Genomic DNA, 115,343 nt, shown 5'->3' on the forward strand with positions numbered 1-115,343 from the left:
CGGACGGCTTCGCCGCCGTCCTGCCGCTCTGCGGCGGACACGTGACCCTGGTCGCCGAGGTCGCGGCGGAGCACGTCGGAACGGAGGACGCGCTGCCGGTCTGCTGCCGGGTCGTCCCGCAGGAACCGGTCGGCGGTGCGCAGGGACAGCGCCATGATCGTGAGCGCGGGGTTCGCGATGACGGCACTCGGGAACACCGAGTTGTCGCAGACCCACAGGTTCGGCACGTCCCACGACCGACCCGCCGGGTCGACGACGGACGACCCGGCGTCGGAACCCATGCGCGCCGTCCCGATCGTGTGGGCGGTGCGTTCGAGCACCCGGACGTCGGTCCCGCCGGCGGCCTCGACGATGGCGGTCATCGTGCGGACGGCGTGGGCGCGGATCGCGTCCTCGTTCGAACCCGGCGAGAACGTCACACGGGCCCGCGGCACGCCGTGCTCGTCGAGGTCGTCGGAGAGCACGAGCCGGTTGTCGTCGTACGGCAGGCACTCGGCGTTGATCCCGACGCCGGCCGTCCGCGGGTAGTCGCGCATGGCCTTGACGAGCTCGGCACCGCGCAGCCCCCCGCCACGGACCAGGGTGGTCGCGAAGGTCAGCGGCTGGACGCCGAGGCTCTGGATCAGGTACCCACCGGCGAAGTCGGCGTCCGCGGGCCGGACGAAGTCCTCGGTGATGATCGACGACGGGTAGCCGCGGTACGACCGCATCGACTCGTCGAAGGTCGCCCACACCTGGGTCGCCCCGTGCGCCGTGAAGTTCCGACCGACCTGGCCGCTGCTGTTGGCCAGCCCGGTGTGCAGGAGCAGACGCGGCGTCTCCACCCCGCCCGCGGCCAGCACGAGGGACCGGCACCGCTGGCGGCGCTCACGGCCGTCGCGCGTGTAGAGCACGGCGCACACCCTGCCGTCGGCGTCGAGCTCGATGCCGTGCACGAACGACTCCGGACGGATCTCCGCGCCGAAGGCGACGGCGGCGGGCAGGTAGGTCGTGTCCATCGACACCTTCGCCCCGTTGCGGCAGCCCTGGTGGCACGACCCGCAGGACACGCACGCCTGGCGCAGCCCGTGGTGCTCCTGCACCCGGTCCTCGGTGGTCAGGGCGACCGGTGCGTCCGTCGCGGTGATGCCGAGCGCCGCGGTGCCGCGCATCATCATGTCCGACGAGGCGTTCCGCGCGGGCGGACCCATCCGGTACCGGCGGTCCGGGTCCCACGGGTAGTGCGCGGGGCCGGCGACGCCGACCTCGTGCTCGACGCGCTCGATGTACGCGGTGAGCTCGGCGTGGTCGATCGGCCAGTCCTCGCCCTGCCCGCTCTCGGTGCGCAGACGGAGGTCGTGCGTGCTCGGGCGCGGGGTGAAGGCACCCCAGTGCAGGGTGGAGCCGCCGACGCCGGTCCCGCTGTTGTTCGGACCGAAGGCCGTCGGAGCGGCACCACCGCTGATGCGTTCGTCCATCCAGTTGATGTCCGCCGGTGCCTCGACCTCGTCGGGCGTGTGGTCGCCGGGCTCGGTGTTCCGACCAGCCTCGAACGCGACGACGCTCAGGCCCTCGCGGGCGAGGCGAGCGGTCAGCGGGGCGCCGCCGGCACCCGTCCCGACGACGACGACGTCGACGACCTCGTCGTCCTGGTGGTGGCGCTGTGCGTCGAGTCTCATCGTCCTGCTCCCTCGGGTTCCCACGCTTCCCGCTGCCCGGCTCCGAGCAGCTGGAAGCCCTGCTTCCGGACGCCGTCGCCACCGTTGGCGAAGCCGTCGTAGTCGATCTCGGACATCGTGGCGGGGTGGGCGAGCCACTGCTTCACGAGGTCCACGCTGGCGTCCTCGAACCAGACGCGCAGCTGTTCCGCCCCGAGCGGGCCGTCCGACCGGTACCGGCCGGCGGCGACGTCCTCGAGCACCGCGGGCAGGTCGTCGGAACCGACCGTCGCGAGCACGTCCAGCGCGCCGCGGTAGGCGTCGGCGTCCTCCGGCATCCCGTCGGGCCGCCATCCGTCGCCCTGCCCGGCGGCGAGCTGACGGTCGACACGGAGCGCGACGTCCACCTCTCCCGGCCCTGCCTGCGGGACGACGATCCGAGCCACCGCCCGGAGCACGTCGAGCTGCTGCGGGGACAGGGCGTCCGGCGTCGCGGCGGGGTCGTCGGGCAGCGCACGCACCGCGAGCACGCCCCGGGTCCGAGCACTCACCCGCGGCGAGGCGATCACCCGGGCCTGGTCGGCGGGGACGACCGGTCCGTGGGCGACACGCCGCTCCCAGAAGCTGCGCACGAGCGCGGCGACCTCCTGCGGGCGCTCCCACGGCAGCAGGTGCGCGGCGCCCGGTACCTCGTGCAGCTCGGCGGCGGGCCAGTGCGGCATTGTGAGGCGACGCTGCGCTCCGGCCGCCAGGTCGCCGTCCTCGGCGCCGGCGAGCACGAGCGCCGGGACGGGGTTCGGCTCGGCCGTGGTCGACCAGTCCTCCCGACTACCGCGGAGCAGCCAGTCGCGCCAGGCGCGCGGGTCGGTGCGGCGCACGTCCTGGACGGCCTGCTCGTGCCGGTCCGGGGACAGCACGTCGGCGGTGTTCGCGTCGACGAACTCCGCCGCGTGGTCCGGCTCGATCGGCCCGTCCGCGGCCCACGAGAGCATCGCGTCGCGGCGGTCCTCGTCCATCGGCTCGGGAGCGAGGGGCGAGGCGGCGAGGAGGACGACGGCGCGGAGCCCGAACAGGCCGTTCGCGCCCGAGACCGTGCGGTCGGCGACGACCGTCGCGACCTTGCCGCCCATCGAGTGGCCCACGATCGCCCACTCGGTGGCGCCGCTCGCACCGATCGCCCGCTCGACGAGCACGGCCATCTCCTCGACGGTCGTGCCGCCGGAGGCGGGGCTCCGCCCGAAGCCCGGCAGGTCGATGCCGACGAGGTCGAGGGTGCCGGCGAGCTCGGAGCGGAGGAGGGCGAACTCCTCCGAGCTCGAGCCCAGCGCGTGCAGGCAGAAGGCGGTCGCTGTCATCCTTCGTTCCTACCGTCCGGATCGCGCGGGACCCAGGCTCCTGTACCCCTGCGACGTACCCCGGCGGGCGATGTCAGGAGGACGTGCGCGGTTCGTAGACCGAGAGGAGCATCGCGGCACCCAGGCGAGCCACCCGTGCGGGCTGCGCCGACCGCTGCACCGCGGACTCCACCCGGGCACCCTCGACGAGCAACGAGAGCGCCTGCGCCACGTGCGACGGCACGCCGGCACGCGTGCAGAGCTGCGTCAGGTGTGCCTCGACGTCGGCGAAGTGCGCTCGCGCGAGCTCGGCGATCGCCGGGTCGGTGCGCCCGAGTTCCGCGTGCCCGTTGATGAACGCGCAGCCGCGCCAGCCCTCGTCGGCGAAGCACTGCTCCAGGTACCCGAACACCCCGAGGACCTCGTCCCGCGGATCGTCGGCGTCCCGAGCGATGCCGTCGAGTGCCCGTCGCCACGCGCCGTGCCAGCGCTGGAGCACGGCGATGACGAGCTCCCGCTTCGACGGGTACGCGGCAGTGAGCTCGTCGCGCGTGAGTCCGGCCTCGTCCGCGACGTCGTCGAGCGTCACCGGGGTGACGCCGTGCCGTGTGAACAGGGTGTCCGCCGCGGTCGACGCCCGGCGTTGTGCCGGGGACTCACGGACGGTGGGGGTCAGGGTGAGGAGGGTCATGTGCCTTCTGCAGGGTCGGGACCGCGGGTGGCGCGAGCCTACTGGCCCGACACGCGAGCGGCGTCGAGGGCCTCGGCGAGCAGGGCTCGCATGTCGATCGGCTGCGTCGGTGCGTCGGCGGCGGCCGACCGTCGGACCGGCAGCACGGTGTCGGCTACCGAGTGGTCCGCCCCGGGCAGCGCGCGGGTCCCGCGGGAGAGCCGCGACCCGCGGATGCCGAGTTCGTTGCGCGGGATGCTCATGCGGACAGTCCCAGCAGGATCGCTGCGGACGCGGCGACGGTCACCGAGAGCAGACCGGTCGACACCGCGGCGATCTGGAGGCCACGCTGTCGGCGGGCCTCCACCACCTCGGCGAACCGCGGGGTCGTGCGACCGATCCCGGCGGCGCGGGCGGTGGTGGGTCCGGTGTCCAGGTCGGTGGCGATGATGGTCACGGTCGTCGTCCTCGGGTCTCCGGGGGGCCGGCCGATCCGGCACCCGTCCACCGAGGACGCTAGGAGACCGCGGCGCCGGGCGGACGCCGACCGGGCGACGACGACGAAAGACGGACGTCCGGCAGTCCTCGTCCGACGATCTCCGGACATCCCTGCTGTGCGGACCACGTCGTCCACCCCCGGACCGGGGACACCGGTGTCCGGACAGCGCCGCGTCCGGCGGACAGAATGCACGGGACCCATGAACCCGATCACGCCGCCACGCATCGACGTCGAGACCCAGAGCTCCGACCTCGACGAAGCCCGCGACTTCCTCGCGACCGCCTACGCGGGGAACGAGTGGAGCGCCGACGCGACCGGACAGCCGTTCGCGTTCCGCTACTCGGCGGTGGGGGACGCCGCGATGTCGCTGCGGTCGATCCGCTTCGACGGCCACCTCGAGGGCGTCATGACGCCGTCCGACGACTTCGTGGTGCAGTGGACGACCCGCGGCACCGCTGCGATCGGGTCGGGAGACGCCCGGATCGTGATGGAGCCCGGTCGACCGCAGCTCTGGCCGCAGCAGGGCGCCGCGTTCTCGTACGACGACTACGACCAGCGCATCGTCCAGGTCAACCGGAGCGCCCTCGAGGAGGTCGCCGGTGAACGCGGGACCGCGCCCGGGCAGCTCGTGCTCGACCACACCGTCCGACCGGACGAGCGGGCGATGCGCGTCTGGCGGAGCAGCGTCCAGCTCATCTCGCACACCGTCCTCGACCGCCGTGCCTCCCCGCTGCTGCAGGCCGAGATGGGTCGGCTCGGGGCGCTGGCACTGCTGGAGCTGTACCCGATCGTCAGCGCCTCGCTGCCGGACGAGCTGCTGCTCCCCCGCAACGCGCACGTCCGACGAGCCGTCGAGTACGTCCACGAGCACGCGCACCTGCCGATCACGAGCACCGACCTGGCGCGGGTCGCGTCACTCAGTCTCCGCGCCCTCCAGACGGCGTTCCAGCGGACCTTCGAGCTCTCGCCGAACGCGTACATCCGACAGGTCCGGCTCGACCGCGTGCGCGAGGCGCTGCTCGCCGGCGACCCGGCGACGACGAACATCGCCGAGGTCGCGCGCGAGTGGGGGTTCGCCCACGCGGGCCGCTTCTCCGCGACCTACCAGCAGCGCCACGGCGAGTACCCGCGTCAGACCCTGCGCCGATCCGGCCGTCAGCGCGCGTAGGCGTCGACGAAGAGCGCTCCGCGGAGGTCCCGCAGGGTGTCGACGAGCCGCTCGATCGTGCGCCCGGAGATGCCGGACACCTCGAGGTCGTACGGACCGAGCGCCGGCAGGCGGCCGGTGCGGATCCGTACGACCTCCCACCCGACGGCGCGGACGGCACGGTCCTTCCGCCGGTCGGTCTCCTGCCGGGGTCCGACGTGCTCGAGCCCGTGTCGGCCCGTGCTGTCGTACTCGATCGCGACGCGCAGCTCCGGGAGCACGATGTCCGGCCAGGCCTCGACGTGGTCGAAGAACGGGCGGTCGAGCCGGATGGCCGTGTGGTCGAACGTGAAGGCGAACCGGTCGCGCAGCGCCTGCCGCAGGTCGGCCTCGACCGCCGACGCCGGCGCGGGGGCGCACACGCTCGTGAAGGAGTCGCCCGACGGGACCCTCGGGGTCTTCGTGCAGATCGACCGCGGGACCGGCTGCGACGACCGTGCACCGCTCGCCCGTGTCGAGCGTGCGCCCGACCGTCCCGCAGCACGAGCCCCCGATCGGGACGACGCCACCGCACCGGTCGGCACCCGGCCCACGCCGGGGACCGGGCCTCGCCCCGGAGCCGACGGGAGCGTCCGGCGGCCGCTGACCCGCTCCGCCCGCTGCGGCGGCGGGACCGCTGCCGGCCAGTCCTCGGGGAGCACCGGCCACCGCTGCGGTGCCGCCTGCAGGTGGCACTCGGGGCACCAGACGGACCGTCGGCGCTCCCGCCCGGGTCGCGACCGCTGCTCGGCAGGCGTTGCGACGAAGACGTGACCGACGTCGCACTCCCACGTCAGCAGGACCTCGGCCGCGGGCGGCACCTGCGTGAGCACCACGCCGTGGTTCCACTCCGGGTGGTACTGCCGCACGAGCACCGGGTACGACGCCCACGCCGAGCGGAACTCGCCGACGGCGTACGGTACGGCGGTGCCCCGCGACCACTGTCGCCGTCGCCACCACGCGTCCACCGGTTCGACCACGCCGTCACCGTAGGGAGCACCACCGACACCGCGGATGCCGAACCGTCGGGCGCCCGGGCCGGGTCAGCCGTCGAGCGCGTTCCGGACGTACCCGACGACCGCGTTCGCGTGCCCGTGGCCGAACCCGTGCTCGTCCTTCAGCCAGGCCACCACCTCCGCGTGCCGGTGCCCGTCCAGCTGCTCGGCGACCAGGTCGAGCCAGTCCTGCACGGGGCGCCCGTAGGTCCGCTCGATGCTCGGGAAGTACGAGGCGGGGCCCTTCGGCTTCGACCCGTCCTCCGGCGGCTCCGGAGCGGTCACGCGGCGTGTCGTCATGGCCGCCAGGGTAGCCGTGGTCGCAGGAGGTGCGGACGCCGGCGCCGCCGCCGTGGCCTCAGCGGAACCCGTCGTCCCGCCGGCTGCGGTGCAGGGTGTCGCTCGGGTGCTCGCCGAAGCGGTCGGCGTACGCGGCGGCGAACCGACCGAGGTGCGCCCACTGCCACCGGCGCGCGACGTCGGCCACCAGGAGGTCCCCGCCGGACGTCTCGAGCTCCCGTCGGGCACCGTCGAGCCGCTCCGCCCGGAGCCTGGCCATCGGCGACTCCCCGAACCGACGGTGCATCGCGTTCTGCAGTCCCCGCTCGCTGATCCCGACGGCGTCCGCGATGTCCCGGAGCGTGACCGGCTGGTCGGCGTGCGCGCGGATCCACTCCGCTGCGCGCGCGGCGGAGCCACGGCCGGTCGGCGCGACGGCCGGCAGGACCGGGAAGGCCGCCACGACGGCGTCGGCGATCTCCGCGTTGATCGTCTGTCGGACGGCGTCGGCGAGCGCGGCGTCCATGACCGGTCCACCGTGCGCACGGATCACGGCACGCAGGGCCCGCCGCGCGGACTCGTCCGGGGACTCAGGCGCGAGGACCACCGGCCCGGTCGGCAGGTGTCCCCTGCGCACGAGCGCGCGACGGAGCACGCGGTCCGACAGGTGGACCATCGTGATCGTGCGGACGTCCGCCGTGAAGGCGTAGCGACGCGAGGCGGTGAGCAGGACCGGTGCACCCGGCTGCACGGCGAGCGGGTCGCCGCCGTCGAGGTCCTCGATGGTCGCACTGCCGTCCCCGATCCAGAAGACGATGTGCTCGTCGCGCGGCTGCATGACGCCGGCCCGCGTGCCCTGGACCTCGGCCCGGCGGACCGAGACCTCGGCGTCGCCCGCGCCGAGGTAGCGGAAGGTGTCGAGCGCGCTGTCGATCCCGCCGGCGGTCCCGTAGATCTCGTCGAGTTCGTCACCCCGGTGCTCGCTGACCGCCTCCACGCGGAAGCGTCGGAACGTGGGGTGCTCCGTCCCTCGTGCCTGCCCAGTCACGATCGCATGGTCTCAGGACCGGCGGCCGGTGTGCGCTTCCCGGACAGCGTGTCACGGTGTCGGAGTCGCCGTCCGTGCACCTCCGGACGGCCGAGGGCGGACGGCGGACGGCGGACGGCGGACGGCGGACGGCGGAGCGTGCGGACGGGTCACCACCGGATGCGGGCGAACTCCTCGCGCAGTCGCCGCGCGCGACCGGGGTGCACCTGCTCGACCCAGCCGATCCGGCCGAGCAGGTGCGCGCGGAGGTCGGGGTGCCCGGCGCGGTCCTGCGATGCCGGGCCGTGGACGACGCAGTTGTGCAGGACGGCGTGCAGCCGGTCGACCTCACGGCGACCGGGCGACGGCCGCTCGTTGACGACGACCCCCGTGACCGACTGCCGGCTCCCCCGCCTCCGGACCCGGCTCTTGCGGGGGTTGAGCCGGTACCCCTGCTCGGTCACGATCCGCTCGACGCCGCGCAGGAAGGCGTCGGGTCGGGCGGCCAACCGGTGGTCGCCGCTGAAGGTCAGGTCGTCGGCGTAACGGGTGTACCGGGCACCGGTCGCTCCCGCCCAGCCGGCGAGGCGGGCGTCGAGGTGCCGCAGCGCCGTGTTGGCGAGGGCCGGCGACGAGGGCGCGCCCTGTGGCAGGTGGGCGACGGCGAGGGCCTCGCGCAGCGCGGCGCGTTCCTCGGGACTCCCGCCGGCGGGCATCGCGGTGAGGACGTGGGGCGGGACCCGGTGGGTGCAGAGCCCGGTCAGGACGTGCGCGAGCGGTTCCGCGTAGCCGGCGGACCGGAACACGCCGTAGACCGTCGGGGCGGTGACGCTGGCGAAGAACGTGGTCAGGTCGGCGCTGAGCACGACGTGCTGCCCGGTGTGCACCGCGGCGCCGGTGACGACGCTCCGTCCCGCCACGAACCCGTGGGCGGCGTCGTGCACCGGGAGCCGGACCAGCAGGCCGTCCAGGACGGTGCGCTGCGTCCGGCGGAGCAGGTCCATCGGCTTCTCGAGCAGGCGCGGTACCCGTCCGGGCCGGACCACCCACTCGTGCCGGACGTGGTGGAGCGGACTGCCCGCCGGGGCGTGCCGGTTCCACGCCCGGGTGTCGGCGAGCCAGAGCAGCCGACCGACGGTGACGTCGAGCGCCCGGGCGAGCTCCGGGAGCGTGTCGACGAGCAGCGGGCTCTCGGTTGCGGGGCGTGCGCGGACGGCGGTGACCGGACGGGCGAGCACGCGGACCGGACGCCGGGCCTCGCGGGAGCGGTGCAGGGCGGCGAGCCGGGGCGCCGCGGCGAGCACCCGGGCGAGCTGGCGGGGTGCGTCGACGGGCGGTCGCGGGTAGGTGTCGAGCGCCGCCCCGACGGCTCGTCCCACGTAGGCGCGGTCGACGCCGACCACGGCGTAGCCGGCGGCGGTCAGGTCGTCGACGGCCCACGAGTCGGCGGTGAGGAAGGCGTCGGCGAGCGCCGTCGCCACGACCTCGAGGGGCGTGGGGTTCCCGGAGGACCCGTCGGTGCCTCCGTGCGGCGTCGCGCGCGGAGCGCGCCGTCCCGCTCGGGGCGTGTCGTCCTGCTGGTCCTGCGTGCCCCGGGGTGACCCCGGAGAGGTCGACGCGTCGCGCGCGTCGGCCGCCTCCCCCGGGAACTCCACGCGGTCACCCTACGGCGAGCGACCGACGGACGGGAGGCGCGCGGCCGGGCAGCCAAGCGCCTCCCGTCCGGCTCCTGTCCCGCTAGCGGCGTGGGCGGCCGAGCAGGACCGTGCCGACCACCGCGGCGATGCCCGCCCAGACGAGCGGACGCGTCACGCGGCGGCGCTTCGCCACCCAGCCGCCGTCGGTGGCGTTGTGGGCGTCGGCGGGCTCGTACAGGTTGCCGTCGCTCGGCACGCCCTTGCCCCGGAGCGCGAACGTCTCCACCATCGGCTTCGTGATCTTGTGGAACAGTCCCGGGAACACGTACTGCAGCGGCACGAGCGACGCCTGGATCCGCCCGACGAAGCGGTAGCGCTTCGGGTGCAGCGCGGCGCGGACGACGGCCCGACCGGCGCGCTCGACCGACACGGTGGGCGGCAGGGGGTGCGAGGTCTTGCCGGTGTAGTTCGCCCCGTTCTGGTAGATCGGGGTGTCGATCGTCGAGGGGAGCAGGGCGGTGAACCGGATCCCGGTGCCCGCGTACTCGTCGCCGAGGACGTCGACCAGACCGAGTGCGGCGTGCTTGCTCGTCACGTACGCCGACTGGTACGGCGCGGAGAGCAGCGACTGGATCGACCCGACGAGCACGTACGTCCCCGTGCCGCGCTGCTTCCAGTGCGGCAGCAGCGCGGAGATCGCGTGGAGGTGCCCGTACAGGTTCGTGTCGACGACGCGCTTGAACGCCTTCGTCGGGGTCTGCTCGAAGAGCCCGTAGACGAAGAGCGCCGCGTTGCCGACGAAGACGTCGATCCGGCCGAACCGTGCGGTGGTGGTGGCGACGAGGTCGCGCACGGCGTGCTCGTCGGCGACGTCGGTCGGGATCGCGACCGCCTCGGCGCCGAGTGACCGGCACTCGGCCGCGGCGGCCTCGAGGCTGTCGTGGCTGCGAGCGGCGAGCACGAGGGTGGCCCCCTGTCGGGCGAACTCGTGCGCCGCGGCCCTCCCGATGCCGCTCGATGCTCCGGTGACGACGACGATCTTCCCGCGGAACCGTTTGGTCATGACCTCGTTGCTACCCGCGACCGGCTGCGACGACGCCCAGGCCGGGTGCGGTTGCCCCACGGCTTCCCGGACGTGCCCGGGGGTGCGACGATGGGCGCATGCCGAAGGACGAGCTGACGATCGAGGAGGCGACGGCGATCGCCGAGCACGCCCGGTCCGGGGCGCTCCCGCTCGGGGACCCCGAGGTCCGCCGCGTCGTCGAGCAGGCGAACCGGACGCTGGTCCGGGCGCAGATGTGGGGCGAGGACCGCAGCCCGAGGCTCCGCCGTCGTCGGCGGTGGCTCGCCGCGGGCGCGCTGGTGATGGTGCTCGTCTGGGTCGCCGGGCTGCTCGTCCCCCTCGCCTTCCGTCTCGGCCTCTGAGACCGGCGGTCGACCGTCGCGCGAGCGCAGGCGCGACGACCGATCGTCGTGTGAGCCGCGTCGCGTGAGCGCGGCTCAACACGCCCGGCCCTCGGAGTGGGGTTGCCCGGAACACCCCGTCCGGGTTGACTCGACCGCGTGACGAGCACCGCGGACCGCCCCTCGTCGACGCCGACGTGGACGATCAGCGTGCGCGACGACACCGGTCCGATCGTGCTCGGCGGCCTCCGGACGTCGTGGGCTCCGCTGGCGAAGCAGACCATCATCGCCGCGCTGATCGTCGGGGCTGCCGTGGGGAGCACCTTCTCCCCGTGGCTCGAGGTCACCGACGCCCCGCTGATGTGGAGCGGGGTCGCGATCGCCCTCCTCGGTCTGGTCTTCGCCGCCGTCGCCGTGCGCTCGTCCGCGGCGATGCGGGTCGAGCTGCTCGTCCCCGCGATCGACTTCTTCGCGGTCGGCTTCCTGCGCTACGGCACCGGCGACGCCGCCTCGGTCTTCACCGCGATCGTGGTGCTGCCCGTGGTGTGGGTCGCCGCGAACCCCGGGCGACGGCACGTGGTGTGGCCGGTGCTCGGCACGACCGGCACGCTGCTGCTGTCCTACGCGATCTCCCCGACCGAACCGCGGCCGAGCGAGCTCGTGCGGCTGTTCATCGTCGTGTTCGTGTTCGGGGCGACGGCTGCCGTGACGAACGAGCTCGCGCGGCAGGCCGGCCTCCAGCTCGCCGCGGTGCAGCGCCGGCGTCGTGTGGCCGAGGGCGAGATCGACCGCGCGGCCCTCGTGCAGCAGTCGCTCCTGCCGACGACCGCCGCGGGGCTGCCCGGGGAGCTCCGCGCGGTGGGCGTGTGCATCCCCGCGCGGACGGTCGGCGGCGACTTCTACGACTGGTTCCCCACCCCCGGCGGCGCCGCCTTCACCCTCGGCGACGTGATGGGCAAGGGCGTCGGCGCGGGCATGATCGCCGCCGCCGTGCGCTCGCTCATCCGCAGCACCGTCGACGAGTCCGACCCCGCGGTCGCCGTCCGCCGCGCCGCGACCGGGCTCGCGACCGGGACGTCCGACCTGACCAGCGGACAGTTCACGACGTGCTTCCACGTGCGGGTCGACCGTGACGGGCACGCCCGGTGGGTGGACGCCGGGCACGGGCTGACGGTGCTGCGGAGCGTCGACGGCACCGTCCGCCCGCTGCGGTCGGCGCACCTGCCGATCGGTGTCGGCACGAGCTGGACCGCCGAGGACACCGTCCTCGAGCCCGGCGACGTCATCGTGGCCGTGAGCGACGGCGTGCTCGACCTGTTCGGCGGCGACCTCGACTCGCTCGACCGCTTCGAGGCGTGGGTGGCGGAGCGGGACCACCCGCAGCAGGTCGTCGACGGCATCGCCGAGCTCGCGCACGCCGACGAGCACCCCGACGACGTCACCGTGCTGTGCGTCGGCTACGTCCCCTGAGCGGACCGACCCCTCGTCGCGACCGCGGTCCGGCGCGCGTGTCCCTCGAAGTGTGGACTGGTCACCGGACCGATCACGGGTGATGATCGTGCGTCCCGTCCACCGACGGGCCAGAGAACAGGGATCCCCCGGATGCTGCACGACCACACGCCGACCGACGCCGCCCACACCGTCGACCGACGCCGCTTCCTGGCGCTCGGGCTGGGCAGCGCCGCAGCCACGACGGCCGCCGTCGGAGCGGCACTGACGCCGGACGACCACGCCGCGGCGGCCACCACGACGTCGTCCGGAGGGGTGCTCCTCGCCGCTGACGAGTTCGACGGCGCCGCCGGCAGCGCCCCGAACCCGGGGATCTGGCGGTTCGACACGGGCACCGGCGGGTGGGGGAACGCCGAGCTGCAGACCTACACCGACTCGCGACGGAACAGCGCGCTGGACGGCGCGGGCAACCTCGTCATCACCGCGCGACGCGAGCCCGACGGCACGTACACCTCCGCGCGGCTGAAGACCGAGGGCACCTTCACCGCGCAGTACGGCCGGATCGAGGCACGCATCCGGATCCCGCGCGGGCAGGGGATCTGGCCCGCGTTCTGGATGCTCGGCGCGGACATCGGGCAGGTCGGATGGCCGGCCTGCGGCGAGATCGACGTGATGGAGAACGTCGGGTACGAGCCCGGTGTCGTGCACGGCACCGTGCACGGACCCGGCTACTCGGGAGCGCAGGGGCTGTCGGCCGCTGCGACCCTGCCGAACGGTGCGGCCTGGGCGGACGCCCACCACGTCTTCGGGGTCGATTGGCGCCCGGGATCGGTCACGTGGCTCGTCGACGGCGTCGCGCAGCGCACGGTCACCCGGGCCGACGTGGGGACGTCGCCGTGGGTCTTCGACAAGCCGTTCTTCGTGCTGCTCAACGTCGCCGTGGGCGGCACCTGGCCCGGGTCGCCGGACGCGACCACGCGGTTCCCGCAGCAGATGCTCGTCGACTGGGTGCGGGTCTGGCAGCAGGCCTGACGGCGAACGGGACCTGCTGGGCGAGCCCGCCACGCTCCTCCCGCCCGTCCAGTGCTCAGCGCCTCGCGCGTGCCAGCAACCAGAGGTACGTCGCGTGGCCGACCAGCGCCAGGCCGAAGAAGACCGCGGCGACCGCGTAGACGCGGTCGAGCTCGCCCTGGCCGATGACGAGCATCACGACGCAGAACACCACGGCCGCGGCGAGGACGCCGACCTGGATCGTCGACCAGATGCGGCGGAAGCGGGGCATGCCGGAGTCGTCCACGGCCCCATTCTGCCCGACCGGCGCGACGGGCCCGGGTCGCCGCGGCCTACTTCTCCGGGTCGTGGCCCCAGTTCATGAGCGAGTACCGCCACTTCGAGTCGTGGGAGTCGCCCTTCGGCTCCTGCTTCGAGTGCCGCGCCACGTAGCCGACGACCTTCCGCATGTGGGCGTAGTCGTCGTCGGTGTAGTCGCCCTGCTTCTTCTCGAGGATGCGGACGATGTGCCGCCCGCTCTCGTGCCCGGTGGACTCGCCGCCGCCGTCGGACTTCTGTCCGACCTCCTTCGACTCGTCCGTGTCGAGCCACTTCCGCAGTTCGGACGCGGTCATGTTCACCGCGTCGGCGAAGTCGTCGCGCGTCTGCTTCTCGTCGTGCTGGTCGTCGCTCATGGCGGCCAGCGAACGCGCCGGGCCTGGGTGTCCACGCAGCGCTGCGTGTCCCCCGTTCCGGTGCGCTGATCGGACGCCGCTCCGCGTCCGTCCAGCACTGGTCGGGTTGTGTGTCCCCCGAACACCCCCACGACAGGAAGCGAGAGCAACATGCGCGCAGTGGTCTGGCACGGCATCGGGGACATCCGTCTCGACGAGGTCCCGGAGCCCACCATCCAGCACCCGGAGGATGCGATCGTCCGGATCACCCGCAGTGCGATCTGCGGCACGGACCTGCACTTCGTCCGCGGCACCATGGCACCGATGGAGGAGGGCACCATCCTCGGGCACGAAGCCGTCGGCGTCGTCACCCAGGTCGGTGACGCCGTCCGCGGGTTCAGCGCCGGGGACCGCGTCGTCATCAACTCGACGATCTCGTGCGGCGCATGCCGGTACTGCCGGATGGGCAAGACCGCGCAGTGCGACGTCGCGAACCCGAACGGCCCGCAGGCCGGCACGAGCTTCTTCGGCGGCCCGCAGTCGACCGGGCCGGTGAACGGTCTGCAGGCGGAGTACGTGCGCGTGCCGTACGCCCGCAACACGATGCACCCGCTGCCCGAGAACGTGAGTGACGAGCAGGCGATCCTGCTCTCCGACATCTTCCCGACCGGCTGGTTCGGCGCCGAGCTCGCCGGGGTCACCCGCGGCGACGTCGTGGTCGTGTTCGGCGCCGGCATCGTCGGCCAGTTCGCCGCCGCCTCCGCCTACAAGCTCGGCGCAGCCCGCGTGATCGTCGTCGACGGCGAGGAGACCCGGCTCGCCGCGGCGCTCGCGCAGCACTGCGAGGTCGTCGACTACAACCGCGAGGACCCGGTGCAGGCGATCATGGACCTGACGAACGGCATCGGCGCGGACGCCGTGATCGACGCCGTCGGCGTCGACGCGGAGCGCCCGAAGCAGGGCCCCGCAGCGGTGTCCGACGAACAGGCCCAGCAGTTCGACGCCGAGGTGCAGCAGGTCGCGCCAGACGCCTCGCCGGACGGCTTCGGCGAGCAGCAGCAGTGGAAGCCCGGTGACGGCCCGTCGCAGGTCGCACAGTGGGCGGTCGCGTCGGTCGCGAAGTACGGCCGCATCGGCATCATCGGCGTCTACGGTCCGACCGCACAGTCGTACCCCATCGGCGAGGCGATGAACAAGAACCTGACGATCCGGATGGGCAACTGCGACCACCACTCGGTCACCCCGCCGCTCATCGACCTGGTGGCATCGGGGCAGTTCGACCCGACCGCGCTGATCACCGAGCACGAACCCATCGGCGACGCGATCGCCGCGTACGAGGCATTCGACCGCCGCGAGCCCGGCTGGGTCAAGGTCGAACTGGAGGCGACACGATGACCACCGCACCGAGCGACCAGTACGCCTTCGGCGACCCGCGCAGCCGCTACCCCGACGTCTCTCCGGAGCCGCAGACCCAGGACGAGCCAGGCCTGCAGTCGCAGATGACCCCCGTCCCCGACCTCGGCGAGTCCAGCTACCGGGGCACGGGGCGCCTCGAGGGCCGGAAGGCCCTCATCACCGGAGCTGACTCGGGTATCGGCGCCGCCGTGGCGATCGCCTTCGCCCGCGAGGGGGCCGACGTCGTCCTGGCCTACCTGCCCGAGGAGCAGTCCGACGCCGACCACGTGATCGAGCAGATCGAGGCGGCCGGGCGGAAGGCGGTCGCGGTCCCCGGTGACCTGCGCGACAAGGCCTACGCGGGGCAGCTCGTCGAGCGCGCCGTCGCCGAGCTCGGGGGCATCGACGCGCTGGTCAGCGTCGCCGGCAAGCAGCGGTGGCAGCCCGACCTGCTCGACATCACCGACGACCAGTTCGAGGCGACGTTCGACGTCAACGTGTTCGGGCTCTTCCGCCTGGTGAAGGCAGCCCTGCCGCATCTGCAGCCGGGGTCGACGGTCACGACGACCGCGTCCATGGAGGCCTACCAGCCCGCGCCGGACCGCCTCGACTACGCGGCGTCGAAGGGCGCGATCAACAACTTCTCCAAGGGGTTGTCGCAGCTGCTCGTCGAGCGCGGCATCCGGGTCAACATCGTCGCCCCGGGTCCGACCTGGACCGTCCTGCAGCCGAGCGGCGGCGTCGACCCGGAGTCGCTGCCCGAGTTCGGCAGCAGCGAGTCGCCGATGGGCCGCGCGGCCCAGCCCGCCGAGCTCGCGCCGGCGTACGTGTTCCTCGCGTCGCAGGAGTCGAGCTTCGTAGCCGGCGAGACCCTCAACGTCAACGGGGGCATGGTCACGCCCTGACCCCGGACCGCCTCGGCTCGTGGAGCGGACACGCTGCTCCCCGAGCGGGAATGCCCGCGCACCCACCGACGTCGAACCATCCACACACCACGCGAAGGAGCACACCATGACCCTCGACCTCCACAAGGGGAACAGCGTCGACACCGAGCGTCACTGCCTGCCGACCAGCACCCTGCACGCCCTGCACGACGACCAGCAGGAGCAGACGTTCGGACGCTGGCTCGGCCAGATCAACGGACAGCGCTGAGCGCGTTCGCTGCGCGCTGACGGACGGGAGGCGCGGTGCCGGCTGGCACCGCGCCTCCCGTCCGTTCGTGGTCACGCCGGACGCCGCCGGTCACGGCGAGACGCCGTCACGTCGGCGCGGCGCTGCTAGGTTGCAGCTGTGTCGTGGGGTCGGTGGTGGTTCGCGCTGCAGGCGTCGGGCGGCGCCGTCTGGTGGCTGCTGGTCCCCACCGTGCCGATCGTCCGGACCGCGACGCTCGGCTCGCTCGACCCCGTGCCGGTCGCCGCACTCGACGTCCCGCTCTTCGTCGTCGCCTCGGCACTGGCCGCCGCGGGCCTCCGCTGGTCCGCCGTCGTCGCCACGGGGTGGACGGTGCTCGTGCTGCTCGGGACGGCCGCCTGGGCGACGGTCACCCGTGAGGCGGGCTGGGGTGTCGTCGCGATGACCGCAGCGACCGTCGGCTCCGTCCTCGCGCTGTGCCACGTGCTGCTCGGGCGGGTGCCGACCGAACTCGTCACGTCGGGTCCGCTGCGCTTCCGGACCGCCGACCCGGACGCGGGACCCGTCCGGCACCTCCTCGGGACCGCGGTGCAGATCGTCGTGTTCTGGGGGCTCTTCCTCGGCGTCCTCCCGCTGCTGATCGCCGCCGCCGAGACCCGGTGGCGGCTCCGTCCCCCGCTGCCCGACGCCGTCGTGCAGGTGGTCAGCGGGACCGGTCTCGTCGTCTTCGTGCTGGCGAGCCTGCTCGGCCTCGCCTCGGCAGTGTCGATGTCGACGCGTGGCGGCGGGACCCCGTTGCCGTCGGCGATGCCCAACCGGCTCGTGGTCGCCGGCCCCTACCGGGTGGTGCGGAACCCGATGGCCCTCGCCGGGCTGACCCAGGGCGCTGCGGTGGGGCTCGTCGCGGCGTCCTGGACGGTGCTCGTCTACGCGGTCGCGGGCTCCGTCGTGTGGAACTGCGTCGTGCGCCCGCTCGAGGAGCGCGACCTGGAGCAGCGGTTCGGTGACGACTTCCGCCGCTACGCCGCAGCCGTCCGGTGCTGGGTGCCGCGGTTGCGCCCGGTACCGCGGAGCTGAGCGCGCGCCACGGGACGCAGCACGAGCGCGCGAACCGGATGGTCCGCCCGTCCGCGTCCGGAACACGACCGGACCCGCCGGGTGCCCCGGAGCGCGTGCAGTGTGGACGGAGCCGTCCGACCGGGCGGCACCCCGCTCGCGCAGACCCGCCGGCGAGGACGGCCGGCGGGACGACGCGGGAGGTGCAACGGGTGCGATCGAGACTCTCCGACCTGCACGAGGAACCGGGCGAGTGGCACCGGCGTGGGCTGCGTCACCCGGACGAGATCGCGTCCCTCGTGCACACCCGGCTGCTGGAGAACGTCCCGGCCGACCCCGCGTACCGCGACTTCTTCTCCGCCGAGTGAGCGTCGTGCGTTCCTCCGCTCAGAGCTCCCGGAGCATGCGGCCGGCGACGGCGTCGTTCCAGGACGTGGTGGCCCCGACCTCGGTCGCGGTGTGCAGTCCCCCGTGCCCGTCCTCCAGCCCGCACCGCCACCGGTCGAACACGCTCATGCAGAGCGTCCGTGCCGTGCGCACCGCGCCGGCGACGGGCCGCTGCGGCGCTGCGTGGCGGAGCGGACGCTGCGGCGTCCTGTCGCCGAGCGGGTCCGTGGTCGCGTCGTCGGTCGGCTCCGGTTCGACAGCGGGCAGGGGGGTCGTGGTGGTGTCGTCGTGCATCTCACCAGTGGGACGTCACGAGCAGCGGATCCGTCACGAACTGACGCACCCGACACCACGCGGGCACTCCCCGCGCTGCCGGTGCATGCTCGGTGGAGACCGGTCCACCGACCGGCAGCCCGAGTCGGACGGAAGGCGGGGATGAGCGACGGCACCGCGCTGCAGCACGCGTCCGACGCGACGCTCGTGGCCCGCGCGGCCGACGGCGACGTGCTGGCCTTCGAGGTGCTCGCCCGCCGGCACGGACCGCTGATGCGCGTCTACGCGGAGCAGGTGCTCGGCTCCAACGTCGAGTCCGACGACGTCGTGCAGGAGGCCTTCCTCACGGGGTGGCGGAAGCTCGCGGACCTCGAGGACGCCGAGCGGTTCCGCCCCTGGATCATGCAGATCGTCACCCGCCGGGCCCTCGACCGTCTCCGGCGTCGACGTCACCACGACGACCTGGACGACCACGACGAGGCGGCCGACCCGTCGCAGGCCCCGGAGCGTACCGTCGAGACGCGCATGCAGCTCGACGCGATGTGGGCTGCTCTGGACCGGATGCCGATCGACCAGCGTCGGTGCTGGCTGCTCCGGGAGACCGCCGGGTACAGCTACCAGCAGATCGCCGAGGAACTCGAGCTCCCGACGTCGACGGTGCGGGGCCTGCTCGCACGGGCGCGACGGTTCCTCGCCGCGGAGATGGAGGGATGGCGATGACGACCGACGACCTCCCCCTGCCCGACGACGACCTCGACGGCCACACGATCGAGGAGATCGCGGACTACCTCGACCGCGGTCGGGACCCGATCGACCCGTCCATCGAGGGCTCGGCGGTCTGCCGACTCGCGATGACGAACATGCAGCGCCTGCGCGAGCTCTCGCTCGGCGCGCTCGAGCAGCGCGCCGGTGCCGAGCCCGACCGGGAGACCGCCTGGGTCGACCGCTTGCTGGGAGCGATCCGCGCCGAGGTGCGGCCCGGTCGCGACGTCCCGGTCGCCCACCCCGATCCGCGCCTGCGCCTGGCGGTCACCGAGGCGGCCGTGCGCGGACTCGTGCGCCGTGCCGGCGACACGATGGGCGGCGTCGTGATGGGCCGCTGCGTGCTGCGGGGCGACGTGGAGGAGCCCGGAGCCGCGGTCAGCATCGACGTGACTGCCGGGCTCGTGTACGGCGGGTCGGCCCCGGAGACCGCCGAGCGCCTGCGGGTCACCGTCGCCGAGGCCGTCGAACGGCACACCGAGCTGCGCGTCGAGGCCGTCGACGTCCACTTCGACGACGTCTACCTGCCCTGACGACCACCGCCTGCCCGACCGGCGGCGAGACGACCCACCAGCAGCGAGGAGCGCGACCATGGACGACGAAGCGATCTCACGCACGGTGACGGCCGGCATACGACACGTCCCCGGGGTCACCGGGGTCTACCCGCCCCGACCCGTCGCCGCCGCGGCCGAGACCGTGGTCGACGCGGTGGTGCCCGTACCGCTCCGTCTGCACGACCCCGACGTCCTGGTCGACGTGGACCGACGCGGCGGCCGCGTGCACGTCGTCACCGGCATCAGCGTCGACGGCGGCCGTCCCGCCGCGGACACCCTCCGCGCGGTGGGCGAACGGGTCCGCGACCTGCTCGACGCGGACACGACCGCGACGGCGGACCTCATCAGCGTGACCGTCCGGCTGGTCGAGGACCCGGTCGACGCGGCCGTGGCGCCTCCCGAGGGCGGGCCGTCGGACGCGACCGCGCTGCCGACGAGCGATGTCTGAGCGCTTCCGCTCGGAACTCCCCCACCCGTACGGTCGTACCGACGCGCCGGGACCGTACACGCTCGTGGTCGGCGAGCACCAGCTGTCGTCCTGGGACCTCGGCCCCACCGGCAGGGCCGGCAGCGCACCGGACGGGAGGCGCGTGGCGGATCAGCGCCACGTCGCGCGTCCGACGCCGCGCCGGTCCGGAGGCACGTGGCCGGCCGGCACCGTGCCTCCCGTCCGCCGCGTCACCGGTCCGAGCGGTGAGCATGCCATGATCCGGGGGTGCGCATCGACGACTTCCCCGTCCCGGAGACCCCGGCCGCCCGAGCGGCTGCGTCGCTCGCCACGCGCTACCAGTCGACGGCGATCACGGCGCACGCCGTCCGGTCCTGGTACTGGGCAGCGGGCTTCGCGGCGCTCGACGGGCTCGACGGCGTCGACCACGAACTGCTGTGGGTCGCGGCCGTCCTGCACGACATCGGCACCGTGACCGAGTTCGACAACCACACGGTGTCCTACGAGCACGCCGGTGGGCACGTCGCCGTCGCCCTGACGACCGGGGCGGGTTGGGCCGTCGAGCGGCAGCAGCGCGTGCTCGACGTGATCGTGCGGCACAACTGGCCGGACGTCGACGTCCTCCTCGACCTCGAGGGGCACCTGCTCGAACGCGCGACCGGGCTCGACGTCTCCGGTGCGGGGGCCGAGCTGCTGCCGGAGTCGTACCTGCGCGAGGTGCTCGCACGGCACCCTCGCGGCGCGCTGGCTGCGGAGTTCGGCGCGTGCGTCGTCGACCAGGCCGCTCGCAAGCCCGACACCGCAGCGCGGCGCCTGGTCGACGGCGGTGTCGTCCGGAAGCTCGCGCAGAACCCGCTCGAGGCGCTGTCCTGACCACGACGCGCGCGCGAGGCTCAGCCGGACGTGTCAGCATCGGATCATGACCACCGCCGAACCCGACGTCCGTCACGTCGTCGAAGCGTCCGGCGACGACCTCGACGCGGCCCGAGCGGTGTTCGAGTCGGCGTACGGTGCCGCCGGGTTCCTGCCCGAGCGGACCGAGCGGGACTTCGGCTACCGGTTCCGATCGGTCGGTGGCGAGGGGATGTCGCTGGACTCGAAGCGCTTCGACGGTCGGATGGCCGGCGAGGTCGACGCGACGAGCCACTACTTCGTGACGTGGGTCAGCGACGGCGGCGGACTGCTGGACATCGACCGCGACGAGGTGGCGCTCGCGCCCGGACGCCCGATCGTGTTCCCGAGCGAGCGCCCGTACCGCTTCGACCTCGCCGACGTCCGGCAGAACGTGGTGCAGTTCGACCGCCGCACGCTCGAGCGCACCGCCGCCGAGCTGCACGGCACGGAGCCGGCGCCGCTCGTGTTCGACCACGCCGCGCTGCCCCGACGGGAGGACGTCCGGACGTGGAACGCCGAGCTGCGGGCCTCCGCGCAGGTCGTCCTCGGTGCCACGCCGCTGTCCCCGCTCGCGATGGCCGAGGCCACCCGGCGCACCGCGCTGGCGATGCTCCGGACCTTCCCGCACACGACCCTCGCGCCGGCCGCGCCGGTGCCCGTCGGCGCACGGGGCCGGGTGCAGCAGGCGATCGAGTACATGCACGCCAACGCCGACGTCCCGATCACCACGACCGACGTCGCCGAACACGTCGGACTCAGTGTCCGCGGGCTCCAGCAGGGCTTCCAGCGGCAGGTCGGGATGTCACCGAACTCGATGCTCCGCGGGATCCGCTTCGACCGGATCCGGACGGAGCTCCGGTACCACTCGGTGGGCGAGATCACCGTGGCGGACACTGCGCGGCGGTGGGGGTTCGCGCACGCCGGGCGGTTCTCCTCCGCCTACGCGAAGCGGTTCGGGGAGCTGCCGAGCGAGACCCTGCGCGCGCGTCGCTGACCGACTGCGTGGGCCCTGCCGGGATCGAACCGACGACATCCACGGTGTAAACGTGGCGGACCGCGCAAACGTCCGCAGCGATACGCAGCGCTTCCCAGTGATGGCGCGGAAGTAGCTTGCGGACAACTGCGAACAAAAGCACCCGGCTGCGCGTGGTCACCGGCAGCACACCGGCAGCTTGTGCCGGTCGTCCTCGAGTTCCCCGCCGTGGCGCCGGCCTCCCCTACGCCGACGACACGCACCGCTACCGCCTCGGCCGCCGATATCGCCGCCCAATGAAACGGCGGCTGCCTGGCGACGCTCGGCAGGCGGCGCGAGCACGGCGTACTCCCCCCCCCCCCCGCGGCAAACCGCTAACGTGTGTCGCGCCGTGCACGTAAAGGTCCGCCGCCGAGCAGCTGCTGATGCTTCCGGCCGAGACGACAGGCGCCCACCTCGGAACTACTGGCCGAGCTGTCCGAGCGCCGCTGCGACACCGTCATAGCCGAGAGTGGCCGCGTGTGTGATGGCACCCGTGACCGCAGGGACAATCAGCTTGGCCGCGGCGTCCCGCCATCGGGGACTACGCTCCTCGTCCGCCTGTCCGGCTGCAGCCTGCATGGCAACCCAGAGCCGCTCAGCAGCGCTCGCATAGTCGAAGCCCCCAGCGAGCGTCTCATCCTCCATCGCATCGCGAATCTCGCGCACCAGCTTCACCAAGTAGTAGCGAAGCTCCGCGCTGATGGTCTGGTCTTCCTCAAGGAGGCCAATCGCTTCGTCGACGACGGCACTGAGCCGGTCGAGTCCGCCCGGCGCGATCCTCCCCTTGGTCGCTTCAATGAGGGTGCCCAGCATCTGCAGCTGCCCCATCGCTGCTGAAGGGAATGCCGCGCCAGGGTCGGACTGCTGACCCCAAGTGGTCCCCGCATTGGCCGCCATGCGGCCCCATTGCGGGAACGACTCCCTCGAGACGTAGACGTTGAGACCGTCCGCCTCCATCTCGCTGAGCGCACGATCGATAGCCGTGAGCAGAGCGCTGGTCTCGAGCATCTTTGTAGTCGCAACCATCGGGTCAGCGTTCCAGCCTCGGGCGTCATTTGCGACCACGCCGGCTGCGGCCGCCTCGCGCCACTCAAGGAAGATGTCGTACAGCGCGTATGCGGCGTTGATCATGAGAAGAGCCTAGGTCTCGCGTGGAAGAGAGGCTCGATCGCCGGCATCGGCTTCGGCGCTTACTTCAACATCAATGTTGTCGAACCCGCCGGCTGTGACCCGGACACGATGGGTCGTCACTCCTTGCGGGCTCGTGGGTCTTGAATCTGGAACCCACTGGTACCGGGTCAGGCCTTGCGATGGTGCGCGTCCTTGTGCCCTTGATCCGCGTCGTTCCGCGGTTCTGGCTGGTGTGGAGCATCGTAGCGTTCGCGTCGCTACGCCCTTGATGTGCCCTTCCTGCGCATCGTTTTAGGACCCAAAACGGACCCTGCGGCCCCCCGGCGCGTCGCGGCGTTGTGGCTGTTCACGCTGACTTGCGTGAGAATGCCCCACCCTCTCTTGCGTTCGATCAGCCCAGAGCTCCAACTGGACAGCTGTTCGGCGCTAGCCATTTGGCGCTAGCCGACTGGCTGGGATCATCAGCTCGCAGGTTGACATAGACTGAGAGAACGCTCAGCCCATTCCGGAACTATTACCTCTGAACTGGGATTTTTCTGGCGAGCCCCTCTTCGGGGGACCTGTGCCGGTATTCAGACTTCTTCTAGCCTTCGCGAACTGACGGCAACCCGTGCTGTCAGCTGACCTAGGGGGTCTCGTGCGCACGCTGCTGCACAGGCCGCGCCAGAGGAAGCGCAGCATCGCTGCCGCAACCCTGAGCGCGCTCGCAATCCTTGGCTCGCTGCTGGTCGCAACGCCAGCGCAAGCCCTCAACGACACCGGAACCGGCGGCGTATTCGTCCCGGCAACCGGACGCTTCCTCGACACGGGGAGAAACATCGGCGGCTTCGACACCCCGATGCCTGCCAAGGGCTGGCGCACCGTCCAGGTGACCGGCAAGAACGGCGTCCCGGACGACGGTTCCGTTGGAGCTGTATCCGTCGTTGCGACCGCGGCGAGCATCTCGCATCAGGGCATCCTCTACGGGCGCCCGAACGCAGCCGCGAAGACGACGCTCATGGGTATCTACGGTGGTGAGAGCGAGCAAAACACCTCGTTCTCCGCTGTCCTCGCGGTGAATCCCGACGGCACGATTCAGGTGCAGGCCGAGACCAGCATCCGGCTCATCCTCGACGTGCAGGGCTACTACACCGCCAGCGACGACGGTACTGCCGCCGGCGGCTTCGTCCCGCTGAACGGCTCGCGCATCACTGACACCCGCTCCGGGCTCGGCTTCCCACAGCAGACCATCGGCGCCGGCGAGCGTGTCGACCTGCAGGTCTCCGGACGCGGCGGCATCCCGAAGGGTGCTTCCGGCGCGATCATCAACATGATCGCCGTCAACCGCACCGCCTCCGTCGGGTACCTCACCCCGTACGCCACGGGCGACACCCGTCCGTCGAACTCCTTCAACTACGCCGGCAACGTGCCGACCTCGATGCAGGCGCAGGTCAAGCTCTCCGCTGACGGCAAGATCACCATCTACAACAACAACAGCACCACCGACCTCGTCGTCGACACCCAGGGTTACTTCACCGCCGCTGGGAAGGGAGGCGCCGTCTTCACTCCCGGTGCTGGCCGTGCGTACGACACCCGCTCCAGCGGCAACACAGTCATGGGAAAGAACGAAACCCGTTCCATCCAGATCGCCGGCAAAGCAGGCGTCCCCGTCATGGGCTCTGGTATCAAGGCCGTTGTCCTCTCGCTCACCTCGCTGAAGTCGACCGCTGGTGCCGGCAATGCGACGGTGTGGGCAGACGGCACAACCCGCCCGAACACGACGTCGATCAATTTCGACGAGACTACGATCCGCACGAACACCATTACGGTACCGCTCGGCGCGAACGGCAAGGTCGCAATCAACAGTGTCGCTGACCCGACCGACTACGTTTTCGACGTCCAAGGCTGGTACAGCAATCCTCAAGCCCCTCGTCTGACTTGCGCCGCTCCGTTCGGGGCTGGAACATGGACCGCTACCACGGGAAGCGATGATATTGCGGCGTCTTGCACTGTAAGCGCGCCTGCTGCAGTCGAGGCTGGGCAAACGGTCGACGTGTACCTGAACGACCTTCCGCTCGAGTCTTATTCACTGAATGACACTACGACGTCCTCGTTCACCTTCACGACTCCACCCTTGTCTGGGCTAGTGAAGCTGCGTGCAGAACTGTCCAGCAGCACGGGGTTGGCGCCCTCCGTGGCCTACGAATTTGGGGTTGGTCAGTGGCAGAACGAGGCATTACAGCCAAGTCTTGCGAACGGGGCAGTGGTGAACCCGGAAGTGGTTTCCCTTTACCCGCTTCCCCAGTCAGGGCTCCTACCTGGCGATGCTGCGATCGCTTATGAGCTCCGCGACCTGACAACCGGCGTCACGCAGGCGACCACTACTGGTAACGTCCCGCTCGGCCTTTACGACCTTCCCCGAGGGCACTCCTACTCATGGAAGGCGAAAGTTTCGGCTGCCACCGCATGGGACGAACGAGGCGATATTCAGACCGCAGATTGGTCGTTCCGAGTCGCGAACGAGGGGGAGGACGTTCCTGACGCCACCGACCCCGAGCCGACCGCGAGTGGGGAGATGACCACTTTCGCTGCACCCAACGGTTGTAGCTATTCGCCCGACACGTGGGGTAAGGCGAAGTTCAGGCCCGCTTGCGACGCCCACGACATCTGCTATGGCAATAAGAAGAAGATTAACCGCCTGACCTGCGACGTCGCGTTCCTCGGTAACCTTACGTATGCTTGCAACAAGGCTTACCCCAAGGGTGCTACGCGAAACTCTTGTGCTGGTGTCGCTGGTGGCTACTACACCGCTGTTCGTGGCGCTGGCTGGGCCTTCTATAAGGGAAACGGACGTAATAACTGATGAGAATGCCAGGGGTAGTCGTTGCTGCAATCGTTCTTCTTGCGGTCGGTTTCGTTGCAACTGCAATCGGCTCTGTATGGACCATACTGAGTCCTCCCGGTGGGGGCGTTAACTTCGCTGCAGGATTGATTTACAACGGAGGAATGCTGGTCGGTCTAGCTGGCCTCGGTTTTGGAGTTGCCGCTGCTGTTACTGCACGTCGTAGGTGAGGTCGTAGGCGCTGATCCGGACGGCGACTAACGACAGGTACGCGTAGATCCTCGAGCATGCCCGATCTTTTCGTAAGTCCCCTCAATACAAGCACCCTCAGCCACTGGACTGAGGGTGCTTGCTTTGAGGGGTGTTCGGTGGACCTAGAGGCTCTTCTTCACTGGGGAAGACAGCGCGATGGCAAACCTGCTGCTGACCTGATCGACCAGAGGCCTACCGGCGCCCCGGACGGCGCGGTCGTGATGCCGATCGACGGCGGTCGATGCAAGACTCCCACGCATGACACTTCCTCTATGGCTGCAAATCGTCACCCTTGCCGTCCCCGTCGCCGTCGCCGTGATCTCCAGCATTCTGGCGTCGCGGGCCGCGGGCAGAGCGCAACACGCAGAGGCGGAGGCTGCACGTCTTAGAGCGCTTGAGGAGCGCACAGCGCAGAAAAAGTTCGAGCTGTATCAGCCCTTCCTCACAACGCTAAACGACCTTCTCACTCCGAATCGGAGCGCGGCCGCTCTGGCCGGTATGGAAGACGTCATTACGAACTTTCAGGGCTTCGTGACGGTTTGGGGTTCGGACGAAGTGATCGAGACATTTTACCGGTGGCGCACTTCAGCCAACTTGAATCCGCCGAACTTGGTGACGATGCGACTCATGGCTGATCTTCTCGTGGCAGTGCGTCGCGACATCGCTTGGCCTGATACCAAGGTGCCGACGCTTTACATGATCGGTCACCGAATCAAAGACATTCACGAACATCCCGAGATGGTAAAGGCGATGACACTGCCACTAGATCAGTTTTTGGCGAGCCAAGATTGGACGCCGCCGTTCACGGTCCCGACAGGCACGGCAGGAAGAAGCCAGCGGTCAGCAGCTAACCCCAAGCGTCTGACTGTTCACGAGGCCAGTAGTGGTCGGGACGAACAGTGAGCCGGCGCTGGCCAACGAAGGAGACGGGGCCTTGCGTCCAGCGGAACTGCACTCGCCAAGACGAACGAGCTGGCTCCGACGCTAACGCGGCGTACTCCTCTTCAGTAAGTGGCACCCTGTGGCCGACCTCACTCTTGGCATCCAAGACCGGAGCGAGGCTCGTCCAGGGCGTCCATCGGGCCTTGCCCTGTCGAGTTCGTACCTTGACGTGCCGCGCTGACCCTGCCCCGAGGTTACGGAAATACAGCGACCAGTAGGGCTTTCCGTACTCGGCCGACACATCGTTACGGATCACGTGCATAAGCGGCACTGGCTCTTTGAAGTAGTTGAACAGCAGCGCGAAGGTCGCAACCAAAGCCGCATAGATGGAGAGAACGAGGGAGAGCATGCCTAGATTCTGGAGGTTGTAGGGTCAACGCAAGGGGCGCCGCTCCGATGCATCATCTGTCGAACCTGACCTTAGCGCGGCTTGCACGGTGAAATTCGATAGGGCCGGGATTGGACCAAGGTCTAGCCAGTAGACCGCCTGTATGACGCGGCTCACCGTCATGGAACTCGATTGTCGACGTACTCGCCCGACTTACACTCCAAGTTCGGCGACTCTTCGCTACCCCTGGCTTGGCACAGCGTCGCTGCGAAGAGGCCATCAGCGTGCAGTCATTGGAGGGCACGATCGCGGCACAATCTCAGGCACCACTTCAAGCGGGCCGAGCGGCGTGCATGCTTCTCCCAGCGTCAACCGCGGCGCGCACACCTCAATCCCCCAGCTCCCAGGTTAGACACCGGCAGCTCACCGGCAGCTGCCCGGATTCTCCTCCCGTCGGCCACACATTATTTCCGCATGGTGGGGCCTGAACTGGGTTTTTCTGGTGGGCCCTGCCGGGATCGAACCGACGACATCCACGGTGTAAACGTGGCGCTCTACCAGCTGAGCTAAAGGCCCCTGGAGTCGATCCTAGACGCTCGGTGGGAACACCCTGTCCACGGTCCTGCGGTGATCGGGGCGGTGTTCCTCGTCGTGGCCACGGCTGACGAGCAACGCCGCCGCCGGGCGGCGCCCGGTCCACGCGCCCGCTGACGTCGGCGACGGTCGGCCGCGAGCACGATCGCGACCGGTCCGGAGCGCGAGCCGCGCTCCGGACCGACGACCCCGCCGCGGGGCGCTCAGCCGAACCGCTCGACGAGCTCCCGCTTGAGCACCTTCCCGCTCGGCCCCAGGGGCAGGGCGTCCACCACGTGCACGACCCGCGGGTACTTGTACACGGCGATCTCGTCGGCGACGAAGCGGATCAGCTCCTCCGAGGTCACCTCGGCGCCCTGACGGAGCACGACCGCCGCGGCGACCTCCTGCCCGTGCACCTCGTGCGGGATCCCGAACACGGCGGCCATCGTGACGTCCGGGTGGGCGGCGAGGACCTCCTCCACCTGCCGGGGGTACACGTTGTAGCCGTTGCGGATGATCATGTCCTTCGTGCGGTCGACGATGGTGAGGTACCCGTCGTCGTCCTTCCGCCCGAGGTCGCCCGTGCGGAACCACCCGTCGACGATCGCCTCGGCCGTGGCCTCGGGTCGGTTCAGGTAGCCGTTCATCAGGTTGTGGCCGCGGATCACCAGCTCGCCGATCTCGCCGCGCGGCAGCAGGACGGTGCGGTCGGTGACCTCGGGGTCGGCGATCTCGATGTCGACACCCCAGATCGGCGTCCCGATGGTGCCCGGGCGCGGGGTGGCCCCGACGTGGTTGAACGACGCCACCGGCGAGGTCTCCGTGAGCCCGTACCCCTCGTGGACCGGCGCGTCGAACACCTGCTGGAACCGTTCGAGCACGGCGAGCGGCAGCGATGCCCCGCCGGAGATCGCGTACCGCAGGTGCGGTCGGGCCTCGGACCGGGTCGCGGCGTCGAGCAGCGCGATGTACATCGTCGGGACGCCCATGAAGATCGCCGTGTCGTGCTCGACCATGGCCGCGAGTGCGGCGTCGCCGTCGAACCTCGGCAGCATGACGATCGTCGCGCCGGCGCGGAACCCGGTGTTCATGGTGCAGGTCTGCCCGAAGGTGTGGAAGAGCGGCAGCGCACCGAGCAGGACGTCACCCCGACGCATGTCGAAGGTCGTGAGCAGGCACGTGTTGACCTGTTCGAGCAGGGCGAAGTGGGAGCCCTCGGCGCCCTTCGGCTTCCCGGTCGTCCCGCTCGTGTACAGGATCGTGGCGGTGTCGAACGGGTGGCGCGGGACGTAGGTGTCGAGCGGTTCGCTCATCGCGGCGACGGTCTCGAGTCGGTCCGGAGCGCCCTCGGCGTCCGCCGGGGCGAGCACGCTGAGCACGTCGACGCCGGCGGCTGCCGCCCCGGCGCCACCCTCGCCGAGCAGGGGGGCCGCGCAGACGAGCAGTCGGGCGTCGCTGTCGCGGAGCACGAACTCGATCTCCCCGCGCTTGAGCAGCGCGTGCACCGGCACGACCACGGCGCCGAGCGCGAGGACGGCGTAGTAGACGCGCGGGAAGTCGGCGACGTTCGGCACGAGCATCGCGACGCGGTCGCCCTCACGCACACCGCGCGCGCGGAGGCCGCCGGCGTAGGCGAGGGTCTGCTGCCACAGCTCGGCGTACGTGGTCCGCTGGTCGCCCACGACGACCGCGACGTCGTCCGGGAACCGCGCCGCGGACTCGGCGAGGATCGCGGCGACGGAGGCGGTGGCCTGGGTCGTCCGGGCGCCGTGTGCGGCGCCGGGTGCGGGGTGGCTGCTGGTGGTGGTGCTGGTCATGCCGGCCTTCCGTCTCCCGTGACGAGTTCTCCTCACGGAGCCTACGGCGCTCGGGCCTCCTCGGCCCGGACGCGCGATCTCCGGCGCGCCCCGGCGACCGCGTGTCTGGACGTCGGCTGCACGCAGTGCGCGCAGCGGCTGTGGGCCTGCGCTCACAGCAGGATCGTGTTCAATCGAGACGTCGTGGTGCGGGTCAGGCACCACGGCACGGGCGGCCGGTCTGTGTTCGGGTCACGGATCGGCCGCCGCACCCGGTCCTCGTCCGCGCATCGGGACGAGACCGCTGCGGGACGAGCCGCTCCGCGGCAGTGAGCCGGTGCGTGCCGGACGGGAGGCCCGCAGCCGACCCGCCTCGCGCCTCCCGTCCGCCGGGTGGTCCGGTCGTGAGCGTCGAGACCGGTGACACGGGTCGCCGACCCTCGTCACGTACCCCGCTGCTCCCCGCGCGCCCGGACCGGCTCGGTACTGTCGGGCGGACGAGGTGAGGAGGCTGCGATGACCGAGGACGGCACGCACGGGACGTCCGGGTACTGGTACCCGGACCGGCCGGCGAGGACCGGTGTCGAACTGCTCACCGCGATGCGGCGCTACCGCGCCGCCGAGGTCGCGATGCGCGAGCGCAAGCGCCGGTCGATGGGGATGAACGCGACCGACATGGAGGCGGTCCGCTTCCTGCTGCGCGCCGCGGAGCAGGGCCGCGCGGTGCGGCCGGGCGACCTGACCGCGCACCTCGGGATCACGTCGGCGTCGACCACGGCCGTCGTCAAGCGACTCGTCGCCAGCGGGCACGCCGAACGCCGGCCGGACCCGGCGGACGGCCGCGGCGCCCTGCTGGTCGCGACCGTGCACAGCGACGACGAGGTCCGGTCCGAACTCACCGACGTGCACGCCCGGATGATCGCCGCGGCCGACCGGCTGTCGCCGCAGACGGTGGTCGAGATGCAGGCGTTCTTCGCCGAGGTGATCGACGCGATGGGCGCCGACTCACCCGCGGACGAGGCCGACGGCGCCGCCCGCCCGGGTGCGATGGCCGATATGCGTACGCATCCACTTCGGTAGTTAGACAAACTAGAGAAATCGGAGCAAGCTGGCCCCAGTCGCCGATCGGCGGCGACCCACAGCACGGGAAGGGCCGGCCATGAGCACCATCGACGCGACGCACTCGCAGTTCTCCGAGGTCCGGGAGGCAGCCCGTGGACGGGTCCTCGCCACCCTGGCGACCAGCCTCGGCATCGTCGCCGTGACCGTCGCCACCGCTGCCGTCACCGTCGTCACCCTCGGGGCGTGAGCACGGTGCGCACCGCGAACGACCTCCGCGAACTCCAGCGCCACCCCCACGAGTGGCACCGCCGCGGCCTGCGGCACCCCGACGAGATCGACGCCCTCGTGCACCACCGCACGCACGGCGACGTCCCGCCCGAGCCGACCTACGGCGACTTCTTCCGCGTCGCCTGAGCCCGTCCCACCGAACGGAGCTCCGGGAACTGGTCGTCCCGCCACTCCCCCTCGACCGACACACCGCCCGACGCCGCGGACTCCTCGCGCTCGCGGAGCTCGACCCGTCGGATCTTGCCCGAGATCGTCTTCGGCAGCTGCCCGAACTCGACCCGGCGGACCCGGGCGTACGCCGGGAGCGCGACCCGTGCGTGCTCGAGCACCGCACGAGCGGTCTCGGCCGTCGGCTCCCACCCGGCCGCGAGCGTGACGTAGGCCTTCACGACGTTCAGCCGTGCGTCGTCCGGTGCGGGGACGACGGCGCTCTCGGCCACGGCGTCGTGCTGCAGCAGGGCGCTCTCGACCTCGAACGGCGACACCTTGTAGTCGGAGGACTTGAAGACGTCGTCGGTCCGGCCGATGAAGGTCAGCTGCCCGTCCGCGTCGCGGACCGCGATGTCGCCGGTGTGGAAGAAGCCGTCCCGCATCGCGTCGGCGGTGCGCTCCGGGTCGCCGAGGTACCCGGCCATCAGGTTCGTCGGCCGCTGGGTCAGGTCGAGGCAGACCTCGCCCTCGTCCCCGACGCGCCCGGTCAGCGGGTCGAGCAGCGTCACGGCCACCCCGGGCAGCGGACGACCCATCGCCCCGGGTGTCACCGCCCCACCGGGCACGTTGCCGATGATCGCCGTCGTCTCGGTCTGGCCGTAGCCGTCGCGGATCGTCAGGCCCCAGGCCGCCTGGACACGGGCGATCACCTCGGGGTTGAGCGGCTCGCCCGCGGACACCACCTCGCGCAGCGCGCGCGGCCTCGGTCCGAGGTCGGACTGCAGGAGCATCCGCCAGGCCGTCGGCGGCGCGCAGAACGTGTCGACGCCGGCCTCGTCGAGCTGCGCGAGGAGCCCGGCCGGGTCGAAGCGCGGCGTGTCGTACACGAAGACGGTCGCCTCGGCGATCCACGGCGCGAAGAAGCAGCTCCAGGCGTGCTTGCCCCACCCGGGTGAACTGATGGCCAGGTGCACGTCGCCGGGCCGGAGTCCGAGCCAGTGCATCGTGCTGAGGTGGCCGACCGGGTACGACGCCTGCGTGTGCACGACCATCTTCGGCCGCGAGGTGGTGCCCGACGTGAAGTACACCAGGCAGGGGTCGTCGGTGCTCGTGGTGACCACGGGCCGCACCTCGTCCGCCGGCGCCGGGGTACCGAGGTCGTCCGGGTAGGACGTCCAGCCGTCGACCGCTCCCCCGACCACGATGCGCGACGGAGCACCCGTCACCCGGTCGAACTTCGGCGTCTCCCCGTGGTTCGTGACGACGTGCGCGACGCCGCCGCGGTCGATGCGGTCCTGCAGGTCGACGGTGTCGAGCATGGTCGAGGTCGGCAGGATGACCGCGCCGAGCTTCATCACCGCCAGCATCGTCTCCCACAGCTCGAGCTGGTTGCCGAGCATCAGGAGCACGTGGTCGCCCTTCCGGACCCCGAGCCGGTCCAGGCTCACCGCGAGCCGGTCGGAGCGGGCGGCCATCTCGGCGTACGTCGTGCGCGAGCCGCCGTCCTCGTCGACGATCCACAGCGCCACGCGGTCGTTGCCGCGGGCGACCACGTCGAACCAGTCGGTCGCCCAGTTGAAGGTCCGGCCGAGGTCGGGCCAGCGGAACGCACGTCGGGCGGCCTCGGCACGCTCGGTGTCGTGCTCGTCGAGGACCGCGAGCAGTTCGTCACGGGCGGCGCGGTACACGGCGGTCGGGTTCAGGGAGGACACCGGTCGATCATGCCCCACCGGGCACCCCGCGCGCTCGCAGCGGACGGTCGTCGGTCGCGGGTAGCGTCGTCCTCGTGGACGGTGTCGGTGTGGTGGACGAGTCCGGGCGGCTGCGGCTCCTCGGCAGCGCCGTGGCCGGCGCGGCCTTCGGCGTGGTGCTCGCGGTGCTCGTCGCGTCGTCCTGGCTGACGACCACGACGGCGCTGCTCGTCGGGGTCGGTGTGCCCGCGGGGATCGCCGGTGCGGCCATCGGCGTCCGGACGCAGCTGCGGGCCTGGCGAGCCGCCGGCGGCTACGAGCGATCGGCGGCCGTGCAGCGATGGGTCGCGGAACAGCGCGTGCCACCGGGGGTCACGGCCGACGAGTGGGTCCCGGCGCTGCAGGCGCAGGCCGACCGCGAGGGCGCCGGCTGGGGCAAGATCGTCCTCTGCGTGCTCTGGACCGCGATGACGCTCTCGATGGCGGACCAGCACGGCCCGCTCCTGACGGGGTTGCTCGTCGCGCTCTGGGTCGGGATCGGCGCGTGGTCCGCGCTCTGGGTCGTCCCCCGCGCCCGCGCAGCACGGGCACTGCTCCGTCGCGGGGTCGCGACCGAGCCGTACCCGACGGAGCCCCGACCGACCGAGTCCTGAGCCGGCCCTGCGCCCCGGGGATCGTCACGGGACGTCCGCGGCTGCCGTGACTACGCTCGTCCGCATGCAGAGTCGCACCCTCGGCCGCACCGGCCGCTCCGTGTCCGTCGTCGGCCTCGGCACCTGGCAGTTCGGCGGTGACTGGGGTCCCGTCAGCGAGCAGGACGCCGCCGCCGTGATGGACGCCTCGGTCGAGTCCGGCGTCACCCTCTTCGACACCGCCGACGTGTACGGCGACGGTCGCAGCGAGCAGCTCATCGGGGCATGGCGACAGGCCAACCCCGACGTGCCGCTCACCGTGACGACCAAGATGGGTCGACGCGCCGACCAGGTCCCCGCGAACTACGTCGCGGCCAACTTCCGCGAGTGGGTCGACCGCTCCCGGCGCAACCTCCGGCAGGACACCCTCGACCTCGTGCAGCTGCACTGCCCGCCGACCGCGGTCTTCGAGGACGACGCCGTGTACGACGCCCTCGACGCCCTCGTCGCCGACGGGTCGGTCGCCGCGTACGGCGTCTCCGTCGAGACCGCGGACCAGGCGCTCACCGCGATCGCCCGCCCGCACGTCGCGAGCGTGCAGGTCATCCTCAACGCGTTCCGGCTCAAGCCGCTGGACCGCGTGCTGCCGGCCGCACGGGAGGCAGGGGTCGGGATCCTCGCGCGCGTGCCGTTGGCATCGGGACTGCTCTCCGGGAAGTACACGACCGAGACCACGTTCAGCGAGGGCGACCACCGCAACTACAACCGTCACGGCGAGGCCTTCGACCAGGGCGAGACGTTCAGCGGCGTCGACTTCGCGGACGGCGTGCAGGCCGCCCGGGCGTTCGCGGCGGCGCTGCCCGAGGGCATCTCGGTCCCGCAGGCGGCGCTCGCGTGGATCGTCGCGCAGGACGGCGTCACCGCCGCCATCCCGGGCGCCAGGAACCCCGAGCAGGCCCGCTCGAACGCCGGAGCACCGGACCTGGTCGACGGCGGCGCACTCGACCTCGGCGCCCTCGACAGCACGGTGCACGAGCTCTACGACCGGTGGTTCCGCGCCAACGTGCACGACCGGTGGTGAGCCACCGGCCCGGCACGCGAACCGGCCGGGCCCCGCGGACGGGCGGTGCGCGGACGGCGCCCCGGGGCGTCGTCGTCACGCTCGTCGCGGCGGTGGCCGTCCTCCTGCTCGCCCTCTGCACGGCGCCGGCGGCGGGGACGACCCGCACCGCGCCTCCCTGGCCGGCACCGATCGACCTGCAGACGCGCGCCGAGGCGGCGGGCCTGCGGAACGTCTGGGGCGAACCGCTCGCCGAGCACGTGCACACGCACCTGACGATCCTGGACGGCTCGACACCGGTGACGGTCCCGGGCGACGTCGGGCACTCGTCGCGGGAGCGGTTCGCCGCCGAGCTCCACACCCACGACACCTCCGGCATCCTGCACGTCGAGTCGCCGACCCGGCAGACGTTCACACTCGGGCAGTTCTTCGACGAGTGGGACGTCTCGCTCGGCGCGGGGCACGTCGGCGGGCTGCACGGGGAGCTGACGACCTGGGTCGACGGACACCGGTACCTCGGCAACCCGCGGTCGATCGCGTTGACGAACCGTCGCGAGGTCGTGCTCGTCGTCACCACGATCGGCGAGGTGCCGCACCTGCCGGCGCCGTTCGACTGGCCGCCGCAGTACCGCTGACGGGGGTCGGCACCGGGGTCGGGGGCGGCTCGCGGCCACGCGGCGACGACGTGGTGCCACCGCGTGGCTGCGAGCCGTACGCTGCACCCGTGACGACGATCCGGACCGGTACCGACCTCGCGGCGGTCGAGGACGTCGTCGCGGGCATCGCCGCACACGGCGAGCGCTACCTGTCGCGGGTGTTCACCGACCGCGAGCGCGCCGACTGCGGTGACGACCCCGAGCGTCTGGCCGCCCGCTTCGCCGGCAAGGAGGCCGTGCTGAAGCTGCTGCGACCCGCGCCGGGCGACGCGGTCCCCCCGACGGACGTCGCGGTGGTGCTGGACGCCGCCGGCGCCCCGGTCGTCGAGCTCTCCGGCCGCGCCGCCGAGCTCGCCGCGGCGGTCGGCTGCGGACCGGTCGCGGTGTCGTTGTCACACGAACGGGGGCTGGCGCTGGCGACCGCCGTGGCGCTGTCCCGACGCTGACCGACCCGGTCCCGCGTTCCTTGCGGCGCACGTGCGGGATCACGCACGTGCACGGCGGTTTTCCGGGCCCGCATGCTCCCTATCGTTGCTCGCATGCACCAGGACCCGACCTCCGCACCCGCCCCCGTCGCCCTCGCCGCGCCCGGCGCCGAGCAGGCCGTCCGACGGGCCCTCGCCGACCACGGACACCTCACCGTCGACGCGTCCGACATCGCCTCGATCGCCGACCTGTACGCGCTCGGCCTGACCTCGCACGCCACCGTGAACGTGATGCTCGCGGTGGAGAACGAGCTCGACGTGGAGTTCCCCGACGCCGTGCTGCACCGCTCGACCTTCGCCACGATCGAGTCGATCGCGGCCGCCGCGGAGGCAGCAGCGTGAGCACCCCCGTCCTGGACGACCCGTCGGTCCCAGTCGGCCCGGACACGACCGGAGCGACCACGCCCGTCGAACGCTTCGCCCTCCGCGCCGCACTCGTCGCCGAGGTCGCCGCCCGGCACGCCGACGAGGTCGACCGCGACGCCCGTCCGCCCCGCGAGGCGATCGCGACGATGAAGGAGCACGGCCTCCTGGCGGCCGCCGTCCCGACCGCACTCGGCGGCGAGGGAGCCACCCTCGCCGAGCTCTCGACGATCGCCACGGCCCTCGGGCGGGCGTGCGCCGCGACCGGGATGGTCTTCGCGATGCACCACGGACAGGCGATGGCGCTCTGGCGGCACGGCGGCGTCGGCCTCGGTGTCACCGCGATGACCGAGGCCGTCCTGGCCGGAGCGCTCGTGGCGTCCTCGACGACCGAGAAGGGCATCGGTGGCGACGCGCGCCGGAGCACCTGCGCCATCGAGGTCTCCACCGCTGGTCGCATCCACCTGCACAAGGAGGCGCCCGTCATCTCCTACGCGACCGAGGCCGACGCGGTGTTCGTCACCGCCCGTCGCGACCCCGACGCCGCGCCCTCGGACCAGCGTCTCGTCGTCTGCCTGCCCGAGGACACGACCCTCACGCAGACCTCGACCTGGGACACCCTCGGTCTCCGCGGCACCTGCAGCAACGGCTGGGTGCTCGACGCCGACACCCACGAGGACCGGGTGCTCCGCGACGACTACGCGACGATCTCGGCGCAGACGGTCCTGCCGGTCTCGCACGTGCTGTGGGCGTCGGTCTGGACCGGCATCGCCGCCGGCGCCGCCGAACGCGCCCGGCAGGCCGTGCGGAAGCAGGCGCGGGCCGCGGTCGGGTCGACCCCGCCGGGAGCCCTCCGGCTCGCCGAGCTCCTGGTGGAGCTGCAGACCCTCGCGGACGCGGTCCGCCACGCCGCGGAGCGCTTCGACCGGTCCGCCGACGACGCGACGGTGCTCGGCTCCCCCGCGTACGCACTCGCCGCCAACGCCCTGAAGATCGCCGCATCGGAGCGGGTCGTCGACATCGTGACGACCGCGATGCGCATCGTCGGCATCGCCGGGTTCGCCGCGACCGGGCCGCTGAGCATCGCCCGACACCTCCGGGACGTCCACGGAGCCGCCGTCATGGTGAGCAACGACCGGCTCCTGCAGAACGACGCCGCACTGGCACTCATGAGCGGAGCACTCCTGTGACCATCACCGACCACACCACCACGTCCGACCTCGACGCCGCGCGCGCCGACCTGCGCGGACGTCTGCTCACCGACCGGGTCCTCGTCGACCTCGGCTCCCCCGGGCTCTACGGCCGCACCGGCGTCTTCGAGCGCGTGTACGGCGCGGTCGACGCCGCCGTCGTGCGGAGCCAGGCCGACCTCGACGCCGAGGTCCTGCGCTTCCCGCCGGTCGAGCCGCTCGCCGCGTTCGAGCGGACGGACTACATCGCGTCGTTCCCGGACCTCGCCGCGTCGATCTCCGGCTTCACCGGCGACGACCGGACGCACCGCGCACTGCTGGCCGCCCGGGGTCGCGGCGAGCGCTGGGAGTCGTTCCTCGAGCCCGCCGACCTCATGCTGACCCCGGCCGTCTGCCACCCGCTGTACGGGCTGATCGGCGACACGGTGCCGGCCGGTGGTCGGACGTTCGACATCGTCGGCGACTCGTTCCGCCGCGAGCCCTCGCTCGACCCGATGCGACTGCAGGCCTTCCACATGCACGAGTTCGTGCACGTCGGCACCCCCGAGTCGGCGAAGGCGCACCGCGACGGCCGCATCCCGGGCATGCGCGCCCTGCTCGAGTCCTTCGGCCTGGCGATCGACGTCGTCCCGGCGAACGACCCGTTCTTCGGTCGGGTCGGCCAGATGCTCGCCCGGAACCAGGTCGAGCAGTCGCTGAAGTACGAGTTCGTCACCCCCGTGTACGGGCCCGAGCACGAGGCGACGGCGATCTCGTCGGCGAACCTGCACGAGGACCACTTCGGCACGTCGTTCGGTCTCCGCACCGCCGACGGCGAGGTGGCCCACAGCGCCTGCACCGCGTTCGGCCTCGAGCGCATCACGACCGCCCTGTTCGCCGCGCACGGCACCGACCCGGACCGCTGGACGACCGACGTCCGCGCGGCCCTGGCGCTGTGACCACCCACCACGGCTGGTCGGGGTCGCCTGCGCTGCGCCTCGCCGTGCAGCTCCCGCCGACCGCACGCGCCGGCGTGGTCCTCTGCCCGCCGCTCGGGCAGGAGGGCGTCATCGCCTACCGCACGCTGCGGCTGCTGGCGGACGGCCTGGAGGCCCGTGGCGTGGCCTCGGTGCGCTACGACCCGTCCGGACGTGGGGACTCCGCGGACGACGGCGACCCCGACGCGCAGGTCCGGTCCGCTCGCGCCGCCGCGGCGGTGCTGCGCCGGTCGGGGGTCGAGCGCATCGCGTTCGTGGGTCTCGCCTCGGCAGCCCTGGTCGCGGCCGCCGCCGTCGGTGACGACGACGCCCTGGTCGTCTGGGACGCCCCGGCGTCCGGACGGGCCTGGCTGCGACGGCAGCGGGCGCTCGCGACGATCACGATCGGCCCCGACCGGATCGTGGACGGGGTCGAGTCGCTCGTGGGCATCGACCTCGGACCCGCCGAGACCGCCGTCGTCGGCGCCCTGGCGTACGCGCCACGCTCCGCGACGACGGTCGCCGTCGTCCGCCCTGGTGCCGTCCCGCCGCGCGGACTCGGCCCGGTCGAGGTCCTCGAGGTGGACGGCACCGCCGAGCTCCTCGACGGCACGAGCATCGACGCCCGGATCCCGGCGGACGCCGTCGACGCCGTGGTCGGTCGGCTGGACGCCTGGGCACCCGCCACCGCTGCTCCGACGACCCCGCCCGCGCTCGACGAGGTGCTGGACGTCGACGACCGCGTGTCCGAGCGGGTGCTCCGCATCGGCCCGGACGGGCTCTTCGCCGTCGAGACCGTGTCCTCCGCCCAGGACGAGGACGCCCCGGTGGTGCTGCTCCACAACGGCGGCGCCGAGCACCGGACCGGCGCCGTCGACTACCAGGTCGCCCTCGCGCGGACGCTGGCCCGTGACGGCGCCCGCGTCGTGCGCGTCGACCGGCGGGGTACCGGGGAGAGCTCGGACGTGCGCGCCGACGAGGACGCCTTCCTGTTCGCGCAGGAGTGGGTCGACGACCAGCACGAGGTGGTCGCGGCGTTGCGGGTCCCCTCCGAGCGGCTCGCCATCGTCGGCATGTGCGCCGGTGCGTGGCTCGCCGGCCGCGCGGTCGACGAGCACCCGCGGCTCGTGGTGGAGATCAGTCCGAACGACTACCGCCGCACGCCCGCGGCTCCGGGCTCGTACGCCGGGTCCGCGCAGGCGGTGGCCGACGCGTCCCGGCTCCGTCGCGCGCTCCGCGCTCCCTACAACCGCCTCGTCCCGGCGCGGGTCCGCGACGCGATCGCCCGCCGCGGGGCGCTCGGCGGCGTCGTCGGCCACCTCGGCCCGATCGTCGAGCACGGCACTGACGTCGTCGTGGTCGCGGCGCCGGAGGACATCGAACGCTTCGAGCGGTACGGCGGCCGTCGCGCCGTCCGCCGCTGGGGTGCGAAGGTCTCGGTCGTGGAGGTCCCGGACGGCGACCACGCGCTGTTCTCGCCGGCGATGCGACGCGCGGTGGTGACCGAGGTGCGGTCCCGCATCGCGGAGACGTTCCCCGCCGGGGCAGTGGCGGGCTGAGCAGGGCCGCGCTCGCACGGCCGCGCTGGGGGCGCGGCGCCGTCGGACGACCGCTGCGGAACGGCCCGACCCGTCAGGCCGGTGCGGAGGTGAGTCCGAGGAACGCCGCCACGGCACCGGGGTGCTCGACGTGTGCGAAGTGCCCGCAGTCGTCGAGCACGGCCGTCCGGGCTCCCGGCACCAGGCCGCGCAGGTCGTCGAGGTCGGACACCCGGGCGAAGACGTCCCCGCGGCCGAGCACCGCAGTCACCGGGCAGCCGACCGAGCGCCAGCGGTCGACGTCGTAGCCGGCGGCGTCCCGGGCGGCAGCCGTGAAGCGCTCGGGCCGGAACTCGTCGACGAAGGCGTCGAGGACACTCGGGTCCAGTCGACGGACGTGCGCGAACACGGGTGCGGCGACGAGCGGCAGGAGTCCGACGCGGGCGGTGCCACGGAGGATCGCCCTCGCCCGACGACCCGTCACGAGGAGCCCGGCCCGCAGCAGCGTGAACGCGGGGAGGGACGCGAGCGCACGCCAGGGTCGGCCGGAGGCCCGCACGGTCGCGATCGTCGTGCCCGACACGAGCCCGAGCGACCCGACGCGCTCGGGAGCGACCACGGCGAGGTGGAGCGCGACGAACGCGCCCATCGAGTGCCCGACGACGTCGACCGACCCCACGGCGAGGGCGTCGAGGACCTCCAGCAGCACGCGGACGCCGTCGTCCACGGTGAACGGCCCCGCGGGCGCCGGCGAGGACCCCCACCCGGGCAGGTCGACGAGCACGAGACCCCGCGCGCCGACACCACCGGCGGCGGCCAGCAACGGCGTCCAGGTCGTCCACGACCCCGCCACGCCGTGGAGCAGCAGCACCGGGTCGGCACCGGGACGGTGGTGCACCACCACGGGCCCGCTGCCGGTGGGCACCGTGGTGCGTCGGAGCGACCACGCGGCGGCCGCGTCGGTCACCGGCCAGGGTGCGTAGGGGCTCGCGGGGACGGTCAGGCGACCGGGACCGGCGCGGTGCACGCGGCGAGACGGTCGAGCGCCTCGCGGTACTCGGCGACGTCGCGCTGCAGCCCGGGCTCGGTGATGATCGACGCCTTGATGCGACCGTGCACGTCGATGACGAACGTCGCGCGGGTCGCGAAGCCCTTCTTGTCGAGGAACACGCCGTACTCCTTCGACACCGCGCCGTGCGGCCAGAAGTCGGCGAGCAGCTCGAAGTCGTAGCCGTGCGTCTCGGCGAACGAGCGGAGCGTGGCCTTCGAGTCGACGGAGATGCCGATCAGCTCGACCCGCTGGTCCTCGAACATCGCGATGTTGTCCTGCAGGGTGCAGAGCTCGTTCGTGCAGCCGGACGAGAACGCCAGCGGGAAGAAGACGAGGGCGACCGGGCGGACGCCACGGAAGTCGCTGAGGCGGACGTGCTCGCCGAACTGGTTCGGGAGCTCGAAGTCCGGCGCGAGGGAGCCGATCTCCAGGGCCATCGGTGCGCTGCTTCTTCCTCGGGCGTGGGGTGTGCCCGTGTCGCGTGCGCACGTGCGGGTCGTCCGTGCACGATCGGCAATCGTACGCCGACCGCACCAGGACGCAAGTACCACCTGCACGACACCATCAGCGAAGGCGTCGGTCGTGGGGCCTAAGGTGGTGTGGGCTCCGACCGGTCGTGACCCGACCATCGGTGGCCCCCATGTCCACCACCACGAGAACGAACGAGGTCAAGGGTGACGGTGAACGACCAGGACCCGCGCAGCACCGCAGGGACCGACCAGGACCCGGAGGAGACCGCAGAGTGGCGTGAGTCGCTCGACGGACTCGTCGCGACGCACGGCCACCAGCGGGCCCGCGAGATCATGCAGAGCCTGCTGAAGCGCTCGAACGAGCTGCACCTCGGCGTGCCGATGGTCCCGACGACCGACTACGTCAACACGATCGCGCCCGAGGACGAGCCGGAGTTCCCCGGTGACGAGGAACTCGAGCGCCGCTACCGCCGGTGGATCCGGTGGAACGCCGCGATCACCGTGCACCGCGCCCAGCGCCCCGGCGTCGCGGTCGGTGGGCACATCTCGACGTACGCGTCGAGCGCCGCGATGTACGAGGTCGGCTACAACCACTTCTTCCGCGCGCAGGACCACCCGTCCGGCGGTGACCAGGTCTTCTTCCAGGGCCACGCCTCCCCCGGCATGTACGCCCGCGCCTACATGGAGGGCCGCCTCAGCGAGGACCAGCTCGACGGCTTCCGCCAGGAGAAGTCGCACGCGGGCGGTGGACTGTCGTCCTACCCGCACCCGCGCCTCATGCCGCACTTCTGGCAGTTCCCGACCGTGTCGATGGGCATCGGCCCGATCAACGCGATCTACCAGGCCCAGCAGGCCAAGTACCTGTCCAACCGCGGCATCAAGGACGCCTCCGACCAGCAGGTCTGGGCGTTCCTCGGCGATGGCGAGATGGACGAGGTCGAGTCGCGCGGGCAGCTGCAGGTCGCGGCGAACGACGGGCTCGACAACCTGAACTTCGTCATCAACTGCAACCTCCAGCGCCTCGACGGACCCGTCCGCGGCAACGGCAAGATCATCCAGGAGCTCGAGGCGTTCTTCCGCGGCGCGGGCTGGAACGTCATCAAGGTCGTCTGGGGCCGCGAGTGGGACGACCTGCTCGCCCGCGACACCGAGGGCGCGCTCCTCAACCTGATGAACGCGACGCCGGACGGCGACTACCAGACCTACAAGGCCGAGAACGGCGCCTACGTCCGCGAGAACTTCTTCGGGCGCGACCCGAAGGCGCTCGAGCTCGTCGAGGGCTACACGGACGACCAGATCTGGAACCTCAAGCGCGGCGGGCACGACTACCGCAAGGTCTACGCCGCGTTCAAGGCCGCGACCGAGCACAAGGGCCAGCCGACGGTCATCCTGGCGAAGACGGTCAAGGGCTACGGCCTCGGCCCGAGCTTCGAGGGGCGCAACGCGACCCACCAGATGAAGAAGCTCACGCTCGACAACCTCAAGCAGTTCCGCGACGAGATGCGCATCCCGATCTCCGACGCACAGCTCGACGAGGACCCCTACACCCCGCCGTACTACCACCCCGGTCACGACGACGAGGCGATCCAGTACATGCACGAGCGTCGCCGCGAGCTCGGCGGGTACGTGCCGGAGCGTCGGACGAAGTACACGCAGTTCACGCTGCCGGAGGAGTCGAAGTACCAGGTCGTGAAGAAGGGCTCCGGCAAGCAGGAGGTCGCCACGACGATGGCGTTCGCCCGCCTGCTGAAGGACCTGCTCCGCTCCCCGGACTTCGGCAACCGCGTGGTGCCGATCATCCCGGACGAGGCGCGCACGTTCGGCATGGACGCCTACTTCCCGACCGCGAAGATCTACAACCCGAACGGCCAGCACTACACGTCGGTCGACCGCGAGCTGCTCCTGGCCTACAAGGAGAGCCCGCAGGGCCAGATCATCCACGTCGGCATCAACGAGGCGGGCGCCCTCGCGGCCTTCACCGCCGTCGGGTCCTCGTACTCGACGCAGGGCGAACCGCTCATCCCGGTCTACGTCTTCTACTCGCAGTTCGGGTTCCAGCGCACCGGCGACGCGATCTGGGCCGCCGGTGACCAGATGGTCCGCGGCTTCATGATCGGTGCCACCGCAGGGCGCACCACGCTGACCGGCGAGGGCCTGCAGCACGCCGACGGTCACTCGCCGCTCCTCGCGGCGACGAACCCGGCGGTCGTGTCCTACGACCCGGCCTACGGCTACGAGATCGGGCACATCGTCCGGTCCGGCCTCGAGCGCATGTACGGGACGAACGAGGACGGCTCGCCGTCCCACGACGACCCGAACGTCATGTACTACCTGACGGTCTACAACGAGCCGCTCGTGCAGCCCGCCGAGCCCGAGGGCGTCGACGTCGAGGGCATCGTCAAGGGCATGTACCTGCTCAAGCCGAGCGAGCACGACGGCCCGAAGGCCCAGCTGCTCGCGTCCGGCGTCGCGGTGCCGTGGATCCTCGAGGCGCAGCAGCTCCTCGCCGAGGACTGGGGCGTGTCCGCCGACGTCTGGAGCGTCACGAGCTGGGGCGAACTCACCCGTGACGGTCTCGACGCCGAGCAGCAGGCGTTCCTCAACCCGAACGAGCAGCCGCGCACCCCGTACGTGACCGAGCGCCTGCTCGGCACCGAGGGGCCGGTCGTGGCGGTGAGCGACTTCATGCACGCCGTGCAGGAGCAGATCCGTCCGTTCGTCCCGACCGACTACGCGACGCTCGGTGCCGACGGCTTCGGCTTCTCGGACACCCGTCCGGCGGCACGCCGCTTCTTCCACATCGACGGTCCGTCCGTCGTGGTGCGGACGCTGCAGCAGCTCGCGAAGCAGGGCAAGGTCGACCACGCCGTCGTCCAGCAGGCGATCGACAAGTACCGCCTGCACGACGTCAACGCCGGCACGACCGGCAGCGCGGGCGGAGAGGCCTGATCCGCCGGTGAGCACACCCCGCACCGACGCTGCCGTGGGCCAGGAGAGGGACCGCGAACGCGCGCTCTCCTGGCTCCGGCAGGTGTCGGGCGAACTCTCGACCGCCACGATCAAGCGGCTCGAGGACACCCTGCCCTGGTACAGCGAGATGCCCCCGGGGCGCCGGTCCGCCGTGGGCCTCGTCGCCCAGGCGGGGATCACCTCGTTCATCTCCTGGCTCGAGGGCACCGCGTCGACCCCGTGGATCGCCGCCGCCGACGTCTTCGGGTCCGCCCCGCGTGAGCTCCTGCGTTCGGTGAGCCTGCAGCAGACGCTGCAGCTCATCCGCGTCGTGGTGACCGTGGTCGAGGAGCGCGCGAAGGACGACGAGATGCTCCAGGAAGCGATCCTGAAGTACTCGCGGGACATCGCCTTCGCAGCGGCCGACGTCTACGCCCGCGCCGCCGAGGCCCGCGGCCTGTGGGACGCCCGGCTCGAGGCACTGGTCGTCGACTCGATCCTGTCGGGCGAGTACGACGACGAGCTGCCCTCCCGCATCGCCGCGCTCGGCTGGCACGGCCACGGCGAGGTCGCGGTGCTCGTCGGGAACGCTCCGAAGCAGCTCGAGGTCGACCAGATCCGCCGCACCGCGCGCCACATGGACGCCGACGTGCTCATCGGCGTGCAGGGCTCTCGGCTCGTGGTCGTCATCGGGCGGGCCACCCCGCGTGACGACGTCCCCGAGGGCGAGGAGCCGGTGTCCTTCACCGCCATCGCCCAGGCCCTCGAACCGTCGTTCGGCGAGGGGCACCTGGTGCTCGGCAACGAGGTCCCCGGGGTCGTCGACGCCTCGACCAGCGCGAAGGGCGCCCTCGCCGGGTTCGCCGTCGCACGGGCGTGGCGCGGTGCTCCCCGTCCGGCACTCGCCGACGACCTGCTGCCGGAGCGGGCCCTGGCGGGTGACCCGCTCGCTCGGTCGGCACTGGTGCAGCGCATCTACGTCCCCCTCAAGGACCAGTCGACCGAGCTCCTGCAGACGCTCTGGTGCTACCTCGACACCGGCCGGTCGCTCGAGGCGACGGCGCGCGAGCTGTTCGTGCACCCGAACACCGTGCGCTACCGGCTCCGCCGCGTCGCCGACGTCATCGGGTGGGACGCCACCCACGCGCGTGACGCCCTGATCGTGCAGTCGGCGCTCATCCTCGGCGCGATGTCCGAGTCGAACGCCGGTCGACGGCGCCTGCCGCCGCGTCGCTGACCCGACGGTAGGGATCGCACAACGTCCCCGCCGGATCGCTGTCGGATGTCCACACGGGCCGACGGCGGCGCGGCGACGAGGATTGACCGGTGATCGTCGTCGTCGCGCCCGGACAGGGCTCCCAGACCCCCGGCTTCCTCGCCCCCTGGCTCGAGGACTCCGCCGTCCGTGACCGCGTCGGAGCGTGGTCCGAGGCGATCGGCGTCGACCTCGTCGAGCACGGCACGAACTCCGACGCGGACACCATCAAGGACACCGCCCTCGCGCAGCCGCTCATCGTGGCTGCCGGGCTCGTCACCGCCGACGCCCTGCTCGCCGACGGCCGTCGTGCCCTGGTCGGTGGCGTCGCCGGACACTCGGTCGGCGAGTTCACCGCCGCCGGTGTCGCCGGGATCCTCGAGCCGACCGACGCCGTCGCGCTGGTCGCCGAGCGCGGCCGGGCGATGGCGGACGCCGCAGCGCTGGAGCCGACGTCGATGGCCGCCGTGCTCGGCGGCGACGCCGACGCGGTCGCCGCAGCCCTCGAGCAGCACGGGCTCGTGCCGGCCAACCACAACGGCGGCGGCCAGACCGTCGTCGCCGGTCCCGCCGACGCCGTCGCAGCACTGGCCGCCGATCCGCCGGCTCGCGCCCGGGTCGTGCCGCTCGCCGTCGCCGGCGCCTTCCACACGCGGTACATGGCCCCCGCGGTCGACCGGGTCGCACCGGTCGCGGCCGGGGCGTCGGTGCAGGACCCGACGCTGCCGATCTGGACGAACGCCGACGGATCGCGCGTGGACGACGGCCGACGGTTCGTCGACCTGATGGTCCGCCAGATCGCGAGCCCCGTGCACTGGGACGCCGTCATGGCGTCCTTCTCCGCCGCCGGTGTCACCGGCATCATCGAACTCGCGCCGGCGGGCGCGCTCGTCGGGCTGGCCAAGCGTGGCCTGCGCGGCACGCCCACCGTCGCCGTCAAGACCCCCGACGACCTGCCCGCCGCCGTCGAGCTCCTCGAGCAGGACGCGCGCGCAGCAGCCGTCCCGGACGATCAGCCGGTGGGCGAGCAGCCCGCAGGCGAGGAAGCAGACGCAACCGCATGACCGACGCCACCACGCCGTCCCCCGCAGCCGACGGGACCGACGCGCCCCGCGCCTCCCGTCCGGTGCTGCAGCAGCGTCGCGGCCACGAGTACACCCGCATCATGGCGTTCGGTGCCGCCCGCGGTGAGCACGTCGTGCCGAACGAGGACCTCGTCGGTCCGATCGACTCCTCCGACGAGTGGATCCGCCAGCGCACCGGCATCGTGACGCGCAAGCGTGCCGGCGCCGACGTCGAGGCGGTCGACCTCGCCGAGGCCGCGGCGCGCGAGGCCATCGAGAAGGCCGGCATCACGCCCGAGCAGGTCGGCGTCGTGCTCGTCAGCACCGTCACCCACACCGTGGCGACGCCGTCGATGGCGTCGTTGCTCGCGGAGCGCATCGGCGCGACGCCCGCGGCGGCCTACGACGTCAGCGCGGCCTGCGCCGGCTACGCGTACGGCATCGCCCAGGCCGACTCGTTCATCAAGTCCGGGCTCGCCGACCACGTGCTGGTCGTCGGGGCCGAGAAGCTCAGCGACGTCGTCGACCCGACCGACCGCTCGATCTCGTTCCTGCTCGGTGACGGTGCGGGTGCCGCGATCGTCGGCCCGAGCGACTTCCCCGGCATCGCCCCGACGATCTGGGGCTCGGACGGCTCGAAGTGGGACGCCATCGGCATGACGGCGACGTACAACGAGTGGGCCGCCGGAGCCCCGCGTCCCACGATGCGCCAGGCCGGTCAGACGGTGTTCCGCTGGGCCGTCTGGGAGATGGTCAAGGTCGCGCGGCAGGCGCTCGAGACCGCTGGCGTCCGTCCGGAGGACCTCGCCGCGTTCGTGCCGCACCAGGCGAACATCCGCATCATCGACGAGTTCGCCAAGCAGCTCGGCCTGCCCGAGACGGTGACGATCGCCCGCGACATCACCACCACCGGCAACACCTCCGCCGCGAGCATCCCGCTCGCCACGCACCGCCTGCTCGAGGAGCACCCCGAGCTCTCCGGCGGTCTCGCGCTGCAGATCGGCTTCGGTGCCGGTCTCGTGTTCGGCGCGCAGGTCGTCGTCCTCCCCTAGTCCCCCATCCCGGCTCGGCTCCGGGCACCCGTACCACTCGTGCCCTAGGCTGGTCCACGGTCAAACGACACCCCCCTCAAGGAGAACACCCATGGCCCTGTCCAACGAAGAAGTCCTCGCCGGCCTGGCCGAGCTGATCAACGACGAGACCGGCATCGCGACCGACACCGTCGCCGCCGACAAGTCGTTCACCGACGACCTCGACATCGACTCGATCTCGATGATGACCATCGTCGTGAACGCCGAGGAGAAGTTCGACGTGAAGATCCCGGACGAAGAGGTCAAGAACCTCAAGACCGTGGGCGACGCCGTCGACTACATCACGAAGGCCCAGGCCTGACGCGAGCTTCCTGAGCGCCGCGGACCGCGCACATCCCGCGGGCCGCGGCGCTCACCTCGTCCACCAGCGGTGGAGCTCCCACCGGCGCTCGACCACACCGGACGGGCGCCCACCGGCGCTCGACCACACGGACGGGCGTCCACCGGCGCTCGACCAGTCCACACGAAAGACACGTCGTTCCATGACCAAGAAGACCGTCGTCGTCACCGGGATCGGTGCGATCACACCCCTCGCCGCGACCGCCCCGGAGACCTGGGACGCGCTGCTCGCCGGCGGGTCCGGCATCACCCGCATCGAGGACGAGCGCTACTCGTCGCTCGAGATCCCCGTCGAGTTCGCCGGCCAGGCACGCCGCTTCCTCACGGACCAGCTCACGCGCCCGGAGACCAAGCGCCTCGACCCCTCCTCGCAGCTGTCGCTCGTCGCCGCTCGTGAGGCCTGGGCCGACGCCGGCATCGACCCCGAGACCGTCGTCCCCGAGCGCCTCGTCGTCGACTGGGCGACCGGCATCGGCGGCGTCAACACGCTCCTCGACGCCTGGGACACCCTGCGCGAGAAGGGTCCGCGTCGCGTCATGCCGATGACGGTCCCGATGCTCATGGCGAACGGCCCCGCCGCCGCCATCGAGATGGAGTTCGGCGCGCGCGGCGGTGCCCGCACGTACCTCTCCGCCTGCGCCTCGTCCACCGAGTCGCTGGCCGAGGCCTACCGCCACATCGCCGACGGCGACGCCGACATCGTCATCACCGGTGGCGCCGAGGCCGCACTGCACCCGCTGCCCCTCGCCGCGTTCGCCGCGATGCAGGCACTCTCGCGACGGAACGACTCCCCCGAGACGGCCTCGCGTCCGTACGACGTCACGCGCGACGGCTTCGTGCTCGGCGACGGCGCCGCAGCGCTCATCCTCGAGTCGAAGGAGCACGCGGAGGCCCGCGGCGCGACGATCTACGCCGAGGTCGCCGGTGCCGGGATCACCTCGGACGCCTTCCACATCACCGCGCCGGACCCCGAGGGCAGCGCCGCCGCCCGCGCGGTCATCACGGCGCTCGAGCACGCCGACGCCGCCCGCGAGGACGTCGTCCACGTCAACGCCCACGCCACCTCGACCCCGGTCGGCGACGTGGCCGAGTACCACGCGATGCGCCGCGTCTTCGGCGACCACCTCGACAACGTGGTCGTCTCGGCCACCAAGGCGTCGACGGGGCACCTGCTCGGCGGTGCCGGTGCGATCGAGGCCGCGTTCACGGTCATGGCGCTGCACCAGCGCGTCGCGCCGCCGACGATCAACCTGACCGAGCAGGACCCGGAGATCGTGATGGACGTCGCGACCGCGCCGCGCGAGCTGCCCGCAGGCGACCTGCTCGCGGTGAGCAACTCGTTCGGGTTCGGCGGGCACAACGCCGTGGTGGCGTTCCGCACGGCCTGATCCGTCGTCGCCGACCCGTCGTCGGCCTGGAGGCCCGTCCTGCGTCCGCAGGGCGGGCCTCCGTCCGTCACGGGCTGGGTCCCGCCCCTCGGCCGCCGGTGCCCGGGCCGTTCCGGTCCCACGACCTGCCGCCCATGTTCCGCGACGACGGCGTGTCCTGCGACCGGGACGTCCGCAGGCGGCACGTCGTGCGACCTGAACGAGGCCAAGGGCACAGCTCCTCGACGACAGGCGTGCCGCACGCGGGGACGACGGACGCCGCCGACTCCGGAGGGAGCGGGCGGCGTCCGAGTGGTGCGGAGGGCGCGGGCGGGGTCAGCCGACGCGGTGCAGCCAGACGACGGGGTTGCCCTCGGCGGCGTGCCGGAAGGGCTCGAGCTCGTCGTCCCAGGCCTGCCCGAGGGCGAGACGGAGTTCGCGGTGGAGTTCGAGGGCGTTGCTGCCGGCGACCTCCATGGCGTAGCGCACACGGTCCTCGGGGACGACCATGTTGCCGGACACGTCGGTCTGCGCGAAGAAGACGCCGAGGTCGGGCGTGTGCATCCACCGCCCGCCGTCGGACTGCGCGGTCGGTTCCTCGGTGACCTCGTAGCGCAGGTGCTCCCACCCGCGCAGGGCAGAGGCGATCGCCGCACCGGTGCCGACCTGGCCCGTCCACGTGAACTCCGTCCGGCGGGAGCCGTCGAGTGCGGGCTGGTCGAGCCACGAGAAGTTCACGGCGCGGCTCATCGCGCGACCGGCCGCCCATTCGACGTGCGGGCAGAGCGCGCGTGGTGAGGAGTGCACGTACAGCACCCCTGTCGTCGTTCCGTTCACGATTCCTCCGCTTCGTCAGGTGCGACTTCCCCATCGACCTGTGGTGCGGAGTCCCGGTAGCGGAACCATCGGTATCAGATTGTGATGTCCCTGCGGACACGCCCATTATGCAGCGTCCGCGCTGGGAACGCCACACCCGGCGCGCAGACCGCGCGGGCGGACCGGGCGGGCCTCAGTGCAGGACGGCGCCCTGCTCGTCGACGGGGTGCCGCTCTCCCGCGGTGAGTGCGACCGGGAGGCGGTTCTCCTCCGGGGGCACCGGGCAGGCGTACTGGTACGAGAACGCGCAGGGCGGCAGGACGAGCCGGTCCCAATCGAGCACGACCTCGGCCGCGCCGTCGGGCTCGGGCAGGTACAGGAAGCGTCCCATCGAGTACGAGCTGCCCGGGTCGCCCTCGGGCAGGGCGCTGGTGGTGTCCTGCACGATGAGCTGCAACCGCGGCCGGCCGTGGAACGGCGCGGACCGCACCGCGGTGAGCCGCACGGGAACGTCGTCCACCGTGGTCTCGATCGTCCCGGCGGCGGGCAGGGGGTCGCCGGCGGCGTCGGTGAGGTGACCGGGTGCCTCCTGACCGGACCAGGGTTCGTACCTGCCGGCCGTGACCCACCCGCCCGGCCGCGGCGCGAACCGCGCGATGCGTGCGAAGCGGGAGACCGCGTCGGAGGCCGGGTCCCAGACGCGGAGCGTGGAGCCGTGCACCGTGCCGGCGAGCCCGTCGGCGAAGGCGACGGTCGACGGCACGACGGCGGTGTCACCGGCGACCAGCACCGTGCCGTCCACCGGGACGCCGTCGACCACGACGCCGTCCGCCGCCGCGGCGGTGACGGTGAGACCGCCGGGGACCGGCGCCCACTGCCCGGCGACCGGCCACACGGGCTGCGGGCGGTCGACGTGCTGCGCGTTCACCAGGGCGAGCGGGCCGCGCGCGCTGCGGGCCCAGGCATCGCGGGCCGCGACGTGCTCGGCCAGGTCCGGGTCGACCGTGCTCACGACTGCTCCTGGCGGGGGTAGATGACCTTCTGCACGATGATGATCACCGACGCGGCGACCGGCACGGCGACGAGCGCCCCGAGGACCCCGCCGATCGTGCCACCGGCGACCGCGGCGATGACCACCAGGGCGCCCGGCACCTGCACCGCGCGCGACATGATGCGCGGGGAGATGAGGTACGCCTCGACCTGCATGTAGACGAGGTAGTAGATCGCGGCCGCGAGCGCCGTGGCCGGCGAGGCGAACAGGCAGAGCAGGGAGATGACGACCGCCGCGGCGAGGGTGCCGACGAGCGGGATGAGCGAGCCCAGGAACGCGAAGGTCGCCAGCAGCACGGGCAGCGGTGCACCGATGATGAGCAGGAACACGAGGCTGAGGATGCCGTTGATCAGCGCCTGGCTGATCTGTCCGACGACGTAGCGGCCGACGGCCTGGGTGATCTGCTCGCTGACGTCGACGAAGTTCTGCCGACGTGTCGCCGGCACGAAGCGGTAGGCCATCGACTTCAGGCCCCGCATCGACGCCAGGAAGTACAGCATCAGGATGATGACGATGATCGCGCCGGTCAGGCCGGACAGGATGCCGCTGCCGACCGCCAGGATCCCGCCACCGAGGCTGAGGAGGTTGCCCGGGTCCTCCACGAAGGACTGCAGCGACTCCAGCGCGTGGTTGACGTCGACGGCGCCGGCGAACTGCTGTGACAGGTCCTGGACCCACTCCTGCTGCGAGATGTCCTGGACGATCTCCGGGAAGTTCTGGACGAGGTTCGTCGCCTGCTGGATGAGGATCGGGACGACCGCGAACACGACGCCGGCGAAGGCGGACAGGACACCCACGACGACGATCGTGATCGCCGACCAGCGCGGGATGAACCGTTCGAGGAAGGACACCAGCGGGTCGATGCCCAGCGACAGGAAGAGCGCGACGCCGATGTAGACCAGGACCGTGCTGAGCTGCTGGACGATCACGCCGGCCAGCAGGGCGATGAGCACGCCCAGGGCTCCCATGAAGCCGATGCGGAACGCGTTCACGCGCACGCCGGTGCCGACGCGGGTCGCCTCGAACGTCACGTTCGGGGTCGGCGCGTGGTCGTCGGGGGTCTCACGTCGTCGCGGCAGGTGCACGTAGGGCGGGCGGGACTTGAACCCGCGATCGTTCGGTTATGAGCCGAGTGCCTTGACCAGCTTGGCTACCGCCCCTCGTCGGGGACCGTCAGGCCACCGACTCCCCACGATACAGCGACTCGAACGTCGCGAGCGTGCGGTTGATGTCGTGTGCCTCGATCATGGCCAGGCTGCGCTCCCGCATCGCCTCGTAGTCGTCGTCGGACGCCTGCAGCACCTGTGCGAGCTTCGCAGCGAGGTCCTGCACGTCGCCCGGCGTGAAGAGGTACCCGTTGCCGTCGATGAGGTGCGGCAGTGCCATCGAGTCCGCGGCGACCACCGGCAGTCCGGACGCCATAGCCTCGAGGGACGAGATGCTCTGCAGCTCGGCGGTGGACGGCATCGCGAAGACGGTGCCGTTCGTCAGCGCCTGGCGCTTCGCCTCGTCCGACACGAAGCCGGCGAAGCGCACCCGGTCCTCGAGTCCGAGTTCCTGCACGAGCGTCTTCAACTTCGGGATCATCTCGCCGCCACCGACGATGGTGAGCGTCGCGTGCAGCTCACTCGGCAGCAGTGGGAGCGCCCGGACGAGCACGTCGAGGTTCTTCTCCGGCGCGACCCGGCCGACGAACACGATGTCGTTCCCCGCGGGGCGACCGCTGCGGGCGCTGTAGCGCGACGCGTCGATGCCGCACGAGATCGCGAGGACCTGCTGCCCGGCGATGGCCTCGCGGAGGTAGTCCGCGGCCAGCACCGTCGGCGTCGTGATGGCGTCGGCGAGCCGGTAGGTCTTGGCGGCGTCGTTCCACGCGATCTTCAGCGCGATCGGCAGCGTGCGACGGCCGAACGGGACGTACTCGAGCAGGTTCTCGGGCATGAAGTGGTTGGTGCCGACGATGCGGATGCCGCGCTCGTGGGCCTCCTGCACGATGCCGCGCCCGATGACGATGTGCGACTGGATGTGCAGCACGTCCGGCTGGACGGCGTCGAGGATCGGACCCGTCCACTTGCGGACGCTCCACGGCCACACGAAGCGGAGCCACGCGTGCCACGGCCACTTGTACGACTTCAGCCGGTGGACGGTGAGGACGACGCCGCGGTGCTCCTCGTCGAACGTGCCGTGGTGGGCGCTCGACGCCGGGGCCACGACGTGGACCTCGTGGCCGCGCTCCGCGAGCCCGACGGCGAGCTGCTCGGCGAAGGTCGCGGCGCCGTTGACGTCCGGCGGGAAGGTGTCGGCCGCGATCATGACGCGCAGCGGTCGGGACCCGCCCGTCGCACCCGTCGACTCGGCGGTGGCGGTGGTGGCGTCCTCTGACACGGCTGGCATCGTCCTCTCGTGGGCGGTTGCTGGTCGGGCCTCGACGGTACCGCACGGGCCCGAGCGCCCGCGTCAGCCGCGCGGACGACGCCGATGGCCGACAGCGACCACCGACGCCGTCAGCGACCGCGGACGCGACCGACGACGCCGACCGCGGTCAGCGCCGCGTCTCGGGGTGGTGCTTCGCGAGCAGGAACACACCCGTGATGGCGATCACCGCAGCGACCAGGAAGCCGACCACCGCGATCCACGGCGCCCCGGCAGCCTCGCCGAGCACGATCACGCCGATGCCCACGGCGACGATCGGGTCGATGACGGTGAGGCCGGCGATCACCAGGTCGGCGGACCCGCTCGAGTACGCGTTCTGCACGAAGTACCCGCCGAGCACCGCGGCGACGATCACCCCGACGACGGCGATCGCGGTCAGCCAGTCGAACGTGCCGTGCAGGAACCGGTTCAGCACGACCTTGGCCAGCGTCGCGACGAAGCCGTAGAGCACCCCGGCCACGACGATGTAGTACATGGCGCTCGCCCGCTTCGCCGCGAAGCGGAACGACAGGAACACGGCCACCAGGACGATCGCCAGCACCACCAGGATCGTCACGAGCTGCTCGTGGGTGATCGCGCTCTCGCGGCCGACGACGGCGGCGATGCCGACGAAGATCCCGACACCGATGATGCAGGTCCAGACCGCCCGTCGCGCCTGCTGTCCGAGCGGCACCCCGGAGCACCGTGACGAGAACCACGTGGTGATGACGAGCGCGACGGCGCCGAGCGGCTGCACGACGATGAGCGGGGCGTTCGTGATGCTGATGAGCTGGAGCACGACGGCCAGACCGAGCATGAGCGTGCCGAGCACCCACCAGCCGCTGCCGAGCAGCCCGAGGACGTGCCGCACCGACAGCCCCTTCGACTGCCGACCGAGCCGGGCCTCGACGCGCTGCACCCCGCGGCTCTGGAACTGCGCTCCGAGCGACAGGAAGACCGCACCGACGAGCGCGACGGGGATCATCAGGGCCTGGAACGGGGTCAGGTTGACCGCGTCCGGGATCGGGAGGTCCGTCGTCACGCGACGAGGCTACCGGTCCTCGCCGGATAACCTGGGTGAATGCCCGTCCTCCCCATCCGCATCACCGGCGAACCCGTCCTCCACGAGCGCGCTGCCGAGGTCACCGCGTTCGACGACGACCTCCGCGCACTGGTGCAGGACATGTACGAGACGATGGACCTCGCCCCCGGGGTCGGTCTCGCGGGTCCGCAGGTCGGGGTCGGCAAGCGCCTGTTCGTGTACTCGTGGACCGACGACGACGAGGTCCTGCACCGCGGGGTCGCGATCAACCCGGTGCTCTGGACCACCCCGCCCGTGCCGGAGACGGTCGAGGAGCTCGACGAGGACGAGGAGTCCGAGGGCTGCCTCTCGATCCCGGGTGAGCGCTTCCCGCTGCGTCGGGCCGAGGGCGCCCTGCTCCGTGCGGTCGACGAGCACGGGCAGCCCTTCGAGGTCGAGGCCCACGGGTGGCTCGCCCGCGTCTTCCAGCACGAGTACGACCACCTGGACGGCTACCTCTACGCCGACCGGCTCGTGCACCCGTACGGCAAGCAGGTCGCGAAGGCGATCCGCAAGAGCAGCTGGGGCGGCCCGGGCAAGTCCTGGCTCCCCGGTCGCGACCACCCCGAGGGCTGACCGCGCGGTCGGCTCCGGCGCACGTCCCAGGGCGGCACCGGCGGTCGGCCGGGAGGCCCGGCTCAGCCCCGGTAGGCCGTCAGCGACTCCTGCAGGTGGTCCCGGTCGGGGTGACCGGGGCAGTACGCGACGAGTCCGGCCGCCAGCTCGGCCTGTTCCGGCGTCGAGACGCCGTCACGCCACGGCGACGCTCCGCGCTCCGCGCAGGTCGCCGCGAGCTCCTCGAGCGTGGCGGTACCGTCGGCGGCCCGGACCGCGGCCCGCTGCTGCGCCGACATCTCGGTGCCGGTGATGCGCTCGGCCCGGCAGTCGGTGCGCTCGGCCTCCCACACGGCGGCGTACGTCGTGTACGTCTCCCCCGTGCCGTCGGCGTCGTCACCCGTCGTGTCGCTGCTGCCGTCCGCGGCGCCGCTGCACACGAACGCGAAGACGATCGGCGCGCTGCCCGTCGCGGAGACCTCGGACCGTGCTGCGGAGTCGAGCGAGTCCTCCGGCTCCGGTTGCCCGGCGGTGCACGCGGTGAGCGCCACCGCTCCGAGGACGACGAACGCCGCGGCGAGGGTCCGGCGCACGGTGATCACCTGTGAACGCTAACAGCTTGCGACCGGGCAGCGCCTGCGAGCCAGCCGGAAGCCGAACACCGGCCGCCGCCCAGCGCCGGCTCCGCGCGAGACTCGGCCGTGCGGACACGTTCGTGGTCCGGTGCCCGAGAAACCGTCCGCGGAGCCGAGTCTCGCGGTAGCGGCAAGGGCGCCGAACCCCGGGAACGCAAGAGGCCCCCACCCCGGAGGGTGAGGGCCTGTCGCTCCCCGAGTTGGACTCGAACCAACAACCTGCCGGTTAACAGCCGGCTGCTCTGCCAATTGAGCTATCGAGGATCACTGTCCGCTGGCGAATGTGGTGCGAACAACGGGTAACAGCATAGCAGCACCCCGAGCCCGCTCCGCGCATCGGCCGCGCATCCCGGGCGTGCCGCGTCGTCGAGCTCCCCGGCCGGGCCCGGCGCCGTCGGTGCTCAGTAGCCCGCGACGGGATCCACGACGCCGACGAACCCGTCACCGGAGCCGGACAGGAACGCGGCGGTGTTCGCCCGGACGCGCTCGGCCAGCAGCGGCGCGACCATGTCCGGGGTGTCGGCCTGGTGCGGCGTGACGACCACACCCGGCTCGTCCCAGAGCGGGTGGCCGTCGGGCAACGGCTCCGGGTCCGTCACGTCGAGGCCGGCGGCGGCGATCGTGCCCTCGCGCAGCGCCGCGACGAGCGCGTCGGTGTCGACCAGTCCCCCGCGCGCGATGTTCACGAGACGCGCCGAGGGCTTCATGAGTCCGAACCGACGCGCGTCGAGCAGCTTCGCCGTCCCCGAGGTCATGGCTGCCGCGACCACGACCACGTCGGCGTCGGGCAGCACCTCGTCCAGGGCGTCGGTCGTGACCGTGCGGTCGGCTCCCGGCACCGGGTCGTCCGAGCGGCGCACGACCGTCACGGAGACCTCGAACGGGGCGACGAGCCGGATGTACTCCAGGGCGATCCCGCCCGCGCCGATCACCACGACGTTCCGCCCGTAGAGCGACACGCCCTCCGGCTCGGTCGCCCAGGACGTCGCGCGGGCGCGCTTCTGCAGCACCCGGAGCGTCGCGAGCGTCAGCGCGAGGGCGTGCTCGGCGACGGGTTCCGCGTAGGCGCCCTTGGCCGACGTGAAGAGCACCCGGTCCCCGTGCTCCTGGATCAGGTGGGCGAAGGCGTCGACGCCCGCGAAGGGCAGCTGGACCCAGCCGACCGAGGCCCCCTGGTCCAACGCCGCCGCGAGCCCGTCGGGGTCACGGGCGTCGAGCCAGACGATCCCCCGCGTGTCCGCGCCGAGGTCGCCGACCGTGCCGCCGGCGGCCCGCACGGCGTCCGCGTGCAGGTCGGCCGCGGTCGGCAGGATCGCGACCGGTCCGGCCGTGGGTGCGTCGACGGGGAGCGGGGCGCCCGCGTCGGTGACGACCGCGCGGTGTCCGCGGCTGCTCGCCGTGTCGTGTGCGGTCGTGGTGCTCATGCGTTCTCCTGACGCTCGGTCCGGGGAGCGGTGCCCGCCCCGGCACCGACCGGACGACGGGGGGCGGACGAGCGCCGCGGGGCGGTGGTCGCGGTCGGACGACGCTTCACGGGGCGTGACGCGGTCGCGGCGAGCGTCTGCACGTAGGGGTCGACGGGGTTGTCGAGGACCTCGTCGAAGGTGCCGAGCCCGACCAGGCGGCTCTCGGCGAGCACACCGACGCGGTCCGCGAGCGCGCGGGCCTCGCGGAGGTCGCTCGACACCACGACGGCCGAGAACTGCCGACCGCGCTGCAGGTTCGTCAGGGCCTCGAGCACCGACTGACGGACCAGGACGTCGACGCCGCGTGCGGGTTCGTCGGCGACGAGGAGCTGCGGCTCGAGGATGAGCGCGCGTGCGAGGGCGACACGCTGCCGCTGCCCGCTCGACAGCTCCCACGTGTTCAGGCGCATGATGCCGAGGGGCAGGTGCACGGCGTCGACCAGTCGCGCGACCATGAGCCCGGCCTCCTTGCGGTCGAACCGCCGGTCGCGCAGGTAGATCGGTTCGGCGATCGCCTCGCCCACGGTCAGGTCGGGGCTCAGCCGGTCGGCGCCGTCCTGCGGCAGGTACCCGATGCGGCCGGTCAGCCGCTGCGCCTTCCGCGAGGACGGGCGGAGCCCGCGCACGTGCTGACCGAGCACGGTGAGCTCACCGCCGACGATCTGTCGCCGGTGCGCACCCTCGCCCTCGCCGGTCGCGCCGAGCTGCCCGGCGATCGCGGCGGCGAAGGTGCTCTTGCCGGAACCGGACTCACCGATGAGCGCGAGGATCTCGCCCTGGCGGACGGTCAGGCTGACCCCGTCGACCGCGCGGATCGGCTCCGATCCGCGGACGCCCCGGTACTCGATCGAGACGTCGTCTGCGACGACCGCCGGGCCGTTCACCGCGATCATGGGTCCCCTTCCGCGCCGCCCCCTGGCGGCGGTTGCGCGACGGACCGGTGTCGCGTCGTCGGTGGTTCGCCGGAGGTGACCGGCCGGGAGGCGCGGCGTGCGTCGACGACGCAACGCCGTGCCTCCCGGCCGGTCGCGTCGGGTCAGGACCCGGCGTTCTCCAGTGCCACCAGCGTACGCCGTCGCTCCGCCTGTTCCGCCGGGTCCGGCACGGGCAGCGACGCGAGCAGCCGCTGCGTGTAGGGGTGCTTCGGCGCACCGAGGACCTCGGCGGTGGTGCCCGTCTCCACCAGGTCGCCGCGGTACAGCACCGCGATGCGGTCCGACAGTGCGCCGACGACCGCGAGGTCGTGGCTGATGAACAGCGACGCGAACCCGAGGTCCTGCTGCAGCTCGAGGAAGAGCTCCAGCACGCGGGCCTGCACCGACACGTCGAGCGCGCTCGTCGGTTCGTCCGCGATGAGCAGCTTCGGCCGGAGTGCGATCGAACGCGCGAGCGAGGCGCGCTGCCGCTGGCCACCGGACAGCTCGTGCGGGTACCGGTCGCCGTAGGACGCCGGGAGCTGCACCATCTCGAGCAACTCGCCGACGCGCTTGCGGGCGGCTCGGGGGTTCCGCACCTCGCCGTGCACGACGAGCGGCTCGGCGACGCACTCGGCGATCGTGAGCAGCGGGTTGAACGAGGTCGCCGGGTCCTGGAACACGAACCCGATGTCCTTGCGGTGCCGCTTGAAGTCCCGCTCGCGGTACCCGAGCATCTCGGTGCCGAGGACCTCGAGCGACCCGCCGGTGACGCGGGTGAGCCCCGCGATGGCCCGACCGATCGTCGTCTTGCCGGAGCCCGACTCCCCCACCAGCCCGAGCACCTCGCCGGGACGGACGTCGAGGTCGACGCCCTTCACGGCCCTGAAGGCGGGCGAACCGAGGCGGCCCGGGTACTCGATCTCGAGCCCCTTCGCGCTGACGAGGGGCTCGACGTCGGTCGCGATCACCGCTCGGCGGGCCGTCCCGGTCGAGGCCTCCAGCCGGGGCACGGCGGCGAGCAGGCGCTTCGTGTAGTCGGCCTGCGGGTCCGCGAAGAGCTGCGCGACCGGTGCCTCCTCCACGACCTCGCCCTGGTACATGACGGCGACCCGGTCGGCCAGGTCGGCGACCACGCCCATGTTGTGCGTGATGATGACGATGGCGGCGCCGAACTCGTCGCGGCAGCGCCGGAGCAGGTCGAGGATCTCGGCCTGCACGGTGACGTCGAGCGCGGTGGTCGGCTCGTCGGCGATGATCACGCTCGGCTCGAGGGCCAGTGCACTCGCGATGACAACGCGCTGCTTCTGCCCGCCGGAGAACTGGTGCGGGTAGTGGTCGACCCGCGTCTCCGGGTCGGGGATGCCGACGCGTCGCAGGTAGTCGATCGCCTTCGCGCGGGCGTCCTTCTTCGAGACGCCGCCGTGCGCCCGGAGGCCCTCGGCGATCTGCCACCCCACCGTGAAGACCGGGTTGAGCGCGGTCGACGGCTCCTGGAAGACCATCGCACCGGCCGTGCCGCGGAGTTCGCGGAGCTTGGCCGACCCGACGCTGACCACGTCGGTGCCGTCGAGGTACACCGCACCACCGAGCGTCGCCGTCTCGGGCATCAGCCGCAGCATGCTGCGGGCCGTGACCGACTTGCCGGAGCCGGACTCGCCGACCAGCGCGAGGACCTCGCCCGGACGGACGTCGAGACTGACGCCCTTGACCGCGTCGACGGCACCGCCGTCGGTCGCGAAGGTGACGGTCAGGTCGTCGACGACCGCGACCGGTCGGTCCTGCTGGTCGTTCGCTGCGTCGGTCATGCCGTCGCCCCTTCCGTGCTGGCGGCCTGCTTCCGCGAGACCAGCTGCTTCAGCCTCCTCCGGGCGCGCAGGCGCGGGTCCGAGATGTCGTTGAGGCTCTCGCCGATGAAGGTCACGCCGAGCACGAGCACGACGATCGCGACGCCGGGGAACACACCGGTCCACCAGACGCCCGACGCGACGTCCGACAGCGCGCGGCTGAGGTCGTAGCCCCACTCCGCGCCGCTGGTCGGGCCGATGCCGAACCCGAGGAAGCCGAGGCCGGCCAGGGTGAGGATCGCGTCGGAGGCGTTCAGCGTCAGGATGAGCGGCAGGCTCCTGGTGCTGTTGCGCAGCACGTGGCGGGTCATGATGCGCCACGGGTTCGTGCCGATGACCCGCGCGGACTCGACGAACGCCTCGTTCTTCAGGCGCACCGCCTCGGCACGCACGACCCGGAAGTACTGCGGGACGTAGACGACGGTGATCGAGATCGCCGCCGCGACGATGCCGCCCGTGTAGCTCGAGTTGCCGCCGGAGATGACGATCGACACGACGATGGCGAGCAGCAGCGAGGGGAACGCGTAGATCGCGTCGGCGACGACGACGAGGACCCGGTCGAGCCAGCCGCCGACGTACCCCGACACCATGCCGAGGATGACCCCGATCGTGATCGACACGACGACCGCGACGATGACGACGAGCACCGCGGTGCGCGCGCCGAAGACGACGCGGCTGAACACGTCGAAGCCACCGACCGTGGTGCCCCAGACGTGCTCGGCGCTCGGCGGGGCGGTGCGCGGGAAGCCCTGGCCGTCGGCGCCCTGCAGCTGACCGAAGCCGTACGGGGCGATGAGCGGCGCGGCGAGGGCGACGATCAGGTACAGGGCGCAGATGACCACGCCGGTGATGAGCATGGCGCGCTGCCAGCCGGTGCTCCTGCGGAGCTGGACCACCACGGGCAGCCGCTTCCAGAGCGGCTCGTGGCGGTCGACGAGCGAGGTGTCGGCCATCGCTAGAACCTCACTCTCGGGTCGATCAGCGCCGCGACGACGTCGACGACGAAGTTCGTCACGGCGACGATCACGGCGAGCATCGCGACGATGCCCTGGACCGCGACGAAGTCGCGGGCCGACAGGTACTGGTTGAGCTGGAAACCGAGCCCGCGCCAGCCGAACGTGGTCTCGGTGAGCACCGACCCACCGAGCAGCATGGCGATCTGCAGACCCATCACGGTGATGATCGGGACCAGCGCCGGACGGAAGGCGTGCGTCCGGACGAGCCGGGCCTCCCGGACGCCGCGCGAGCGGGCCGCGTCGACGTACTCGGATCCGAGCGAGCCGATCATGTTGGCACGGACCAGACGCAGGAAGATGCCGGCGGTGAGCAGGCCGAGCGTCAGCGCGGGCAGGACGGCGTGCGACAGTACGTCGCCGATCACCTGCGCGTTGCCGGTGCGGAGTGCGTCGATGAGGTAGATGCCGGTGGCACCCGGGATGTTGTCGAGGATGAGCGACACCCGGGTGGAGGCGCGGTCACCGAGCGGCAGCCAGCCGAGCCAGACGGAGAAGACGAGCTTGAGGAGCAGACCGCCGAAGAACACCGGCGTCGCGTACGTCAGGATCGCGAGCGCTCGGAACAGCACGTCCGGCCACTTGTCGCGGACGTACGCCGCGAGCATGCCGAGCGGGATGCCGAGGACGAGGGCGACGATGAGCGCGTAGAAGACCAGCTCCGCGGTCGCGCCGCCGTACGTGACGATGACCTCGGTGATCGGACGGTTGTCGGTCGACGTCGTGCCGAAGTCCCCGCGCACGATGCCGCCGAGGTACTCGAGGTACTGGACGATGACCGGCCGGTCGTAGCCGGCGGCGTGCAGACGTTCCTGGAGCTGCGAGGGCGTCAGACGGCCACCGACCGAGGCGGTGATCGGGTTCCCGATGACGCGCATCAGGAAGAAGACGAGCGTCACCAGGATGAACACCGTCGGGAAGATGAGGAGGAAGCGGACCAGGATGTACCGACCGAGCCCGCCGCCCTGCCCACGGGCACGTCGCTGTGCCTGGGGCTTGGTGGGGTCGGTGGCCAGCTCCGGTGTCGCCTCGGGGGTGCTGAGGGTCACGGGGACGGGTGCCTTTCGGTGCCGTTCGGGACGTGGCCACGGGGGCGCTCCTCGTGGGAACGCCCCCGTGGGCCGACGCCGGTGTTACTTGGAGAGGGTGGCGTAGCGGAACTTGTACGAGGAGTCGAGGGTCAGGCCCTTGACGTCCTTGCCCGCGACCGCCACGGACTTGCCCTGCAGGAGCGGCAGCGTCGAGATCTGCGTGGCCTCGCGCTCCTGCGCCTGCTCGATGAGCTGCGCGCGCTTGTCCTTGTCGGACTCCTGCTGCTCCTCGGAGATCAGCTTCTGGATCTCCGGGTCGTCGTAGTGGTTCTGCACGAAGTTGTCCTTCGTGAAGAACGGCGACAGGTAGTTGTCGGCGTCCGAGAAGTCCGGGAACCACCCGAGCTGGTACACCGGGTAGGAGTCCTTCGTCCGCTCCTGCGCGTAGGTCGTGTAGACCGTCGACTGGATCTTCACGGAGAACAGGCCCGAGTTCTCGAGCTGCGTCTTGAGCTCGGCGTACTCGTCGTCCGACGTCGAACCGTAGTGGTCGGGCGCGTACTGGATGTCGAGCTGCACCTTGCCGGTGACACCGGCCTTCGACAGCGTCTCCTTCGCCTTGTCGACGTCGGGGCCGCCCTTGCCGTTGCCGTAGAGCTCCTCGAACGGCTTCGCGGCACCGGTCAGGCCGTCCGGCACCATCGAGTAGACCGGCGAGTACGTGTTGTTGTAGACGTCCTTCGCGAGCTTCTCGCGGTCGACGACGTCGGCCACGGCCTGGCGCACGGCGAGGGCCTTCGCCTCGTCCGCGTCGGACTGGCTCGCGCCGAACGGCTGCGTGTTGAAGTTGAAGACCAGGTAGCGGATCTCGCCACCGGGGCCGTCGGTGACCTTGACGGAGTCGTCCTTGCGCAGGTCGGCGATGTCGGTCGGCGTCAGCGAGCGGTACGCCACGTCGACGTCGCCCTTCTGCACGGCGAGCTTCAGGTCGGTCTCCTTGGTGTAGTAGCTGGCGGTGACCTCCTTGGTCTTCGCCTTGCCGAGGAGCCCGTCGTACTCGGGGTTCGCCGAGTACTGGATGGTGTCGTTCTCCTTGTACGAGGTGATCTCGTACTGCCCGGCGAACGCCTTGCCCTTGACGATGTCCGCCGCCGGGGTGAGCTCGTCCGCCGAGAAGACCTGCTCGTCGACGATCGGGCCTGCGGGGCTCGAGAGCACCTGCGGCCAGGTCTGGTCGGCGTGGTCGAGGTTGAAGACGACCGTGGTGTCGTCCGGGGTCTCGATGCTCTTGAGGTTGGCGAGCAGCGACTGCGGACCGTTCTCGTTGTTGATCTTCAGCTCGCGCTCGAACGAGAACTTGACGTCACTCGAGGTGAGGTCGTTGCCGTTCGCGAACTTCAGCCCGCTCTTGAGCTTCACCGTGTAGGTCGTGTCGTTCGTGAACTCGCCGCTCTCGGCGATGTCCGGCTTGACGTCGGGGCTGCCGACGGGGGTGTTCATCAGGAACGGGAACACCTGGTTCTGCACGGCGAAGGAGCCGTTGTCGTAGGACCCGGCCGGATCGAGGGACGTGACCTTGTCCGTCGTGCCGATGCTCAGGCCGTTGAGGTCGGTGTCGGAGACGCTGCTGCTCGCGCAGCCCGTCAGCACCAGCGCCGTCGCTGCTGCCCCGGCGCCGAGCGCGATGCCGCGCCTGCCCCACTTGGATACGGATGCCATGTCCGCTCTCTCTCTCGGTGATGGTTCGCAAGGGGTCCCGCGGAGGGCGGTGGATCGACTGTGAGGCCCGCCGGGAACGCTCATTGGTACCACCCTGACACGGAAGTCCACGATTCGAGGGACATTTGTTTACACCCTTGTAATGCACGACCGCGTCGCGTGGCGCATGATGCGCGCGTCACGGAGCGGCGTGTCGCGCACGAAAGTTGCGTGGTGCAACGGGGACGGGGGCGGCCGCTGCCTGCCACCGGGCGGGCGGGCGGCTGCCTGCGGCCGGCTGCCCGCTGCCCGCTGCCGGCTGCCCGCTGCCCGCTGCCGGCTGCCCGCTGCCGAGCGGGCGAGATCCGTCACGCTCGACCTCCCCGGCCGACACATCCCACCCACCCGACGTCACGCGCGCGGCACGTCCTGCCCCCCCCCCCCGGCGCCGGTCGGTGGTGCTCGCGTTCGGGTTGCACGACGTGCCGCTCAGTTCGGGCCGCGGCGGCGGGTCGTGCGACCAGGACGACCGCACACGGCACGTCGTGCGACCGGAACGGCCAGTGCGAGCGGCCGGGCCACGGCGGGACACCGAGCGGGCGGAGTACGTCACCCTCGGCGTCTCCGGGCACCGATCCCCACCCGCTCGACGTCATCCACGCGGCGATCCCTGCCCGCTGCGACGGCGGCTGCGACGGCGACGGCGACGGCGACGGCGACGGCGACGGCGGATGGTGCTCGCGCCCTGGTCGCGTGACCTGCCGCTCAGTTCGGGTCGCGGCGGCGAGTCCTGCGACCAGATCGACCCAACGCGGCAGGTCGCGCGACCCTGGGGTCCAGCACGAGTGGCCGCGTGACCCTGGGGTCCAGCACGAGTGGTCGCGCGACCCTGGGGTCCAGCACGAGTCGCCGCGCGACCGTGCGGGCCAGCACGAGTGGTCGCGCGACCGAGCGGGCCAGCACGAGTGGCCGGGCGACGACGCGCTGCCGCCCCTCGCGGAACGGCTCAGCCCTGCGCTGCCGCCTCGGCGTCGGCGCGGAGGCGCATCCGCTGCGCGTCGATGTCGACGAGCTGGCGCTGGATCTCGGCGCGCCGGTCGGACTGCTCGTGCGGGTCGGCCCGCTGCAACTGCCCGAGCAGCGAGGCCTTGCGGGCGAGCAGGTCCCGCTCGACCAGGGCCACGACGATGCTCCGGGCGTAGAGCGCCAGGTCCTCGTCGGTGCGAGCCGGGATCGGCGCGAGTGCGAGCTCCTGCACGAGACCGCGGAACGGCGCCGGCACGTCCTGCAGCAACCGGTCGAGCCAGTCCCCCGCACCGATCGAGTCGACGTTGGCGACCACGGCGTCCCGCACGACCGACAGCATCGGCGCCGAGAACGTCGCGCCGGCCGCGAGCCAGATGAGCGGTGCGCCCACGTACCCGGGCTGCTGCACCATCGCCATCACGGCGTCGCGCTCCATCCGGGTGATCGGGTCGTTCGGCAGCAGCCGCAGACCGGCCACGGGCTCCTCGGGCGGGGCGACCAGCTCGCCACCGGGACCGGCCTGACCGACCGGCACCGGGCCTCCCGTCCGGTCGGTGCGCGCTGCGGACGCGCGCTGACGCGCCGAGTCGACCGCCCGCCGGACGTCCGGGATGTCCATGCCGAGCCACCCGGCGAGTTCGCGGACGTACCCCTGCGTGAGGGAGCGGTCGCGGATCCCGGCGAGGACCGGCGCGGCGGCCCGCAGTGCGCTGACCCGCCCCTCGACGGTCTCGAGGTCGTGGCCGTCGAGCGTCCGACGGATCATGAACTCGAACATCGGGCGCTTCGCGCTGACGAGCCGGCGGATCGCGTCGTCGCCCCGCGCGAGTCGGAGGTCGCACGGGTCGAGCCCGCCGGGAGCCACCGCGACGTAGGTCTGCGCTGCGAAGCGCTGCTCCTCGGCGAACGCCCGCGAGGCGGCACGCTGCCCGGCCTCGTCGGGGTCGAACGTGAAGACCACCTCGCCGTTGGCGTTCGGGTCGGCACCGCTGACGTCGCCGAGCATCGGCCGGAGGACCTTGATGTGGTCGACACCGAACGAGGTGCCGCACGTCGCGACGGCGGTCGTCACACCGGCGAGGTGGCACGCCATGACGTCGGTGTAGCCCTCGACGATCACGACCTGCTTGCCCTTGGAGATGTCCTTCCGGGCGAGGTCGAGCCCGTAGAGGACCTGGCTCTTGTGGTAGATCGGCGTCTCGGGGGTGTTGAGGTACTTCGGGCCCTTGTCGTCGTCGAGCAGCCGACGCGCGCCGAAGCCGATCGTCGCACCGGTCACGTCACGGATCGGCCACACGAGGCGTCCGCGGAACCGGTCGTACGGCGAGCGGTCACCCTGTCCGGCGAGTCCCGCCGCGAGGATCTCGTCCATCGAGAACCCACGGCCCCGCAGGTGCTCACGCGTGGCGTCGTACGACTGCGGCGCGAAGCCCACGCCGAAGTGCTGCGCTGCCGCGGGGTCGAAGCCGCGCTCCCCGAGGAAGCGTCGCGCGGGCTCGGCAGCCGCCGAGGTGAGCTGCGACTGGTAGAACTCGAGCGCTGCCTCGTTCGCGGCGATCAGCCGCGCGCGCTGGTTGTAGTCGGTGCGCGGGCCGTCGCCCTCTTCGTAGTGGAGCGTGAAGCCGATCTTCGCGGCCATGCGCTCGACCGCTTCCTGGAACGTCGTGTGGTCCATCTTGATGATGAACTCGAAGACGTCGCCGTCCTCGCCGCACCCGAAGCAGTGGTACCGGCCGACCTGCGGCCGCACGTGGAACGACGGGGAGCGCTCGTCGTGGAACGGGCAGAGCCCCTTCAGCGAGCCGACGCCCGCCGACTTCAGCGTGACGTGGTCGCCGACGACGTCGGCGATGTTGACACGCGAGCGGACCTCGTCGATGTCGTTCCGCGCGATCCTGCCAGCCACCCCTCGATCCTAGTTCGTGCGGCCGGTGCCGGAGGACGGTCCGTGTCCGCCTGTGGAGAGCACGACGGCCGGGAGGCGCGGTGCACGACCAGCACGCGCCCCACCTCGGTCGGTGCGCACGTCGACACGCGCGGCGGCCGGGCAGGAGCCACTCCGGTCCGACCGAGACGGCGCCGTCCGCCCGAGACGGTGCCGGGTCGACGAACCGGACACAAATTCGACCGCGTCTCGCCCTCACGGCGGCGTCTCGCACGGCGGCGTCCCACGCGGCGGCGTCCCGCACGCCGGCGTCCCGCACGCCGGCGTCAGACCGCGATGTGCGTCGTCTCCCGGTCCCCCACCACGAGTCGCTTGTGCCACGCCAGCGCCCCCTGGTCCGTCAGGCTCGCGACCTGGTCGACCACGGCCCGCAGCCGCCCGGCGTCGTCGGACGCCGAACGCCAGTCCGCCGCGAAGCCCGGCTCGAGGTCCGCACTGCCCGTCGCCGCCAGGGCGTCGAGCAACTCGGTGAGCACGCGACGCTGGTCCTCGTACACGGGCTGCCGATTGCCCTGCGTCATGACGAACGCCGCGACGATGCCCTTCAGCACCGCGATCTCGCCGATGATCTCCGGCGGGGTGACGACCGAGGCCGCGAACCGCACGAGGGACCCGGACGCGTAGGACTCGCGAGTCGCCGCCGTCGCCGTCCGCGCGAACCGTCCGATGAGCTGCGAGGTGAGGTTCTTGAGCCGCGCCATGTCCCGCCGCGACCCGTCGTACGACGTCATCCACAGCGGCAGCGACCGGAGTCGGTCGAAGGCCTCGAGCAGTTCGTCACGGCTGAGGTCCGACCCGACCCAGGCGTGCATCGCGGTGACGATGTCGTTCTCGCCGACCCGGTCGCCCAGGGCCGCGACGTCGATGAAGCCCGCGACGACGGCGTCCTCGAAGTCGTGCACCGAGTAGGCGATGTCGTCGGACAGGTCCATGACCTGCGCCTCGATGCACCGCTGCCGACGCGGAGCACCGCGCCGGAGCCACGCGAAGGCGTCGTGGTCGTCGTCGTAGAACCCGAACTTGGTGCGCCCCGACGATGCCTCGGCGACGCCCTGCGCCGCCGGCCACGGGTACTTGCAGCTCGCGTCGAGCGAGGCCCGGGTCAGGTTGAGCCCGTACGGACGCTCGTCGTCCGGCCCGTCGCCGTAGACCTTCGGCTCGAGGCGGGTCAGCAACCGCAGCGTCTGGGCGTTGCCCTCGAAGCCGCCGATGTCCGCCGCCCAGGCGTTGACGGCGGTCTCGCCGTTGTGCCCGAACGGCGGGTGCCCGATGTCGTGCGCCAGGCACGCGGTGTCGACGACGTCGGGGTCGAGCCCGAGGGAGTCGGCGAGCTCGCGCCCGACCTGCGCGACCTCGAGCGAGTGCGTCAGGCGGTTGCGGGCGAAGTCGAGTCCGGTGGTCGGGCTGAGCACCTGGGTCTTCGCGGCGAGGCGTCGGAGCGCGCTCGAGTGCAGCAGGCGGGCACGGTCCCGGGCGAAGTCGGAGCGACGGCTGCCGTGGGTCTCGGGCAGCCAGCGCTCCGCGTCGGCCGGCCCGTACGAAGCGGTGGCGCTCATCCGCCGCTGTGGTGCAGCTCGGCGGCGGCGAGGACCTTGCGGAACTCGGCGTCCACGTCGCGCGACTCGAGCCAGCGGTCCGGCAGCGCCGTGCGCTTCGGGTGCCCGGCGCGGCCTCGCGGGCCCTCGACGTCGGCACCGGGGTACGGCGCCGACCAGTCGAGCTGCCCGAGCAGGTCGTCGATCTCCTGCAGGCTCGAGGCCATGGAGAGCGCCGAGCGGACGTCGCCGCCGATCGGGTACCCCTTGAAGTACCAGGAGACGTGCTTCCGGGCGTCGCGGCACCCGTGGTCCTCGGACCCGAAGAACTCGACGAGCAGCTCGGTGTGTCGACGGAAGGCGGTCGCGACGTCGCCGAGCGAGGGCATCGCGCGCACGTCCTCACCGCGGAACGCCGCCGCCAGGTCGCCGAACAGCCACGGCCGACCCAGGCAGCCGCGGCCGACCACGACACCGTCGCAGCCGGTCTCGTCGACCATGCGCAGGGCGTCGGCGGCGGACCAGATGTCGCCGTTGCCGAGCACCGGGATGTCGGTGATCGTCTCCTTCAACGTGGCGATCGCGGACCAGTCCGCCTGCCCCGAGTAGTGCTCGTTCGCGGTGCGGGCGTGCAGCGAGATCGCGGCGACACCGGCGTCGCGGGCGATGCGTGCCGCGTCGAGGTAGGTCAGGTGGTCGGCGTCGATGCCCTTGCGCATCTTCACCGTGACCGGGACGTCGCCGGCGGCCTTGACCGTCTTCTCGACGAGGTCCTTGAAGAGGTCGGTCTTCCACGGCAGGGCCGCTCCCCCGCCCTTCCGCGTGACCTTCGGCACCGGACACCCGAAGTTGAGGTCGATGTGGTCGGCGCGGTCCTCGCCCACCAGGATCGTCGCCGCCTCGGCCACGGTGTTCGGCTCGACGCCGTACAGCTGGATGGACCGCGGCGTCTCCGACTCGTGGTGCTGGATGAGCTGCATCGACACCGGGGTGCGTTCGACCAGCGCCCGCGAGGTGATCATCTCGCAGACGTAGAGCCCGGCGCCGTACTCGCGGCAGAGCCGGCGGTAGGCCATGTTCGTGATGCCCGCCATCGGCGCGAGCACGACCGGCGCCTCGACCTCGATGGGGCCGATGCGCAGGGGCTTCGCCGTGCGGGGCGCCGTGGTGGGCGCGTCGGTGATCGTCATACGTGCTCCATTCTCCCACGCGTGTCCGCGCCGGTAGCGTTCTCCACATGACCGACTCCGCGATCGCCCGGTTCGACGCCGACGCCGCCGCCCGAGGGCTCGCGGTGGACGTCGTCCAGCGCCCCGCCGCCGACTCCCTCGAGGGTGCCGCAGCCCTGCTCGGCATCGACCCGGGCGACATCGTGAAGACGCTCGTCGTCAAGCGTCACGACGGTGGCTTCCTGCTCGCGCTGGTGCCGGGCGGCCGCAGCATCGCCTGGAAGAAGCTCCGCGCCGTCGTCGGCGTCAACAAGCTGTCGATGCCCGACGCGGCCACCGCGCTCGAGGCCTCGGGCTACGAGCGCGGCACGATCACGCCGATCGGCGCGACCGGCGACCTGCCGGTGTACGCCGACGAACGCGTCCTGGGCCGCCGCATCGCGCTCGGTGCCGGCCGGCACGGCGCGAGTGCCTTCGTCGACGGTGACGCGCTCGTCGCCGCCTACGACGCGACCGTCGCCGACATCACCGACGAGGAGCCCGTCCGCTAGCGGACGGCTCAGTCGGGGACCTCGGTCCAGTCGCCCTCGGCACCGGGGACGAAGCAACTGTCACCCTCGCAGACCGGCGCACCGCCGGGCGTGACGAGCGTGAGCAGGGCGGGTCGCGCCTCCCGGTCGTCGGCCTGGAGGCCCGGCTCGACCGGGCCGGTCGTCGTCACGCCGGTCACCGGGTCGCCTCCGCGTCCGCGGTCGCGTCGTCCGCGGCACGCTGCTGCTGCGCCGCGAGCTCCTCGGGCGTCACGTCGCGGAGCGCGACGACCTGGCGGAGCACCTGCTCGAACGCCGCCGGGTCCTGTGCGCCGGAGACGCCGTACTTGCCGTCGATGACGAAGAACGGGACGCCGTTGATCCCGAACGCCTGCGCCTGGGCCTGGTCGGCCCGGACGGCGGCGAGCTGGGCGTCGTCGCGCAGGGTCGCCAGGACCTCGTCGCGGTCCAGACCGATCGAGGCGCCGAGGTCGGCCAGGGACTCGTCCTGTCCGACGTGCTCGCCGCGCTCGAAGTACGCGGTGAAGAGGCGCTCGACCATCTCGAGCTGCTTGCCGTGCTGCTTCGCCAGGTGGATGACCTGGTGCGCCTTGACGGTGTTCGTGTGGCGCAGTGCGTCGTAGTCGTAGTGCAGCCCGACGGACGAGGCGATGCCGGCGACCTGGTCGATCATCTGCTGTGCCTGCTGCACCGGCAGGCCCTTGTGCTGCGAGAGGAACTCGGCCTCGGTGCCCTCGAAGTCGACCGGGGTGTCCGGGCTCAGCTCGAACGAGTGGTACTCGACCTCGACCGGCTGGGCCTCGGGCGAGGAGGCGAACGCGGCGACGCCGGCCTCGAACTTCCGCTTGCCGATGTAGCACCAGGGGCATGCGATGTCCGACCAGACATCGACCTTCACAGACTCGTTCACACGAGGTGCAAGCCCGGCCCCTGCCCGCGCATTCCCGCGGTCACGACCCGCTCCTCGCGCACCGTGTCTCGTGCGCCGTGTCTCGTGCGCCGTGCACAACGAGAGGCACCCCGAACAACGGGATTCCGTGGTCCGGGGTGCTTTCGGTTGTGCAGCGGCAGGTCGCACCGGCGATCGCTGACCGCGGCCGGCAGGTGCTGCCGCAGCAGCCGCGCGCGCTACGCGCCGAGGAGGCGCTGCGCCAGGTAGCCCTGCAGCTGGTCGAGCGAGACGCGCTCCTGCGACATGGTGTCGCGCTCACGCACCGTGACCGCCTTGTCGTCGAGCGTGTCGAAGTCGACCGTGATGCAGAACGGCGTGCCGATCTCGTCGTGGCGACGGTAGCGACGACCGATCGCGCCGGCGTCGTCGAAGTCGACGTTCCAGTGCTTCCGCAGGTCGTCGGCGAGCCCGCGCGCCACCGGCGACAGCTGCTCGTTGCGGGACAGCGGGAGCACCGCGGCCTTGACCGGCGCCAGCCGCGGGTCGAGGCGCAGGACGGTGCGCTTGTCGACGCCGCCCTTCGCGTTCGGGGCCTCGTCCTCGTGGTACGCGTCGAGCAGGAACGCCATGAGCGCACGGGTGAGCCCGAACGACGGCTCGATGACGTAGGGCACGTACTTCTCGTTCGCGGCCTGGTCGAAGAAGCGCAGGTCCTTGCCCGACGACTCGATGTGGTTGTTCAGGTCGAAGTCGGTGCGGTTCGCGACGCCCATGAGCTCGCCCCACTCGGAGCCGGCGAACCCGAAGCGGTACTCGATGTCCGCGGTGGCGTCCGAGTAGTGCGCGCGCTCGCCGTCGGGCACGTCGAAGCGTCGCAGGTTCTCGGGGTCGATGCCGAGGTCGGTGAAGAACGCCACCGCGTCGGCGATCCACTGCTCGTAGTGGGTGTCGACGTCGGCCGGCGGCACGAAGTACTCGATCTCCATCTGCTCGAACTCGCGCGTGCGGAAGATGAAGTTGCCGGGCGTGATCTCGTTGCGGAACGCCTTGCCGACCTGGCCGATGCCGAACGGGGGCTTCATGCGGCTCGTCGTGACGACCTGCGCGAAGTCGACGAAGATGCCCTGCGCCGTCTCCGGGCGGAGGAAGTTCAGCCCTTCCTCGGACTCGACCGGGCCGAGGTAGGTCTTGAGCATGCCGGAGAACTCGCGCGGCTCGGTCCACTCACCGCGGGTGCCGCAGTTCGGGCACGGCACCTCGGCCATGCCGCCCTCGGGCGCTCGACCCTTCTTCGCCTCGAACACCTCGAGCAGGTGGTCTTCGCGGAACCGGTGGTGGCAGTGCAGGCACTCGACGAGCGGGTCGGTGAAGGTGGCGACGTGACCCGAGGCCTCCCACACCTTGCGGGGCAGGATCACGGCGGAGTCGAGGCCGACCATGTCGCCGCGGCCGCGGACGAACCGCTGCCACCACTGGCGCTTGATGTTCTCCTTCAGCTCGACGCCGAGGGGCCCGTAGTCCCACGCGGAGCGGGATCCGCCGTAGATCTCCCCCGACTGGAAGACGAAGCCACGGCCCTTGGCCAGGGCGATGACGCTGTCGAGACGGGAGGACGGTGCCAAGAGGACTCCTGAGTTCGCCGGACTGGGTGCCCGGTGCGGGAACGGTACCGGGCAAGCGTACCGGCCCCGCGGCGACCGACGGACGCCGGTCGCGCACCCGTGGACGGCCCGGCTCACCCCGCGGGACGGAACCCCTCCACCGCGCCCAGCACCGCGACGACCCGGTCGACGTCGGCGTCGTCGTTCCACAGGTGGAAGGCCAGGCGCAGCCGGCCCGCCCGTCCGCTCGCCGTGACCCCCGCCGCGGTCAGGGCGCGGAGGGCCGACCCGTCCGGGTCGGGGAAGGTCGTGATCGCCTGACCGGATCGGGGCGTCCCGAGCGCGTCGGCGAGCCGGTCCGTGCGACCGGTCGCGTGCCTCCAGGCCGAACCGGCGTCGACGGACGCGAGGTGTCGCAGGGCGGCGACCGCCCCCGGCCACGCCTGCCATGCCGGGGACACGTCGAAACGGCGGGCGTCGTCGGCGAGCTGCATGGTCGGGCCGTAGCACGAGGACCAGACGTCCGCTCCCGCGTACCAGCCGGCCTGCACGGGGCGGACGCGCTCCAGCGCCGCGTCGGAGAACGTCGCGAAGGCGACGCCGCGCGGTGCGCACAACCACTTGTAGGCGTGCGTGACCGTGACGTCGAACGGCGCGGCGGACACCGGCAGGACGCCCGCGGCCTGGGTGAGGTCGCAGAGGGTGAGGGCACCGGCGGCGCGCGCCACGTCGAGGACCGGGGCGGGGTCGGTCACCACGCCGGTGGCGGACTGCACGGCGGACCAGGCGACGAGCGCGGTGCCCGGGCGGACGGCGTCGGCGAGTCGCTCGAGCGGGACACTGCGGACCGTGACGCCGCGGTGCGCCTGGACGAGGAACGGGAAGACGACGGACGAGAAGTCGCCGTCGGGGACGACGACCTCGGCACCGTCCGGCAGTGACGCAGCGACGAGTGCCACCATCGCCGAGGTCTGCGACCCCGTCGCCACCCGTGCGGCGTCCACGCCGACGATGTCGGCGAAGAGCGCGCGGCCCTCCTCGACCAGGGCACCGTACGTCGCGGGCGAGGTCTCGGCGCGCGACCACGCATCGAGGTCCGACCGCTGTGCGGCGAGGGTGCCGAGCGTGGGGAGCCCGGCGGTGCAGGCGGCGAGGTAGCCCGATCCGTCGACGAAGGAGTCCATGCCCCCAGGCTCCGACGGCCGGCACCATCACGCCAGGGCAGGCTTCTTCGGGGACCCATAACATCGTGTTGTGGAGTCCATCGAACCGCAGCTGCTCCGGGTCCTGCTCGCCGTGCGTGACGGCGGGTCGATCAGCCGTGCGGCCGCGGCGCTCGGCTACAGCCAGCCCGCCGTCAGCCAGTTGCTCACACGCGCCGAACAGCGGCTCGGGCACGACCTCGTGCTCCGCGGCGGCCGCGGCGCGACCCTGACGGAGTCCGGACGCGTCCTCGCCGACCACGCCCTGCACGTCGAGGCGGCCCTGGCCGCAGCACGAGAGGACCTCGACGCGGTCGGCGGTCTCGCCCGCGGGCGGGTGCGGCTCGCCGGCTTCCCGAGCGCGTCGTCGACCCTCGTGCCCCCGGTGCTCGCGGCGCTGGCGACGGACAGCCCCGGGGTGGTGACGTCGTACGTCGAGGCCGAGCCCCCCGAGGCCGTCGAACTGCTCCGGCGCGGCGAGGTCGACGTCGCCCTGACCTTCTCGCACGCACTGCAGGACGACTCCGCGAACGATCCGACCCTGACCACGCGCGTGCTCGGGCGCGATCCGCTCGCGCTCGTCACCGCCGCGGGTGCGGTGCCGCCCGGGGACCGGGCAGCCGACCTCGCCGCGTTCCGGGACGCCCGGTGGATCGGCGGTTGTCCGCGGTGCCGCGGGCACCTGCTCGCGTCGTGCGCGGCGTCCGGGTTCACGCCGGAGATCGTGCTCGAGACCGACAACGCCGCGGCGGTCGTCGGGCTGGTCGCGGCCGGACTCGGCGTCGCCCTGCTGCCCCGGCTGGCGCTGTCGACCACCGTCGTACCGTCCGGTGTGGCGGTCACGCCGGCCGACGACGCGCTGGCACGACGGGTCGAGGTCGTGGTCGCCCGCGGCGCGGACCGCGTGCCGAGCGTGCGGGCGGCGCTGGAGGCGGTCCGTGGGGTGGCGCACCTGCTCACGTGAGGCGCGGCGCGCTGTCCGTGGCACGGGTCTCGTGTCGGCACCGACGGCCGCCCGGCCGGCCGCGGGTCGGACGGGAGGCCCGTGGCGGCCCCGCCACGGGCCTCCCGTCAGGCGGTCGGTGCGTCCACCGCGCCGCCGTAGCGTCGGTCGCGGCGCGCGTACTCCTCGATCGCTCCCCACAGGTCGGTGCGGCGGAAGTCCGGCCAGAGCTGGTCGAGGAACACCATCTCCGCGTACGCGGACTGCCACAGCATGAAGTTCGACGTCCGCTGCTCGCCCGAGCTCCGCAGGAACAGGTCCACGTCGGGCAGCTCGGGCACGTAGAGCCGCTTCGCCAGGGCCTTCTCCGTCACCTGGCTCGGCTTCATCCGACCGGCGGCGACGTCCTCGGCCATGCCCCGGACCGCGTCGACGATCTCGTTCCGCCCGCCGTAGTTGACGCACATCGTGAGGGTGCAGACGTCGTTGTCGGCGGTCATCAGCTCCGCGGTCTGCAGCTCGTCGACGACGCTCCGCCAGAGCCGGGGTCGCCGGCCGGCCCACCGCACGCGGACACCCCACGCGTGCAGCTGGTCGCGACGGCGGTGGATGACCTCGCGGTTGAAGCCCATCAGGAAGCGGACCTCGTCCGGCGACCGCTTCCAGTTCTCGGTCGAGAACGCGTACGCCGAGACGTGCTTGACGCCGATCTGGATCGCGCCGGCGACGACGTCGAGCAGCGAGGCCTCGCCGGCCTTGTGCCCCTCGACCCGCGTCAGGCCGCGCTGGTTCGCCCAGCGGCCGTTGCCGTCCATGACGATCGCCACGTGCTCCGGGACGAACTGCGCCGGGATCGCCGGCGGCTGCTCCCCCGTCCAGTCGACGGGTCGCAGTCCCTCGGACACGGCTTCGGACGCGGACCGGCGTGGGCTCATGCAGGTGTTCCTTCGTGATCGGACGTGACGGGCACGGCGGGCGCCGGGGTGGCGGCCACGGCTGCCGGAACCCCACCGGGGGTCGGTGCGACCGGAGCGGGGTGTTCACTGCGGTCCACGTGGGGCAGTGACCGGAGCGATCGTTCCAGGTGCCACTGGGCGTAGGCCGCCACCACGCCGGAGGCCCGCGACCGCGTCCGCTCGTCGGAGGCGTCGACGGTCGACCAGTCCCCGGCGAGCAGTGCCCCGAGCAGGCCGAGCGTGTCGGTGTCGAGCCGGGGCGTCCCGGGCGGCGCTGCACGGTCCGCCACCACCCCGCCGAGCTGCACGACGAAGGCGGTGTGCGGCCCGGGCTCCCCCGTCACCGCACAGTCACCGAACGACGGCGCCCACCCCGCGATGCTCATCGCCCGGAGCAGGTACGAGTCGAGCGTGGCGCTGACGACGTGCTCGTGCCTGGACAGTGAGCGCAGGGCACCGACGAGCAGCAGGTACTGCTGGAGCCCGGCGTCCGCCTCGCTCAACCGGTCCGCCGTCTCGACCATGGCGCTGGCCGCCGTGTAGGCGCCGTAGTCGGTGACGATCTGGGCGCCGTACGAGCCGAGGCTCTCGGCCTGGGTGACGATGTCGAGCGACCGACCCTCGTAGAACTGCGCGTCGACGACCATGAACGGCTCGAGTCGCGACCCGAACTTCGACGCCGTGCGCCGTACCCCCTTGGCCACCGCCCGGATCTTGCCGTGCTGCCGGCTCAGCATGGTGACGATGCGGTCGGCCTCGCCGAGCTTGTGGGTGCGCAGCACGACGCACTCGTCCCGGTACAGCGGCATTGCCCCAGTATCCCCCGCGGCGCCGACAGCGGGTGCCGGCGGCGAGGCCGGCGCCGAGCGCGGCGCGGCGTCGCCCGAGCGGCGAGCGCGGAGCGCCGAGCGCCGAGCGCCGAGCGCCGAGCGAGCGAGACGCGCCGCGCGCGGTCTGCCGAGCGGGCAGATCCCGTCGCCGGACGACGCCGAGCGTGACCGAACCCGCCCACTCGACGCACCGCCGTCGCCGGACGACGCCGAGCGTGACCGAACCCGCCCGCTCGACGCACCGCCGACGCCGGACGACGCCGAGCGTGACGGGATCCACCGGCTCGCGGCACCGCCGATGCCGCGCGACGACCGGTCGTCGGCGTCCTGTCCGGTCGGCGCCGAGCGGGCACGACACACCGCGTGAGTTCCGTCCGGCGGGCAGATCCCGTCGCCGGACGACACCGAGCGTGACGGGATCCGCCCGGTCGACGACACGTCCACAGACGGGAGGCGCGGTGTGGGACGGACCCGCACCGCGCCTCCCGAGAGCGCTGGCGTCCTACGCCGTGACCAGCTCCGGCGTCCCGGTCGCGGCCCCGGCGCGCACGGCCCGGTTCACCGCGGAGACGATCGCCTTGAGCGAGGCGGTCGCGATGTCGGCGTCGATCCCGACGCCCCACAGCCGCGTGCCGTCCACGTCGAGCTCGACGTAGGCGGCGGCCTTCGCGTCACCCGAGGCGCTCATCGTGTGCTCGGAGTAGTCGTACAGCGTGACCGCGACGCCCTGCTCCCGCATGACGGTGAGGAACGCGTCGACCGGACCGGTGCCGACTGCATCGGCGGCGACGGACCCCTCGTCGACACGCATCGCGACGTGGAGCTCCGTGGTGCCGTCGAAGTCGCTCGACGTCGCCGTCTTCGTGATCTCGTACCGGCCCCACTTGTCCGACTCGTCGTCGGCGGGCAGGTACTCGTCGCGGAACAGGTCCCAGATCCGGTCGGACGAGAACTCGCCGCCCTCGGTGTCGGTGCGCTGCTGCACCACGCCGGAGAACTCGATCTGCAGCTTGCGGGGCAGGTCGATCGCGTGGTCGGTCTTGAGCAGGTACGCGACGCCGCCCTTGCCGGACTGCGAGTTGACGCGGATGACGGCCTCGTACGAGCGGCCGATGTCCTTCGGGTCGACGGGCAGGTACGGCACCGCCCAGGCGATGTCGTCGACGGACTTCCCCGCGGCGGTGGCCTTGGCCTGCATCGCCTCGAAGCCCTTGTTGATGGCGTCCTGGTGCGAACCGCTGAACGCCGTGTAGACCAGGTCGCCGGCCCAGGGCTGCCGCTCGGGCACCGGCAGCTGGTTGCAGTACTCGACGGTGCGCTTGACCTGGTCGATGTCCGAGAAGTCGACCTCGGGGTCGATGCCCTGCGTGAACAGGTTCATGCCGAGGGCGACGAGGTCCACGTTGCCGGTGCGCTCGCCGTTGCCGAACAAGCACCCCTCGATGCGGTCCGCCCCGGCCATGTAGCCGAGCTCGGCGGCGGCGACGGCGGTGCCGCGGTCGTTGTGCGGGTGCAGCGACAGGATGACGTCCTCGCGGTGGTCGAGGTTGCGCGACATCCACTCGATCGAGTCGGCGTAGACGTTGGGCGTGGCCATCTCGACCGTCGCCGGGAGGTTGATGATCACCTTGCGGTCGGAGGTCGGCTCGAAGACCTCGAGCACGGCGTTGCAGATCTGCGCCGCGACCTCGAGCTCGGTGCCCGTGTAGGACTCCGGTGAGTACTCGTAGAACACCTGCGTGCCGTGCTGCAGCCGGGCCTCGGCCGCCTTGCACATCCGGGCGCCCGCGACGGCGATGTCGACGACGCCCTGCACGTCGGTGCGGAAGACGACCTCGCGCTGGACGATGGACGTCGAGTTGTAGAGGTGCACGATGGCCTGCTTCGCCCCGTCGATCGCCTCGTACGTGCGGTCGATGAGGTGCTCACGCGCCTGGGTCAGCACCTGGATCGTGACGTCGTCCGGGATCGCGCCGTCCTCGATGAGCGACCGGACGAAGTCGAAGTCGGTCTGCGATGCGCTCGGGAAGCCGACCTCGATCTCCTTGTAGCCCATCCGGACGAGCAGGTCGAACATGGTCCGCTTGCGCTCGGAGTCCATCGGGTCGATCAGGGCCTGGTTGCCGTCGCGGAGGTCCACCGCGCACCACCGAGGCGCCCGGTCGATGCGCTTCGTCGGCCAGGTGCGGTCGGGCAGGTCGACGCGGATCTGCTCGTGGAAGGGGACGTACTTGTGGATCGGCATCCCGGAGGGGCGCTGGGTGTTCTGCATGGTCGTCGCTTTCGTCGTCTCGCCGGCATCGGCGCTGTGGGGGGCCACGACGGACTCCGCGACGAGGTGGGCCGTGTGTCAGGCCTCGTCGCGGCAGCGAAGGAGGAGGAGCGCCGAGTACATCGCTGCCACCGTAGCACTGGTACACCAGCGCGGTGCAAGTGGATGACGTCCCGGATGCTCCTCCCGACCCGTGCGGTCAGTCGACGGCGAGCGCCTCGGTCGGTGACACCCGCATGGCCCGCCGGACCGGTGCGACCGTGGCGACGACCGCGAGCACGAGGGCCCCCACCACCACGACCGCGACGGTCAGCGGCGGCAGCACGGGCGTGACGACCGTCCCGAGCGAGCCGAGCATCGTCTGCCCGCCGACCCAGCCGTACAGGGTGCCGAGGACGAGTCCGGTGACGACCGCGGCGACGACCATCTGCACGGCCTCGGTCACGATCATGCGTCGGACCTGCGCCCCGGTCAGCCCGAGGACGCGCAGCAGGCCGAGCTCACGACGACGCTGGAGCACGCCGAGCGCGAGGGCGTTCACGACGCCGACCGCGGCGATCACCGCGGAGAACCCGACGATCACGCTCAAGACGGCGTTCAGCTGCACGAAGAAGTCCCGCTGCGCCTGGACCGCGTCCGCCGGCAGGGAAGCGTCGCCCATCGCCGCCATCTGGGTCTCGACCACGTGCTGCATGATCCCGAGCGCGACCGCGAAGGTGACGAGCAGGGTCACGCCGATGACGAGCCCGATGGTGGCCCGTGACGACCGGCCCGGAGCCCGCATCGCGTTGCGACCGGCGAGCAGGACGACCGGGTCACGGGACCCGATCCGACCGATGAACTGCAGGACCGGGGGCATCACGATCGTCGCGCCGACCGCGACCCCGGCGAAGGAGACGAACCCGCCGAGGGCCGCCGGCAGGACGGCCGCGGGCGTGGCGGGGCTGAGGACCAGACCGAGCACCATCAGCAGCGCACCGACCGTCATGAGCAGGACCGCCCAGACCGTCCGCGCCCGGCCCGACCGGACGTCGGCGTGGCTCGGCTCGACGGTCGATGACAGCGCCTGCAGCGGCGTGACCGTCAGCACCCGGCGGGACCCGGCCGCGAACGCGCCCCAGGTCGCCAGGACCACGGCGACGAGCGGCAGCACGAGTTCCCACGGGACGAGCGTGTAGGTGGTCTCCGGGAGGAAGCCGGTGCTCCGCAGGACCGCGACGAAGCACGCGGACAGCCCGGTGCCGACGACGGTGCCCACCGCGCCGCCGACGGCACCGACGACGAGGCCGGTGCGGATCGTCCGGGCACGCAGGGTGGCGCCCGTCGCCCCGATCAACCGCTGGAGGGCGATCGTGCGGGTCTGCCCCGCGATGATCGTGGCGCAGGTGTTCGCCGTCACGATCGCACCGACGTAGAGGGCGATGCCGAGGAAGAGCCACCCGACGACGGACAGGATCGCCCGGACGGGTGCGAGGTCGTCGAGACCCGCGGCAGCCATCGCCTGGGTCACGATGCCGGGAGCGATGACGAGGGCGGACCCGAACGTCGTGCCGAGGGCTGCGACGAGGACCGTCGGGGCGAACGTGCGCAGGCCGGTCACGCGGCTGCCTCCATCCCGAGCATCGTCGCCGAGATCTCGGCGGCGGTCATCGACGGGCGGTCGTCCACGATCCGCCCGTCGGCGAGGAAGAGGATGCGGTCCGCGTTCGCGGCGGCCGTCGGGTCGTGCGTGACCATGACGACGCTCTGCCCCCACTCCTGCACGGCGCCGCGGAGGATCGCGAGGACGTCACGCCCGGTGCGTGAGTCGAGGGCGCCCGTCGGCTCGTCCGCGACCACCACGGCGGGACGCGACGCGAGCGCACGCGCGATCGCGACGCGCTGCTGCTGTCCGCCGGAGAGTTGGTGCGGCCGGTGGGTCAGACGGTCACCCAGGCCGAGCAGGTCGACGAGCCGGTCGATCCACGCCGACTCGTCCCGGCTCGGCTGGTGCCCACCGAGCAGGAACGGCAGCCGGATGTTCTCCCGCACGTCGAGCGTCGGGACGAGGTTGAAGGACTGGAACACGAACCCGAGCCGGCGACGGCGCAGTTCGGTGAGCTCGCGGTCCCCGAGGCCGGTGATGTCGACCCCGTCGATCGTGATCCGCCCGGTGCTCACCGCGTCGAGCCCCGCGGCGACGTGCATGAGCGTCGACTTGCCGGAGCCCGACGGCCCCATCACGGCGGTGAACTCCCCCGCCCCGATGTCGACGCTGACGTCGTCGAGCGCGGTGACGCGGCGGGCGGCGTCGCCGTAGTGCTTGGACACGTGGTCGAGCCGGATGATCGGGGTGTGGTTGGTGGTCATGCTCCGAGCCTGGCGGCCGGGAGGCGCGTCCCGCGTCCGTCGCGCGGCTCCTGTGGATGGTCCGCTCGGCTCGACGTGCTGTGGAGGGGTCATCCTGTCGGATGACAGCGGGTCGCTCCGCCGGTCGACGCCGGGGTCAGTCGGCCCTGGGCACCAGCCCGTGCTCGTGCGCGAACACGACGAGCCGGACGCGGTCCCGCAGGTCGAGCTTGCTGAGCACGCGCGAGATGTGCGTCTTCACCGTCGCCTCGCTGACGTACTCGTGCTGGGCGATCTCGCTGTTGCTGTACCCGCGTGCCGCGAGGTCGAAGATCTCCCGCTCACGGGGCGTCAGCTCGGCGAAGGCGGCGGGCACCGCGGCGGCCTGGGCCGCGCCGTCGTCGTACCGGCGGAGGAGCTCGCGGGTGGCGGAGGCGGCGAACACGGCGGTGCCGGCGTGCACGGTCCGGACCGCGGCGAGCAGGAACTCCGGGTCGGCGTCCTTGAGCACGAAGCCGCTCGCGCCCGCCCGGATCGCCTTCGCGGCAGCCTCGTCGAAGTCGAAGGTGGTGAGCACGAGCACCTTCGCGGCGTCTGCCCCGCCCTGCTCGACGATCCGTGCGGTCGCGGTGATCCCGTCCATCACGGGCATCCGGACGTCCATGAGCACCACGTCCGCCCCGGTGCGCCGCACGAGCTCGGCGCCCTCGGCCCCGTCGCCGGCCTCACCGACGAACTGCAGGTCGGGCTGTGAATCGATGAGCATCCGGATCCCGGTGCGGAAGAGCGCCTGGTCGTCGACGAGGGCGACCCGGATCGGGCCACCGGTCGGCTGGGACGTGGTCATCTGGTGCGCTCCTGCTCCATCTGGGTGATGCGGCCGCGGGGGAACTGGCCGCTCGCGGGGACCGCGGGCATGCGCACGGCCACCACGAAGTCGTCACCGCGGTGCCCGGCCGTCATCGACCCCCCGGTCATCGTGACACGCTCGCGCATGCCGACCAGTCCGTGCCCGGTGCCGGGGCCGCTGGAGCCGTCGTCGGCGCGCCGGTTCACGACGGTGATCTCGACGGTGTCGGGACGGTAGGTCAGCGCGGTGTGGACCGGTGTCCCGCTCTCCCCGTGCTTCCACGCGTTCGTCAGGCTCTCCTGGACGATCCGGTACACGGCGAGCTGGGTCGTCGTGGGCAGACCGGTCGGGTCGCCTTCCCGGTCCACACGGACGTCGAGGCCGACCTCGCGCATCTCGGCCACGAGCACCTCGAGGTCGGCTGCCTCGGGCGTCGGGGCGGTCCCCTGCTCGTGCCGCAGGGCGCCGAGCAGCTCGCGGACGTCACCGAGGGCACTGCGAGCGGTGCTCGAGATGGTCTCGAGCGCCTGGTCCGCGATCGCGGGGTCGGTCTTGGCGGCGTAGCGTGCCCCGTCCGCCTGGGCGATGACGACAGCCAGCGAGTGCGCGACGATGTCGTGCATGTCGCGGGCGATCCGCACCCGCTCCTGCTCGACCGCGACCGCACGGTCGGCGCGTGCGGCATCCCGTTCGGCGACCAGCTGGGCCTCCCGGCTCATGCTCGCGGACCGGCGGGCGCGGCGGACGAGTCCGGCGAGCCACGGCAGCAGGAGCAGCAGCAGGACGCCGGCGAACGTCGCGAGCACGACCTGCAGGGTCTCGAGCGTGGGCGACGAGGCGGTCTCGATGCCGGAGCGGCGCTGGTGGTCGTACAGCCCGACGTACGCCGCCGCGACCGCGGATCCGCCGATGGCCGAGACCAGGCCGGCGATGCGGACGCGCTTGCTGCCGTAGGCGCTCGTGGTGAAGAGCACGCCGGCGAGCAGCGCGTTCGAGTAGTCCGGCACCTGCATGGTCACCATCTCGAAGACGGCGATCACCCACGAGAGTGCGAGCGACAGCCCCGGCGACAGGCGACGGATCGCGAGGGCGATGCTCAGTCCGACCACCGTCACCAGCCAGAGGGACGGCAGGTCGGCGGACGCACGCAGGAGCGTCAGCAGCCCGCCGAGCAGCACCGCTGTGGTGACGTCGGTGACGAGCTGCGCGCGCAGCAGGGGGCGGAACACCACCCCACGGTACGACGCGGCCGGAGGACGCGCGTCCGACCAGGGGATGACCCGGATCAGAAGCCCAGACGGCCGAGCTGCTTCGGGTCGCGCTGCCACTCCTTGGCGACCTTGACACGGATGTTCAGGTAGACGTGGCGACCGCCGAGCAGCGACTCGATCTCGGCCCGGGCACGTGATCCGACGTCCCGGAGCCGCTCGCCGCCCCGCCCGATGACGATCGCCTTCTGGCTGTCGCGCTCGACGAACAGGTTCGCGAAGATCCGCAGCGGTCCGTCGGGGTCGTCCTCGTCGTCGGGCTCGACGACGTCCTCGATGACGACCGCGAGCGAGTGCGGCAGCTCGTCGCGGACGCCCTCGAGCGCGGCCTCGCGGACGAGCTCGGCGATGCGGTCCTCGTCGGTCTCCTCGGTGACGGTGGAAGCGTCGTACAGCTGCGGCGACTCGGGCAGCAGCTTCGTGATCTCGGCGAGCAGCACCTCGAGCTGCAGGCCCTTCGTCCCCGACGTCGGGATGATCGTGTCCCACTCCCGCAGCTGGGACACCGCGAGGAGCTGCTCGCCGACGCGGTCCTTCGGGGTGCCGTCGATCTTCGTGACGATCGCGATCTTCCGCGCCCGCGGGTACTGGTCGAGCGACTCGTTGATGAACCTGTCGCCCGGCCCGATCGGCTCGTCGGCCGGCACGCAGAAGCCGATCACGTCGACGTCACCGAGCGTCGACTGCACGAGGTCGTTGAGCCGTTCGCCGAGCAGGGTGCGGGGGCGGTGCACACCCGGGGTGTCGACGATGATGACCTGGCCGTCGGGCCGGTGCACGATGCCCCGGATGGCGCGTCGCGTGGTCTGGGGCTTCGACGAGGTGATCGCGACCTTCTCGCCGACCAGGGCGTTCGTCAGCGTCGACTTGCCGACGTTCGGACGCCCGACGAAGGAGACGAAGCCGGCGCGGTACGGCCGGCCCGGTGTGTCGGTGCCCGTGGCCGCGTCGGTGTCGGTGTCCGTCTCGGTGCCGTGGTCGGGTTCGTGGTCGGTCATGCGTTCGGGGTTCCCGTCGTGCTCGGAGTGGTCTCGTCGAGGGCGTCCTCGGCGTCCTGCAGGGCGGCGCTCCGCTCGGCGAGGACGGTGATCAGGTGGCGGCGCTTGCCTTCGACACGGTCGGCGGTCAGCGCGACCCCGGAGACGGTGGCCTGCTCGCCGCGGACCGGCAGCCGGCCGAGCTCCTTCGTCAGCAGGCCACCGGCGGTGTCGACGTCGTCGTCCTCGAGCTCGACGCCGAAGAGGTCGCCGAGCTCGTCGATCGGCATGCGGGCGGAGATGCGCCAGACGCCCGGGCCGACCTCGGTCCGGTCGACCACGGTGCGGTCGTACTCGTCGGAGATGTCGCCGACGAGTTCCTCGATGAGGTCCTCCATCGTCACGAGCCCGGCGACGCCGCCGTACTCGTCGACCACGAGCACCAGGTGGTTCTTGGCGACCTGCATGTGCCGGAGGGTGTCGTCCGCGGGCTTCGACTCGGGGACGAACTCGGCCGGTCGCAGCAGCGCCGTCACCGGTTCCCGCTCGCTGCCGGGCTGCTCGTACAGGGCGCGGGAGACGTCGCGCAGGTAGAGCACGCCGAGCACGTCGTCGCTGTCCTTACCGGTGACCGGCATGCGCGAGACGCCGGCGACCAGGAACCGTTCCATCCCCGCGGCCAGGGTGGCCTCCCCGTCGACCGTGAGCATGTCGGTCCGGGGCACCATGACCTCGCGCACCAGGGTGTCGCTGAACTCGAAGACCGAGTGGATGAGCTCGCGGTCGTCCTGTGCGAGCACGTTGCTCTCGGTCGCCTCGTCGACGAGCGAGAGCAGTTGCTCCTCGCTCGACACCGTCGATGCGCTGCGGCCACGGCCGGGGGTCACCCGGTCCCCGATCGCGACGAGGAGCCCGGCGAGCGGACCGAGCACGATCCGGACGGCGCGCACGAGTCCTCCGGTGGCGCCGATGAGGCGCTCGGCGTGTGCGCGTCCGACGCTGCGCGGGCTCGACCCGACGAGCACGAACGACACGGCCGTCATGATCGCAGCGGACACGACCAGGGCCACCCACCAGGTGTCGAACACCGTCACGAGGGCGATCGTGACGAGCACCGCGGCGGCGGTCTCGGCGAGCACGCGGACGAAGTTCAGGGCGTTGACGTGCGCGCCGACGTCGTCGGCCACGGCCTCGATCGCACGACGGTTACGGCTGCCACGGGCGATCTCGTCGAGGTCGGCGCGGGACAGCACGGTGAGCGCGGCGTCGGACGCGGCGAGCAGACCGCCGACGACGACCAGGACGAACGCCGCCGCGAGCAGGACGGCGACGAGCACCATCAGGTCACCGCCCGCGTCGCTGTGCCGCGAAGGCGGAGAGGATCTCGCCCTGCAGCCCGAACATCTCGGCCTTCTCCTCCGGCTCGGCGTGGTCGAAGCCGAGCAGGTGGAGGATGCCGTGGCACGTGAGCAGCAGCATCTCGTCGGTGGTGGTGTGCCCCGCGGTCTTCGCCTGCTCGGCGGCGACCTGCGGGCACACGACGATGTCGCCGAGCAGCCCGGCCGGTGTCGGCTCGTCCTCGGTCCCCGGACGGAGCTCGTCCATCGGGAAGCTCAGGACGTCCGTCGGACCCGGCTCGTCCATCCACCGGACGTGCAGCTGCTCCATCGCGCCCTCGTCGACCAGGACGATCGCGAGCTCCGCGTCCGCGTGGACGTGCAGCGCGTCGAGCGCGAAGGCGGCGAGGCGCTGGACGGCCTGTTCGTCGACCTCGACACCCGACTCGTTGTTGAGCTCGATGCTCACCGGTTGCCTCCTCGGGCGTCGTTCTGGGGGTACGGGGACTGCTGGCGGTCCTGCGGCGGGCGCCCGCGACGCTCGGCTCGGTTCGCTCCGGCGGGGTTGCCCGTCGGCGCGGTCCCCCGGCCGGCGGGACGGTGCCCGGCCTGCTCCGCCAGACGTTCCTCGTCGTACACGGTGTAGGCGTCGACGATCCGTCCGACCAGGGTGTGGCGGACGACGTCCTCGCTGCCGAGCCGGGCGAAGTGGATGTCGTCGACGTCGCCCAGGATCCGCGTGACGAGCCGGAGACCCGACAGGTTGCCGGGCAGGTCGACCTGCGTGATGTCACCGGTGACGACCATCTTCGAGCCGAAGCCGAGGCGCGTCAGGAACATCTTCATCTGCTCGGGCGTGGTGTTCTGCGCCTCGTCGAGGATCACGAACGAGTCGTTCAGCGTCCGACCGCGCATGTACGCCAGCGGTGCGACCTCGACGGTGCCGGCTGCCAGCAGCTTCGGGACCAGCTCGGGGTCCATCATCTCGTTGAGGGCGTCGTACAGCGGGCGCAGGTAGGGGTCGATCTTGTCGGTCAGCGTGCCCGGCAGGAACCCGAGCCGCTCGCCCGCCTCGACCGCGGGACGGGTCAGGATGATGCGGGTGACCTCGCGCCGCTGCAGTGCCTGGACGGCCTTCGCCATCGCCAGGTAGGTCTTGCCGGTGCCCGCGGGGCCGATGCCGAAGGTGATGGTGTGCTGGTCGATGGCGTCGACGTAGGCGCGCTGCCCGTCGGTCTTCGGCCGCACCGACTTGCCGCGGCTCGCCACGATCGGGGTGCCGAACGTGTCCGAGGGCTTGCGGTCCTCGTCGAGGATCCGCGCCGACGTCGGGATGTCGGCCGGACCGATGTCCTGCCCGCGCTTCACCATGCCGACGAGCTCGTCGACGAGCGCGTGGGCACGGGCGACGTCGCGCTCGGGTCCGGTGAGCGAGACCTCGTTGCCGCGGACGAGCACCCGGACGCCCGGGTACTGCCGCTCGACCGTCTTGAGCAGGCGGTCCTGCGGGCCGAGGAGCTGGACCATCGCGATGCCGTCGACCCGGATGTCGACGACGACGTCGGACGGGTCGGACACGGGTCGGGTCGTGGGTCGGTCCGGTGCGGGCGCGTCGGACGCGGGGTGGACGGAGTCGTCAACCGGCAAGGAGATTCCCTTCGTGCAGATCACCTGCGAGGACGTGCGCGTGCACGTGGAACACGGTCTGACCGGCGGCTTCGCCGGTGTTGAAGACGAGACGGAACTGGCCGCCGGCCCGCTCGTCCGCGATGCGGCGGGCGGTCGCGACGACGTGCGCCAGCAGCTCGGGGTCACCGGCGGCGAGCTCGGTGACGTCGCGGTACTCCTCGGTCTTGGGCACCACGAGCACGTGGACGGGTGCCTTCGGGGCGATGTCCTCGAACGCGATCACCCGGTCGTCCTCGGCCACGATGGTCGCGGGGACCTCGCGCGCGACGATCCTCGAGAAGATGCTCGGCTCGCTGCTGCTCATGGAGACCATCGTAGGACCCGCCTCCGACGCCGCTACCAGCGCCCGAGCATGGTCTGCAGGACGGCCAGGGCGGACGGTCCGGCGGTCGAGGTGCGGAGCACGGTGTCCCCGAGCCGCACGCGGACGGCGCCGGCGGCCTCGAGCCGGTCGAACTCGGGACCGTCGATCCCGCCCTCGGGTCCGACGACCAGGACGATCTCGTCGACGTCGGCCGGCGGCTCCCACGCCGAGAGCCGCACCGCGCCGACCGGGTCCAGCACGACCAGCGCACGCCGCGCCTCCCGGCCGACCGCGGCCAGCTGCGCCGTCGTCACCGGTGCGTCCACCGTCGGGACGCGCGACCGGACCGCCTGCTTCGCGGCCTCCTGCGCGATCGCCGCCCACCGGGCGCGTCCCTTCTCGACCTTCGCGCCGTCCCACCGCGACACGCTGCGCGCTGCCGCCCAGGGGACGATGCGGTCGACGCCGATCTCGGTGGCTGCCTGCACCGCCATCTCGTCACGCCCGCCCTTCGCGAGCGCCTGCACGAGCACCAGCGCCGGACGCGGTTCCGCCTCGACGGCGACGTCGGCGACCGTCAGGGTCAGCGTGTCCTTGCCGGTCGACGCGACCGCGCCCGTGACGACCGTGCCCCGGCCGTCGGAGAGGCGCAGCGTCTCGCCGACGCGGACCCGCGCGACCGAGACGGCGTGTCGGCCCTCCGCGCCGTCGAGCGACACCGCGTCACCGGCGCCGAGGTCGTCGAGGGTCCCCGGACCGACGAGGTAGAGCGACGCCATCAGAAGTTGAAGAAGCGGTCGCGGAGCTTGCCGAACATGCCCTGCTGGAAGCGTGCGAGCTGCGGTCCCGGTGCCTTGTGCGTCTTCGCGAGCTGCTCGACGAGCCCACGTTCCTTGTGCGAGAGCTTGGTCGGGGTCACGACCTGCACGCCGACGCGGAGGTCGCCCCGGCCGGTGCCGCGCAGCTTCGTCACGCCGCGGTCCTTGATGACCAGGACGTCGGCGCTCTGCACGCCCGGACGGATCTCGAGCTCGACCGGCCCGTCGAGCCCGTCGATCGTCGTGTGCGCGCCGAGGATCGCATCGGTCATCTGGACCTCGAGCGTCGCGAGCAGGTCGTCGCCGTCGCGGCTGTAGACGTCGTGGTGGCGCACCTTGACCTCGAGGTACAGGTCGCCGGACGGGCCGCCCGCGGGTCCGACCTCGCCCTGGCCCGGCATCTGCAGGCGCAGCCCGGTCTCGACGCCGGCGGGGACGTCGACGGGGATGGTCCGGCGGGCGCGGACGCGCCCCTGGCCCTGGCACGTCGGGCAGGGGCTCGGGATGACGGTGCCGTAGCCGCGGCACGTCCCGCAGGGCGCGCTGGTCACGACGTTGCCGAGGAGCGAGCGGACCTGGCGCTGGATGTGCCCGGAGCCACCGCAGATGTCGCAGGTGCGGGGGCTGGTCCCCGGCGCACAGCACGAGCCGTGGCACGTGTCGCAGACGACGGCCGTGTCGACCTCGACGTCCTTGTGGGTGCCGAAGACGACCTCGTCGAGGTCGACCTCGATGCGCAGCAGGGCGTCCTGCCCGCGCTCGGCACGGCTGCGCGGACCGTTGCCGCGTCCGCCGCCGTCACCCCCGCCGAAGAAGGCGTCGAAGATGTCGCTGAAGCCACCGGCGGCACCGCCGCCGAAGGGGCTCTCCTGCGGGCCGGCGTCGTAGCGTCGGCGCTGCTCCGGGTCGCTCAGCACGTCGTACGCGTGCGTCACGTCCTTGAAGCGCTCGGCCGCGTCCGGGCTCGGGTTGACGTCCGGGTGGAGCTCGCGCGCCAGCCGTCGGTAGGCCTTCTTGATGTCGGCATCGGAGGCGTCCGGCTGGACGCCGAGGACGTCGTAGTGGTCTGCCACGGTTCCCTCAGTCGGTTTCGGTTCGGTCGGTGGGTCGCGGCGGTCGCCGCGGTCCGGTCTGGAGGCGCGGAGCCGGTCCGCTGGACACCGCGCGTCGGGCGCAGGGTCCGGTCAATGTTCGCCCAGCAGCTTGGACAGGTACCGTGCGACCGCACGGACGGCCGCCATGTTCGTGCCGTAGTCCATGCGGGTGGGGCCGAGGACCCCGAGTCGGGCGACCGCTCCGCCGCCGGCGAGGTAGCCACCGGCGACGATGCTCGTCGCGTCGAGGCCGTACTCGGCGTTCTCGACGCCGATGCTCGCGGCCACGGCCACGTCGTCCACCTGCATCTCGCCGAACAGGCGGAGCAGGGTCACCTGCTCCTCGATCGCCTCGAGCACGGAGAACAGTCCGCCGGAGAAGTCGCGTTCGCTCTTCGCCAGGTTCGCCGCGCCGGCCATGACCAGGCGGTCCTGCCGGTTCGCCGCGACCTGCTCGATGAGCGTCGCGACGACGACGCCGCCGAGGGTCTGCGCGTCCGGACGGAGCTGCTGCGGCACCTCGCGCAGGGCACGCGGGACGTCCTGCAGCAGGAGCCCGACGCTCGCCCCGTTCACGACGGTGCGGAGCTCGGTGAGCGACCCCTCGTCGAGGGGGACGTCCGTCTCGACCACGCGCTGCTCGACCCGGGCGGTGTCGGTGATGAGCACGACCATCAGGCGGGTGTCACCGAGCCGGACGAGCTCGACGTGCTGCACGCGTGCGCGCACCATCGACGGGTACTGCACCAGCGCGACCTGGTTGGTGAGCTGGCTGAGCAGGCGGACCGTGCGACCGAGGACCTCGTCGAGGTCGTTCGGCGTGCCGAGGAAGGTCTCGATGGCGTGGCGCTGCGCGCTCGACAGCGGCCGGGCTGCGGCCAGGTGGTCGACGAAGAGTCGGTACCCCTTGTCGGTCGGCACCCGCCCCGACGAGGTGTGCGGCGCCACGATCAGCTGTTCGTCCTCGAGCTGCGCCATGTCGTTGCGGATCGTCGCGGCGCTGACCCCGAAGGCGTGACGCTCGACGATCGTCTTCGAGCCGACGGGCTCGCGCGAGGCGACGTAGTCCCGCACGATCGCCTTGAGGACCTCGAGGGAGCGTTCGCTGACCATCCGGACCCCTTCCGTTCGATGCTGGCACTCGGACGTGTCGACTGCTGATCCTACGCCCGACCGCCGACCGACCGGGACCGCCGGGGCCCACGCCGGTACGCTCACGGCATGAGCTACGGACAGCAACCGGGCGGCCCGCAGGACGGCCGCTACGGCCAGCAGCAGGGCGGACCCCAGAACCCGCAGGGACCGCAGTACCCGGCCGGCTTCACGCCGCCCCAGCCGATGTCGCCGGAGGACCAGCGACTCTGGGCGACGCTGACGCACGTCGGCGGCATCTTCTTCAGCCTGGTCGTGCCGATCATCGCCTACCTGGTGCTGCGCGACCGCGGGCAGTTCGTGAAGGAGCACACCCGTCAGGCACTGAACTTCCACATCACGATGGCGATCGCCGGGTTCGTGTGCAGCCTGTTGGCGTTCGTCGTCATCGGACTCGTGCTGCTGCCGATCCTGTACGTGATCGTGATCGTCTTCGCGATCATGGCCGCCCTCGCGGCGAACCGCGGTGACTTCTACCGCTACCCGCTCACCATCGAGTTCATCAAGCAGTAGCGCGCGAGCGACCGCCGGCGCGTCAGTCGAGCAGCTCGCGGACGACCGCGTCCGCGAGCAGCCGGCCCTGCAGGGTGAGCTCGATGCGTCCCCGCACCGCGGCCGTGCCGTCCACGAGGCCACGCGCGATGAGACCGGCGACCCGGCCACGTGCCTCCCGGCCGAGCTCCGCGGTGGTGAGCTCGCCGCGGACGCGCGCGGCGAGCAGCACCCGTTCGACGTACCGGGTGTCGGCGTCGAGCGTCTCGCGCCCCGCCGCGGGCGACTCGCCTGCCAGCACCCGGTTCGCGTACGCGGCCGGGTGCTTCACGTTCCACCAGCGGGTGCCGGCGACCGCGGAGTGCGCACCCGGGCCGACGCCCCACCAGTCGTGGCCCTTCCAGTAGGACAGGTTGTGTCGGCTCGCGTGGCGCTCCGGACCACCGGCCTCGTCGGTGCGCGCCCAGTTCGAGACCTCGTACCAGGAGTACCCGGCGTCGGCGAGGGTCCGGTCGGCGAGCTCGTACATGTCGGCGGCGAGGTCGTCGTCCGGGGCCGGCAGGTCGCCGCGGGCCACCATGCGCCCCATCGCCGTGCCGTCCTCGACGATGAGCGAGTACGCCGACACGTGGTCGGGCGCGCAGGCCAGCGCGGCCTCGAGCGAGGTGCGCCAGTCGTCGAGCGACTCCCCCGGGGTCGAGTAGATGAGGTCGAGGCTGACGTCGAGGCCCTGCTGCTTCGCGAGGTCCACCACGACCGGAACCCGCTCGGGGTCGTGGGTCCGGTCGAGCGTCGCGAGGACGTGCGGGACGGCCGACTGCATGCCGTAGCTCATCCGGGTGAACCCGCCGCGCTGCAGGGTCGCGATCGCGTCCGCGTCCACGGAGTCCGGGTTCGCCTCGGTGGTGACCTCCGCCCCCGGCAGGATGCCCCACGTGTCGTCGATCGCCCGGAGGATCATCACCAGGTCGTCCGCCGGCAGCATCGTCGGCGTGCCACCGCCGAAGAACACCGTCGAGACCGGGCGTCGCGGCACCCCGGAGCGGTCGAGGACCTCGGCCGCCCACCGGATCTCCTGCACCGCGTGGCCGGCGTAGTCGTCACGGCGCACCCCGCGCAGCTCGGACGCCGTGTAGGTGTTGAAGTCGCAGTAGCCGCACCGCACCCGGCAGAACGGCACGTGGACGTAGACGCCGAAGGGGACGTCGCCGGCGCCGGGGCCAGGGGTGAGCAGGCCGTCCGCGGGAGCGGGATCGGCGATCGGGAGCGCACTCGGCATGGACTCCATTCTCGGCCATGATGGAGCCATGGAGCACCACACCGTCCCCACCACGGTGCTGTGGGACATCGACGGCACCCTCGTGCTGAACGCGGCGTCGCCCGGCAACCTGTACCACCTGGCCGTCGAGCGCGCGGTCGGCCGCGACCTCGTGCTGAAGGTCGGACACCAGCACGGCCGGACCGACGCCGGGCTCATCGCGGACCACGTCCGGGCACACGACCTCGACGACGCGCTCATCCCCACGGTCAGCCGGCACCTGCGCGACCTGACCGACGAGCGCTACGGCCGGGGCGAACGCCGCTCCCCCGCCCCCGGAGCCGCCGCGCTCGTCCGCCGGTTCGCCGGACTCGGCTGGCGGAACGGCCTGCTGACCGGCAACTCCGAGCACCGGGCCCGCGTGAAGCTGGGCGGGGCGGGCTTCGACCTCGGCGCCTTCGACTGGGAGCACTCGTACTTCGGGGACGCGGAGGTCGAGCGCACCGGCGTCACCGCACGCGCCGCCGCCGCCCTGTCCGGGGAGCGAGCCGTCATCGTCGGCGACACCCCGCGGGACGGCGAGGCGGCCGACGCGGTGGGGATCCCGTTCGTCGCGGTCGCGACCGGGGTCTACGAGGTCGACGCCCTGCGTGGGACGAGCGCGGTGTGCGTCGCGCGGGACTGCGTGCAGGACGCCCGACTGCTCGAGGAGGCGATCGCCGCGCTGCCGCCGCTGCGCTGAGCGGCGGCGGCGGTGGCGGTCGGTCGGTGCGCCGTACCGAGCACGCGGTCGGACGCCTCGTGTCGACCGGTCAGTCGCCGCGCAGTGCGCTGAGGTACTTCGCTGCCATGACCCGCTGCTGTCGACGGAGCAGCGGCGCCACGAACGCCCACTTCCGGCTCGACGGCTGCGAGAACTGGCGGACCTGCAGCCACACCGAACCGTCGCTCGTGCGCTCGACCACGAAGGACTCCTCGCCGGACAGCGGGTGCCCCTCGAGCGTGCCGTAGGCGAAGCCCTTGCGGTCGGTCTCGTCGATGATCGACACGACGCGGACCGGCGCGTGCACGGTCTGCCCGAACGCGTGCATCTCGAGCGTCGCCGTGGTGCCCGCCGTCAGCAGCGGGGTGCCGTCGGCGGCGAACTTCTCCACCCGGGGCGTGCCGATCGAGGCCGGTGCGATCGGGACACCGTGCTCGTCGAACGTCACCGGGTTGTAGCGGACCTCGTCGTCGTCGGGATGGTCCTCGACCTGCACCCGGATGCCGCTGCGCTCCTGGATCTGCCAGGTGAACGCCTGCGTCACCGCGGTCTCGAACCGGGCGTCGCCGTGGCCGATGCGCGCCCGCGACTCCGCCGGGGTGAAGCCCTCCGGCGGGTAGGTCATGAGGTCCGCCGCCTGCGTGGCACCGACGGCACCGTAGGTCAGGGCGGTCCGGTAGCTGCCGCGGGAACTCATGGAGCCATCGTACCGGGGCCGCTCGGTCCGACCTGTGTCAGCGTGGCGTGACGGCGAGGTTCCGCCACTCGGCCTCGGTGCCCTGCTCGCGGATCCCGACCGCGCCGCTCGTCGACGAGCAGGCACCGAAGGACACGCGACCCTGGACGGGTGTCCCGCCGTCGGCCGGTGACGCGGTGGCCGTGATCGTGCAGCCGACCGCCTCGACGGTGAGGTGCCACCACTCCTCGGCCTGCACCGTCCGACCGAAGGACACGAACGACCCGACGAACCCGGGCGACCGGTGCTCGCCGATGGTCATCCCGGTCGCGGTGATGCCGACGGAGTAGGCGCGCATCGAGTCGATCCCCGTGGACGGGTCGTTCACCCGGACGACGAGACCCGCGTCGCTGCCCGACCTCGGGGTGCGCATCAGGCGCACGTCGCCCGTCAGGGTCATGTCGCCCCAGACCCGGTTCAGGACCTGCTTGTCCCCGGTGTTCGCGTAGGCCGTGCTGCGGATCCGTTCCTCCTGCTGGTCGATCGCCCACGTGCCCCCGAACACCCGCGCGGGCGCTCCGTCCTCGAACCGGCCCGTGGCGAGGGTCGAGTTGTACGGGTCCGCCGCGAGCGAGGGTGCGAGGGCACCCGCTGTGGCCGTCACGAAGCGGTAGCCGGCTGCGCTGCCGTTGCCGCGCAGCCCGATCGCGCCCGACGTCAGGCAGTCGGCCGACGACTCCGAGACGCTCGCCCGCGTCCAGTCGTTCGCGCCGACGGTGGTCGACCAGGCGGTGATGCCGCACCCGGCGGCCTGCACGACCACGTGGTAGAACTGTCCGTTCGCGAGCCTGCCGGGGATCGTCGCGGACGCCAGTGGGGTCGTCGCACCGTGCTTCGTCCGGCTGATCGACAGCGTGTTGTCCGTCCGGTCCAGACCGATCGAGTACCCCGTGAACGCATCGGCACCCGGAGCGGGATCCGTGACGCGGACCAGGAGCCCTGCGTTCGTCCCGCTGTTCACCTGGACGTCCGCCTGCATCGTGTAGTCCGTCCACGACGGGTCACCCGTGACGGCCTTGGGCCCGTCGGAGGAGCCTGCCGTCTCGGTGAACGTGCCGTAGCCGAACTGCGTCCGGGTCGTCCAGGAGCCGCCGTAGGTCCTCCACGCCCCCTGCCCTCCGGCGAAGGAGTCACGGAACGGCAGGCCCGTCAGGGCGTAGTCACCGACCGTGCTCGCGGTGCTCCGGTTCGACGACGCCGCCGTGTACGCGGCGAGGGTGGGATCGGCCGTCGTGGTGACACCGGTCGCCACGGTGAGCGCCACGACGAGCGCCCCGGTGAGCACGCCCGCCGTCCTGGCACTCACGACGACACCGCCGGGAGGTCCGTCGCAGGGTCCTCCGTGTGCCCGGGATCGGGGACACGGAGGCTCTGCGACCGGGCCAGGAGGGCCCCGACGACGAGGGGTGCGGCGCAGAGCAGGGCGAGCACCGCCCAACCGAGCGGGGAGAGGTCGAGTCGAGCGGCGAGCGCGACCGCGCCGTCCGACCCCGGAGGCAGGGGCACCTGACCGACGGCACCGCTGACGAGCCGGTCGGACGCACCGGACGGTCCGACCACCCGGATCGGCAGCAGACCGGTCGAGACCACGTGTGCCACCGGCCGCGTCCCCGGGTCGACGCCGGTCACGACGAGGGCGGCGAACGGTCGGAAGACCGTCACCACGCCGGCCAGCACCGCGGCCGAGCCGAGCAGGCGAGCGGCGGTCCGCGGAGCGCCCGCGCCGAGGAGCCCGGTCAGGAGCCAGACGAGACCGACCCCGCCGACGGACCACGGCAGCATGCGGAGCGCCCACCCCGCACCGGGCAGGACTGCGACGACCCTGCCGACCACGTCAGCGCGGCTGACGGTCCAGCCGTCGGCAGCACCGTTCGCGTCGCCCTTGGTGGTGAACGCGCCGTCCTCCACCGCGCTGATGCGGTGCGTGTAGGGCAGTCGAGGCGCCGTCCCCCCGCCCTCGGCGACCGGTGGGACGAAGGTGATGACGTCGCCGACGGCCAGCCGGTCCGGTCCGGGCGGCAGGGTGACGACGAGCGAGCCGACGGGTGCCGTGCGGCCCATCGACGGCGTCCGGACGTCGAACGTCCGGACGCCCGCGGCCGTCGCGGCCCCGACACCGAGCAGCACGAGCAGGACGACGGCGACGGTGGCGACGAGCCGCACCCGCACCGCGCGGCCGGGAGCACGCCGGCGACCAGTCGCGGGGACGCCGATCGCGTCCCCGGTCTCCGCCACCGTCATGCGGTGAACGTCCACACGAGCGACTGGCTCATGCTCTGCGCCTGCGAGTCGTTCGGAGCCGCCGGGTCGAGGGCGACCGACACGACGGCGGTACCGCCCTGACCGGCCGCAGGCGCCGGGCTGACGGGGAAGGTCCGCCCGCCGACCGCCGCGGCGCTCTCCCCCGAGACCACGGTCGTGGTCCCCGTCGGCGTCGTCCACGTCACGGTGACGCGCAACCAGGAGCAGATGCTGTTCGACGTCGAGACGGTGCCGATGCAGGTGCCGGGGGTGAGCGAGAAGGCGGACGCGGTGACCCCTCCGGTGTTCCTGATCACCGTGGAGGTGCCACGCGTCGTGTCCCCCGGCCGGAGGTCCTTGCCCGCGTAGAGGTCGGTCGAGCAGGTCGTGGTGGCCGTGGCGGTGCTCCTGCACGCCACGGTCGAGGCGTCTGGGCCCTGCGTCATCTCGATCGAGACGGTGTTGGCGGTGTTCGTGGTGTTCGAGATCGACGCCGTGTACGCCGACGTCGTGCCGGTCGCCGTCAGTGCGAGGGCGACCGAGGCGACGAGTCCCGCCGCCGTGAGGAGCCAGCCCGTGCGCACCGAAGCCCGCGGGACGATCGTCGAGTGCCTTCCCACGACGGCACCGTCAGGCCGAGAACGTGAACGTGAGGGCCTGTGAGAGGGTCACACCCGACGTCGGCGCGGTCGCCCCGTCCGGGAGCGAGACCTGCACGGCCAGCGGGTAGCGCTCGCCTGCGGCGGGTGGGTAGGGCAGCGTGATCGCGTTCGCCGCGAGGTACGCGGGCGTCGTGGACGCGGGCAGCACGTCGGCGCCGCGCCAGGTCATCTTCACGACGAGCTGGCGGCACAGGTCCGACCCGCTCTCGGGCGTGGTCGCGCACGGTCCGCCGGTCAGCCGGAAGCCGGTGGGCGTCGCCGTCCCGGTGTTCTCGAAGAAGATCGTCTGGGGTTCCGACCGGCCCCCTGGTCGCAGGGACTGGCCGCCGTAGAGGTCCGGGTCGGTGCAGCTCGCCGTGCCGTCGGCCGCGGTCGTGCACGCACCCGGCGAACCGTCCGCCGTCGTCTCCACGATCTGGATGGTCGAGGTCGCGACCGTGTTGGTGCCGTGCAGGAAGGCCTGCGTGAAGACCGACAGCGTGCCGCTGAAGCTCATGGCGAGCACCACCGCAGCAGCGACGCCGGCGGCGACCAGGACGAGTTCGGACCGTCGGCGCCGTGCGCGGGGGACGGTCGTTGCGTGACGGGACATCGTGGTTCGCACCTCCGTGTGCACCCCGGGTCCTCGAGCGCCGTGGCGCAGGAGCACGCACGGTCCGGGCGGCCGGGTCCACCCTGAACTGAGGGGTCTTCAGTCGCCCTCGGTACAGATGCGACCGTACAGATCGGGTGACCTGCCCGGTCCCCCAGAGTGCGGGCAGACTGCCCGGTCCACCCACCGCATCCGCGGAGGACCAGGCCGGCCGCCCCCGAACCCCCGGCGGACTGCGCCCCGATCTCGTCCGCTTCGCGCACCGGGACGAGCGGATCCGGGAACGACGGAGCCCCGCTCGTGGCGGGGCTCCGTCGTGCTGCTCGTGCTCGCTGCGGCTACTTCTTCTTCTCTTCGACGTCGCCCGAGAGCGCTGCGATGAAGGCTTCCTGCGGGACCTCGACGCGACCCACCATCTTCATGCGCTTCTTGCCCTCCTTCTGCTTCTCGAGGAGCTTGCGCTTGCGGGTGATGTCACCGCCGTAGCACTTCGCCAGGACGTCCTTGCGCATCGCACGGATGCTCTCGCGGGCGATGATCCGCGCACCGATCGCGGCCTGGATCGGCACTTCGAACTGCTGCCGCGGGATGAGCTTGCGGAGACGCTCGGTCATCAGCGTGCCGTACGCGTACGCCTTGTCGCGGTGGACGATCGCGCTGAACGCGTCGACCTGCTCGCCCTGCAGCAGGATGTCGACCTTGACGAGGTCAGCGGCCTGGTCGCCGGTCGGCTCGTAGTCGAGCGAGGCGTAGCCCTGCGTCTTGCTCTTCAGCTGGTCGAAGAAGTCGAACACGATCTCGCCGAGGGGCATCTCGTACCGGATCTCGACGCGGTCCTCGCCCAGGTACTCCATACCGAGCAGGGACCCGCGTCGCGACTGGCAGAGCTCCATGATCGCGCCGACGTAGTCCTTCGGCGCGAGGATCGCCGCGCGGACCATCGGCTCGCGGACCTCGACGATGCGACCGCCCGGGAACTCGGAGGGGTTCGTGACCTCGGTCACGGTCGTGTCCTCGTTCGTGACCTCGTAGATCACGCTCGGGGCCGTCGTGATGAGGTCGAGGCCGAACTCCCGCGACAGGCGCTCGGTGATGATCTCGAGGTGCAGCAGGCCGAGGAAGCCGCAGCGGAAGCCGAAGCCGAGCGCCACCGAGGTCTCGGGCTCGTACACGAGGGCCGCGTCCGACAGCTTGAGCTTGTCGAGCGCCTCGCGCAGGTCCGGGTAGTCGGAACCGTCGATCGGGTACAGCCCCGAGAACACCATCGGCTTCGGGTCCGTGTACCCGGGCAGTGCCTCGGTCGCCGGCTTCTGCGCCGTCGTGACCGTGTCACCGACCTTCGACTGCCGGACGTCCTTCACACCGGTGATCAGGTAGCCGACCTCGCCGACCGACAGTCCCTTCGTCGGCTTCGGCTCGGGCGACGACACACCGATCTCGAGGATCTCGTGCGTCGACCGGGTCGACATCATCTGGACCTTCTCGCGCGGGTGGATCGTGCCGTCGATCATCCGGACGTACGTCACCACGCCGCGGTAGCTGTCGTAGACCGAGTCGAAGATCATCGCGCGGGGGGCCGCCTCGACGTCGCCGACCGGCGCCGGCACGGTCCGGACCACGCGGTCGAGGAGCTCGGCGACACCGACACCGGTCTTGCCCGAGACGCGGAGGACGTCCTCCGGCTTGCCACCGATGAGCTGCGCGAGCTCGGCGGCGTACTTGTCGGGGTCGGCCGCCGGCAGGTCGATCTTGTTGAGGACCGGGATGATCTCGAGGTCGTTCTCGAGCGCCAGGTACAGGTTGGCGAGCGTCTGGGCCTCGATGCCCTGCGCCGCGTCGACGAGCAGGATCGCGCCCTCGCACGCCGCGAGCGAGCGCGAGACCTCGTACGAGAAGTCGACGTGCCCGGGGGTGTCGATCATGTTCAGGGCGAAGGTCTGTCCGTCGAGCTCCCACGGCATGCGGACGGCCTGCGACTTGATCGTGATGCCGCGCTCGCGCTCGATGTCCATGCGGTCGAGGTACTGCGCACGCATCGCCCGCTCCTCGACGATGCCGGTGATCTGCAGCATGCGGTCGGCCAGCGTGGACTTGCCGTGGTCGATGTGCGCGATGATGCAGAAGTTGCGGATCGCCTCGGCCGGGGTCGCGGCGGGCTCGAGCGGCGCGGATGCTTGTGGGCTCACGGTTCCTCAGGGGGTCGGTGCGGTCGAACGATTGTCCCACGGTTGCACACGGGCAGCGCGCACCGCAGGCCGACCTGTGGAGGCGCGCCGGGGCCCTGGACGGTGTGCAGGACGGACCGGAGGCGCGTGGTCGTGCCCGTCACGGGCCTCCCGTCCGTCAGACGGTCACGCTGGCGGGCGCCGGCAGCGCTCCCAGGCCGCGACGGAGGTCGTCGACGGTCGCGGCCAGGCAGACCCGGATCCACCCCTCACCGGACCGACCGAAGGCGCTGCCCGGCGCGACCGCGACGTGCTCGCGGTGCAGGAACGCCAGCGCCCACTCAGCGACGTCGCCCTGCGACGCGTGCGAGACGTCGATCCACAGGTAGAAGGCGCCGCGCGGGTCGAGGTAGCGGATGCCCGCTGTGTCGAGGACCTCCTTCGCGACGGCGAGGTTCGCTCGGTAGTGCTCGCGTGCGTCCTGCACCGCCTGGTGGTCGCCCACGATCGCCGCCAGCGCCGCCCACTGGTCCGGCTCCGCGACGCAGCTGATCATCGCCTCCTGCGTCGTGCGCATCGTGGGCCCCATGCCCTTCGGCGTCACCAGGTAGCCGACCCGGACACCGGTCATCGCGTACGTCTTGCTCAGCGAGAAGGCGGTGAAGACCCGGTCGTCGTCGTCGAGGGCCGCGATGCTCACGTGACGCGTGCCGTGGGTGAAGTACTCGTAGACCTCGTCGCTGATCACCCACAGGTCGTGCCGCTTCGCCAGGGCCAGGAGCGCGCGCAGGGTGTCCTCGCCGAACACCGAGCCGAGCGGGTTCGACGGCGAGTTCACCACGATCGCACGGGTGTGCTCGGTGACGCTCGCCTCGAGTGCCGCGAGGTCGGGTTCGAAGTCGTGCTGCGGCTCGAGCCGGTACGGCACGGGGGTGGCACCGATGATGTGCGCGTTCATCGTGAAGGTCGTGTAGCCGGGGTCGGGCACCAGGACCTCGTCCCCGGGGCTCAGCACGAGGGTCATCGCCTGGAACAGCGCCTGGGTCGCGCCGATCGTCGTCCAGACCTGCTCGACGTCGACCTCGATGCGGTTCTCGCGACGGAGCTTGTCGCGGATCGCCGCACGGAGCGGTGCGATGCCGCCGTTCGGCGTGTAGTCCGTGCGGTCCTCGGTCCACGCGCGGCGCGCGGCCTCGCCGATGTGCGGCGCGACCGGGACGTCGGGCTCACCGATCACGAGCATCGCGACGTCGGTGTCGTCGGCTCGCAGCAGGGCCGCCTGCTCGTAGACGCGACGGATGCCGGAGGCGGGGACGGAGTCGATGCGTGGAGCGAGGGATGGCACCTCGTCACGGTAGCCCGTCCGTGTTGCGAGGGCGTTTCCGCCGTGGGGCCCTGCGAGGAAGCGCGGCGCGTCGGGGCTTTGGCGGTCCGTGGGTCTGCTGGTAGGGTTGGTGGCTGGCTTCCGCGTTCCCCGCCCACGGGTGGAACGCGATGCGACAGAGGGCCCCTCTACCCGACGTCGCGACCACCCGTAGCAGACGAACAAGGAGCAACACGCATGGCGAACATCAAGTCGCAGATGAAGCGCATCAAGACCAACCTCAAGGCCCAGGAGCGCAACAAGGCCTACCGCTCGGAGCTCAAGACGGTCATCCGCCACACGAACGAGGCCGTCGTCGCCGGCGACAAGGACAAGGCCGTCGCAGCGCTTGCCCTCGCGTCGAAGAAGCTCGACAAGGCCGTGAGCAAGGGCGTCATCCACAAGAACCAGGCGGCGAACCGCAAGTCGGCCATCGCCAAGAAGGTCTCCGCGCTCTGAGCGTCTGACACCTGCACGAGAGCCCCGCACCGATGGTGCGGGGCTCTCGTCGTTGCGGGGCGTGTCCGGGCGGGGCGGTGTGGTGGCCGCGCGGCGCGCTCGTGGCGCCGCGGCGGCAGCGGCGCCGCGCTCGTGGCGGCAGCGCGGCGGCAGCGCCTGGTCGGCCGCGGCGACGGCGCGCTCGTGGCGGCGGCGGCACCGCTGCGACAACGCGTGGTCGGCCGCGGCGCGACTCGCTCGAGAACAACCGGAAGCACCTCGCGCCACGGAGATCCGTGGCGCGAGGTGCTTCTCGTTGTGCCGCAGCCTCGTCGCCGCGCGCGGTACCCCGTGCGGATCGCGTGCACCGGCGCCGCACGGGCACGGGCGCCGCACGGGCGCCGCACGGGCACGGGCACGGGCTCAGGCACGGGCACGGCGGCCGCGGCTCGGCGCCCGGGTGCGGCCTGGAGGCGCGTCCCGCCTCAGCGCTCCTCGCCGCGACGGGCGATGGTGCGGACCATGACCTCGAGCGCGTAGTGCGCGTCGCGCGAGCCGCCCTTCACCGCCGTGTCCGCCGCCGCGATGCTCGTGATCGCGTTCGCCAACCCGGCTTCGCTCCACCCGGCGACGTCGCGCTGCGCGCGCTGCACCTGCCACGGCGCCATGCCGAGTGTGGACGCCGCCTGGCCGCTCGGCCCGCGGAAGGCGCTGACCTTGGCCATCGTGCGGATCTTGCTCGCGAACGCCGCGACGATCGGCACCGGGGCCTCCCCGGTCGCGAGGGCGTGCCGCAGTTCAACGATCGCCGGGGCCGAGCGTCCCGCGAGCGCGATGTCCGCGACCTTGAACGCGTTGGTCTCGACGCGACCGCCGTAGTACTTGTCGACGGTGCGGTCCGTGATCTCCTCGGCCTCGTCGGCCAGCAGCTGCCGACACGCCGCCGCGAGCTCCGCGAGGTCGTCGGAGAACGCCGCGACGAGCGTGCGGACCGCCGAGGGCGCGATCTTCCGCCGGGCGGCCCGGAACTCGGCGTTGACGAAGTCGATCTTGTCGGTGTCGCGCTTGAGCTCGTCGCACTGGACCTCGACGCCGCCGCCGACCCCGCTGCGGATGGTGTCGAGCAGCTTCTTGCCGCGCATGCCCCCACCGTGTCGCAGGACCAGCGTGACGTCGTCAGCGGGCGCCTGCAGGTAGGAGATCGTCTCGGTGATGAAGGCGTCGGTGCACTTCTCGACGTTCGTCACCCGCACGAGCCGCGGTTCGCCGAAGAGCGACGGGCTCGCGAGCGTCGCCAGGAGGCCGGGGGCGTACTGGTCTGCCTCGAGGTCGTGCACCTCGAGCGCCGGATCCTCGCCGACGAGCAGGTCACGGAGGACGCTGCTCGCCCGCTCCGCCAGGAACTGCTCGGGACCGGTGACGAGCACGACGGGCGCCGGCCGGACGCCGGACCACGGCACCTGGTCGATCTTCGCGGCGGCGCGCGTGGGCTTCTTGGCGGGCATGCGTTCCTTCCGTCGGCTCCGGAGCGAGCTGGTCGGGGCCTGCTCCGATCCTACGGGCCGCCACAGACGGACGTCCCGCCGGACGGACCCCCGTCGTCGCGGCCGGCGCCGTCAGGACCGACGCCCGTGGAGCCGTCGAGGATGCCTCCCGCATCGGCGCCGTCCGCTCGGTCCAGACCTGCAACCACCCGTCGGCCGATCGCGAGACCACGACGGTGCCCTGCTCGTCGGTGCGGAACGCGGTCGTCCCCGCGGCGCGGAGGGCGTCGAGCGCCGACGCCGTCGGGTGCCCGTAGGTGTTGTCGGCGCCGACGCCGATGAGTCCGATCGGCGCCGCGAGCTGTCGGTACAACGCCGGGTCCTGGTCGGCCGATCCGTGGTGGGCGACCTTGACGACGTCCGGGTGCGCCTCGACCAACGGTCGGAGCCGGCGCTGGGCCTGTTCCCCGAGGTCGCCGAGGAACACCCCGGACACACAGGTCGGGCAGGGTCCGTCGGCGGTGGTCTCGAGGACGACACTCGCGTCGTTGCCCGATGCTGACGATCCCGCGCGCGGCCACACCACCCGCCAGCGCAACGCGCCGAGGGTGCCCGACGTGCCGTCGTCCGCGGTCCGGACCTCGACCCCGGCCCGCTCGAGCGTCCCGACGACCCGCTCGTCCTCGGGCCGTCCGACGGGACCGACGAGCGCCCTCGCCACCCGGTCCGCCACCGCCCCGACCGCGCCGACGTGGTCACGGTCGAAGTGGGTCAGCACGAGCAGGTCGACCCGGTCGACACCGACCAGGTCGAGGCACCGCAGCAGCAGTTCCTCGTCGTCCCCGGTGTCGACGAGGGCGACCGGACCGGCGCCGTCGCGCACCAGGACGGCGTCACCCTGCCCGACGTCGCACGCCACCACCGACCAGTCCCCCGGCACGGTCGAGCGCACCACGAGCCGCGGGACGGCCACGAGTCCGAGCCCGATCGCGACGACGGTCCCCGCCGCGACCAGCGCCCACGTCCGTCGCGGAGGATCCACGAGGACGGCACCGGCGACCGCCAGGCTGACCAGCCCCGCCGTCGCGGCTCCGACCGGTCCGGCGGGCCAGTCGAGCGTCGCCGCCGGCAGTGCGGCCGCCCCGTGCGCGACGGCACCGATGACCGCCGCGGGAGCCCAGGCCACGTGCGCGACGACCGCGGCGCCCCAGGGCCAGACGGGAGCGAGCACGCACGCGGCGAGCCCGCCGACGGTGACGACGGGCGAGAGGGGCTCCGTCAGCATGTTCGCCGGGACCGCGTAGGTCGGGAGGGTCGGGGCGAGCACGACCGTCACGGGCCAGCAGGCGAGCTGTGCGGCGACGGGGATCGCGACCGCCGCAGCGAGGGGCTGCCACCACCGCCGCGCGAGCAGGGCGGTCAGGCGCGGTGCCAGCACGATGATGCCGCCGGTGGCCAGGACCGACAGCGCGAACGCGGGCGCCCGGGCGTACCAGGGGTCCACCACGAGCATGCCGAGGACGGTGAGCGCCAGGAGCGGCACCCCGCGGAGCGGTCGGCCCGACAGACGGACCGCCAGGACCACCACCGCCATCACCGCGGCACGCACGATCGACGGGTCCGGTCGCACGAGCACCACGAAGGCCACCAGGAACCCGACGGCCGCGACCGCCCGGAGGACCCGAGGGAGCCCGAGCGCCCGGCACCCGGCAACGACGAGCGCGACGACGACGGCGCAGTTCGAGCCGGAGACCGCCGTGAGGTGGGTCAGCGCGGTCGTCTCCATCGCGGACTCCGTCGCCGGGTCGAGTCCGCTGCGGTCCCCGATCGCCAGCCCGCGCAGCAGCGCGCCGCCGGGTTCGGGCAGGTCGCGCGTCACCGCCGTGAAGTCCTGCCGCACGCGCTCCGACGCTGCCAGCAGACCGGTCGGCGGCAGGTTCGTCGGACGTCCGCGCAGGAACACCACCGCCGCGGTCGGTGCGCCGCCGTCGTCGGTCTGCACCGTCGCCCGGGCGTGCAGCACTGCTCCGGCCGACGCACGGAGACGCCCGGCCGGGACCACGCGCACGGGGACCTCGAGCCCGCCCACGTCACCGATCGACCGCAGCGTGCCCGTGGTCGACCGATCGGAGGCGGCGAGGTCCCGGGTCAGCACGACCTCGACGGCCACGGTCCGTCCGGCACGGTCGGCGAGCGCCTGCGGCGACCGCGCCGCCGCGCCCACACCGACCGCCACCGCGACGAGCAGGCAGCACGCTGCCGCGACGAGCACGCCGCCCAGCACGCCACCCGGCACGCCACCCGGCACGCCGCCCAGCAGACCACCGCGACCGCCGGACAGCGCTGCACGCCCACGCCGGCCCCGCACCACGAGCGCCAGGACGACCACGGTGCCGGCGGTCGCCGCGATCGTCGCGCACCACCATGCGAGCCCCGGCGCCCCGACGAGCAGTGCCGCCTCGACCCACGCGACGGCCACCGGTCCCGCCAGGCGCAGGTCGACGAGGCTCGGCTGCACGTCCACGACTCAGACCCGGACCCGGTCCCGCAGCTCGGCGAGGCGGGTGTCGCCGATGCCGCTGACCTCGAGCAGGTCGTCCACCGACGTGAACCCGCCGTGCTCCTCGCGCCACGCCAGGATGCGGGCAGCCAGTGCCGGGCCGATGCCGGGCAGGGTCTCGAGTGTCGGCTGGTCGGCGGTGTTGAGGTCGACGACAGCCGCGCCCGTGTCGTCCGCGCCGCCGGCACCACCCCCGACGGCGGCACTCCCGCCCCCGGCACCCGGCGCGTCCGGCCGGAGCGCCTCGGGCACCTCGGTCTCCCCGACCCGCGGCACGTACAGGCGTTCTCCGTCCACCACCGGACGAGCGAGGTTGAGCCGGGCGAGGTCGGCGTCGGCCGTGGCTCCCCCCGCTCGCTGCAGCGCGCCGTCCACGCGGGTCCCGGCGGGGACCTCGACGACCCCGGCCCGGACCACCGCGCCGAGCACGTACACGGTGACCGCCGCGGCACTCGCCGATCCCGAGCGCGATCCGGACCCGGGAGCGCCGCCCGTGGCGTCCGTGCTCGGACCCGGATCCGGTCGGCCGGACGCCGTCGAGGGTGCGCTCGTCACCGTCACCCCGGCCGTCGAACGCGTCCCGAGTGTCCCGATCGCGACCACCACGAGCGCGAGCCCGACCACCACGGCGGCCAGCACCACGGCCGCCCGGGGCGAGAGCGCGAACCGGGACGCCCAGGACCCGTCGGCACCGGGTCCTCCAGGAGACGAAGCAGTCATGCCCGGCACGGTAGGTCCCGCCACGGGGACGACGACGGCCCGGCGGCCCCTCCTGTGGAGGGACCGGCCGGGCCGGTCAGGTGGGGAGGACTCCGGGAGCCGTCAGCCCTTGATCGCGATGTTCACGAGCTTCGGCGCCCGCACGATGACCTTGACGATCTCGCGGTCACCGATGTACCGCTGCACGTTCGCCGAGGCCCGCGCGAGCTGCTCGAGCTCGTCCGCCTCGATCGACTTCGACACCTCGAACGAGTCGCGCACCTTGCCGTTGACCTGCACGACCGCGATGAGCGTCTCCTGCACGAGCAGCGTCGGGTCCGCCTTCCGCCAGCCGTACGTGGCGACCGTGGCCTCGTAGCCCAGCTTCTCCCACATCTCCTCGCCGGTGTACGGGGCGAAGACGGCGAGGGCGAGGGCGATCGTCTCGACGGCCTCGCGCACGGCGGGGTCACCGGCGCCGGGGCCGCTGTCGATCGCCTTGCGGGTGACGTTCACCAGGTCCATCAGTCGCGCGATCACGACGTTGAACTTGAAGGCCTCCATCATCCCCGGCGCGTCGGCCAGGAAGCGGTGCGTCACCTGGCGCAGGGCACGGTCGCCGTCGGCCCAGACGGCGTCCGGTGCCGAGGTGACGTCGAGCGCCAGGCGGTAGGCGCGGGCGAGGAAGCGTGCGGACGCCGACGGCGACACGTCCTCCCAGTTGATGTCGTCCTCCGGCGGCCCGGCGAAGCCCATCACGAGTCGGATCGCGTCGACGCCGTTCGCGTCGAGCTCGTCGCCGAGCGAGACGCCGCCCTTCGACTTCGACATCTTCGAGCCGCCGGAGAGCACCATGCCCTGGTTGAGCAGCGCCGAGAACGGCTCGGTGAAGTCGAGGTAGCCGAGGTCGAACAGGACCTTCGTGACGAAGCGCGCGTAGAGCAGGTGCAGGATCGCGTGCTCGATGCCACCGATGTACTGGTCGACCGGCGCCCACCTCCGAGCGGCCTCGGGGTCGAACGCCTGCGTGTCGTCCTGGGCCGACAGGAAGCGCAGGAAGTACCACGACGAGTCGACGAAGGTGTCCATCGTGTCCGTGTCGCGGAGCGCCGGGGTGCCGTCCACCGGGTTCGGCACGTTCACCCAGTCGGTCGCTCCACCGAGCGGCGAGGTGCCCTTCGGCTTGAGGTCGAGGCCCTCGGTCGACGGCAGGCGCACCGGCAGCTGGTCCATCGGGACCGGGTGCTCGGTGCCGTCGGCGCCGTGGATGATCGGGATCGGGGTGCCCCAGAAGCGCTGACGGGAGATGAGCCAGTCGCGCAGGCGGTAGGTCTTCGCGGCCCGGCCGGTCCCACGCTCCTCGAGCAGGGAGATCGCCGCGGTGATGGCGTGCTGCTTCGACATGCCGTCGAGCGGCCCGGAGTTGATCATCCGGCCCTGGCCGGTGAGCGCCTCGCCGGTCGAGACGGGGTCGAGCGCGGGCAGGTCCTCGAGCGTCGCGCCCTCGGGGATGACCGGGATGGCACCGGTGACGGGCTGGTTCGTGTCGACGACGACCTTGACGGGCAGCTCGAAGGCCCGGGCGAAGTCGAGGTCGCGCTGGTCGTGCGCCGGGACCGCCATCACGGCGCCGTGGCCGTAGTCGGCGAGCACGTAGTCTGCGGCCCAGATCGGCAGGCGCTCCCCCGTGAGCGGGTGGATCGCGGAGCGGCCGAGCGGCACGCCGGTCTTCGGCCGGTCGGCGTTCTGCCGGTCGATCTCCGAGGTCTTCTGCGTCGCGGTCAGGTACGCGTCGAAGTCGGCACGCACGTCGTCAGGGGCGGCGGAGACCAGCGACGCCGCCAGGTCGGAGTCCGGCGCCACCACGAGGAACGTCACCCCGTGGATGGTGTCCGGGCGCGTGGTGAACACGGTGACGGGCTCGTCGTGCCCCTCGATGACGAAGTCGACGTCGGCGCCGACGGAACGGCCGATCCAGTTGCGCTGCTGCGCGATCACCTTCGCCGGCCAGCGACCCTCGAGCTGGTTGAGGTCGTCGAGCAGCCGGTCCGCGTACTTCGTGATCGCGAAGTACCACTGCGTCAGCTTCTTCTTGACGACGACGGCGCCGGAACGGTCCGAGGTGCCGTCGGGCAGCACCTGCTCGTTCGCGAGCACGGTCTGGTCCACCGGGTCCCAGTTGACCCAGCTGTCCTTCCGGTAGGCCAGGCCCTTCTCGTACATCTTGAGGAACAGCCACTGGTTCCACTTGTAGTACTCGGGGTCCGACGTGTGGATCTCCGTCGTCCAGTCGAACGACGGCGCGTAGCGCTTGAACGAGGCCTTCTGCTGCTCGATGTTCGCGTAGGTCCACTGCGCCGGGTCGACCCCGCGCTTGATCGCCGCGTTCTCGGCGGGCAGGCCGAAGGAGTCCCAGCCGATGGGGTGCAGGACGTTGAAGCCCTGCTGCCGCCAGTAGCGGGCCACGAAGTCGCCGAGTGCCCAGTTCTCGGCGTGCCCCATGTGCAGGTCGCCGGACGGGTACGGGAACATCTCGAGGATGTACTTGCGCGGGCGCGAGTCGTCGAGATCGGTCGTGAAGAGGCCGAGCTCCTCCCAGCGGGGCTGCCACTTCTCCTGGATGCGGCGGAAGTCGTAGGCGTCGGGATCGACGGCTGCGGGTCCGGCGGGGTGCTCGGTTGCGTTCGCAGTGGAGTGCTCGGTGGTCACGATCACCAAGGGTACAAGGCCTGGAGGCCCGCCCCGGTCCCGCCGACGCATCCTCCGTCCGGCAGGTGGTCACCCCTCGACGAGGCGCCCGTCACGCATCCGCAGGGTCCTGTCCACCAGGTCGGCCGGGACCGGCACGTGGGACACGACCAGCACGGTGCGTCCGGCCCGCCGCGCCGCACCGACGAGGTCGCGGAGCACCGCGTCGCCGAGGTCGGGGTCGACGTCCGCGGTCGGCTCGTCGAGCACCAGCACCGGGAACGCGTGCAGCAGCGCCCGGGCGAGCGCGAGGCGGTGCGCCTGCCCGCCGGAGAGCAGTCCGCCGCGCTCCCCCACCGGGGCGTCGAGCCCACCGCGCCCCGCGACCCACGGGCCGAGCCCGACCCGGTCGAGCACGTCGCTGAGCTCGGCGTCCGTCGCGGTGTCCCGCGCGAAGAGCAGGTTCTGCCGCACCGACTGGTCGAACACGAACGGGTCCTGCTCCACGAGCCCGACCCGTGCGCGCACCGCGTCCGGGTGCATCGACCGCGTCCCGACCCCGTCGAGCGTGTACGACCCCTCGTGGTCGACGAACCGCACCAGGGCGTCCACGAGGGTGGACTTCCCGGCACCGCTCGGCCCCTCGAGCACGACGACCTCACCCGGGTGGAGGTCGAACGACACCCGGTCCACCGCGGGCGCTGACGCGCCGGGCCACCGCACGGTCAGGTCCCGCACCGCCACCCGCACCGGCCCGTCGACGACGAGGTCCGACGGGTCGGCCGGCACGTCGGGCTCCGGAACGATGCCGGCCGGGATCTCCGCGGGGACGACCTCCTCGACCCGTTCCGCGGCGGCGCGGACCCGGCGCAGCGTCAGGACGGCGAGCGGGACCCCGCCGACGACCTCGAAGAGTGCGAGCGGCACGAAGACGGCGAGCGCCCAGAGCGGTCCGTCCAGCGCGCCCGAGACGACCGCGGGAGCACCGACCGCGAGCACCCCGACGACGGCGCCGCCACCGACCAGGCCGACGAGGGCCCCGACGAGCGACTCGACGGTCGCACGACGCCGGACGGCGCGGGTCACGCGGGCGTCGAGCGCGGCGATGCCGGCCAGGCGGTCGGGCAGCGTGCCGTACGCGGCGAACACGTCGAGGGTCCGGACGGTGTCGAGCACCAGGTCCGCGACCCGTCCGCGCTCGGCCGCCGTCTCGCGGTCCGATCGCCGCGCGACGGACAGGGTCGTGACCGTCCCGAGCAGCGCGGCGACGGCGAGGGCGACGACGAGCACCACCGCCGCGGGCCACCAGACCACCGCGACCGCGACGACGGAGAGCACGGCGACGACCCCGGCCGACACGAGCGGGCCGACGACGCGGATCGGCAGGTCCTGCAGCCGGTCGGTGTCCGTGACGAGCCGGGTGAGCAGGTCGCCGCGCCCGGTCGCCCCGAGCCCGGCCGGCGCGACCGAGGCGAGCCGTCGGTACATCTCGGTCCGGACGACGGCGAGCTGCCGGAACGACGCGTCGTGCCCGGCGAGCCGGTCGACGTAGCGCAGTGCGGCCCGGCCGAGGGCGAACGCACGCACCCCGACCATGACGAGCGTCAGGTAGAGGATCGGCGGCTGCTCGGCCGCGCGGGTGATGAGGTAGCCGCTCGCCGCCAGGAGCGCCACCGCACAGACCGCACTGAGCGTGCCGGCGGCGACCGCCTTCGCCCAGCCGGCCCCGTGCGGGAGCGCCAGCCGCAGGACGGGGGTGGGACGGGCCTCCCGGCTCACGAGCGTGCCTCCTGTCGGTGCGTCACGGTCACCGCTCCGCCGGGGCGGAGGTCGACGCGGACGTCGGCGGCGGCCAGCACGGCGGGGCGGTGGCTCGCCACGACGACGACCGCGCCGTCGGCGGCGAGCGACCGGACGGCGTCGACGACGATCTGCTCCGCGTCGGCGTCGAGGGCCGACGTCGGCTCGTCGAGCAGGACGAGCGGGGTGCGGGCGCGACGCGCCCGGTACAGGGCCCGGGCGACCGCGACGCGCTGCGCCTGACCGCCCGACAGACCGGCTCCCCCGGGTCCGACCGGGAGGCTCGGCTCGACACCCAGCCCCGCCTCGCCCAGGGCGCGGCGCACGTCGTGGTCGTCGGGTCGCGTGTGCAGGGCGACGTTCTCGGCGACCGTGCCGCGCACCAGGCGCGGACGCTGGTCACCCCACGTCGTGCGGTCGGCGCGGGTGGCGTCGGCCGGGCCGGGCACCGTCACCGTGCCGTCGTGGGCGAGGACACCCCGGATCGCCGCGATGAGACTGGACTTGCCGGACCCGCTGGGCCCGGCGAGGCCGACGACGGTGCCGGGCGCGACGCGCAGGTTGAACGGTCCGACGACGACGTCGGGGCGACGGACCACCACGCCCTCGAGCACCAGGTCGGTGGCCGCGGCGGCCGGGGTGCCGGGCGCAGGTGCGCTGGTCGACGTGTCGTGTCCCCGGTCGTCGAGGACGTCGAGCACGGCGCCGGACGCCTCGACGCCGTCCTGGGCGGCGTGGAAGTCGGCACCGACCTGGCGGAGGGGTGCGAACGCCTCCGGGGCGAGCACCAGGACGAACATCGCGGCGCCGAGGCCGAGCGAGCCGTCGACGAGTCGGACGCCGATCGACACCGCGACGAGGGCGACGGACAGGCTCGCGGCGAGTTCGAGGGCGAAGCCGCTGACGAAGGACAGACGCAGGACGCCGATGGTGCCGCGGCGGTACTCGTCGGTGACGGTGCCGATGCGGTCGACCTGGCGGCGGGCACGTCCGAAGACCTTGAGGGTGGCGAGGCCCTCGACCGCCTCGGTGAAGGCGCCTCCGAGGCGGGTGAGCGCGTCGGCCTGCCGCCGCTGCAGCGCCTGGGTCGCCAGACCGATGAGCACCATGAACACGGGGATCACCGGCATCGCGAGCACGATGACGACCGCGCTCGTCAGGTCACCGAGCCCGATCGCGACGAGGAGCACCGGGGTCGCGACCGCCGTGAGCGCGAGCTGCGGGACGTACCGCCCGAAGTAGGCGTCGAGGGCGTCGAGCCCGGGGCCGAGCGCGGTGGCGAAGCCGGCGCTCGACCGGGCGGCGAGCCAGGACGGTCCGCGCTCGGCCGCCCGGGAGAGGACGGTCGCACGGAGCTCGCTCTTCACCGTCGCCCCGGCCCGCGCCGCCAGGTCGTCCGTCGCCCACGCGGCGACGGCACGGACGACGAACGCACCGGCCAGCAGCGCCAGCGTCGGGACGAACGTCTCCGGGAGCCGGCCGTCGCGCACCGCGTCGACGCCGAGCGAGACGGCCGCCGCGATCCCCCACGCGACACCGATCGTCGCGAGTGTGCGGACCAGGCCCGTCCCCGCGGACGCGACGACGGACCAGCGCGCGGCACGCGACAGGCGCAGCAGACGAGGATCGAGCGGCTTCACCGGGAGCCCCTAGTGCGCGGCCTGGTCGATGTGGGCCCGCGAGACGCGCTTGCGGAACACCCAGTAGGTCCAGGCCTGGTAGGCCAGCACGAGCGGGACGAAGATCAGCGCGACCCAGCTCATCACCGTCAGCGTGTACTGCCCGCTCGACGCGTTGACCACGGTCAGGCTGTTCGCCGGGTCGTTCGACGCCGGCATGACGTCGGGGAAGATCGCGGTGAACATCGCCAGGACCACGGCGGCGATCGTGACCGCCATCAGCGTGAACGCCCGCCCCTCCTTGCCCCACGCGGTGCAGAGCACGGCGAGCACGAGCGCGAGTGCCGCGACGACCGAGAGCACCAGGGACGCCGGCGTCGCCCGCACGAACGCCATCGCCACCAGGAACGCGGCACCGACGACGATCGTCAGCACGCCCGCCCGGGTCGCCAGGCGCTTCGCCCGCACGCGGATCTCACCCTCGGTCTTCAGTGCGACGAACACGACGCCGTGCGTGAAGAACACCATCAGGGTCGCGAGGCCGGTCAGCAGCGCGAACGGGTTGAGCAGGTCGAGGAACGTGCCCGTGAAGTTGTGCCCGGCGTCCATCGGGATCCCGCGGACGACGTTGCCGAACGCGACGCCCCAGAGGAACGACGGCACGGCGCTGCCGATGATGATCATGAGGTCGAAGCGACGCTTCCACTCCGGGCGCTTCCGCTGGTGCCGGTACTCGAACGAGACCCCACGGGCGATGAGCGCCACGAGGATGAGCAGCAGGGCGAGGTAGAAGCCGGAGAACATCGTCGCGTACCACTCGGGGAACGCCGCGAACAGGCAGGCCCCGGCGACGATGACCCAGGTCTCGTTGAGGTCCCACACCGGGCCGATCGTGTTGATGAGCACACGGCGGTCGGTGTCGTCCTTGCCGAGGAACGGCAGGGACATCCCGACACCGAAGTCGAACCCGTCGAGGACGAAGTACCCGACGAAGAACAGTCCGACGATCGCGAACCACAGGACTGGCAGATCCATCTCAGTACACCGTCACTTCGTGCTCGACCTCGCCGGTGACCTCGTCGACCTTCGCAGGGGCGGCGGGGCCCTCCTGCGCGACCTTCTTGATGAGCCGGAACTCGACGACCGCGAGCGCGCCGTAGATCAGCGTGAACACGACCAGGGAGATGAGGACCTCGACCCCGGTGACGTTCGGCGAGACGCCGTCCGCCGTGCGGAGCAGCCCGAACACGAGCCACGGCTGGCGGCCCATCTCGGTGAAGACCCAGCCCATGATCATCGCGGCCATCGGCAGCGGGACCGACCAGGTGGCGATGCGCCACACCCAGCGCTGCGTCGGGAACCGGCCCTTGCGGGTCAGCCACAGGCCGACGACCGACACGAGCACCGCCCCGACACCGAGGGCGATCATCCAGCGGAACGACCAGTAGGTCACCCAGATGATCGGCTTGTAGTCGCCGGGGCCGTACACCTGCGTGTACTGCGCCTGCAGGTCGTTGATGCCCTCGACCGTGCCGGTGAAGGTGTGCGTCGAGAGGAACGAGAGCAGGTACGGGATGCGGATCGAGAACAGTTCGTGCACACCGTCCGGGGTGCCGAGCGTGAAGATCGAGAACGAGGCGTCCTTGCCCGTCGAGGTGTTGTAGAGCGCCTCGGCCGCGGCCATCTTCATGGGCTGGGTGTCGACCATCGTGAGCCCGAGCTGATCGCCGGACAGCACGGTCAGCGCGCCGGACGCCAGCATCGTCCACATGCCGAACTTGAGCGCCGGCATCATCGTCTCGAGGTTCTGGTTGCGTGCGAGGTGCCACGCCGCGACCGCGATGATCACCGAGGCGGCGACCATGAAGGCCCCGAAGAGCGTGTGCGGGAAGGCGGCCAGCGCGACCTTGTTGGTCAGGACGGCCCAGATGTCGGTGAGCTCGGCGCGGCCCTTCGCCTCGTTGATCGCGAAGCCGACGGGGTGCTGCATGAAGGCGTTCGCCGCCAGGATGAAGTACGCCGACATCATCGTGCCGACGCTGACGCACCAGATGCTCGCCAGGTGCAGCGCCCGCGGCAGGCGGTCCCACCCGAAGATCCAGATGCCGATGAACGCCGCCTCGAAGAAGAACGCGAGGATGCCCTCGAGCGCGAGCGGGGCACCGAAGACGTCGCCCACGAACCGCGAGTAGTTCGACCAGTTCATGCCGAACTGGAACTCCTGGACGATTCCGGTGACGACGCCCATCGCGAAGTTGATGAGGAAGATGCGCCCGAAGAAACGGGTCAGCTGGAGGTAGTGAGCGCGCCCGGTCCGCACCCACGCCGACTGGAAGACGGCAACGACGAGCGCCATGCCGATCGTCAGCGGGACGAAGAGGAAGTGGTAGATCGTCGTCAGACCGAACTGCCACCGCGACAGGATCAGGGGATCGAGGATGTCGTTCATGCGGCGTGTCCGAGCCGGTCCGCCGCGCGCTGTTCGTGCACGAGAGATGCCTCTTCCGGGAGGAGGAACTGGTACTTGTCACCCCGTCGGGACACCTCCACGCTACCGCCGGGACACCTGCCTCGACAAGTTGTAGAGGGGCACTCTGCACGAACGTGCACAAGCGGTGGTCGGCACAACCGTGCGGAACGACGGTGCTCGAGTGCCCTCCGCGTGAACGACGACAGGTGCCGGGCCGAAGCCCGACACCTGTCGTTCAGTGCTGATCGGCGCCGAGCGCCGACCGACTAGAGCAGACCCTCGTCCTGGAGGAACTGCTTCGCGATCTGCGAGGCCTTCTCCTTGTCCGTGACGCTCTTCTCGTTGAGCTCGATGAGCTTGTCGGTGGTGAGCTTCTCGTTCACCTCGTCGATGGCGTCCGCAGCCTTCTCGTCGACCTTGTCGGAGACCACCGGGATGACGTTCTGCGGCAGGATCAGGTTCTCCGGGTCCTTGAGCGAGACGAAGTCGTTCGCCTTGATGCTCGGGTCCGCGCTGTAGATGTCGGCGAGCTGGACGGTGCCGTCCTTGAGCGCCTTCACCGTCAGGGCGCCGCCGGAGTCCTCGACCGCCTTGAAGTCGACGTCCACGCCGTAGACCGACTTCAGGCCCTCGGGGCCGTACGGGCGGGTCTGGAACTCGGAGTTCGCGCCGACGGTCAGCTTCTCCTTGACGTCCTTCAGGTCGGCCAGGCTCGTGACGTCGTTCTCCTCGGAGAACTGCTTCGTCACGGTGTAGCTGTCCTGGTCGGTGGCGTCGGCCTCGTCGAGGACCCGCAGACCCTTCGGCAGGGCCTTCTCGAGCGCCTCGTCGATCTGGTCCGCGCTCTTGGCCGTCG

The 115,343-nt window shown here is 72.0% G+C and carries 107 protein-coding genes, 4 tRNA genes and 1 pseudogene (1 of these 112 running past the window's edge); 39 read left to right on the top strand and 73 right to left on the bottom strand.

Translation table 11 applies throughout. The features are described 5' to 3' along the window. From M3677_RS06470 to M3677_RS06490, 5 genes are all read right to left on the bottom strand, one after another. A partial coding sequence (locus M3677_RS06470; protein ID WP_251160078.1) for a GMC family oxidoreductase occupies positions 1–1,658 on the bottom strand: 1,658 nt, incomplete at its 3' end. Next, entirely contained in the window at positions 1,655–2,992 is a 1,338-nt protein-coding gene (locus M3677_RS06475; protein WP_066653998.1) for an alpha/beta fold hydrolase, read from the bottom strand. The genes M3677_RS06475 and M3677_RS06470, both read right to left, overlap by 4 nt. A gap of 73 nt (positions 2,993–3,065) precedes the next feature. After that, entirely contained in the window at positions 3,066–3,662 is a 597-nt protein-coding gene (locus M3677_RS06480; protein ID WP_066653996.1) for a TetR/AcrR family transcriptional regulator, read from the bottom strand. 38 nt (positions 3,663–3,700) lie between these two features. Beyond that, positions 3,701–3,904, bottom strand: a complete 204-nt coding sequence (locus M3677_RS06485) for a hypothetical protein (RefSeq protein ID WP_066653993.1) — start codon at positions 3,902–3,904, stop codon at positions 3,701–3,703. Next, positions 3,901–4,098, bottom strand: coding sequence for a hypothetical protein (locus M3677_RS06490; protein WP_066653991.1), 198 nt, complete (start codon positions 4,096–4,098; stop codon positions 3,901–3,903). Before M3677_RS06490 ends, M3677_RS06485 begins: the two co-directional genes overlap by 4 nt. Before the next feature lie 241 nt (positions 4,099–4,339). Here M3677_RS06490 and M3677_RS06495 point away from each other — a divergent pair, with 241 nt between their 5' ends. Next, a complete protein-coding gene (locus M3677_RS06495) occupies positions 4,340–5,308 on the top strand; it encodes an AraC family transcriptional regulator (protein ID WP_251160079.1) in 969 nt (322 codons plus the stop codon). On the opposite strand, the gene M3677_RS06500 is transcribed toward M3677_RS06495, so the two are convergent. The 5 genes from M3677_RS06500 to M3677_RS06520 form a co-directional block, all read right to left on the bottom strand. After that, positions 5,296–6,306 carry a hypothetical protein gene (locus M3677_RS06500; RefSeq protein ID WP_251160080.1) on the bottom strand — a complete coding sequence of 337 codons (1,011 nt, stop codon included), beginning with the start codon at positions 6,304–6,306 and terminating at the stop codon, positions 5,296–5,298. The genes M3677_RS06495 and M3677_RS06500 overlap by 13 nt on opposite strands. Positions 6,307–6,369: 63 nt before the next feature. Continuing rightward, complete coding sequence (locus M3677_RS06505) at positions 6,370–6,621, bottom strand: DUF4287 domain-containing protein (RefSeq protein WP_066653985.1); 252 nt, start codon at positions 6,619–6,621, stop codon at positions 6,370–6,372. 58 nt (positions 6,622–6,679) lie between these two features. Next, complete coding sequence (locus M3677_RS18350) at positions 6,680–7,648, bottom strand: helix-turn-helix transcriptional regulator (RefSeq protein WP_144411287.1); 969 nt, start codon at positions 7,646–7,648, stop codon at positions 6,680–6,682. 149 nt (positions 7,649–7,797) lie between these two features. Next, positions 7,798–9,282 (bottom strand): reverse transcriptase family protein, encoded by a 1,485-nt coding sequence (locus tag M3677_RS18355; RefSeq protein ID WP_066653981.1) that lies wholly within the window; start codon positions 9,280–9,282, stop codon positions 7,798–7,800. An 82-nt stretch (positions 9,283–9,364) separates the two neighbouring features. Next, positions 9,365–10,327: an SDR family oxidoreductase gene (locus M3677_RS06520; RefSeq protein ID WP_066658122.1), complete on the bottom strand. Its 963-nt coding sequence runs from the start codon at positions 10,325–10,327 to the stop codon at positions 9,365–9,367. Positions 10,328–10,425: 98 nt separating this feature from the next. Here M3677_RS06520 and M3677_RS06525 point away from each other — a divergent pair, with 98 nt between their 5' ends. The 3 genes from M3677_RS06525 to M3677_RS06535 all read left to right on the top strand — a co-directional run bounded on the left by M3677_RS06525 (position 10,426) and on the right by M3677_RS06535 (position 13,149). After that, on the top strand, positions 10,426–10,689 hold the full coding sequence (locus M3677_RS06525) for a hypothetical protein (protein WP_251160081.1): 264 nt from the start codon (positions 10,426–10,428) through the stop codon (positions 10,687–10,689). Positions 10,690–10,827: 138 nt separating this feature from the next. Next, positions 10,828–12,138, top strand: a complete 1,311-nt coding sequence (locus tag M3677_RS06530) for a PP2C family protein-serine/threonine phosphatase (RefSeq protein ID WP_251160082.1) — start codon at positions 10,828–10,830, stop codon at positions 12,136–12,138. A 132-nt stretch (positions 12,139–12,270) separates the two neighbouring features. After that, positions 12,271–13,149, top strand: coding sequence for a family 16 glycosylhydrolase (locus tag M3677_RS06535; RefSeq protein WP_251160083.1), 879 nt, complete (start codon positions 12,271–12,273; stop codon positions 13,147–13,149). Between the two features lie 55 nt (positions 13,150–13,204). Here the strand turns inward: M3677_RS06535 and M3677_RS06540 are convergent, their stop codons facing one another. Together M3677_RS06540 and M3677_RS06545 are read right to left on the bottom strand one after the other, a co-directional pair. Continuing rightward, a complete protein-coding gene (locus tag M3677_RS06540) occupies positions 13,205–13,414 on the bottom strand; it encodes a hypothetical protein (protein WP_126892263.1) in 210 nt (69 codons plus the stop codon). 46 nt (positions 13,415–13,460) lie between these two features. After that, a complete protein-coding gene (locus M3677_RS06545; protein WP_066653974.1) occupies positions 13,461–13,802 on the bottom strand; it encodes a DUF3140 domain-containing protein in 342 nt (113 codons plus the stop codon). Positions 13,803–13,952: 150 nt separating this feature from the next. On the opposite strand from M3677_RS06545, the gene M3677_RS06550 reads away from it, so the two are divergent. The 5 genes from M3677_RS06550 to M3677_RS06570 all read left to right on the top strand — a co-directional run bounded on the left by M3677_RS06550 (position 13,953) and on the right by M3677_RS06570 (position 17,731). Next, the gene (locus M3677_RS06550; RefSeq protein WP_209682923.1) at positions 13,953–15,176 is read left to right on the top strand and encodes a zinc-dependent alcohol dehydrogenase; all 1,224 of its coding nucleotides are present in this window, start codon (positions 13,953–13,955) and stop codon (positions 15,174–15,176) included. After that, positions 15,173–16,081 carry an SDR family oxidoreductase gene (locus tag M3677_RS06555; protein ID WP_066653970.1) on the top strand — a complete coding sequence of 303 codons (909 nt, stop codon included), beginning with the start codon at positions 15,173–15,175 and terminating at the stop codon, positions 16,079–16,081. Before M3677_RS06550 ends, M3677_RS06555 begins: the two co-directional genes overlap by 4 nt. Positions 16,082–16,187: 106 nt before the next feature. Continuing rightward, positions 16,188–16,328 carry a hypothetical protein gene (locus M3677_RS06560; RefSeq protein ID WP_158407748.1) on the top strand — a complete coding sequence of 47 codons (141 nt, stop codon included), beginning with the start codon at positions 16,188–16,190 and terminating at the stop codon, positions 16,326–16,328. A gap of 138 nt (positions 16,329–16,466) precedes the next feature. Then, positions 16,467–17,384 (top strand): isoprenylcysteine carboxylmethyltransferase family protein, encoded by a 918-nt coding sequence (locus tag M3677_RS06565; protein ID WP_066653968.1) that lies wholly within the window; start codon positions 16,467–16,469, stop codon positions 17,382–17,384. 191 nt (positions 17,385–17,575) lie between these two features. Next, complete coding sequence (locus tag M3677_RS06570) at positions 17,576–17,731, top strand: hypothetical protein (protein ID WP_158407747.1); 156 nt, start codon at positions 17,576–17,578, stop codon at positions 17,729–17,731. Between the two features lie 19 nt (positions 17,732–17,750). Here M3677_RS06570 and M3677_RS06575 read toward each other — a convergent pair whose 3' ends face one another. Beyond that, on the bottom strand, positions 17,751–18,044 hold the full coding sequence (locus tag M3677_RS06575; RefSeq protein WP_209682927.1) for a hypothetical protein: 294 nt from the start codon (positions 18,042–18,044) through the stop codon (positions 17,751–17,753). 141 nt (positions 18,045–18,185) lie between these two features. Between M3677_RS06575 and M3677_RS06580 the strand changes: the two genes are divergently transcribed. The 5 genes from M3677_RS06580 to M3677_RS06600 all read left to right on the top strand — a co-directional run bounded on the left by M3677_RS06580 (position 18,186) and on the right by M3677_RS06600 (position 21,675). Then, positions 18,186–18,743, top strand: coding sequence for an RNA polymerase sigma factor (locus M3677_RS06580; RefSeq protein ID WP_066653961.1), 558 nt, complete (start codon positions 18,186–18,188; stop codon positions 18,741–18,743). Then, positions 18,740–19,318: an Asp23/Gls24 family envelope stress response protein gene (locus tag M3677_RS06585; RefSeq protein ID WP_144411286.1), complete on the top strand. Its 579-nt coding sequence runs from the start codon at positions 18,740–18,742 to the stop codon at positions 19,316–19,318. The genes M3677_RS06580 and M3677_RS06585 overlap by 4 nt, the downstream gene beginning before the upstream one ends. Before the next feature lie 58 nt (positions 19,319–19,376). After that, positions 19,377–19,787 carry a hypothetical protein gene (locus M3677_RS06590; protein WP_066653959.1) on the top strand — a complete coding sequence of 137 codons (411 nt, stop codon included), beginning with the start codon at positions 19,377–19,379 and terminating at the stop codon, positions 19,785–19,787. Positions 19,788–20,054: 267 nt separating this feature from the next. After that, a complete protein-coding gene (locus tag M3677_RS06595) occupies positions 20,055–20,660 on the top strand; it encodes an HD domain-containing protein (protein ID WP_251160084.1) in 606 nt (201 codons plus the stop codon). A 46-nt stretch (positions 20,661–20,706) separates the two neighbouring features. Then, a complete protein-coding gene (locus tag M3677_RS06600; protein ID WP_251160085.1) occupies positions 20,707–21,675 on the top strand; it encodes an AraC family transcriptional regulator in 969 nt (322 codons plus the stop codon). 9 nt (positions 21,676–21,684) lie between these two features. Here M3677_RS06600 and M3677_RS06605 read toward each other — a convergent pair. Together M3677_RS06605 and M3677_RS06610 are read right to left on the bottom strand one after the other, a co-directional pair. Then, positions 21,685–21,771: transfer RNA gene (locus M3677_RS06605), tRNA-Val, on the bottom strand. Between the two features lie 345 nt (positions 21,772–22,116). Further along, positions 22,117–22,827, bottom strand: a complete 711-nt coding sequence (locus M3677_RS06610; protein ID WP_066653951.1) for a hypothetical protein — start codon at positions 22,825–22,827, stop codon at positions 22,117–22,119. A gap of 637 nt (positions 22,828–23,464) precedes the next feature. Between M3677_RS06610 and M3677_RS06615 the strand changes: the two genes are divergently transcribed. Then, a complete protein-coding gene (locus M3677_RS06615; RefSeq protein WP_251160086.1) occupies positions 23,465–25,669 on the top strand; it encodes a phospholipase A2 in 2,205 nt (734 codons plus the stop codon). Positions 25,670–26,158: 489 nt separating this feature from the next. Then, complete coding sequence (locus M3677_RS06620) at positions 26,159–26,803, top strand: hypothetical protein (RefSeq protein ID WP_251160087.1); 645 nt, start codon at positions 26,159–26,161, stop codon at positions 26,801–26,803. A gap of 867 nt (positions 26,804–27,670) precedes the next feature. Here M3677_RS06620 and M3677_RS06625 read toward each other — a convergent pair. Together M3677_RS06625 and M3677_RS06630 are read right to left on the bottom strand one after the other, a co-directional pair. Further along, positions 27,671–27,746: transfer RNA gene (locus M3677_RS06625), tRNA-Val, on the bottom strand. A gap of 221 nt (positions 27,747–27,967) precedes the next feature. Further along, positions 27,968–29,563 carry a long-chain fatty acid--CoA ligase gene (locus tag M3677_RS06630; RefSeq protein ID WP_251154971.1) on the bottom strand — a complete coding sequence of 532 codons (1,596 nt, stop codon included), beginning with the start codon at positions 29,561–29,563 and terminating at the stop codon, positions 27,968–27,970. 495 nt (positions 29,564–30,058) lie between these two features. On the opposite strand from M3677_RS06630, the gene M3677_RS06635 reads away from it, so the two are divergent. From M3677_RS06635 to M3677_RS06645, 3 genes are all read left to right on the top strand, one after another. Then, entirely contained in the window at positions 30,059–30,622 is a 564-nt protein-coding gene (locus M3677_RS06635; RefSeq protein ID WP_066653947.1) for a MarR family winged helix-turn-helix transcriptional regulator, read from the top strand. 79 nt (positions 30,623–30,701) lie between these two features. Further along, the gene (locus M3677_RS06640; protein WP_158407746.1) at positions 30,702–30,851 is read left to right on the top strand and encodes a hypothetical protein; all 150 of its coding nucleotides are present in this window, start codon (positions 30,702–30,704) and stop codon (positions 30,849–30,851) included. After that, positions 30,848–31,018, top strand: a complete 171-nt coding sequence (locus M3677_RS06645; protein ID WP_158407745.1) for a hypothetical protein — start codon at positions 30,848–30,850, stop codon at positions 31,016–31,018. Before M3677_RS06640 ends, M3677_RS06645 begins: the two co-directional genes overlap by 4 nt. Here the strand turns inward: M3677_RS06645 and M3677_RS06650 are convergent. Then, positions 30,991–32,745, bottom strand: coding sequence for an AMP-binding protein (locus M3677_RS06650; RefSeq protein WP_251160197.1), 1,755 nt, complete (start codon positions 32,743–32,745; stop codon positions 30,991–30,993). The genes M3677_RS06645 and M3677_RS06650 overlap by 28 nt on opposite strands. A gap of 83 nt (positions 32,746–32,828) precedes the next feature. On the opposite strand from M3677_RS06650, the gene M3677_RS06655 reads away from it, so the two are divergent. From M3677_RS06655 to M3677_RS18360, 8 genes are all read left to right on the top strand, one after another. After that, positions 32,829–33,386 (top strand): hypothetical protein, encoded by a 558-nt coding sequence (locus tag M3677_RS06655; protein WP_251160088.1) that lies wholly within the window; start codon positions 32,829–32,831, stop codon positions 33,384–33,386. Between the two features lie 64 nt (positions 33,387–33,450). Further along, entirely contained in the window at positions 33,451–34,446 is a 996-nt protein-coding gene (locus tag M3677_RS06660; protein ID WP_251160089.1) for an aldo/keto reductase, read from the top strand. 92 nt (positions 34,447–34,538) lie between these two features. Next, positions 34,539–35,060 carry a hypothetical protein gene (locus M3677_RS06665; RefSeq protein ID WP_251160090.1) on the top strand — a complete coding sequence of 174 codons (522 nt, stop codon included), beginning with the start codon at positions 34,539–34,541 and terminating at the stop codon, positions 35,058–35,060. An 89-nt stretch (positions 35,061–35,149) separates the two neighbouring features. Continuing rightward, positions 35,150–35,527 (top strand): holo-ACP synthase, encoded by a 378-nt coding sequence (locus M3677_RS06670; protein WP_081984813.1) that lies wholly within the window; start codon positions 35,150–35,152, stop codon positions 35,525–35,527. 93 nt (positions 35,528–35,620) lie between these two features. Continuing rightward, positions 35,621–35,908, top strand: coding sequence for an acyl carrier protein (locus tag M3677_RS06675; protein ID WP_209682965.1), 288 nt, complete (start codon positions 35,621–35,623; stop codon positions 35,906–35,908). Beyond that, positions 35,905–37,119, top strand: a complete 1,215-nt coding sequence (locus M3677_RS06680; protein WP_251160091.1) for an acyl-CoA dehydrogenase family protein — start codon at positions 35,905–35,907, stop codon at positions 37,117–37,119. Before M3677_RS06675 ends, M3677_RS06680 begins: the two co-directional genes overlap by 4 nt. Next, positions 37,116–38,057, top strand: coding sequence for an amino acid--[acyl-carrier-protein] ligase (locus tag M3677_RS06685; RefSeq protein WP_251160092.1), 942 nt, complete (start codon positions 37,116–37,118; stop codon positions 38,055–38,057). Before M3677_RS06680 ends, M3677_RS06685 begins: the two co-directional genes overlap by 4 nt. Next, positions 38,054–39,634: an alpha/beta hydrolase gene (locus M3677_RS18360; protein WP_251154968.1), complete on the top strand. Its 1,581-nt coding sequence runs from the start codon at positions 38,054–38,056 to the stop codon at positions 39,632–39,634. The genes M3677_RS06685 and M3677_RS18360 overlap by 4 nt, the downstream gene beginning before the upstream one ends. Positions 39,635–39,707: 73 nt before the next feature. On the opposite strand, the gene M3677_RS06695 is transcribed toward M3677_RS18360, so the two are convergent. Together M3677_RS06695 and M3677_RS06700 are read right to left on the bottom strand one after the other, a co-directional pair. Beyond that, positions 39,708–40,580, bottom strand: a complete 873-nt coding sequence (locus M3677_RS06695; protein ID WP_251160093.1) for an alpha/beta fold hydrolase — start codon at positions 40,578–40,580, stop codon at positions 39,708–39,710. 32 nt (positions 40,581–40,612) lie between these two features. Continuing rightward, positions 40,613–41,101 carry a peroxiredoxin gene (locus M3677_RS06700; RefSeq protein WP_066653934.1) on the bottom strand — a complete coding sequence of 163 codons (489 nt, stop codon included), beginning with the start codon at positions 41,099–41,101 and terminating at the stop codon, positions 40,613–40,615. A 237-nt stretch (positions 41,102–41,338) separates the two neighbouring features. Here M3677_RS06700 and aceE point away from each other — a divergent pair, with 237 nt between their 5' ends. From aceE to M3677_RS06730, 6 genes are all read left to right on the top strand, one after another. Then, positions 41,339–44,083 carry a pyruvate dehydrogenase (acetyl-transferring), homodimeric type gene (gene aceE, locus M3677_RS06705; RefSeq protein WP_251160094.1) on the top strand — a complete coding sequence of 915 codons (2,745 nt, stop codon included), beginning with the start codon at positions 41,339–41,341 and terminating at the stop codon, positions 44,081–44,083. A gap of 7 nt (positions 44,084–44,090) precedes the next feature. Further along, positions 44,091–45,320: a CdaR family transcriptional regulator gene (locus M3677_RS06710; RefSeq protein ID WP_066653930.1), complete on the top strand. Its 1,230-nt coding sequence runs from the start codon at positions 44,091–44,093 to the stop codon at positions 45,318–45,320. 89 nt (positions 45,321–45,409) lie between these two features. Further along, complete coding sequence (locus tag M3677_RS06715; protein ID WP_251160095.1) at positions 45,410–46,402, top strand: ACP S-malonyltransferase; 993 nt, start codon at positions 45,410–45,412, stop codon at positions 46,400–46,402. Next, positions 46,399–47,454, top strand: a complete 1,056-nt coding sequence (locus M3677_RS06720) for a beta-ketoacyl-ACP synthase III (RefSeq protein ID WP_200884140.1) — start codon at positions 46,399–46,401, stop codon at positions 47,452–47,454. The genes M3677_RS06715 and M3677_RS06720 overlap by 4 nt, the downstream gene beginning before the upstream one ends. 91 nt (positions 47,455–47,545) lie before the next feature. Next, complete coding sequence (locus tag M3677_RS06725; RefSeq protein ID WP_058729431.1) at positions 47,546–47,794, top strand: acyl carrier protein; 249 nt, start codon at positions 47,546–47,548, stop codon at positions 47,792–47,794. A gap of 181 nt (positions 47,795–47,975) precedes the next feature. Continuing rightward, the gene (locus M3677_RS06730; protein ID WP_066653928.1) at positions 47,976–49,220 is read left to right on the top strand and encodes a beta-ketoacyl synthase; all 1,245 of its coding nucleotides are present in this window, start codon (positions 47,976–47,978) and stop codon (positions 49,218–49,220) included. Positions 49,221–49,535: 315 nt separating this feature from the next. Here the strand turns inward: M3677_RS06730 and M3677_RS06735 are convergent, their stop codons facing one another. From M3677_RS06735 to M3677_RS06760, 6 genes are all read right to left on the bottom strand, one after another. Beyond that, entirely contained in the window at positions 49,536–50,015 is a 480-nt protein-coding gene (locus tag M3677_RS06735) for a DUF3145 domain-containing protein (RefSeq protein ID WP_081984811.1), read from the bottom strand. 193 nt (positions 50,016–50,208) lie between these two features. Beyond that, on the bottom strand, positions 50,209–51,027 hold the full coding sequence (locus tag M3677_RS06740) for a DUF1684 domain-containing protein (RefSeq protein ID WP_251160096.1): 819 nt from the start codon (positions 51,025–51,027) through the stop codon (positions 50,209–50,211). After that, positions 51,024–52,097, bottom strand: a complete 1,074-nt coding sequence (locus M3677_RS06745; protein ID WP_308201972.1) for an AI-2E family transporter — start codon at positions 52,095–52,097, stop codon at positions 51,024–51,026. Before M3677_RS06745 ends, M3677_RS06740 begins: the two co-directional genes overlap by 4 nt. A gap of 55 nt (positions 52,098–52,152) precedes the next feature. After that, positions 52,153–52,226, bottom strand: a tRNA-Ile gene (locus M3677_RS06750). A 13-nt stretch (positions 52,227–52,239) separates the two neighbouring features. After that, a complete protein-coding gene (locus M3677_RS06755) occupies positions 52,240–53,460 on the bottom strand; it encodes a glycosyltransferase (RefSeq protein WP_200884139.1) in 1,221 nt (406 codons plus the stop codon). A gap of 148 nt (positions 53,461–53,608) precedes the next feature. Then, positions 53,609–54,520, bottom strand: coding sequence for a DMT family transporter (locus tag M3677_RS06760; protein WP_251160097.1), 912 nt, complete (start codon positions 54,518–54,520; stop codon positions 53,609–53,611). A 39-nt stretch (positions 54,521–54,559) separates the two neighbouring features. On the opposite strand from M3677_RS06760, the gene def reads away from it, so the two are divergent. After that, positions 54,560–55,135 (top strand): peptide deformylase, encoded by a 576-nt coding sequence (def, locus tag M3677_RS06765; protein WP_251160098.1) that lies wholly within the window; start codon positions 54,560–54,562, stop codon positions 55,133–55,135. Between the two features lie 62 nt (positions 55,136–55,197). Here the strand turns inward: def and M3677_RS06770 are convergent, their stop codons facing one another. From M3677_RS06770 to dusB, 11 genes are all read right to left on the bottom strand, one after another. After that, positions 55,198–55,716, bottom strand: coding sequence for a hypothetical protein (locus M3677_RS06770; RefSeq protein ID WP_251160099.1), 519 nt, complete (start codon positions 55,714–55,716; stop codon positions 55,198–55,200). A 224-nt stretch (positions 55,717–55,940) separates the two neighbouring features. Continuing rightward, positions 55,941–56,013 (bottom strand) — tRNA-Asn (locus M3677_RS06775). Positions 56,014–56,150: 137 nt separating this feature from the next. Then, entirely contained in the window at positions 56,151–57,173 is a 1,023-nt protein-coding gene (locus M3677_RS06780) for a D-isomer specific 2-hydroxyacid dehydrogenase family protein (protein ID WP_251154963.1), read from the bottom strand. After that, positions 57,170–58,108, bottom strand: a complete 939-nt coding sequence (locus M3677_RS06785) for an ATP-binding cassette domain-containing protein (protein WP_251154962.1) — start codon at positions 58,106–58,108, stop codon at positions 57,170–57,172. Before M3677_RS06785 ends, M3677_RS06780 begins: the two co-directional genes overlap by 4 nt. A gap of 143 nt (positions 58,109–58,251) precedes the next feature. Next, positions 58,252–59,937: an ABC transporter ATP-binding protein gene (locus M3677_RS06790; protein WP_251160100.1), complete on the bottom strand. Its 1,686-nt coding sequence runs from the start codon at positions 59,935–59,937 to the stop codon at positions 58,252–58,254. After that, the gene (locus tag M3677_RS06795) at positions 59,934–60,929 is read right to left on the bottom strand and encodes an ABC transporter permease (RefSeq protein ID WP_066653922.1); all 996 of its coding nucleotides are present in this window, start codon (positions 60,927–60,929) and stop codon (positions 59,934–59,936) included. Before M3677_RS06795 ends, M3677_RS06790 begins: the two co-directional genes overlap by 4 nt. Positions 60,930–60,931: 2 nt before the next feature. Beyond that, on the bottom strand, positions 60,932–62,005 hold the full coding sequence (locus tag M3677_RS06800) for an ABC transporter permease (protein ID WP_245171437.1): 1,074 nt from the start codon (positions 62,003–62,005) through the stop codon (positions 60,932–60,934). Positions 62,006–62,122: 117 nt separating this feature from the next. Further along, a complete protein-coding gene (locus M3677_RS06805) occupies positions 62,123–63,739 on the bottom strand; it encodes an ABC transporter substrate-binding protein (protein WP_251160101.1) in 1,617 nt (538 codons plus the stop codon). A 985-nt stretch (positions 63,740–64,724) separates the two neighbouring features. After that, complete coding sequence (dnaG, locus tag M3677_RS06810) at positions 64,725–66,650, bottom strand: DNA primase (protein ID WP_209683000.1); 1,926 nt, start codon at positions 66,648–66,650, stop codon at positions 64,725–64,727. Between the two features lie 305 nt (positions 66,651–66,955). Further along, the gene (locus M3677_RS06815) at positions 66,956–68,245 is read right to left on the bottom strand and encodes a deoxyguanosinetriphosphate triphosphohydrolase (RefSeq protein ID WP_251160102.1); all 1,290 of its coding nucleotides are present in this window, start codon (positions 68,243–68,245) and stop codon (positions 66,956–66,958) included. Beyond that, complete coding sequence (dusB, locus tag M3677_RS06820) at positions 68,242–69,414, bottom strand: tRNA dihydrouridine synthase DusB (RefSeq protein ID WP_066653911.1); 1,173 nt, start codon at positions 69,412–69,414, stop codon at positions 68,242–68,244. Before dusB ends, M3677_RS06815 begins: the two co-directional genes overlap by 4 nt. A 47-nt stretch (positions 69,415–69,461) precedes the next feature. Between dusB and M3677_RS06825 the strand changes: the two genes are divergently transcribed. After that, entirely contained in the window at positions 69,462–69,944 is a 483-nt protein-coding gene (locus M3677_RS06825; protein ID WP_251160103.1) for an aminoacyl-tRNA deacylase, read from the top strand. A gap of 8 nt (positions 69,945–69,952) precedes the next feature. On the opposite strand, the gene M3677_RS06830 is transcribed toward M3677_RS06825, so the two are convergent. The 4 genes from M3677_RS06830 to M3677_RS06845 form a co-directional block, all read right to left on the bottom strand. Further along, complete coding sequence (locus M3677_RS06830) at positions 69,953–70,123, bottom strand: hypothetical protein (RefSeq protein ID WP_158407743.1); 171 nt, start codon at positions 70,121–70,123, stop codon at positions 69,953–69,955. Next, positions 70,120–70,854, bottom strand: coding sequence for a DsbA family protein (locus tag M3677_RS06835; protein ID WP_066653907.1), 735 nt, complete (start codon positions 70,852–70,854; stop codon positions 70,120–70,122). Before M3677_RS06835 ends, M3677_RS06830 begins: the two co-directional genes overlap by 4 nt. A gap of 218 nt (positions 70,855–71,072) precedes the next feature. Beyond that, on the bottom strand, positions 71,073–72,458 hold the full coding sequence (locus M3677_RS06840; RefSeq protein ID WP_251160104.1) for a glycine--tRNA ligase: 1,386 nt from the start codon (positions 72,456–72,458) through the stop codon (positions 71,073–71,075). Between the two features lie 113 nt (positions 72,459–72,571). Next, positions 72,572–73,621 carry an aminotransferase class V-fold PLP-dependent enzyme gene (locus tag M3677_RS06845; protein WP_251160105.1) on the bottom strand — a complete coding sequence of 350 codons (1,050 nt, stop codon included), beginning with the start codon at positions 73,619–73,621 and terminating at the stop codon, positions 72,572–72,574. A gap of 70 nt (positions 73,622–73,691) precedes the next feature. Here M3677_RS06845 and M3677_RS06850 point away from each other — a divergent pair, with 70 nt between their 5' ends. Further along, positions 73,692–74,603 carry a LysR family transcriptional regulator gene (locus M3677_RS06850; protein ID WP_066653900.1) on the top strand — a complete coding sequence of 304 codons (912 nt, stop codon included), beginning with the start codon at positions 73,692–73,694 and terminating at the stop codon, positions 74,601–74,603. A gap of 107 nt (positions 74,604–74,710) precedes the next feature. Here the strand turns inward: M3677_RS06850 and M3677_RS06855 are convergent, their stop codons facing one another. The 15 genes from M3677_RS06855 to hrcA all read right to left on the bottom strand — a co-directional run bounded on the left by M3677_RS06855 (position 74,711) and on the right by hrcA (position 90,418). Then, positions 74,711–75,517 carry an isoprenyl transferase gene (locus tag M3677_RS06855; RefSeq protein ID WP_251160106.1) on the bottom strand — a complete coding sequence of 269 codons (807 nt, stop codon included), beginning with the start codon at positions 75,515–75,517 and terminating at the stop codon, positions 74,711–74,713. Further along, positions 75,514–76,347: a DNA repair protein RecO gene (gene recO / locus M3677_RS06860; RefSeq protein WP_066653894.1), complete on the bottom strand. Its 834-nt coding sequence runs from the start codon at positions 76,345–76,347 to the stop codon at positions 75,514–75,516. Before recO ends, M3677_RS06855 begins: the two co-directional genes overlap by 4 nt. A gap of 523 nt (positions 76,348–76,870) precedes the next feature. Then, positions 76,871–78,640 (bottom strand): 2-isopropylmalate synthase, encoded by a 1,770-nt coding sequence (gene leuA / locus M3677_RS06865; protein WP_251160107.1) that lies wholly within the window; start codon positions 78,638–78,640, stop codon positions 76,871–76,873. Positions 78,641–78,839: 199 nt separating this feature from the next. Next, entirely contained in the window at positions 78,840–80,240 is a 1,401-nt protein-coding gene (locus M3677_RS06870; RefSeq protein ID WP_251160108.1) for an ABC transporter permease, read from the bottom strand. Then, positions 80,237–80,989: an ABC transporter ATP-binding protein gene (locus M3677_RS06875; protein WP_251154955.1), complete on the bottom strand. Its 753-nt coding sequence runs from the start codon at positions 80,987–80,989 to the stop codon at positions 80,237–80,239. The genes M3677_RS06870 and M3677_RS06875 overlap by 4 nt, the downstream gene beginning before the upstream one ends. A gap of 136 nt (positions 80,990–81,125) precedes the next feature. Then, complete coding sequence (locus M3677_RS06880; protein WP_066653881.1) at positions 81,126–81,815, bottom strand: response regulator; 690 nt, start codon at positions 81,813–81,815, stop codon at positions 81,126–81,128. Further along, a complete protein-coding gene (locus M3677_RS18365) occupies positions 81,812–83,047 on the bottom strand; it encodes a sensor histidine kinase (protein ID WP_144411283.1) in 1,236 nt (411 codons plus the stop codon). Before M3677_RS18365 ends, M3677_RS06880 begins: the two co-directional genes overlap by 4 nt. 56 nt (positions 83,048–83,103) lie before the next feature. Further along, positions 83,104–84,084, bottom strand: coding sequence for a GTPase Era (gene era / locus M3677_RS06890; protein ID WP_251154954.1), 981 nt, complete (start codon positions 84,082–84,084; stop codon positions 83,104–83,106). After that, complete coding sequence (locus tag M3677_RS06895; RefSeq protein WP_251154953.1) at positions 84,081–85,403, bottom strand: hemolysin family protein; 1,323 nt, start codon at positions 85,401–85,403, stop codon at positions 84,081–84,083. Before M3677_RS06895 ends, era begins: the two co-directional genes overlap by 4 nt. Before the next feature lie 4 nt (positions 85,404–85,407). Beyond that, the gene (ybeY, locus tag M3677_RS06900; protein WP_066653869.1) at positions 85,408–85,869 is read right to left on the bottom strand and encodes an rRNA maturation RNase YbeY; all 462 of its coding nucleotides are present in this window, start codon (positions 85,867–85,869) and stop codon (positions 85,408–85,410) included. Continuing rightward, on the bottom strand, positions 85,866–86,927 hold the full coding sequence (locus M3677_RS06905; RefSeq protein WP_235426623.1) for a PhoH family protein: 1,062 nt from the start codon (positions 86,925–86,927) through the stop codon (positions 85,866–85,868). Before M3677_RS06905 ends, ybeY begins: the two co-directional genes overlap by 4 nt. Positions 86,928–87,036: 109 nt before the next feature. Then, positions 87,037–87,393 carry a histidine triad nucleotide-binding protein gene (locus M3677_RS06910; RefSeq protein WP_066653863.1) on the bottom strand — a complete coding sequence of 119 codons (357 nt, stop codon included), beginning with the start codon at positions 87,391–87,393 and terminating at the stop codon, positions 87,037–87,039. Positions 87,394–87,425: 32 nt separating this feature from the next. Then, the gene (locus M3677_RS06915) at positions 87,426–88,172 is read right to left on the bottom strand and encodes a 16S rRNA (uracil(1498)-N(3))-methyltransferase (protein WP_251160109.1); all 747 of its coding nucleotides are present in this window, start codon (positions 88,170–88,172) and stop codon (positions 87,426–87,428) included. Beyond that, the gene (gene dnaJ / locus M3677_RS06920) at positions 88,172–89,284 is read right to left on the bottom strand and encodes a molecular chaperone DnaJ (RefSeq protein WP_251160110.1); all 1,113 of its coding nucleotides are present in this window, start codon (positions 89,282–89,284) and stop codon (positions 88,172–88,174) included. Before dnaJ ends, M3677_RS06915 begins: the two co-directional genes overlap by 1 nt. Positions 89,285–89,395: 111 nt before the next feature. Further along, complete coding sequence (gene hrcA / locus M3677_RS06925) at positions 89,396–90,418, bottom strand: heat-inducible transcriptional repressor HrcA (RefSeq protein WP_209683023.1); 1,023 nt, start codon at positions 90,416–90,418, stop codon at positions 89,396–89,398. A 108-nt stretch (positions 90,419–90,526) separates the two neighbouring features. Between hrcA and M3677_RS06930 the strand changes: the two genes are divergently transcribed. Beyond that, entirely contained in the window at positions 90,527–90,970 is a 444-nt protein-coding gene (locus M3677_RS06930; RefSeq protein ID WP_235426567.1) for a DUF4870 domain-containing protein, read from the top strand. A gap of 22 nt (positions 90,971–90,992) precedes the next feature. Here the strand turns inward: M3677_RS06930 and hemW are convergent, their stop codons facing one another. Beyond that, positions 90,993–92,228, bottom strand: coding sequence for a radical SAM family heme chaperone HemW (gene hemW, locus M3677_RS06935; RefSeq protein WP_066658103.1), 1,236 nt, complete (start codon positions 92,226–92,228; stop codon positions 90,993–90,995). Positions 92,229–92,256: 28 nt separating this feature from the next. Here hemW and M3677_RS06940 point away from each other — a divergent pair, with 28 nt between their 5' ends. Next, a complete protein-coding gene (locus tag M3677_RS06940) occupies positions 92,257–92,949 on the top strand; it encodes an HAD family hydrolase (protein WP_066653854.1) in 693 nt (230 codons plus the stop codon). Positions 92,950–93,019: 70 nt separating this feature from the next. Here the strand turns inward: M3677_RS06940 and M3677_RS06945 are convergent, their stop codons facing one another. From M3677_RS06945 to M3677_RS06975, 7 genes are all read right to left on the bottom strand, one after another. After that, positions 93,020–93,667 carry a DUF1990 family protein gene (locus M3677_RS06945; protein WP_251160111.1) on the bottom strand — a complete coding sequence of 216 codons (648 nt, stop codon included), beginning with the start codon at positions 93,665–93,667 and terminating at the stop codon, positions 93,020–93,022. Positions 93,668–93,704: 37 nt separating this feature from the next. After that, positions 93,705–95,012, bottom strand: a complete 1,308-nt coding sequence (locus M3677_RS06950; protein WP_251160112.1) for a family 16 glycoside hydrolase — start codon at positions 95,010–95,012, stop codon at positions 93,705–93,707. Continuing rightward, the gene (locus tag M3677_RS06955) at positions 95,009–95,947 is read right to left on the bottom strand and encodes a S26 family signal peptidase (RefSeq protein ID WP_251160113.1); all 939 of its coding nucleotides are present in this window, start codon (positions 95,945–95,947) and stop codon (positions 95,009–95,011) included. The genes M3677_RS06950 and M3677_RS06955 overlap by 4 nt, the downstream gene beginning before the upstream one ends. Beyond that, the gene (locus M3677_RS06960; protein ID WP_251160114.1) at positions 95,944–96,567 is read right to left on the bottom strand and encodes a hypothetical protein; all 624 of its coding nucleotides are present in this window, start codon (positions 96,565–96,567) and stop codon (positions 95,944–95,946) included. The genes M3677_RS06955 and M3677_RS06960 overlap by 4 nt, the downstream gene beginning before the upstream one ends. A 10-nt stretch (positions 96,568–96,577) precedes the next feature. After that, positions 96,578–97,201 (bottom strand): hypothetical protein, encoded by a 624-nt coding sequence (locus tag M3677_RS06965; RefSeq protein WP_144411281.1) that lies wholly within the window; start codon positions 97,199–97,201, stop codon positions 96,578–96,580. 338 nt (positions 97,202–97,539) lie between these two features. Further along, positions 97,540–99,387 (bottom strand): translation elongation factor 4, encoded by a 1,848-nt coding sequence (gene lepA / locus M3677_RS06970; protein ID WP_066653837.1) that lies wholly within the window; start codon positions 99,385–99,387, stop codon positions 97,540–97,542. A gap of 157 nt (positions 99,388–99,544) precedes the next feature. Next, entirely contained in the window at positions 99,545–100,711 is a 1,167-nt protein-coding gene (locus M3677_RS06975) for an aminotransferase class I/II-fold pyridoxal phosphate-dependent enzyme (RefSeq protein ID WP_209683034.1), read from the bottom strand. A gap of 216 nt (positions 100,712–100,927) precedes the next feature. Here M3677_RS06975 and rpsT point away from each other — a divergent pair, with 216 nt between their 5' ends. Beyond that, positions 100,928–101,188: a 30S ribosomal protein S20 gene (gene rpsT / locus M3677_RS06980; RefSeq protein WP_058729393.1), complete on the top strand. Its 261-nt coding sequence runs from the start codon at positions 100,928–100,930 to the stop codon at positions 101,186–101,188. A 464-nt stretch (positions 101,189–101,652) separates the two neighbouring features. Here rpsT and holA read toward each other — a convergent pair whose 3' ends face one another. From holA to M3677_RS07025, 9 genes and pseudogenes are all read right to left on the bottom strand, one after another. Further along, on the bottom strand, positions 101,653–102,627 hold the full coding sequence (holA, locus tag M3677_RS06985; RefSeq protein ID WP_251160198.1) for a DNA polymerase III subunit delta: 975 nt from the start codon (positions 102,625–102,627) through the stop codon (positions 101,653–101,655). Continuing rightward, the gene (locus M3677_RS18370) at positions 102,536–105,175 is read right to left on the bottom strand and encodes a ComEC/Rec2 family competence protein (RefSeq protein WP_251160115.1); all 2,640 of its coding nucleotides are present in this window, start codon (positions 105,173–105,175) and stop codon (positions 102,536–102,538) included. The genes holA and M3677_RS18370 overlap by 92 nt, the downstream gene beginning before the upstream one ends. Positions 105,176–105,178: 3 nt before the next feature. Further along, complete coding sequence (locus M3677_RS06995; protein ID WP_144411280.1) at positions 105,179–105,931, bottom strand: ComEA family DNA-binding protein; 753 nt, start codon at positions 105,929–105,931, stop codon at positions 105,179–105,181. Between the two features lie 102 nt (positions 105,932–106,033). Next, positions 106,034–108,550, bottom strand: a pseudogene (leuS, locus tag M3677_RS07000) (leucine--tRNA ligase); the annotation flags it as partial. 138 nt (positions 108,551–108,688) lie between these two features. Next, complete coding sequence (gene cydC, locus M3677_RS07005; protein ID WP_066653824.1) at positions 108,689–110,377, bottom strand: thiol reductant ABC exporter subunit CydC; 1,689 nt, start codon at positions 110,375–110,377, stop codon at positions 108,689–108,691. Next, positions 110,374–112,038 (bottom strand): thiol reductant ABC exporter subunit CydD, encoded by a 1,665-nt coding sequence (gene cydD, locus M3677_RS07010; protein ID WP_251160116.1) that lies wholly within the window; start codon positions 112,036–112,038, stop codon positions 110,374–110,376. Before cydD ends, cydC begins: the two co-directional genes overlap by 4 nt. Positions 112,039–112,047: 9 nt before the next feature. Continuing rightward, positions 112,048–113,052: a cytochrome d ubiquinol oxidase subunit II gene (gene cydB / locus M3677_RS07015; RefSeq protein ID WP_251160117.1), complete on the bottom strand. Its 1,005-nt coding sequence runs from the start codon at positions 113,050–113,052 to the stop codon at positions 112,048–112,050. A gap of 1 nt (position 113,053) precedes the next feature. Next, entirely contained in the window at positions 113,054–114,466 is a 1,413-nt protein-coding gene (locus M3677_RS07020) for a cytochrome ubiquinol oxidase subunit I (protein WP_209683048.1), read from the bottom strand. A 287-nt stretch (positions 114,467–114,753) separates the two neighbouring features. After that, a protein-coding gene (locus tag M3677_RS07025) for an ABC transporter substrate-binding protein (RefSeq protein WP_209683050.1) crosses the window boundary here: on the bottom strand, positions 114,754–115,343 show its 3' portion. It continues 331 nt past the right edge of the window; the window shows 590 of its 921 coding nt (coding positions 332–921); its start codon lies beyond the right edge, outside the window; the stop codon is at positions 114,754–114,756.

Origin of the sequence: Curtobacterium sp. P97 (assembly GCF_023712445.1) — a bacterium.
In the GTDB taxonomy this organism is placed as follows: Bacteria; Actinomycetota; Actinomycetes; order Actinomycetales; family Microbacteriaceae; genus Curtobacterium.

Excerpts from the sequence above, each read along its gene's own strand:
- M3677_RS06475 (WP_066653998.1), bottom strand. The coding sequence starts at position 2,992 with ATGACAGCGACCGCCTTCTGCCTGCACGCGCTGGGCTCGAGCTCGGAG.
- M3677_RS06480 (WP_066653996.1), bottom strand. The coding sequence starts at position 3,662 with ATGACCCTCCTCACCCTGACCCCCACCGTCCGTGAGTCCCCGGCACAA.
- M3677_RS06485 (WP_066653993.1), bottom strand. The coding sequence starts at position 3,904 with ATGAGCATCCCGCGCAACGAACTCGGCATCCGCGGGTCGCGGCTCTCC.
- M3677_RS06495 (WP_251160079.1), top strand. The coding sequence starts at position 4,340 with ATGAACCCGATCACGCCGCCACGCATCGACGTCGAGACCCAGAGCTCC.
- M3677_RS06505 (WP_066653985.1), bottom strand. The coding sequence starts at position 6,621 with ATGACGACACGCCGCGTGACCGCTCCGGAGCCGCCGGAGGACGGGTCG.
- M3677_RS06520 (WP_066658122.1), bottom strand. The coding sequence starts at position 10,327 with ATGACCAAACGGTTCCGCGGGAAGATCGTCGTCGTCACCGGAGCATCG.
- M3677_RS06525 (WP_251160081.1), top strand. The coding sequence starts at position 10,426 with ATGCCGAAGGACGAGCTGACGATCGAGGAGGCGACGGCGATCGCCGAG.
- M3677_RS06535 (WP_251160083.1), top strand. The coding sequence starts at position 12,271 with ATGCTGCACGACCACACGCCGACCGACGCCGCCCACACCGTCGACCGA.
- M3677_RS06545 (WP_066653974.1), bottom strand. The coding sequence starts at position 13,802 with ATGAGCGACGACCAGCACGACGAGAAGCAGACGCGCGACGACTTCGCC.
- M3677_RS06550 (WP_209682923.1), top strand. The coding sequence starts at position 13,953 with ATGCGCGCAGTGGTCTGGCACGGCATCGGGGACATCCGTCTCGACGAG.
- M3677_RS06555 (WP_066653970.1), top strand. The coding sequence starts at position 15,173 with ATGACCACCGCACCGAGCGACCAGTACGCCTTCGGCGACCCGCGCAGC.
- M3677_RS06560 (WP_158407748.1), top strand. The coding sequence starts at position 16,188 with ATGACCCTCGACCTCCACAAGGGGAACAGCGTCGACACCGAGCGTCAC.
- M3677_RS06575 (WP_209682927.1), bottom strand. The coding sequence starts at position 18,044 with ATGCACGACGACACCACCACGACCCCCCTGCCCGCTGTCGAACCGGAG.
- M3677_RS06580 (WP_066653961.1), top strand. The coding sequence starts at position 18,186 with ATGAGCGACGGCACCGCGCTGCAGCACGCGTCCGACGCGACGCTCGTG.
- M3677_RS06585 (WP_144411286.1), top strand. The coding sequence starts at position 18,740 with ATGACGACCGACGACCTCCCCCTGCCCGACGACGACCTCGACGGCCAC.
- M3677_RS06590 (WP_066653959.1), top strand. The coding sequence starts at position 19,377 with ATGGACGACGAAGCGATCTCACGCACGGTGACGGCCGGCATACGACAC.
- M3677_RS06600 (WP_251160085.1), top strand. The coding sequence starts at position 20,707 with ATGACCACCGCCGAACCCGACGTCCGTCACGTCGTCGAAGCGTCCGGC.
- M3677_RS06610 (WP_066653951.1), bottom strand. The coding sequence starts at position 22,827 with ATGATCAACGCCGCATACGCGCTGTACGACATCTTCCTTGAGTGGCGC.
- M3677_RS06620 (WP_251160087.1), top strand. The coding sequence starts at position 26,159 with ATGACACTTCCTCTATGGCTGCAAATCGTCACCCTTGCCGTCCCCGTC.
- M3677_RS06630 (WP_251154971.1), bottom strand. The coding sequence starts at position 29,563 with ATGACCAGCACCACCACCAGCAGCCACCCCGCACCCGGCGCCGCACAC.
- M3677_RS06635 (WP_066653947.1), top strand. The coding sequence starts at position 30,059 with ATGACCGAGGACGGCACGCACGGGACGTCCGGGTACTGGTACCCGGAC.
- M3677_RS06640 (WP_158407746.1), top strand. The coding sequence starts at position 30,702 with ATGAGCACCATCGACGCGACGCACTCGCAGTTCTCCGAGGTCCGGGAG.
- M3677_RS06660 (WP_251160089.1), top strand. The coding sequence starts at position 33,451 with ATGCAGAGTCGCACCCTCGGCCGCACCGGCCGCTCCGTGTCCGTCGTC.
- M3677_RS06675 (WP_209682965.1), top strand. The coding sequence starts at position 35,621 with ATGCACCAGGACCCGACCTCCGCACCCGCCCCCGTCGCCCTCGCCGCG.
- M3677_RS06700 (WP_066653934.1), bottom strand. The coding sequence starts at position 41,101 with ATGGCCCTGGAGATCGGCTCCCTCGCGCCGGACTTCGAGCTCCCGAAC.
- M3677_RS06720 (WP_200884140.1), top strand. The coding sequence starts at position 46,399 with ATGACCGACGCCACCACGCCGTCCCCCGCAGCCGACGGGACCGACGCG.
- M3677_RS06725 (WP_058729431.1), top strand. The coding sequence starts at position 47,546 with ATGGCCCTGTCCAACGAAGAAGTCCTCGCCGGCCTGGCCGAGCTGATC.
- M3677_RS06730 (WP_066653928.1), top strand. The coding sequence starts at position 47,976 with ATGACCAAGAAGACCGTCGTCGTCACCGGGATCGGTGCGATCACACCC.
- M3677_RS06755 (WP_200884139.1), bottom strand. The coding sequence starts at position 53,460 with ATGCCAGCCGTGTCAGAGGACGCCACCACCGCCACCGCCGAGTCGACG.
- def (WP_251160098.1), top strand. The coding sequence starts at position 54,560 with ATGCCCGTCCTCCCCATCCGCATCACCGGCGAACCCGTCCTCCACGAG.
- M3677_RS06780 (WP_251154963.1), bottom strand. The coding sequence starts at position 57,173 with ATGAGCACCACGACCGCACACGACACGGCGAGCAGCCGCGGACACCGC.
- M3677_RS06785 (WP_251154962.1), bottom strand. The coding sequence starts at position 58,108 with ATGATCGCGGTGAACGGCCCGGCGGTCGTCGCAGACGACGTCTCGATC.
- M3677_RS06790 (WP_251160100.1), bottom strand. The coding sequence starts at position 59,937 with ATGACCGACGCAGCGAACGACCAGCAGGACCGACCGGTCGCGGTCGTC.
- M3677_RS06795 (WP_066653922.1), bottom strand. The coding sequence starts at position 60,929 with ATGGCCGACACCTCGCTCGTCGACCGCCACGAGCCGCTCTGGAAGCGG.
- M3677_RS06805 (WP_251160101.1), bottom strand. The coding sequence starts at position 63,739 with ATGGCATCCGTATCCAAGTGGGGCAGGCGCGGCATCGCGCTCGGCGCC.
- M3677_RS06815 (WP_251160102.1), bottom strand. The coding sequence starts at position 68,245 with ATGAGCGCCACCGCTTCGTACGGGCCGGCCGACGCGGAGCGCTGGCTG.
- dusB (WP_066653911.1), bottom strand. The coding sequence starts at position 69,414 with ATGACGATCACCGACGCGCCCACCACGGCGCCCCGCACGGCGAAGCCC.
- M3677_RS06825 (WP_251160103.1), top strand. The coding sequence starts at position 69,462 with ATGACCGACTCCGCGATCGCCCGGTTCGACGCCGACGCCGCCGCCCGA.
- M3677_RS06845 (WP_251160105.1), bottom strand. The coding sequence starts at position 73,621 with ATGGACTCCTTCGTCGACGGATCGGGCTACCTCGCCGCCTGCACCGCC.
- M3677_RS06855 (WP_251160106.1), bottom strand. The coding sequence starts at position 75,517 with ATGAGCCCACGCCGGTCCGCGTCCGAAGCCGTGTCCGAGGGACTGCGA.
- recO (WP_066653894.1), bottom strand. The coding sequence starts at position 76,347 with ATGCCGCTGTACCGGGACGAGTGCGTCGTGCTGCGCACCCACAAGCTC.
- leuA (WP_251160107.1), bottom strand. The coding sequence starts at position 78,640 with ATGCAGAACACCCAGCGCCCCTCCGGGATGCCGATCCACAAGTACGTC.
- M3677_RS06875 (WP_251154955.1), bottom strand. The coding sequence starts at position 80,989 with ATGACCACCAACCACACCCCGATCATCCGGCTCGACCACGTGTCCAAG.
- M3677_RS06880 (WP_066653881.1), bottom strand. The coding sequence starts at position 81,815 with ATGACCACGTCCCAGCCGACCGGTGGCCCGATCCGGGTCGCCCTCGTC.
- era (WP_251154954.1), bottom strand. The coding sequence starts at position 84,084 with ATGACCGACCACGAACCCGACCACGGCACCGAGACGGACACCGACACC.
- M3677_RS06895 (WP_251154953.1), bottom strand. The coding sequence starts at position 85,403 with ATGGTGCTCGTCGCCGTCCTGCTCGCGGCGGCGTTCGTCCTGGTCGTC.
- M3677_RS06905 (WP_235426623.1), bottom strand. The coding sequence starts at position 86,927 with ATGGTCCAGCTCCTCGGCCCGCAGGACCGCCTGCTCAAGACGGTCGAG.
- M3677_RS06910 (WP_066653863.1), bottom strand. The coding sequence starts at position 87,393 with ATGAGCAGCAGCGAGCCGAGCATCTTCTCGAGGATCGTCGCGCGCGAG.
- M3677_RS06915 (WP_251160109.1), bottom strand. The coding sequence starts at position 88,172 with ATGGCGTCGCTCTACCTCGTCGGTCCGGGGACCCTCGACGACCTCGGC.
- hrcA (WP_209683023.1), bottom strand. The coding sequence starts at position 90,418 with ATGGTCAGCGAACGCTCCCTCGAGGTCCTCAAGGCGATCGTGCGGGAC.
- M3677_RS06930 (WP_235426567.1), top strand. The coding sequence starts at position 90,527 with ATGAGCTACGGACAGCAACCGGGCGGCCCGCAGGACGGCCGCTACGGC.
- hemW (WP_066658103.1), bottom strand. The coding sequence starts at position 92,228 with ATGCCGAGTGCGCTCCCGATCGCCGATCCCGCTCCCGCGGACGGCCTG.
- M3677_RS06940 (WP_066653854.1), top strand. The coding sequence starts at position 92,257 with ATGGAGCACCACACCGTCCCCACCACGGTGCTGTGGGACATCGACGGC.
- M3677_RS06945 (WP_251160111.1), bottom strand. The coding sequence starts at position 93,667 with ATGAGTTCCCGCGGCAGCTACCGGACCGCCCTGACCTACGGTGCCGTC.
- M3677_RS06955 (WP_251160113.1), bottom strand. The coding sequence starts at position 95,947 with ATGACGGTGGCGGAGACCGGGGACGCGATCGGCGTCCCCGCGACTGGT.
- M3677_RS06965 (WP_144411281.1), bottom strand. The coding sequence starts at position 97,201 with ATGTCCCGTCACGCAACGACCGTCCCCCGCGCACGGCGCCGACGGTCC.
- rpsT (WP_058729393.1), top strand. The coding sequence starts at position 100,928 with ATGGCGAACATCAAGTCGCAGATGAAGCGCATCAAGACCAACCTCAAG.
- M3677_RS06995 (WP_144411280.1), bottom strand. The coding sequence starts at position 105,931 with ATGACTGCTTCGTCTCCTGGAGGACCCGGTGCCGACGGGTCCTGGGCG.
- cydB (WP_251160117.1), bottom strand. The coding sequence starts at position 113,052 with ATGGATCTGCCAGTCCTGTGGTTCGCGATCGTCGGACTGTTCTTCGTC.
- M3677_RS07020 (WP_209683048.1), bottom strand. The coding sequence starts at position 114,466 with ATGAACGACATCCTCGATCCCCTGATCCTGTCGCGGTGGCAGTTCGGT.